Origin of the sequence: Candidatus Weimeria sp. HCP3S3_B5, assembly GCF_052064335.1 — a bacterium.
Classification (GTDB): domain Bacteria; phylum Bacillota; class Clostridia; order Lachnospirales; family Lachnospiraceae; genus Weimeria.
Genome location: NZ_JBQHVU010000010.1, coordinates 1 through 87,364, shown reverse-complemented (window position 1 = coordinate 87,364; position 87,364 = coordinate 1). Strand labels below are relative to the sequence as shown.

Annotated in this window: 69 protein-coding genes, 8 tRNA genes, 1 rRNA gene and 1 other RNA gene; 10 read left to right on the top strand and 69 right to left on the bottom strand. The window is 47.5% G+C overall.

Annotated elements, in window-relative coordinates:
- The first annotated feature begins 260 nt into the window (after positions 1-260).
- Positions 261-1,910, top strand: coding sequence for a recombinase family protein (locus tag ACTNCK_RS06540; protein WP_441081715.1), 1,650 nt, complete (start codon positions 261-263; stop codon positions 1,908-1,910).
- On the opposite strand, the gene ACTNCK_RS06535 is transcribed toward ACTNCK_RS06540, so the two are convergent.
- The 9 genes from ACTNCK_RS06535 to ACTNCK_RS06495 all read right to left on the bottom strand — a co-directional run bounded on the left by ACTNCK_RS06535 (position 1,807) and on the right by ACTNCK_RS06495 (position 10,071).
- A complete protein-coding gene (locus ACTNCK_RS06535) occupies positions 1,807-2,784 on the bottom strand; it encodes a CpaF family protein (RefSeq protein ID WP_441081714.1) in 978 nt (325 codons plus the stop codon). The two genes, ACTNCK_RS06540 and ACTNCK_RS06535, sit on opposite strands and share 104 nt — an antisense overlap.
- Entirely contained in the window at positions 2,768-3,769 is a 1,002-nt protein-coding gene (locus ACTNCK_RS06530; protein WP_441081713.1) for a hypothetical protein, read from the bottom strand. The genes ACTNCK_RS06535 and ACTNCK_RS06530 overlap by 17 nt, the downstream gene beginning before the upstream one ends.
- Positions 3,766-4,278 (bottom strand): prepilin peptidase, encoded by a 513-nt coding sequence (locus ACTNCK_RS06525; RefSeq protein ID WP_441081712.1) that lies wholly within the window; start codon positions 4,276-4,278, stop codon positions 3,766-3,768. The genes ACTNCK_RS06530 and ACTNCK_RS06525 overlap by 4 nt, the downstream gene beginning before the upstream one ends.
- Before the next feature lie 450 nt (positions 4,279-4,728).
- The gene (locus ACTNCK_RS06520) at positions 4,729-5,217 is read right to left on the bottom strand and encodes a flagellar protein FliS (protein ID WP_441081711.1); all 489 of its coding nucleotides are present in this window, start codon (positions 5,215-5,217) and stop codon (positions 4,729-4,731) included.
- A 25-nt stretch (positions 5,218-5,242) separates the two neighbouring features.
- Positions 5,243-5,842: a recombination mediator RecR gene (recR, locus tag ACTNCK_RS06515; protein ID WP_441081710.1), complete on the bottom strand. Its 600-nt coding sequence runs from the start codon at positions 5,840-5,842 to the stop codon at positions 5,243-5,245.
- Positions 5,842-6,186, bottom strand: coding sequence for a YbaB/EbfC family nucleoid-associated protein (locus ACTNCK_RS06510; protein ID WP_441081709.1), 345 nt, complete (start codon positions 6,184-6,186; stop codon positions 5,842-5,844). The genes recR and ACTNCK_RS06510 overlap by 1 nt, the downstream gene beginning before the upstream one ends.
- Positions 6,186-7,790, bottom strand: a complete 1,605-nt coding sequence (gene dnaX, locus ACTNCK_RS06505; RefSeq protein WP_441081708.1) for a DNA polymerase III subunit gamma/tau — start codon at positions 7,788-7,790, stop codon at positions 6,186-6,188. Before dnaX ends, ACTNCK_RS06510 begins: the two co-directional genes overlap by 1 nt.
- 17 nt (positions 7,791-7,807) lie before the next feature.
- Positions 7,808-8,887: a 6-phosphofructokinase gene (locus ACTNCK_RS06500; protein ID WP_441081707.1), complete on the bottom strand. Its 1,080-nt coding sequence runs from the start codon at positions 8,885-8,887 to the stop codon at positions 7,808-7,810.
- Positions 8,888-8,910: 23 nt separating this feature from the next.
- Positions 8,911-10,071 carry a tocopherol cyclase family protein gene (locus ACTNCK_RS06495; RefSeq protein ID WP_441081706.1) on the bottom strand — a complete coding sequence of 387 codons (1,161 nt, stop codon included), beginning with the start codon at positions 10,069-10,071 and terminating at the stop codon, positions 8,911-8,913.
- A gap of 66 nt (positions 10,072-10,137) precedes the next feature.
- Between ACTNCK_RS06495 and ACTNCK_RS06490 the strand changes: the two genes are divergently transcribed.
- A tRNA-Ser gene (locus ACTNCK_RS06490) sits at positions 10,138-10,226 on the top strand.
- Positions 10,227-10,253: 27 nt separating this feature from the next.
- Here ACTNCK_RS06490 and ACTNCK_RS06485 read toward each other — a convergent pair.
- The 8 genes from ACTNCK_RS06485 to ACTNCK_RS06450 all read right to left on the bottom strand — a co-directional run bounded on the left by ACTNCK_RS06485 (position 10,254) and on the right by ACTNCK_RS06450 (position 20,124).
- Positions 10,254-10,757, bottom strand: coding sequence for a GreA/GreB family elongation factor (locus ACTNCK_RS06485; protein ID WP_441081705.1), 504 nt, complete (start codon positions 10,755-10,757; stop codon positions 10,254-10,256).
- Entirely contained in the window at positions 10,757-11,206 is a 450-nt protein-coding gene (gene rpiB / locus ACTNCK_RS06480; RefSeq protein ID WP_441081704.1) for a ribose 5-phosphate isomerase B, read from the bottom strand. Before rpiB ends, ACTNCK_RS06485 begins: the two co-directional genes overlap by 1 nt.
- Before the next feature lie 12 nt (positions 11,207-11,218).
- Positions 11,219-12,259, bottom strand: a complete 1,041-nt coding sequence (locus tag ACTNCK_RS06475) for an aldose epimerase family protein (RefSeq protein WP_441081703.1) — start codon at positions 12,257-12,259, stop codon at positions 11,219-11,221.
- Between the two features lie 7 nt (positions 12,260-12,266).
- Positions 12,267-13,106: a hypothetical protein gene (locus tag ACTNCK_RS06470; RefSeq protein ID WP_441081702.1), complete on the bottom strand. Its 840-nt coding sequence runs from the start codon at positions 13,104-13,106 to the stop codon at positions 12,267-12,269.
- Positions 13,107-13,128: 22 nt separating this feature from the next.
- Positions 13,129-14,247, bottom strand: a complete 1,119-nt coding sequence (locus ACTNCK_RS06465; protein WP_441081701.1) for a DUF5711 family protein — start codon at positions 14,245-14,247, stop codon at positions 13,129-13,131.
- 3 nt (positions 14,248-14,250) lie between these two features.
- Positions 14,251-16,164 (bottom strand): 1,4-alpha-glucan branching protein GlgB, encoded by a 1,914-nt coding sequence (gene glgB, locus ACTNCK_RS06460; protein WP_441081700.1) that lies wholly within the window; start codon positions 16,162-16,164, stop codon positions 14,251-14,253.
- 16 nt (positions 16,165-16,180) lie between these two features.
- The gene (locus tag ACTNCK_RS06455; RefSeq protein WP_441081699.1) at positions 16,181-18,619 is read right to left on the bottom strand and encodes a hypothetical protein; all 2,439 of its coding nucleotides are present in this window, start codon (positions 18,617-18,619) and stop codon (positions 16,181-16,183) included.
- A 125-nt stretch (positions 18,620-18,744) separates the two neighbouring features.
- Complete coding sequence (locus tag ACTNCK_RS06450; RefSeq protein ID WP_441081698.1) at positions 18,745-20,124, bottom strand: AI-2E family transporter; 1,380 nt, start codon at positions 20,122-20,124, stop codon at positions 18,745-18,747.
- Between the two features lie 181 nt (positions 20,125-20,305).
- On the opposite strand from ACTNCK_RS06450, the gene ACTNCK_RS06445 reads away from it, so the two are divergent.
- Entirely contained in the window at positions 20,306-20,722 is a 417-nt protein-coding gene (locus ACTNCK_RS06445) for an EamA family transporter (protein WP_441081697.1), read from the top strand.
- Between the two features lie 105 nt (positions 20,723-20,827).
- On the opposite strand, the gene ACTNCK_RS06440 is transcribed toward ACTNCK_RS06445, so the two are convergent.
- From ACTNCK_RS06440 to hydF, 3 genes are all read right to left on the bottom strand, one after another.
- On the bottom strand, positions 20,828-23,125 hold the full coding sequence (locus tag ACTNCK_RS06440; RefSeq protein WP_441081696.1) for a hydratase: 2,298 nt from the start codon (positions 23,123-23,125) through the stop codon (positions 20,828-20,830).
- 444 nt (positions 23,126-23,569) lie between these two features.
- Positions 23,570-24,322, bottom strand: coding sequence for a hypothetical protein (locus ACTNCK_RS06435; protein WP_441081695.1), 753 nt, complete (start codon positions 24,320-24,322; stop codon positions 23,570-23,572).
- Between the two features lie 24 nt (positions 24,323-24,346).
- A complete protein-coding gene (gene hydF, locus ACTNCK_RS06430; protein ID WP_441081694.1) occupies positions 24,347-25,597 on the bottom strand; it encodes a [FeFe] hydrogenase H-cluster maturation GTPase HydF in 1,251 nt (416 codons plus the stop codon).
- 117 nt (positions 25,598-25,714) lie between these two features.
- On the opposite strand from hydF, the gene ffs reads away from it, so the two are divergent.
- Positions 25,715-25,981, top strand: an RNA gene (gene ffs, locus ACTNCK_RS06425) — signal recognition particle sRNA large type.
- Positions 25,982-26,046: 65 nt separating this feature from the next.
- Here ffs and ACTNCK_RS06420 read toward each other — a convergent pair.
- The 4 genes from ACTNCK_RS06420 to ACTNCK_RS06405 all read right to left on the bottom strand — a co-directional run bounded on the left by ACTNCK_RS06420 (position 26,047) and on the right by ACTNCK_RS06405 (position 30,455).
- Positions 26,047-26,904, bottom strand: a complete 858-nt coding sequence (locus ACTNCK_RS06420; protein ID WP_441081693.1) for a carbohydrate ABC transporter permease — start codon at positions 26,902-26,904, stop codon at positions 26,047-26,049.
- Between the two features lie 12 nt (positions 26,905-26,916).
- Positions 26,917-27,846: a carbohydrate ABC transporter permease gene (locus tag ACTNCK_RS06415; protein ID WP_441081692.1), complete on the bottom strand. Its 930-nt coding sequence runs from the start codon at positions 27,844-27,846 to the stop codon at positions 26,917-26,919.
- Positions 27,847-27,950: 104 nt separating this feature from the next.
- The gene (locus tag ACTNCK_RS06410) at positions 27,951-29,375 is read right to left on the bottom strand and encodes a carbohydrate ABC transporter substrate-binding protein (RefSeq protein ID WP_441081691.1); all 1,425 of its coding nucleotides are present in this window, start codon (positions 29,373-29,375) and stop codon (positions 27,951-27,953) included.
- Between the two features lie 72 nt (positions 29,376-29,447).
- Positions 29,448-30,455 carry a LacI family DNA-binding transcriptional regulator gene (locus ACTNCK_RS06405; protein WP_441081690.1) on the bottom strand — a complete coding sequence of 336 codons (1,008 nt, stop codon included), beginning with the start codon at positions 30,453-30,455 and terminating at the stop codon, positions 29,448-29,450.
- Between the two features lie 259 nt (positions 30,456-30,714).
- On the opposite strand from ACTNCK_RS06405, the gene ACTNCK_RS06400 reads away from it, so the two are divergent.
- The gene (locus tag ACTNCK_RS06400) at positions 30,715-33,150 is read left to right on the top strand and encodes a GH36-type glycosyl hydrolase domain-containing protein (protein ID WP_441081689.1); all 2,436 of its coding nucleotides are present in this window, start codon (positions 30,715-30,717) and stop codon (positions 33,148-33,150) included.
- A 97-nt stretch (positions 33,151-33,247) separates the two neighbouring features.
- On the opposite strand, the gene ACTNCK_RS06395 is transcribed toward ACTNCK_RS06400, so the two are convergent.
- The 17 genes from ACTNCK_RS06395 to tyrS all read right to left on the bottom strand — a co-directional run bounded on the left by ACTNCK_RS06395 (position 33,248) and on the right by tyrS (position 48,503).
- Entirely contained in the window at positions 33,248-33,805 is a 558-nt protein-coding gene (locus tag ACTNCK_RS06395; protein WP_441081688.1) for a GNAT family N-acetyltransferase, read from the bottom strand.
- A complete protein-coding gene (tadA, locus tag ACTNCK_RS06390) occupies positions 33,805-34,440 on the bottom strand; it encodes a tRNA adenosine(34) deaminase TadA (RefSeq protein ID WP_441081687.1) in 636 nt (211 codons plus the stop codon). Before tadA ends, ACTNCK_RS06395 begins: the two co-directional genes overlap by 1 nt.
- Positions 34,379-34,726: a GIY-YIG nuclease family protein gene (locus ACTNCK_RS06385; RefSeq protein ID WP_441081686.1), complete on the bottom strand. Its 348-nt coding sequence runs from the start codon at positions 34,724-34,726 to the stop codon at positions 34,379-34,381. The genes tadA and ACTNCK_RS06385 overlap by 62 nt, the downstream gene beginning before the upstream one ends.
- On the bottom strand, positions 34,723-35,568 hold the full coding sequence (rsmA, locus tag ACTNCK_RS06380; protein ID WP_441081685.1) for a 16S rRNA (adenine(1518)-N(6)/adenine(1519)-N(6))-dimethyltransferase RsmA: 846 nt from the start codon (positions 35,566-35,568) through the stop codon (positions 34,723-34,725). The genes ACTNCK_RS06385 and rsmA overlap by 4 nt, the downstream gene beginning before the upstream one ends.
- Positions 35,561-36,448: a TatD family hydrolase gene (locus ACTNCK_RS06375; RefSeq protein WP_441081684.1), complete on the bottom strand. Its 888-nt coding sequence runs from the start codon at positions 36,446-36,448 to the stop codon at positions 35,561-35,563. The genes rsmA and ACTNCK_RS06375 overlap by 8 nt, the downstream gene beginning before the upstream one ends.
- Positions 36,445-38,157, bottom strand: coding sequence for a methionine--tRNA ligase (gene metG / locus ACTNCK_RS06370; protein ID WP_441081716.1), 1,713 nt, complete (start codon positions 38,155-38,157; stop codon positions 36,445-36,447). The genes ACTNCK_RS06375 and metG overlap by 4 nt, the downstream gene beginning before the upstream one ends.
- 18 nt (positions 38,158-38,175) lie before the next feature.
- On the bottom strand, positions 38,176-38,616 hold the full coding sequence (locus ACTNCK_RS06365; protein WP_441081683.1) for a zinc-ribbon domain-containing protein: 441 nt from the start codon (positions 38,614-38,616) through the stop codon (positions 38,176-38,178).
- A gap of 247 nt (positions 38,617-38,863) precedes the next feature.
- Positions 38,864-39,826: a calcium/sodium antiporter gene (locus ACTNCK_RS06360; RefSeq protein ID WP_441081682.1), complete on the bottom strand. Its 963-nt coding sequence runs from the start codon at positions 39,824-39,826 to the stop codon at positions 38,864-38,866.
- A gap of 12 nt (positions 39,827-39,838) precedes the next feature.
- A complete protein-coding gene (locus ACTNCK_RS06355; RefSeq protein WP_441081681.1) occupies positions 39,839-40,426 on the bottom strand; it encodes a manganese efflux pump MntP in 588 nt (195 codons plus the stop codon).
- A 291-nt stretch (positions 40,427-40,717) separates the two neighbouring features.
- Entirely contained in the window at positions 40,718-41,185 is a 468-nt protein-coding gene (locus tag ACTNCK_RS06350; RefSeq protein WP_441081680.1) for a hypothetical protein, read from the bottom strand.
- On the bottom strand, positions 41,182-42,084 hold the full coding sequence (locus tag ACTNCK_RS06345) for a hypothetical protein (RefSeq protein WP_441081679.1): 903 nt from the start codon (positions 42,082-42,084) through the stop codon (positions 41,182-41,184). Before ACTNCK_RS06345 ends, ACTNCK_RS06350 begins: the two co-directional genes overlap by 4 nt.
- Positions 42,085-42,526: 442 nt before the next feature.
- The gene (locus ACTNCK_RS06340) at positions 42,527-42,994 is read right to left on the bottom strand and encodes a hypothetical protein (RefSeq protein ID WP_441081678.1); all 468 of its coding nucleotides are present in this window, start codon (positions 42,992-42,994) and stop codon (positions 42,527-42,529) included.
- Between the two features lie 11 nt (positions 42,995-43,005).
- Entirely contained in the window at positions 43,006-44,589 is a 1,584-nt protein-coding gene (locus tag ACTNCK_RS06335) for an AAA family ATPase (RefSeq protein WP_441081677.1), read from the bottom strand.
- A gap of 119 nt (positions 44,590-44,708) precedes the next feature.
- Complete coding sequence (locus ACTNCK_RS06330) at positions 44,709-45,128, bottom strand: hypothetical protein (RefSeq protein ID WP_441081676.1); 420 nt, start codon at positions 45,126-45,128, stop codon at positions 44,709-44,711.
- On the bottom strand, positions 45,122-45,427 hold the full coding sequence (locus ACTNCK_RS06325) for a hypothetical protein (protein WP_441081675.1): 306 nt from the start codon (positions 45,425-45,427) through the stop codon (positions 45,122-45,124). Before ACTNCK_RS06325 ends, ACTNCK_RS06330 begins: the two co-directional genes overlap by 7 nt.
- A 108-nt stretch (positions 45,428-45,535) precedes the next feature.
- The gene (locus ACTNCK_RS06320; RefSeq protein WP_441081674.1) at positions 45,536-47,119 is read right to left on the bottom strand and encodes an AAA family ATPase; all 1,584 of its coding nucleotides are present in this window, start codon (positions 47,117-47,119) and stop codon (positions 45,536-45,538) included.
- Between the two features lie 166 nt (positions 47,120-47,285).
- Positions 47,286-48,503 carry a tyrosine--tRNA ligase gene (gene tyrS, locus ACTNCK_RS06315; protein ID WP_441081673.1) on the bottom strand — a complete coding sequence of 406 codons (1,218 nt, stop codon included), beginning with the start codon at positions 48,501-48,503 and terminating at the stop codon, positions 47,286-47,288.
- A 369-nt stretch (positions 48,504-48,872) separates the two neighbouring features.
- On the opposite strand from tyrS, the gene ACTNCK_RS06310 reads away from it, so the two are divergent.
- Together ACTNCK_RS06310 and ACTNCK_RS06305 are read left to right on the top strand one after the other, a co-directional pair.
- Positions 48,873-49,712: a glycosyltransferase family 2 protein gene (locus ACTNCK_RS06310; RefSeq protein ID WP_441081672.1), complete on the top strand. Its 840-nt coding sequence runs from the start codon at positions 48,873-48,875 to the stop codon at positions 49,710-49,712.
- Positions 49,713-49,782: 70 nt separating this feature from the next.
- Positions 49,783-50,310, top strand: a complete 528-nt coding sequence (locus ACTNCK_RS06305) for a phosphatase PAP2 family protein (RefSeq protein WP_441081671.1) — start codon at positions 49,783-49,785, stop codon at positions 50,308-50,310.
- Positions 50,311-50,327: 17 nt separating this feature from the next.
- Here the strand turns inward: ACTNCK_RS06305 and ACTNCK_RS06300 are convergent, their stop codons facing one another.
- The 6 genes from ACTNCK_RS06300 to ACTNCK_RS06275 all read right to left on the bottom strand — a co-directional run bounded on the left by ACTNCK_RS06300 (position 50,328) and on the right by ACTNCK_RS06275 (position 58,064).
- A complete protein-coding gene (locus tag ACTNCK_RS06300; protein WP_441081670.1) occupies positions 50,328-51,509 on the bottom strand; it encodes a ribose-phosphate pyrophosphokinase in 1,182 nt (393 codons plus the stop codon).
- Between the two features lie 3 nt (positions 51,510-51,512).
- Complete coding sequence (locus ACTNCK_RS06295; protein ID WP_441081669.1) at positions 51,513-52,523, bottom strand: ATP-binding protein; 1,011 nt, start codon at positions 52,521-52,523, stop codon at positions 51,513-51,515.
- Between the two features lie 5 nt (positions 52,524-52,528).
- Entirely contained in the window at positions 52,529-53,593 is a 1,065-nt protein-coding gene (locus tag ACTNCK_RS06290; protein WP_441081668.1) for a DnaD domain protein, read from the bottom strand.
- Positions 53,594-53,786: 193 nt separating this feature from the next.
- Positions 53,787-55,172, bottom strand: coding sequence for a UDP-N-acetylmuramate--L-alanine ligase (gene murC / locus ACTNCK_RS06285; RefSeq protein WP_441081667.1), 1,386 nt, complete (start codon positions 55,170-55,172; stop codon positions 53,787-53,789).
- A gap of 60 nt (positions 55,173-55,232) precedes the next feature.
- Positions 55,233-57,194 carry a hypothetical protein gene (locus tag ACTNCK_RS06280; protein ID WP_441081666.1) on the bottom strand — a complete coding sequence of 654 codons (1,962 nt, stop codon included), beginning with the start codon at positions 57,192-57,194 and terminating at the stop codon, positions 55,233-55,235.
- Positions 57,195-57,203: 9 nt separating this feature from the next.
- Positions 57,204-58,064: a hypothetical protein gene (locus tag ACTNCK_RS06275; RefSeq protein ID WP_441081665.1), complete on the bottom strand. Its 861-nt coding sequence runs from the start codon at positions 58,062-58,064 to the stop codon at positions 57,204-57,206.
- Between the two features lie 85 nt (positions 58,065-58,149).
- Between ACTNCK_RS06275 and ACTNCK_RS06270 the strand changes: the two genes are divergently transcribed.
- The 3 genes from ACTNCK_RS06270 to ACTNCK_RS06260 all read left to right on the top strand — a co-directional run bounded on the left by ACTNCK_RS06270 (position 58,150) and on the right by ACTNCK_RS06260 (position 62,909).
- Complete coding sequence (locus ACTNCK_RS06270; RefSeq protein WP_441081664.1) at positions 58,150-60,156, top strand: sulfatase-like hydrolase/transferase; 2,007 nt, start codon at positions 58,150-58,152, stop codon at positions 60,154-60,156.
- Between the two features lie 82 nt (positions 60,157-60,238).
- Positions 60,239-61,480, top strand: a complete 1,242-nt coding sequence (locus ACTNCK_RS06265; RefSeq protein WP_441081663.1) for a class B sortase — start codon at positions 60,239-60,241, stop codon at positions 61,478-61,480.
- 91 nt (positions 61,481-61,571) lie between these two features.
- Positions 61,572-62,909, top strand: a complete 1,338-nt coding sequence (locus tag ACTNCK_RS06260; protein ID WP_441081662.1) for a leucine-rich repeat domain-containing protein — start codon at positions 61,572-61,574, stop codon at positions 62,907-62,909.
- A 65-nt stretch (positions 62,910-62,974) separates the two neighbouring features.
- On the opposite strand, the gene ACTNCK_RS06255 is transcribed toward ACTNCK_RS06260, so the two are convergent.
- The 22 genes from ACTNCK_RS06255 to ACTNCK_RS06150 form a co-directional block, all read right to left on the bottom strand.
- Positions 62,975-70,639 carry a hypothetical protein gene (locus ACTNCK_RS06255; protein WP_441081661.1) on the bottom strand — a complete coding sequence of 2,555 codons (7,665 nt, stop codon included), beginning with the start codon at positions 70,637-70,639 and terminating at the stop codon, positions 62,975-62,977.
- Between the two features lie 716 nt (positions 70,640-71,355).
- The gene (locus tag ACTNCK_RS06250; protein WP_441081660.1) at positions 71,356-72,630 is read right to left on the bottom strand and encodes a DUF4234 domain-containing protein; all 1,275 of its coding nucleotides are present in this window, start codon (positions 72,628-72,630) and stop codon (positions 71,356-71,358) included.
- Between the two features lie 18 nt (positions 72,631-72,648).
- Positions 72,649-73,077 (bottom strand): DUF2752 domain-containing protein, encoded by a 429-nt coding sequence (locus ACTNCK_RS06245; RefSeq protein WP_441081659.1) that lies wholly within the window; start codon positions 73,075-73,077, stop codon positions 72,649-72,651.
- 115 nt (positions 73,078-73,192) lie between these two features.
- On the bottom strand, positions 73,193-75,103 hold the full coding sequence (locus tag ACTNCK_RS06240) for an ABC transporter ATP-binding protein (protein WP_441081658.1): 1,911 nt from the start codon (positions 75,101-75,103) through the stop codon (positions 73,193-73,195).
- Positions 75,103-76,845 carry an ABC transporter ATP-binding protein gene (locus ACTNCK_RS06235; RefSeq protein ID WP_441081657.1) on the bottom strand — a complete coding sequence of 581 codons (1,743 nt, stop codon included), beginning with the start codon at positions 76,843-76,845 and terminating at the stop codon, positions 75,103-75,105. Before ACTNCK_RS06235 ends, ACTNCK_RS06240 begins: the two co-directional genes overlap by 1 nt.
- Positions 76,829-77,317, bottom strand: coding sequence for a MarR family winged helix-turn-helix transcriptional regulator (locus tag ACTNCK_RS06230; RefSeq protein ID WP_441081655.1), 489 nt, complete (start codon positions 77,315-77,317; stop codon positions 76,829-76,831). Before ACTNCK_RS06230 ends, ACTNCK_RS06235 begins: the two co-directional genes overlap by 17 nt.
- 109 nt (positions 77,318-77,426) lie before the next feature.
- Positions 77,427-78,125: a signal peptidase I gene (gene lepB, locus ACTNCK_RS06225; RefSeq protein WP_441081654.1), complete on the bottom strand. Its 699-nt coding sequence runs from the start codon at positions 78,123-78,125 to the stop codon at positions 77,427-77,429.
- The gene (locus ACTNCK_RS06220; protein WP_441081653.1) at positions 78,112-78,948 is read right to left on the bottom strand and encodes an SDR family NAD(P)-dependent oxidoreductase; all 837 of its coding nucleotides are present in this window, start codon (positions 78,946-78,948) and stop codon (positions 78,112-78,114) included. The genes lepB and ACTNCK_RS06220 overlap by 14 nt, the downstream gene beginning before the upstream one ends.
- A gap of 64 nt (positions 78,949-79,012) precedes the next feature.
- A tRNA-Pro gene (locus ACTNCK_RS06215) sits at positions 79,013-79,086 on the bottom strand.
- A 53-nt stretch (positions 79,087-79,139) separates the two neighbouring features.
- On the bottom strand, positions 79,140-80,081 hold the full coding sequence (locus tag ACTNCK_RS06210; RefSeq protein WP_441081652.1) for an ROK family glucokinase: 942 nt from the start codon (positions 80,079-80,081) through the stop codon (positions 79,140-79,142).
- Positions 80,082-80,095: 14 nt separating this feature from the next.
- Positions 80,096-82,414 carry a PBP1A family penicillin-binding protein gene (locus tag ACTNCK_RS06205; RefSeq protein ID WP_441081651.1) on the bottom strand — a complete coding sequence of 773 codons (2,319 nt, stop codon included), beginning with the start codon at positions 82,412-82,414 and terminating at the stop codon, positions 80,096-80,098.
- Positions 82,415-82,423: 9 nt separating this feature from the next.
- Positions 82,424-83,365 (bottom strand): transketolase family protein, encoded by a 942-nt coding sequence (locus ACTNCK_RS06200; RefSeq protein ID WP_441081650.1) that lies wholly within the window; start codon positions 83,363-83,365, stop codon positions 82,424-82,426.
- Positions 83,353-84,192 (bottom strand): transketolase, encoded by an 840-nt coding sequence (locus ACTNCK_RS06195; RefSeq protein WP_441081649.1) that lies wholly within the window; start codon positions 84,190-84,192, stop codon positions 83,353-83,355. The genes ACTNCK_RS06200 and ACTNCK_RS06195 overlap by 13 nt, the downstream gene beginning before the upstream one ends.
- A 32-nt stretch (positions 84,193-84,224) precedes the next feature.
- Complete coding sequence (locus ACTNCK_RS06190) at positions 84,225-85,637, bottom strand: ATP-binding protein (protein ID WP_441081648.1); 1,413 nt, start codon at positions 85,635-85,637, stop codon at positions 84,225-84,227.
- Between the two features lie 149 nt (positions 85,638-85,786).
- On the bottom strand, positions 85,787-86,233 hold the full coding sequence (locus ACTNCK_RS06185) for a hypothetical protein (protein WP_441081647.1): 447 nt from the start codon (positions 86,231-86,233) through the stop codon (positions 85,787-85,789).
- Positions 86,234-86,549: 316 nt separating this feature from the next.
- A tRNA-Phe gene (locus ACTNCK_RS06180) sits at positions 86,550-86,622 on the bottom strand.
- 53 nt (positions 86,623-86,675) lie between these two features.
- Positions 86,676-86,749, bottom strand: a tRNA-Met gene (locus ACTNCK_RS06175).
- A 13-nt stretch (positions 86,750-86,762) separates the two neighbouring features.
- A tRNA-Tyr gene (locus ACTNCK_RS06170) sits at positions 86,763-86,844 on the bottom strand.
- Positions 86,845-86,871: 27 nt separating this feature from the next.
- Positions 86,872-86,944, bottom strand: a tRNA-Thr gene (locus ACTNCK_RS06165).
- A 23-nt stretch (positions 86,945-86,967) separates the two neighbouring features.
- Positions 86,968-87,040: transfer RNA gene (locus ACTNCK_RS06160), tRNA-Val, on the bottom strand.
- A 17-nt stretch (positions 87,041-87,057) separates the two neighbouring features.
- Positions 87,058-87,131, bottom strand: a tRNA-Asp gene (locus tag ACTNCK_RS06155).
- A 120-nt stretch (positions 87,132-87,251) separates the two neighbouring features.
- Positions 87,252-87,364 (bottom strand): 23S ribosomal RNA (locus tag ACTNCK_RS06150); the annotation flags it as partial.

Sequence of the window (87,364 nt, the reverse complement as noted above, 5' to 3'; positions counted from 1 at the left end):
GTGTTGAGGTTGTTTACTAGCCATTGTGAGTTCCTCCTGGGACTATCTCTATTATAGTCTTATTCCTTGGAATAACTCACTTTAACTTGTACTATTTATATTCTAGCACCAATCGCCAACAGAGACAAATACGACCTGCTCCTTGTCCATAATCTGAATGATGTTCACTGGAGAACGGCGAACTTTTGTAAGATCCGGGAACAGCTCCAATTAGACATATATTCGCTACAAGAAGGATTTTTGAAATACAGGAGAAACTTATGAGTTACGCAGAAGAATTAAAACAAAAACTACAGATAGGATGCACAGATATGGTCCGTGCCGTCATTTATGCCAGAGTATCGACTGATAACGAAGGGCAGAAAGAATCCTGCTCCAATCAGGTAGCCCTTGCAGAAGGATATCTTGCGGATCATCCCAATGTAAAACTGATTGCTACCTATATTGATGATGGTATCTCCGGTAAAAACGACTTTACCAGACCTCAATACAACGAAATGCTTCAGCAATTATCGGAAGACGGGTTCGATCTCATCATTACCAAGGCACTTTCCCGTCTTAACCGTGATGAACTGAACTCTCTCATGCTGAACAGTCTGCTGATTGAACACGATGCAACGGTTCTTACCTTGGAAGACGGACAGATCCATGACTTCGAGGATATGAACTCCGGTCTTCTTCACAGTATTAAATACGCTATGGATGCCCAGTTCGTTAAACAGCAGAGTATCAACGGCAGAAAAACACAGGAACTCCGCTGTGAGAAGAAAGAACTCAGTGCAAAAGACTGTTCCTATGGCTATGACTGGCACCGTGAAGATAAGACTATCACCATCAATGAGGATCAAGCCGAAGTTGTCCGCAGGATTTTCGAGGACTATGTATACCGAAACGGAACTCCCTCTTCCATTCAGAAGGCATTGAAGGCTGAAGGTATCAACATCTGCGGTCGTACAGTATCCAACATCATCGAGGATGAACGATACATCGGTAAGTTTTACATCAACAAGCGTACTACTAAGCTCGGTACCGGTCGTACCAAGTCAAAGCGCATCAAACTTCCGAAGGAACAATGGGTACTCTGTGAACGTCCGGATCTTCAGATTGTAGATACAGACCTCTTTGAAATGGCGCAGAGGATTCACCATTCAAGAATAACAGTATATGAGAAACCCGACAAAAAGGCTGTTCAGGCACGTTTTCAGGGCTTGCACCTTTATGCCGGCAAAATTTTTTGCCCTGTCTGTGGCAAGCCATACCAATTTGGATATGCCGACAGAAAGAAGACGGTTCCGGTGTACCGCATTAAAAGCCATTCTGACTGTCCGAATCCTATCCGTCAGATTTATGAACATGACCTCGAAGAGATCACCAAAAAGGCGTTGAAGCAGACCATCGACCAGCAGGAAGAGGTTTGTATATCTTTGGAGAAGGTTTTAACGGAGATCGTGGAAGCATCACAGAACAGCGGGGATGAAATTGACAGACTGAAGAAGCAGAGAGCATCAAGAGAGAAACAGCTTGATAACCTCATTGACCAGCTTTCCGAAGGTGGACTCACGGAAGCAGCCAAGAACCGTATCAAAGCCAAGATTAACAATATTACGGAAGAGACGGACAGACTGACAGAGACCATAAACGATAAGGAAAACAACAAACTTGATGACTCCTATGTTACGGAGAAGCTTGCAAGCATCAGGGCTGCTATTGCAGACCTTCGGAACTTTACCAGCATCGACCGTGACAGAATCCTCAACTATATCGAAAGGATTGATATGCCACCGAACGGAGACATTGAAATACTCCTTAAATCGGGGCAGGTAATTGTAGCAAACGTAGACAGTAACAGCGATTTCTCCGATGGAGACAGTGTAGGCAAGAAGGGAATCCAAGATGGCCTGTATTGCTAGCCTGCAGCATTTCCAGTGCCTCTGCCCCTCTGCACTCTCCAACTATTATACGGTCCGGTCTCATGCGAAGGCTTGCCCTTACAAGGTCTCTTATAGTGACCTCCAGGTTTCCCTCCAGGTTCTTATCCCGGGCCTCAAGTCTTACAAGGTTGTCAAGACCGATAAGCTGAAGCTCGGCTGAGTCCTCTATCGTTATGACTCGCTCAGCCGGCGGGATAAATTCTGTAAGAGCATTAAGGAAGGTAGTCTTGCCGCTTCCTGTCCCTCCGCTGATAAAGATATTGTATCTGGCCCTTACTAAAAGCTTAAGGAAATCGACTATCTCCTGGCTTATCGATCCAAAAGACAGGAGCCGGTCCATAGTGATCGCCTCCTTGGGAAAGCGTCTTATGGTGATGATCCCCTGGCTTAGAGCTACCGGAGGCAGGATAATATTTATCCTTGAGCCATCCGGAAGTCTGGTATCGACTATTGGCGATGACTCGTTTATTATCTTGTTCTGCTCGGCCGCTATCTGCTGGATTACATCAGAGAGCTTTTCAGGTGAAGAGAACCTGAGCGGGCTTCTGTAGAGCCTCCCTGCCTTCTCAACGAAGATATTATCAGGACCGTTTACCATTATCTCTGTTATGTCAGGATCCTCAAGGAGCTCCTGAAGCACATCAAGTCTGCGAAGGGAATTGAATATCCTCTTTTCCATCGCCAGCCTCTGATGGAGCGGGATAGCATTATCATGTCCCTCGATAAGGAGCCTTTCTCTTATGTGCTCCCTTATCTCCTGGTCACTTAGGTCCCTGCTCAGATCCGCCTCCCCTATTATCTCCTCGCGGATCCTTTCAGCCAGCTGTCTGTTTTTTTCAGAGAGCTGCTCCATTTGTAAACTCCCTGCGGACAAAGCTTCCTAAGTTCCCATTCATCATAGTACTGGCCTGTGGTATGCTGCCTGCTCCTGCCTGAGCCGACATAGGCAAAAGCATCTGGGAGCATTTTTCCATAAGTCCCTCTACACTGAGCCTTCTTGTAAACTCTCTCATGCTGTGGGCATAGTACTCACCCGGCTTTCCCAGAAGCAGGATATCGTCCGCAGCATGGAGGATCTCATCCATTCCGTTTACAGACGAATCAATAAGCATTATCACCTGGTCGAACTCTGACCGTCTGATATTATCTATAAGAGCGATCCACTGATCAGGAGTCACTGCCGCAAGTGCCGAAAGTCCCTTCATAGGTGCCAGATAATAAAAGTTCTCATAGAAGCCGAGGAAATCAGTCATATTGCCGTCCGGCGAATCAAGTCCTGCTATATGATAGAGATAATCGCCCAGGTCCCTTGTAAGCTCCCTTTCGAGCAGGCGTCCAAGGATCGATATATCCTCCATATCAACAAGCAGGGTCTGTTGGCTTTCTCCGATGATCTTTGCCATAGAAAGAGAAAACGGAAGCGACAGCTCATGGTGCATCGGTGAAAAGATGACCCTCAGATGCTGAGTGGCATTCTCTCTTATCTCCCTGCCCTCCCCCTCCGGTCTGGCATTTACTGCCTTTCTCATCTGTTCTATGAATGTGCTCATATTCTGGAACTTATAGATCCTCTCATACTCGCTTTCCCCCTCGCTCTGAGAATCGCTCAGATACAGTATCCTGTCAAACTGCCGCTTCCTTTGCGGCTGCCTCCTAAGGCCATCGATGAACTCCCCTGTAAGCAGAGCAAGCGCGAAATCATTTTCCTCCCCCAGAAACCTTGCCACATCCGTATACCCGGTGACCTCATACTGGTTTCCAGTACCTATCAGATACTTTACCAGAGCATTCAGATAGCTTTGATCCGTGTCAGCTATAAGAAGTCTTATCTTCTTCATGGCAGCTCCTTTCTGAAACAAAATATGAACAGGTAGCCCAGTGAGATATAGAGTGCAAAATGCAGATATCCCTCCTGCTCAAGAGCGCTGTAGCTTACAAATCTGCGACACCTGATACAGGCTGATATGTGACTGAAGAGAAGATAAAAACGGATAAAGAGCTGTCTTTTCCACAGGGCAAAGGCCAGGGCCGCTGCTCCGGCCGCAAGCAGCGCATAAAAGGCATTCGCCCACATGAAGCCGATACCGTATACAGCTCCAATCACTGAGAACAGCTTGATATCTCCGGCGCCTACTGCCCCTGCCAGATAAAAAAAGTAGAGCATAGCTATCGTTGCCGTACCGCAAAGTAACCCCTTTACCAGTCCCCAGATTCCCTCTTCCGAGCATCTGCAAAAAGCCGCAAGCAGATATCCGAATAAGATCAGCTCATTGGGAATCCTCTGCCATTTCAGGTCACAGGCTGTAGCGCTCGCCAGATAAGCCGTCATCATTATTTCTCTGTACATGCTCCCCCTTTCTCTGCTCTCACTGCTGTGATGAAAAAGATTATAATATGTGTTCGAACGATTTGTCACTCCCTAAATTTTCGGAAAATGCGATTGTGCAAATTGCACAAAAATAAAAAAGAGGACGATAAACGTCCTCTATCTTTTATGAAACATTGTATTTATAGGGGTTTTCACTCGATCGGCCAGATATGATCTCACACCTCAAACCTCTGACCTATTTTGCTAAGGAAGTTCTCTTCGCTAGGTTCGAACTACGCCTTAGGGCTTGTTCTCACCAATCTCAGAGAACGACCTCGCTTCGGATTCGAGCTTCGCCTTTGGCTTGCTCTCATCTCGAAGCTTTCGGCCTCGAACTTCGTCTTCGACTCGTTCTCGATAATAATGTTGTCTATTCTGTACAGCAATACAATAAAATTATTGCACTATTACTATAATACCGTCAAATTCCTATACCAGATAGCCTCTGTTCGATTCATCTCCCAGCTCTGCCTCGTCTAATCCTGCCCTGCCGTAGGTCATTCCGGCTACTCTCTGTGGTAAGTTCTCCAGGCCATTCCCCCGCTTATCCTCTGACGATATCTGGTCAAAGGCAGCTCTTAACGGGGCAAGAAGCCCGAGGGCCGCTTGTGCATGGTCGAAGCTTCCGCTATATATGGTCTTTGCTATAAGCTCCCCAGCATACTGATAGATCGAGTAGAGCCTGCCACAAAGCTCCTTATCCACTGAGAAGTCCAGGTCACTCTTCAAGTGCTTAAGCACCTCAGAAGCCTTATCTAAAGCCTCCCTGCTCTCTTCGTTTCCGTGCTCACCTGCCATATAGCCTTTCCTGGCCTCTGTGACATAGTCCGAAAAGATGTCAAAAAGCGTCACTATAATCTCAGTAGGATTTGAACCTATGATCCTGTTTACATATTCCTGTTTTTTCTGTTCGGTCATACGCTTCTCCTTTTCAGAACTGAAATCACAGTTCCTTTCTGCCCTCAAGCGCCCGCAAGAGTGTTACCTCGTCTATGTACTCGAGGTCGCCTCCTACCGGGACGCCACTTGCTATCCGGCTTACCTTTATACCTGTAGGCTTTATCAGACGGCTTATATACATGGCCGTCGTCTCACCCTCCAGCGAGGCGTTCGTCGCTATTATCACTTCATTTACCTGCTCAGATGAAAGCCTTGCCATGAGTTCCTTAAGCTTTATATCATCCGGTCCTATGCCCTGCATCGGAGAGATAGCTCCATGCAGGACATGATAGACGCCGTGATACTCGCCGGTCTTCTCATAGGCTGCCAGATCCCTTGTATCCTCGACAACCATTATAGTGGAATGATCGCGCTTGGGATTCGAGCAGATGGGGCAGATGTCCTGATCGGTAAGAGTAGCGCAGACCTTGCAGTATCTGACATTTTTCCGGGCTGAAATAATCGATCCGGAAAGCTTCTCGACCTGGTCTATTGGCATTGAAAGTATGTGAAAGGCCAGTCTCTGAGCCGTCTTTTCTCCTATGCCCGGAAGCATGGAAAGTGAGGCAATAAGGTCGGATATCTGTTTAGAATAATAATCCATCAGAACGGAAGGCCCCCGCCGAGTCCTCCTGTCATACCACCGAGAGCCTTCTGGGTCTCCTCATCGACCTGCTTCATGGCCTCATTTGCAGCTGCCATGATCAGATCCTCGAGCATCTCTACATCATCCGGATCTACTGCCTCAGGATCGATATGCACCTTTGTGATCTCTCTGGATCCGCTCACCGTGATCTCAACCGCTCCTCCACCTGCTGCAGCCGTAAACTCCTTCTCTGCAAGCTCCTTCTGGCTCTGCTCCATCTGCCTCTGCATCTTCTGGGCCTGCTTCATAAGGTTTGTCATGTTGCCGGGCATTCCGCCCGGAAATCCTCCGCGTCTGGACATTATTCTTCCTCCGTTGTTATTTCCATGTCTGTTCCAAGCACCTGCTGCAGCTCCTTTGGATCGAAGCCCTGATACTGCTGGGCTGCAGGTGCCTTTTTATCGTTTAGCTTTATTATAAGCTTCACTGGTGCCTTGATTCTCTTTTCAATAGCCTTCTCAAGCTTTTCCTTTTCGTCGAGAAAGGTCTCATAGGCTCCTATCTCATCAAAATAGATGACAAGAGCACTTCCATCTCCTTCTGTGGTCACCTGATGCCCTCTGTCCCACCAGGCCTTCAGAAAGCCGAAGCTTTTGCCTGTAAACGTCCCTATTACATCATCTATCACGGCAGCCGCCCTTTTCACATCATCGGCAATCTCCTCAGGCATCCTTACCCTGTCCTCTTCTGGTATGGTCTCCTCAGGCTCTTTTCTGTCCTCGCTTAGCGGGCTGGCCCTTAGGGCCGCGCCATTCTGGATCATGCGCTCTATGTTTTCCATCCGGCTTACAAGAGCATCATTATCCTTATCCATCTCAGGGCGGCATAGCCTGATAAGCGTTATCTCGAGCAGGACCCTCTTGTCAGCAGCATTCCTCATCCTTTCTGTAAGGCCGCTCAGGATACGTATATATCTCATCAGGACGGCCGAGCCGGCCTTTGCTGCATTTTCCTGAAGGATACGGCGGTTCTCGCTGGTCAGGTCGAACCTGTCAATAAGCTCCGGAGCATTCTGGTACAGGAGCATATCCCTCAGATACCAGATCAGGTCTGATACAAAGGTGTTCAGATCCCTTCCCTCTGTCATCACATATTCTATGAGCTCTGAAATCCTGTTTACATTCTGGTCAAGTATGGCATTGAAAAGGTCCGAGAGCACCTCTGCGTCTACCGCTCCAAGCACCGAAAGGACCTTGTCGTAGTCAAGCTTCTCTCCCAGATAAAAGTTGATGCACTGGTCGAGAAGACTCAGGGCGTCTCTCATCGACCCGTCTCCGGCCTTTGCGACATACATGAGGGCATCGTCGGTTGCCTCTACACCCTCCCTGTCCACCAGCTCACGGAGTCTTTTCTGTATCGTCTCGACCGATATCCTGTGAAAGTCATACCTCTGGCATCTCGATCTGATAGTCACCGGTATCTTCTGCAGCTCAGTCGTCGCCAGGATAAAGATCACATATGACGGCGGCTCCTCAAGAGTCTTCAGGAAGGCATTGAAGGCTCCGGCACTTAACATATGGACCTCGTCGATTATATATACCTTGTATCTGCCTGCTGCCGGCGGGTATTCGACATCCTCGATTATGCTTCTGATATTCTCGACTCCGTTATTGGAAGCCGCGTCTATCTCTATCACATTCATAGATGCCTTTGACTCTATCGCCCTGCAGGTGTCACACTCTCCGCAGGGACTTCCGTCAGGAGCCGGATTCTCGCAGTTTACAGCTCTTGCAAATATCTTTGCTACTGTCGTCTTTCCTGTCCCTCTGGTCCCTGTGAAAAGATAAGCATGTCCTATCCTTCCGGCCGATATCTCATTCGACAGGGTCGTTACTATATGATCCTGTCCCTTTACCTCAGCAAAGGTCTTCGGCCTGAACTTCCTGTACAGGGCCATGTATGACATAAGCGTCCTCCCTTGGCTTAATCGCCGAAGCTGATTCCTATTCTCTTGGCCTCGGCTATCATCTTGCAGTCCGGATCGACAGTCTTTAACTTTCCGGCTACATCGGCAAGCGGCACAAGCTTTGTCTCTCCGTTTTTCATTGCGACCATATTACCGAATTTGCCTTCTACTATTGCCTTTGCGGCAGCTGATCCCAGTCTCGTGCAGAGTATCCTGTCATAAGGGCATGGGCTTCCGCCCCTTTGTGTGTGTCCCGGAACTGTCACCCTGGCCTCCGAGCCTGTGCGTTCTGTGATCATGTCTGCGATCTTGTAGGAAACTGAAGGCCATTTCTTCGCTTCCTTCGCCAGCTTCTCCTTCCTTTCCTTCTTGGAAAGGGCCGCATCAGCCTTTGAGATGGCCCCCTCTGCTACAGCAAGTATAGTAAATCCCTTGCCCTGCTGGTGTCTCTTCTGAATCGCGTCGATTATCTTATCATCCTCATAAGGTATCTCAGGGATAAGGATGATATCAGCGCCTGATGCCACTCCTGAGTAGAGAGTCAGCCAGCCTACCTTGTGTCCCATGACCTCAACGATGAAGACCCTGTTGTGTGAGGCTGCTGTCGTATGTATACAGTCTATGCAGGCCGTAGCAATGTCTACTGCCGAATAGAATCCGAATGTGATGTCGGTTCCATAGATATCATTGTCTATGGTCTTCGGCAGATGGATCACATTAAGTCCCTCCTCACGGAGCAGATTTGCTGTCTTCTGTGTTCCGTTTCCGCCAAGGATCACTATGCAGTCAAGGCCCAGCTTCCTGTAGTTTGACTTCATTGCCTCCACCTTGTCAAGACCGTTCTCATCGGGAACCCTCATCATCTTGAATGGCTGTCTCGATGAGCCGAGAATGGTTCCTCCTCTTGTCAGGATCCCTGAAAAATCGCTGCCCGTGAGCTTACGGTAGTCTCCATAAATGAGCCCCTTGTATCCATTAAGGAATCCGTAAATCTCCACATCGCCATTGCAGGACTCTTCAAGCCCCTTTACAACTCCGCGCATTGCTGCATTAAGAGCCTGGCAGTCTCCGCCGCTTGTCAGCATTCCTATCTTCATGTTGTCTCCTTTCCTCAGATCATCTATCTGCTCTTCTTATCCATGTATGAGACGTAAACATTATCACCCTTAAGTATATCTTCCTTTTCCCAGGTCCATTTATTTCTAAGAGAGATCTTCTTTCTCTCCAGAATAAGCTCTGCTTTTCCTCTGCCGGCGTAGAGGATCTTTCTTCTGTCGCCGGATGGAGTCTCAATAAGCGTCCGCTTTATTGACTGCTCGCTTATCAGTATCTTTACCCTGACCCTTGTCGTAGGTGTCTCCTCTATCATTGAAAAAAGTACCCAGTTTGACTTTTTCTTTATCTTGACCCGGTTCTGAGTCAGGGTCCATACCTTTGAGAAATTGAACTCATAGGTATCACCCTCCAGATATACTCCGCCGATCGCCTCGTCTAAAGTATCTATCGGGCCTACCTGGATCCTCATTCCCTGTCCGAATGTAAAGGCACTGTTCGAGAGCTTTCCGCGTTTCTTGCTGATCAGATCCGAGCAGCCTACAAAGGCCCACTTGTCTCCGGGGTCCTTTCCCCAGACCTTGTCCGCTATTCCATCTGAGCTGTCCGCCTCTACCTGATATTCCTCTCCATTCCACACTATAGTGCCGCTGTAGCAGGTCTTCATTCCCTCTGTATGCCAGAAGGCATTCATTATATAGGTGCTCCTTAAGGGTCCCGAGGTCGTATATCCCAGATTGAAAGCTATCCTTTTGTCGATACGCAGATCCCAGACTATCCGTCCGACATCAGGGTATCTGTCGCTGTCCTTTTCCCTGTCCTGTGGACCTACCTCTATCCTTCCCATTGTACGGGTCTCCGAAAGGAAACAATCCTCAGCGCTTATCAGAAGATCCATCTCCTCACCCGTACTTGTGGCATCCCATGTGAAATAGCGGTTTAAGACCGATCCGCCCTCTCCAAGGACCACTGCCCTTACACAGAGATACGAAGGCTTTCGTCCATCCTCTGCGAAGACCGGCTCATCCTCTGCAAGCTGAGGATTCACACAGTAGTATTCGAGCATGAAGCTCCTCTTCTCTCCGCTCGTCCGGCCAACTCCGGTAAAGCAGTGGCGCCAGGCATCAAAGCCATGCTTTGCCAGGGCTCCCTTCAGCATAAAGGAGTCTCTTTTCCTGTCTGACTTATTAAAGCTTAAATCTACAACGCTAAGCGGATTCGGGATCATTTATCCTCCTTCAGCAAATTTGCTCTTGTCAAATACTTCCTATTGTAGTAAAATATCTTTTGTTTTGGAGACGTATCGAAGTGGTCATAACGAGGCGCACTCGAAATGCGTTTGCCGCCTTTCGCGGCACAAGGGTTCGAATCCCTTCGTCTCCGCTGCACAGCCACCTCCGGGTGGCTTTTTTAGTAGGAGCTTATCTGATCATCACTTGAATCAGTGGTCTGATCGATCTTCTTTATGATCACCTTATAGGAATAGCTGTCATCTACCCTTACAGTGACCTCATCTCCCTCTTTTCTGCCTACCAGGGCCTTGCCGAGCGGAGATTCTATCGATACTCTGCCATTTAAGGCATCGCTTCTGATGCTTGTCGTGATCTTTACTGTCTCGGTCTCATCGTCCTCCGGCTCATAGATTGTGACTGTATTGTTCATCCCGACTACTCCGGCCTGTGATTCCTCGGATACTATTGTCGCATTTGCAAGCATCCTCTCCAGATATCTGATCCGGCTCTCATTCCTGTTCTTGGCGCTCTTGGCAGCATGATACTCGAAATTCTCAGAGAGATCTCCCATAGCTCTGGTCTCCTTGACCTCATCAATAAGCTTTGGTCTCATCTCCTCCTTACGCTGCCTGAGCTCCTCCTGTATCTTTTCTACATCTGTCCTTGTCAGTCTCTCGCCCATTATCTGCTGTACTTCTTTTCTATAGCTGTGATCATATCCACTCTCTCCTGATGTCTGCCGCCAAGCGGCTTTGCGGAAATAAAGGAATCCACTATATCCTTTGCGAGCTCGCTTCCTGTGATACGTGCTCCAAGGCCAAGGATATTTGCATGATTATGCTCTCTTATCAGATGAGCTGTCGTAGCATCATAGCAGGCTGCCGCCCTGATCCCCGGTACCTTGTTGGCAGAGAGTGTGATGCCTATCCCTGTACCGCAGATAAGTATGGCAAGATCACCCTTTCCTGCCACAAGCTCCTCTGCCACCTTCTGTCCTATCTCAGGATAATTCACGCTTTCTGTCGAATCAGTACCATAGTTTACCACCTCGATACCGGCATCCTCCAGATGCTTTTTTATCTCTTCCTTTAGCGCAGTGCCTGCGTGGTCATTTCCAATTAGAATCTTCATTTCTTTTCCTCATCATTCTGTCAGGAGCCTGTAGACCGTCCTGGTATGAAACGGTCTGTCCGCTTCAACAAGCGGCTGTTCAAACGTCTTCACATTTACAGCATTCGGGAAAAACTGTGTCTCGAATGCTACGCCTCCGCGTCTAGGATATATTTTACCACATTTTCCGAGATCCTGCCCGCTAATATAATTTCCTGTATAAAGCTGCATCCCCGGAAGATCTGTATACACAATTACTTCTATTGAGTCGTCTGCTGCCCTTGCTCTGGCTGCCTCATATACCATTTTCCCATCGTGATCATATTCAGGAGCATGTAGATCCGGCGTTTTCTCAAGAACATAATTATGATCATAGCCTCCTGCCTGCTGAAGGGCCTCGTAATCCTCATCTATCCTCTCTCCGAGCCTATGAAAGTCACGAAAGTCCATCGGCGTACCTGTCACGTCTACAAGGCTGCCGTCCGGTATGGAATCTGCGTCCGTATGGGTGAACTGATCCGCATGGATCATTACCCTTGTATCAAGGATATCGCCCATTCCCTCGCCCCTCAGATTGAAATAGCTGTGGTTGGTCGGAGCAAATACGCTCTTTTGGTCGCAGATGCAGCTGTAATCAATAATTAGCGCCTGGTCCCTTATGGTATAAGTGACAGTGATATCCATATTGCCCGGAAATCCCAGATCCCCATCAGGGCTTTTTATCGAAAAGCTTACATGATCGTCCGAGGAGTCCATAATCTCCCATCGCCTTCTCTGAAGTGATCCGTTTCCGCTGTGAAGGGTATTTTTCCCTCTGTCATTTTTCTGAAGGTGAAATTCCTGACCGTCTATAGAAAATCCCCCTCCGCCTATCCTGTTGGCATATCTGGCAATGGTGCAGCCATAGTTTGGATCATTGTCCTGATAATCGCAAAGGTTCTTATAGCCAAGGACTATATCTCTCCTGCCCTCCTTCGTATCCACATACAGGGCGAGAATGTTGGCTCCGTAATCCATTACCTTAGCCGAAAGCGCGCCTCCCCTTATCTCAGCTATCCTCATCTCTTCATCCATAGTACTCCTATCTGCTTATCAGAAATCCAAGCGGATTGTTAATATAAAGCGCATCAAGGAAGCCGCTTGAATTTATCATATCAAGAAGCTTCTGTCCCTGCGATGTGATCGAAAAGCAGCTGACCAGATCCATAAAGATCCATACAAGGATCAGGGCTACTACCATACCCCAGATGCCTCCGAAGAATCTCGATATGCCTCCTACCACCGGCATATCTCCAGCTATCTGTGCTATAAGCGCTACTATCCTTGTGAGTATCAGGGCAATGATAAGGGCTGTGATCAGAGCGACTCCCCTTACCATAAGCTTCGCTATAGGTTCTGATACGTCCTTTATTATGGTATCGTTGGCTCCACTCAGTTTGCTCTCGCTGTCTGCTGATATATTATTGACTATTTCCGCTGCCGCATTGGTCGCTGTATCTACTGCCCTTGAGACTATACCTGTCACGGTCTCTGGCAGAGGGATATGGAGCTCTGAGAGAAAATCCTTCATGCTCTCAGAATCTCCGAGATCAGTCTTTGCCTTCCTGTTCTGACCGACCGTCTCACTGTCCTGATCCTGATCATCGTTTCCATTTTCAATAGCCTCGTTGATCTTGTCGATCGACTTGTTTTCCTTTCTTATAAGGCCGTCAGATACATTGGCTGAGACAAGATCATACATCTTGTCATAAACCGGTCCCTTCATATATGCCTTTTCGATGACAGGCGTCACCGCATACATCACTACAAGGATAATTACCCATGACAGAACTCCGGCAAGAATTCCGAACAGGCCCCTGGCCCAGCCTATTGCAAATCCTGCGAAAAGCAGGATCGCTGTTATTATCAGTAACAGATTCAAATTATTTCCTCTTATTATATCCTTAGCTTAACTTTATTATCTGTGTAGAATCCCGCTGCACCAGGAAGAACTCCCTTAGAGTCTCTCCTGGAATGAAGGCCTCCACCTGATCCGGAAATCTATATGTGAACCATTTCCTTCCTGTCCTTGTGAAAATGTCCACCTGTCTTCCGCTCTTTATCATCACTCTCCCGTCATCCAGGAAAAATACCCTCTCATATGAGGAAAGAAGATTCCTCCTGAATTCCTCCTTACCATTGTCAGAATATACTGTAATGACGCCCTTATCGCTCTTGTCCCTCCTGATAAGCGCAAAGCCTGTTTTCCCGGCCGCCACAGCTGCTATATTGTATCCGGCCTTTACATAATCCTCTTCCTTTATTTGCCTGCCAGCCGAATATATCCTGACACCGCTGCCTGTAAAGGCACATGCCCTTCCGTCGGAAAAGTATGCGACCTCAGGACATACGGTATCCTTATATTTGAAGCTGGCCATGATATTATCCTTCTGCCTGTCGCCATCTTCAGAAAAATCATAGATATTTACCCTGGTCGCAAGTCTTCCGTCAGCCGGATACTCGAATGAGACTATAAGTCTCTTGCCATCGTCTGATATGGCAAGTGACATAGGATATCCGGTCTGATCCAGATGGACCTGGCCGGATCCGGCCTGCTTTCCCTGATCATTATAGAGGCTTATGTATCCTGTCTCCCCGTCCTGGGAAAGCACTGCAACCGTCCCGTCTGCCGAGACTGCTGCATCCACTATTGTATGATTGGTAGATACATTCCACAGCTCCTTCTCTTCCGACATGGCGACAAGAGTGCTGCCCTGCCTGTCATAGACTATCAGCCTGCTTCCATTAGTCACTGCGACCGGAGAGAGCATATTGTAGGCCTCATTCCAGACCGTCGCTCCTGTCTTTTCATAGTGGACCGCCCCATCACGGGAATAGGCAAGTATCCCATCAGCAAACGGAAGGAAATTAAGTCCGGACGTACCCTCTATCCGGAAGCTGTCCTCGATTTCATAGGAATCATAGGCGCGGAACCTGCTTACGCCCGCTAGTATTATGACAAGGGCTATAAGTGAGGCGGATACGACTCCTATCAGTATTGTATTCTTTTTCTTTATGTCCATCCTTTAATAGTCAAAGCTGAAGAGTGCTGCCCCGAATCCCGCCAGCGGATATCCTATCGAATAATCCCTGCCGTCACATGGCTTCTTCTCCGGTATATAGTTCTTCTTTTTCCTGATATTCTCCTTTTGCTGACCGTAGAACTCACTATCCTCGCTGTCAAGCACCAGAGTATGAGCCTTCCGTGAGACTACCCCTACCCTGTAATCAGCATATTCCACAGGAGTCATGTTTACTACGAAAAGGATATTCCTCTTTCCGTCCTTGCTCTTGCGGACAAAGCTGAATATGCTGCGGTAACTATCGTTGGCATTTATCCACTCGAAGCCGTTCCAGTTGATATCCTGCTCCCAGAGTGAAGGATATTTCCTGTATACATGCAGAAGTGCTCTGACCCAGTTCTGTATGCCCAGGTGAAGCGGATTCTCAAGCTCATACCATGACAGTTCCCGGTTCTCATCCCACTCATGGGTCTGGGCGAATTCCTGTCCCATGAAAAGGAGCTTCTTGCCCGGATGACACATCATGTAGGCATAGCCTGCCTTAAGATTCTTGAATTTCTCCTGCTCATCGCCAGGCATCTTGTTGATCATCGAGTTCTTCAGATGAACCACCTCGTCGTGCGAGATCACCAGTATGTACTTCTCATACTCATTGTAGCTCATCGCGAAGGTCATCTTATTATGGTTGTCCTTGCGGAAATATGGATCAAGCTGCATATAGTCGAGGAAGTCATGCATCCAGCCCATATTCCACTTATAGGAAAATCCCAGTCCGTCGTGATCCACATCTGTAGTCACCTTAGGCCAGGCTGTAGACTCCTCTGCTATCATCACAAAGCCCTTGTACCTTCCGGTCATCAGGGAGTTGATATGCTTGAAAAAGGCTATGGCCTCAAGGTTTTCATTACCGCCGTATTTATTAGGGATCCAGGCTCCTGCCTGCTTGCCATAGTCGAGATAGAGCATAGACGCGACTGCGTCTACCCTGAGGCCATCTATATGGTAGGTCTCTGCCCAGTTGATTGCCGAGCCTATAAGGAAATTCTTCACCTCTGTCCGGCCGTAGTCAAAGATCTTTGTGCCCCAGTCAGGATGCTCTCCCTTCCTCGGGTCCTGGTACTCATAGAGAGGCTCTCCATCGAAATCCGCGAGCCCGTAATCATCCTTAGGGAAATGCGCCGGCACCCAGTCCAGAATCACTCCTATATTTTTCTTATGGAATGCATTGACAAGGTACATGAAATCCTGAGGTGTCCCGTATCTGCTGGTCGGGGCATAGTAGCCGGTCACCTGGTATCCCCAGGAGCCGTCATATGGATACTCGGAAATGCCCATAAGCTCCACATGGGTGTAGCCCATCTCAGTCACATAGTCTACCAGACGGTCCGCTAACTCCCTGTAGGAATAGAAGCCCTCGTCTCCGGTCCCCGGATGTCTCATCCATGAACCCGGATGAACCTCGTAGATAGACATAGGGTTCTCATAATAAGGCTCGCTGTTCTCTCTTTTCTTCATCCATGCCCTGTCAGTCCAGGCGAAGCCGCCTGTCTCCCAGAGTATGGATGCTGTCCCAGGCCTCTTCTCCGCATACTCTGCATAAGGATCTGCCTTATAGTGCTTCCCTCCGTCCGAGCCGTCGATCAGATATTTGTACATCTGTCCCTTTTCGGCCCCCGGTATGAAGCATTCCCAGACTCCGACCTCCTCTGACGAGACCATCTCCATAGGTGAGGCGCCCTCGTCCCAGCCGTTAAACTCTCCTATCACATGTACCATCCTCGCATGAGGAGCCCAGAGGTCAAAGTAGTATCCCTTCTTACCATCCTTTGTCCCCTTGTGTGATCCAAGCTTCCTGAAGATATCGTAATGTGTACCCTGGCCGAACAGATACGAATCAAGATCTGTGAAATGACTCATTTCCCTTCCTCCTTATCTAAAAATCTATTATATCCTTTTCCCTTAGCATCGGTCTTCCGTCCCCGTCTGTCATCCTTGTCGAGAAACGTCCGAAGAAGCCGGTGCTTCGTTTCTTAAATCTGGATACTGCCTCATCGATCATATCCTTTACATCGGCGAGGCCTACCTCCCTGTCACCGCTCTGCATAATAGCTATCCTGTCATAGAGCGCAAGGATCGCCATATCCTCCATTGAATATCCGCACTCGAGCACATAGACCTTGGCGAAATTCACAAGCTCATCAAGCGTCATCACCGGTATCTCTATGTGCTGGGTGAAATATTTCCAGAGCTTTGGAGATCTGGCGGCCAGCTTTTCCATATTGTCACGAGAATCCTCAAGGATGAACAGGGTTCCTGTCTTATCGTTGTCTATCAGCAGGGAAAGCGATACGGCTGTCTCATTCTTCATTCCGCCGGCCTTCTCTATCATCAGGCTTCCACCCTTTACCCTTGAAAGGATTCTGTGCAGATCCTTGGAATTCATGCTCTCTCCGGAGATCCTTCCGGCCTCTCCCTTGAGATGCCCTGTGGATTTCTGCACGAGCTGAACCATCCTGCTGGCAAGCGTCGTCTTGCCGCAGCCATCACCTCCGGAAATAGTGATATTACCCGACCGCATATTACCATCGGAATCACTCTTGATACGCAGTGTCGCAAGCGCCGGAAGCAGCTGATCCTTCATGCCGTGGATCTGTGTAAAGTAGGTCAGGACATCCTTTTCCTCCTGAGAGAAATCCTCCTCCACCTTCACCTCATCACGGGCTGTATTCTCTATTGCATCAGCAAGTCCCGAGAGATCAATACCGTGTCTAAGCTGAGTCCTGTGTCCGCTTATATCCAAAAGATTCCTTGTCGGCTCAAAGTCCTTCTCGTCAGCCTGTCGAGTCATATCCTCTGGCTTTGCTGCCTGCCCGGAAGGCTCGATCTTCTCCTCTGGCTCTGCCTTCCCGGCGGAAGCTGCCTCAGGCTCCACGGCCTTATCCTTTGACTGTTCCTTCTCATCTGTCTCAGGAGTCTGTTCTGCAGGCCTTTTATCTGTCTCAGGAGTCTGCTCTGCAGGCCTCTCATCTGGCCTGGCCGGCTTTTCTTCCGCTGTCTCTTCGGGAGCCTCCTTTGCCTCTGTCGTCTTACCTGCATCAGCCATTGAATCGATATTATGCTGAAGGAGGTCGTTTACGCCTGCCATTATACTGTCAGGATCCTTCCTCTCCTCTTTCAGATACTCGTTCTTCAGGATCTGCTCTGGTGCTACTCCAGCCTCAAGCTGAGGAGAAATATCTACAAGCCTGTCCATGATCTGGTTGGCCTCGCGAAGGGCTGCCTCCTTGGCCTTATCGAGTTCCTTGCGTCTGGCTTCATTAAGAGCTGCCTCCATGGCTCTGGCCCTTCTGCCCCAGTCCTCCAGCACATCATCTATAGTGAGCTGTCCCTCGATCTGATCATCATCTGCATGTGCCGTCAGATTAAGAGCCATCTGTCCGTCATATTCCTCCGCCAGATACTGCTGGTAGGCATCCTCTATAGGCGTCTCTGACTCCTCCTTCTCCTCCTCGCCAGACTTCTTATGCTTGTCAAGGGCACTCTCGCCTGCTGTCACATATGGTATATCTCCGACAAGGTCCATGATATTGTCCATATTTGCAGAGACCTCACCCTTCTCTGTAGCAAGCATGATCTCCTCTATATTCTTCCTGATCTCTGCCTGAAGGTTTACCGTATCAAAGGAATCAGGTGTCTGCTCGACCTTAGGGATGGTGATGGTATCCGATCTCTCTTCATTCCTGCCCGGAAGGCGCTCGGTACTGGTAAGCCTTCTGTACTGGTCCTCCTGATCCTTTGAAAGGGGCTTATAGAGCATCTTCATCTCGAGAGCCTTCTCGACATATGCTCCCTCGCCAAACCAGAGGGCTATCTGATCGCATATCTCCACGCAGCGCTTCTCATCCCCGGCCTTCCTGTAGAGACAGGCCAGCTCAAAGGCCCATTTGTCTATGAAGTCCTCCTTGCAGAGCTCCTCCAGTATGGAAATAAGCTCTGCAACTTCCGCTCCCTGTGCCTTCCTTATAGTATACTGGATCACATAACGAAGTCCGTCATGCGGAGCCAGATCCACGAACTCATGATAGTATCCCTCCGCCTCACCGAACTCCCCCAGCTTCACCGACAGAAGAGCAAGCTTATATATTGTCATCCTGGCCATAGGAGATTTCTCATGCGCTATCTCCAGTATCTCCCTTGCCTTTTCCGTCTCTCCGGCCATATCGCAGACATCGCTGGAGCGCAGCAGGACATTGATATTCCTGATCCTGCGGAAATCCAGATCTGAAATAGCTTCCACCGCGCCATTCAGATCTCCCTGACGCACCAGATTCTCCATCTGGTCCATCTTTATCTTGTACTCTGTCTTCTCCAATTTGTTACCTCAAATAATGGGTTTTTGCTTATCTTTTACAAAAAAACCGCTCACTATATAGTACCATAGCGAACGGTTGATGTCAAAGAAACAAGTGGGCTAAAAGGCTCTTTATCACCTGTCTGTCATTTCTTTTTTCTTATACGAAATCCTTTCAGCGCCTGATTGTGATGCCGCTTTTCCTCTGTCTTCATTATAGCCTTCCCGGTCGCCGTATCGATCCGGTCAAGGCTTCCATAATCCTCTGCCGCAACCGGCATTCCACGCTTTCTCAGGAAATGGTCTGATATCCTCCTTATGATCCAGAGGACAAGTGATACCATAGGAACTCCGATTATCATTCCCGGTACTCCGAACAGGCCTCCTCCCACTACTATGGCAAACACTACCCAGAAAGGCGATACTCCTGTCGAATCCCCGAGGATCTTTGGCCCAAGGAAATTGCCGTCGAACTGCTGGAGGATTATCACGAAGATCAGGAAATAGATCCCCTGCATAGGGTTATTCACAAATATAAGTGTAACCGTAGGTATCGCACCAATATACGGTCCGAAGATAGGTATGATGTTCGTGACTCCTATGATAACCGAGCAGACGACCGCATAAGGGAAGCCGAATATCAGCATGAAGAAGTAGCAGATGATCCCTATGATTATAGAATCTATTATCTTTCCTACTATAAATCCGTAGAAGATATCGTCTGCCTTTCTGGCGGTCTCGATCACATAGTTTGCTGTCTTTGAAGGAAAGATCACATATATGATCTTTTTGGTCCATGACTTGAATGACTCCTTGTCGATCAGCACATAGGCGCAGACGAAGATACCGATGACCAGATTCACGATCACCTTTCCTACGCTCATACCCCATCTGGTAAGGGTAGATACCATCTGATTCTGGCTCTCAAGGTTGAAATATTTGCGAATGAATTCCACCAGCTTGTCTATCGAATTATCGATATTCTTATTATCCCTTGCAGAATCCATCACATCCTTGAAACGGTAGGAGGTGATCTTATCCGCCCAGTCTATGACGCCGCGAACCTTTTCATGGATATTATTCACAAGCTCATTCAGTGTCGAAACAAACTGTGGCACTACTAGTCCGATAAATGCAATGACTGCCACAACGATCACCAGTATGGCAAGCACCGACGAAAGTATCCTTATCCATTTTACCGGGCCTCCATCCCGAGGCAGACTTCTAGGCTTCTTTCGCCGCTTCGCCGCCGCATCCGCAGCCCCGTTTATGATCCTGTAGAAAAACTTCATTATAGGATTAGTAAGATAAGCCATCACCAGACCGAATACTATAGGCTGGAAGACCTTCTTTATCACTCCCCATCCACTCGACAGGCTTCCCCATCTCTTTATCAGGAAATAAAACGCGATAAGGGCAAGTCCTGCGATAAGTATCCTCTTTGTGATAACTCTTATCCTCGCATTATCCTCCTGCGAAAGATATTCGCAGTCACGCTTCTTTCTCTGTGAACTATCATCAGGCATATATAATCTCCTTTGGGTCACGTTTGATTTTTGGTTTTCTATCATTGTGACATAATTCGCCAAAAGCTGCAAGGTCATTTTCTCTTGAAGAAGCCAGATTTCAAATGTATAATAGTCAGGAAACAAAGAAGTAACTATAACATTACTCAGGCCCTGGTGCCTGAATTCAAAACCCAAAACTATGGAATGGCTGTTTTTCGCAATCGGCTCCGCTGTATTCGCGGCGCTTACTTCAATTCTCGCAAAGATCGGTATAGCAGGAGTAGATTCTAATCTTGCTACCGCAATAAGAACCTGCGTGGTCCTGGCAATGGCCTGGGGCATGGTATTCATCACCCATACCGGCAAGGGGATTGCCAGCATCAGCAGCAAAAGCTGGGTCTTTCTGATCACCTCCGGCCTGGCGACCGGCGCCTCCTGGCTGTGCTATTACCGTGCCCTGCAGGTCGGTCAGGCCTCTAAGGTCGTCCCGGTCGATAAGATGAGTACAGTGATCACGATAATCCTCGCCTTCATCTTTCTTCACGAGGACTTCTCCTTCAAGTCCCTGATCGGTATAATCCTGCTTACAGCAGGGACTCTTGTCATGGTTTTGTAGAATCCTTTACCTGTCCTTTTATAAAACATTCCATCAAAAAAGCAGCAGGGAAACCATTTCAGTTTCACCTGCCGCTCTAGGCCCTGGGCCCTAAACCCTGGCCCCTCACATATCCTTCTGCGCCCTGTAATAATTGATCAGACAGCCATCCTCGATGATCTCTCTCTCATCATCGGTAAGCTCTCCCATAGTCAGCGTAAACGGAGTCAGCCCTCCATCCTTTACGACATAGGCCTCGATCTCGGTCTTCTTTTCCTTGATTGCGTCTGTAATATCAGGGATAAAGATGTAGTCACCCAGTGCAAATGGCAGATCTCCAGCCGGGATCGTAAACGGAAGCATTCCCCAGTTGATAAGGTTGCTTCTGTATCTCTTTGTCGCATATTCATTGGCAATATTGGCCCAGCCACCGAGTACCTTCTGGCAGCTGGCAGCCTGCTCTCTGGCGGAACCATCCCCCGGCTTTACAGCAAATATCGTGCTCCCTACGCCGACATTATGTCTGTTTACATCCGAAAACCTGGTGTGGATAGCGTTCATCACATCGTGGAAGCCCTCATCTGCTTCTCCCGGACAGGTATCAGCCTCAATGGCCTTCTCGATCTTCTGGACCTCCTTTGCTCTGCCCACATATCCTGGATCCTTTCTCGAAAGGGCAAACTCTGCGAGTGCGAGAGGATTGGACCTGTAGGATGATGTCTCTCCTGATGGGATCAGCTCATCTGTCGTGGTCACAGGATCATGGATCTCCGAAACGACCTTTAAGATCAGATTCTGAGGAAGAGCGACCATAGGCGGCCAGTCCTTGATATTCGGTCCGAACTTCACCTCTACAGAAGGATCAGCCTTGCCATGGCTGTCAAATACACGGTTCTTGTAGATCTCTGCGTCAAAATAATATGCAGGCTTGGTGAAGTCGACTCCATCAAGCTCGTCTGCTCCTGTAAGGAAGCCCTTGTTCGCTGCGGTTGCAGCGATTGATCTGGCATCCATAAGCGCAACTGATGCTATCTGACCGTTCTGGATCTTTGAGCCCTCTCTGTTAGGGAAATTCCTTGTAGAATGTCTTATCGAGAAGCCCTGGTTGGCAGGAGTATCTCCTGCTCCGAAGCAAGGTCCGCAGAAGGCAGTCTTTACTATGGCACCTGTAGCAAGAAGGTCAGCCACCGCACCGTTCTTTACCAGCTGCATAAAGATAGGAGTCGATGCAGGATATACACTTAATGTGAAATCATCATCACCGATCGAGGTTCCTCTTAATATATCAGCTGCATCGCAGATATTCTCATATCCGCCTCCGGCACAGCCTGCAATGATACCCTGATCGACATAGAGCCTTCCATCTATTACCTTTTCCTTGAGCTTAAGCTCTGCCTTTTCGCCAAGAGAAACCTTTGCTCTCTTCTCTGTCTCCTCGAGAATATCCATCAGATTCTCCTTGAGCTCTGCAATCGTATATGTATTCGATGGATGGAAAGGCATGGCGATCATTGGTCTGATCTGTGAAAGATCTATCTCGACACAGCCATCGTAGTATGCGAGATCTGCAGGGTGGAGCGGCTTGTAATCATCCTCCCTGCCATGGATCTGGTAAAACTCCTTTGTCCTGTCATCACATTCCCAGATGGACGAAAGACAGGTCGTCTCTGTCGTCATGACGTCGATTCCGATACGGTAGTCTACCGACAGATTCTTTATTCCAGGGCCAACGAACTCCATGACCTTATTCTTCACATAGCCCTTCTTGAAGACCTCGCCAATTATGGCTAGAGCTATATCCTGAGGTCCTACTCCCTTCACAGGAGCTCCGCTCAGGTAAATAGCCACGACCTCCGGCATGTTGATATCATAGGTCTTGCCAAGGAGCTGCTTTACAAGCTCAGGGCCGCCCTCGCCCATAGCCATGGTTCCTAAGGCTCCATATCTGGTATGTGAATCTGAACCCAGGATCATATTTCCGCTGCAGGCAAGCATCTCACGGGCGAACTGATGGATGACAGCCTGATGAGGTGGTACATACATACCACCGTATCTCTTGGCACATGAAAGGCCAAACATATGATCGTCCTCATTTATAGTGCCGCCAACCGCGCAGAGGCTGTTATGGCAGTTTGTAAGGACATAAGGCACAGGAAACCTTGTAAGTCCTGAGGCTCTTGCTGTCTGAATGATCCCTACATATGTGATGTCATGGCTCGTGAGCTTGTCGAACTTGATCTGAAGCTCCTTCATATTGCCTGATGTATTATGGTTCTTCAGGATTCCATAGGCCATTGTACCGCAGGCCGCCTTCTGTCTGTCTGCACTCTTTCCGACAGAAGCAAGCCTTGCTTCTGCCTCGCCATCATCCGCGATCAGGTCCCTGCCCTCAGACAGAAACACGCCAGTCTTATAAAGTTTCATTGATTCCTCCAATTCAAATAATCATCCAGGTTTAGGCTTCGCCTACAAGGAAGTTCTTTTCGCTAAATTCGAGCTTCGCCTGTTTGCTAAGGAAGTTCTCTTCGCTAGGTTCGACCTTCGCTTATCAGCTAAGGAAGTTCTTTTCGCTAAATTCGAGCTTCGCCTGTTTGCTAAGGAAGTTCTCTTCGCTAGGTTCGACCTTCGCTTATCAGCTCGGTCTCACCAATCTCAGAGAACGACCTCGCTTCGGATTCGAGCTTCGCCTTTGGCTTGCTCTTATCTCGAAGCTTTCGGCCTCGAGCTTCGCTTTCAGCTTGCTCTCATCTCGAAACTTTCAGCCTCACAGAACGGCCTCGCACCTCACACCTCACACCTCACACCTCGCACCTCGCACCTCGCACCTCACACCTCACACCTCACACCTCGCACCTCGCACCTATCTTATCATTTCTTAAACACACTGAAAAGCCCCTTTTTCTTCGTCCCCTCCTCTGCCTGGTCTGATCCGTCCTTCCAGTCGAAGTATTCCTGATCGAGCTCCTCCGGATCTACTGTCACCGGCTTGATATCATCCACATCGGAAATAGTCCCTGCCGGAATATCGCCATTCTTGAAAAAGGCCGGATTCACATGGATCTCAGGCTTGATATCTGCATATGACGGACCAGAAGCCTCCTCTGTGAACTCACCTGACTTCTCAAGTTTTTCAAGCCGCTTGTTCTCATCTTCTATAAGTCTTAAGTACTTCTGGGTATCCTTCAGATCATTAAGCTGTCCTTTGAGCTCGTACTGGTTCTTCCTGATCTGCTTCTTTTCCTCATCGACCTTCTCTATAAGCTCAGAATGGATCTTCTCGATAGAGCTCTGTGCATCGTTTAAGAGCTTACCTAGCTCATTTAACGCTCGGTCCGAATACATTATCGAGCCCGCGTAAATATCCTCCGCTCTTTTTCTGGCTCTCTCCTCACTCAGATCAGCCTGCTTTTTCATGCTCCTCTCAGCTCTGGCATGAGAGGATTCAGTAAGCTCAGACTCATCCATCATCTGATAGAGACAGTCTCCAAGCTCCTTCAGTATGCTCTGGATCTCCTCCTTATCAATCACGACCCTTGAGCCGCTCCCAGGGGCATACTCCGCATTTGCGACTAGAATATGCATGGCCCTGAGCGCATCCTCTGTTCTTTCCCTTGCGCCCATATTTTCTCCTGTTTTCTGTTATAATCAACCGCGAGTCACTTCGTCTGAGGAAAATGGCGTAAGCACCCTTCCGAGAATCCCATTCAGATAAGCTATCATAACGCCGTAGTTGGTGACAGGCACTCCCTGAGCCTTGGCCAGATCGAGCCTGTAGCGGATCTCCCTTGCCGGAAGCATACAGGCGCCGCAATGTATACACAAAGAGTAACCACTCAGATCCTCCGGGAAATCTCCTCCGCTCGTATAGGAGAATTCAAAGTCCTTGCCGGTCTTCCTGCGTATAAGATCCGGAAGCTTCTGCGTGCCAATGTCCCCGCATTGCCTGTGATGCGTGCAGCCCTCGCTGATAAGGATCCTCTCGCCGCCCTTAAGGGACTCGATTGACTTTGCCCCCTGAGTCTGAAGAGCCAGATCGCCCTTATATCTGCTCATAAGTATGGAAAAGGATGTGAGCGGGACATTCTGCGGAACGATCAAGGCCACATCACGAAAGGCCTGCGAGTCCGTGATTACTAGAGCCGGAGGCGTCTTCATATTGGAAAGAAGAAGCGTAAGCTCACTGGTCTGCGCCACGCTGCAGTAGCCGCCGGCATCAAGCACATCACGGATGACCTGCTGCTGGGGAAGGATGATCCTGCCCTTTGGAGCGGCATAGTCCACCGGGATCACAAGAACCACATTATCCTTCGGCTTTATCAGATCCCTTACCAGATATCTCTCCTTCTTGTCGGTTTCTGCAAGCTTGCCGATCGCAATACGGAGAAAATTGGCATTTATAGAAGGATTCTTGACAGTGCTGACAAGAATTATCCGCTCAGGCTTGTCATTAAGCTCCTTTGCCAGATCAGATTTCATCTCGTCCATATTTATCTCATCGCCTAAAAGATCTGCCTTGTTGACAACGATGATATATGGTATCTGACGCGCGCGCAGCTCCTCGAGCAGGTCATTCTCAGCCTTGAAACCATATCCTCCGGCCTCGACCACAAGAAGAGCGATATCTACCATACGGAGTATCTTCCTTGTCTGCTTCACCCTCTCTGTTCCAAGCTCCCCGAAATCATCCATACCCGGAGTGTCGATAAAGGTCACCGGACCGATCGGCAGAAGCTCCATCGACTTCCTTACCGGATCAGTAGTCGTGCCCTTCACATCCGAAACAACTGACATCTTCTGTCCGGTCAGCATGTTCAGGAGCGAGGATTTCCCAGCATTTCTCTTTCCGAAGATCCCTATCTGTACCCTCTGCGAGGTGGGTGTATCGTTAAGTCCCATTAAATAACAGCCTCCATTTGCTTTTTCAGATTCCGACCTACATTCTAACACAAATGTCCATTCTAAAAAAGTGCAATTACTTGACGGTTATATGAAAAAATTGTAAAATGTTCTCTGTCGGGCAGCCGGGGGATCAGCGGTCCCCTGTACCGGAATTTCCGCTATATGCCGGGGTGATTTCTGTTCGAGGGCTTGTTTTTCATGTCAGCTGCCCTGTTCAGGTGGCGTTGATATCCGGGTCCTGCGCAATGGATGCCGGTGAACCGTGTCAGGTCAGGAATGAAGCAGCACTAAGCCGGATTTTTCATGTGCCGCAGGGGCGCCTGGGTTGAGTTTGCCTGTCAGGTAACGTTTCATGATCGCAGTTCGACAGCAGAAGCCCGATTTTTTGCGCAAAAAAATACAGGCCGCGGAGTTCCGCGGTCTGTTTTTTTATCTTTTCTTTTCCATTATCCCTTGACAGCTCCTGCTGTTGTGCCTCCGACTATATATTTCGAAAGAAGCAGATATACCACTATAACAGGGAAGATTGAAAATGCGATCGTGGCATATACCTGCCCCATATCAAACTTCAGGAAGTCTGCCGCCCTCAGCTGAGCTATCAGGATAGGCAGGGTCTTCATATAGTCCTTATGAAGGATCAGGGCCGGAAGGAAGTAATTATTCCAGGTCGATACAAATGCGAATATTGCCTGTACGGCTATAGCCGGCTTCATAAGAGGAATGACTATCGTATTAAATATCCTTACCTCACTGGCTCCGTCTATCCTCGCTGCCTCCATCAGAGATGAAGGGAGAGTTGCATCCATCGACTGTTTCATATAGAAGAATACGACTGGTGCTGCTATCGACGGTACGATCAACGGGATGAAATTGTCCATCAGGTTCATGCTGGTCATAAGTCTTACGAATCCAAGAGATGTGACCTGAGTAGGGATCATCATTATCGCAAGGATGAATGTAAAGATCGCCTTCCTGCCCCTGAATCTGTAGGCATGGATTGCAAATGCCGTCATTGCCGAGAAATATGTCGTAAGTATTGCACTTGAGGCCGAGATCAGAAGCGAGTTAAGCATTCCTCTAGCTATAGGAAGGGTTCCATGCAGAAGCACATTCCCCAAGTTCTTTGCAATAAAGCTGCTCGGAAGAAGGGTGAAGCCCTTTGTCAGCTCTGCATGTGATCTGGTCGAATTGATGAACAGGATATAGAACCAGAACAGGCAGAGGATCGTGATGATGACCAGTACTATGTATGCAATGACCCTTCTGATCTGGGTCGCTGTTGTGACCTTTTCTTTTTTCATCATTATCCTCCTTCCTTAATTGTCCACCTCTGACGAAGCAGAGAATCTGAATACTGCAAAGCTCAGTACCGCTGTAACTACCAGAAGGATAACCGAAAGAGCGCCACCCATTCCATAGTTGTAGTTGTAGAGATGCTTATTCAGCCACATGATAAGTGTCATAGATGATCTGACCGGATCTCCTGTACCGTTTGTCAGGATCTGAGGCACATCAAACATCTGAAGTCCGCCGATAAGCGATGTGATCATCACATATACAAGGATCGGACGGAGCAGCGGAAGAGTCACCTTCCAGAATATCTGATGAGCGGTAGCTCCATCTACCTCTGCAGCCTCAAAGAGTGAGGTATCTATTCCCATCATTCCTGCCATCAGGAGTATCGTAGTATTTCCAAACCACATCAGGCAGTTCATGAAGGCAACCATCCCTCTTACGCTTCCCACATGAGACATGAAACTGTATGGCTTTGACCATATGCCAACCTGCTGCAGCATGCTGTTGATAGGGCCTGTATCTGCAAAAAGTGTGAAGAAGAGCATGGCAAATGCCGCTGCCATTATCAGATTCGGCATATAGATCACGGTCTTGAAGAACCTCTGTCCCTTCAGATGAAGTGAAGGATCTGTAAACCAGTAAGCCAGGACAAGAGAGATCACTATCTGCGGTACGAATCCGAGGATCCACATTATCATAGTGTTGCCGAAATACTTGAAGAAATCTCCTCCTGTCAGCAGCTTCTGGTAATTACCCAGGCCTACGAAATTAGGCCCTATCTGCTGGAGTCCTGATCTGTAGTTTTCGAAAAAGCTGTTATATATCGTGCTTACCAGCGGGATCAGCTGAAATATCACGAATACCACGAAGAATGGAATAAGGAAGATATAACCCCACTTATTATATCTGGTAACTTTGTTGTTTCTCTGAGGTTTTACTGTCTTTTCCATCTTTTCCTCCTGTCTTTTTGGATAGACTGACCCCGCAAAGCTTAACCGCTTTACGGGGCCGTCACTTTTAAAGAAGAATTATGAAATTAGCAGCTGCCTTTATATCAGTCTGTTGAAAGTTCAGGATACTTCTCTACTACTGCCTTGTTGAACTGAGCTACTGCCTTATCATAGGAAGCGTTGCCATCGAAGTAGTTCTTCATAGCTGCCTGGAATGCCTCTGTGCAGCCCTGATCGTAGATGGAAATGTTCTTCAGATCGAGCTTTGAAGCGCCCTCAGCAAGCTGTGCATATGGATTCTGTCCTCCAAGGATCCAGGTGATCGATCCACCATCATCCTTAGTAGGCTTTCTCTTTGGTATATCAGCAGATGCAAGATCAGCAAGCACTGACTGGCTGTTTACACAATCTGAATCCTTATCAGCAATCTCTCTTAAGACATCCTTGTCTGTTGTCATTGTCTTTATGATATTTGCAACAAGGTTAGGGTTGTCAGTACCGGTTGCTGCTGCGATCCATGTGCCGCCCCAGTAGAAGGACTGAGGTCCTACGCAGAATCCCCATCCGCCCTTATTGGCGATTGAGCCATCTGTGGATGAAGCCATTGAGAAATTTATCAGCCATGCAGGTCCGAAGTAAGCGAAAACCTTTCCTTCCGGATAGAAGCCCTTGCTCCAGTCATCTGACCAGAGGTCTGCAGTAGTGGTCTCTCCTGCTTCTACCATCTTCTTTGAATTGTCAACCCAATTCTTGATGTTAGGATCGATAGCTACCTTATTGTCTGTTACCCACGGTGCAGATACATTTGTAGAATATACTCTGTAGGTGTCGTTAACAGTTGAGGTAATCTTGTATCCCTTGTCCTTTGCCTTCTTGGCTGTCTCGCTGAACTTGTCCCAGTCGCTTACAGCCTCCTGTACCTTATCCGGATCATCTGTGCCAAGAACAGCCTTTGCAGCCTCTCTGTTGTAGATCATACCTGCTGAGCATGCCTGCCATGATGAACCCTTGATATTGCCGTCCTTATCGGTTACAATATCTTTTGTGTACTGGTACTGGTCAGACAGATCATCATCTGTGATACCCAGATCGGAAAGCTTCATCGTGTAGTCACTGTTGACATACTTGAGTGCGTAGTCAGCTTCCATAAGGAACATATCTACCTTATCATCAGCTGATGCATCTGCATTCTTAGGAAGAAGTGTGTCGAGATTGTTCTGATAAGCATTGTCCTGTGACGGAGTGATCGTCCACTTAACGGTCACGTCACCGATCTTGCCCTCTGTGTCGCTTACCTTCTGGTAATCCTTGTAGTGATCCTCGATACGGCTCTTGAACTCCTCATTCCACACCTGGATGTTCAGAACCTTTCCTGTGTCCTCGGCAGGCTTTGCCTGACTTGTACTGGTGCTCTTTTCTTTCGTACCTTTGTCAGAGCTTGTCTGGCTCTTTCCTCCACATCCTGCCATTGTTACTACCATTGCGCCGGCCAGAGCAAGGCTGGTCAGCATTTTCATGCGTCTCTTCATAAGATTTCTCCTTCTCTTAAAAAAGATTTATCCTGCGGCTCATGCCGCGTCTCAAACAGCGTTCCTTCTCCGCTATATCTGAGCTACTGAATCTCCCTCCAGAAGCCTTCCGGGGATCTCGATCTCCTCGGCCATACTGGTTTTCCTGTTCTCTATCATATGAACAAGCTTTCTAACTGATGCTCTCCCCATCTGGGGTGCATCCTGGTAATAGGTCGTGAGTCGTGGTCTTAAGACCTGTGAAAGTCTAATACCGTCGAATCCGACCACACTGACATCATCAGGAATCGATATCCTTAGCCTCTCGAGCTCCATCATGCCTCCCAGATAGGAATAATCATCCGGATACATGATCGCGGTCGGGCGATCCTTAAGAGACATCAGCGCTCTCGTGGCCTCCTCGCTGGAACTGGGGTCGTGGTAAACCGCTTCTACCAGATACTCATCCGGCACTTCGATTCCAGCCTCTGCCAGTGCATTGTAGAATCCCGAAAGTCTCTTCTTCGTGACTGATGTCATCTCTCCGTGGATGAAGGCTATCTTCCTGTGTCCTTTATTGATCAGGTATCTGGTGAGCTGGTACTCACCCTCTACATTCTTGGAAAGAACACTTGAATGTCCGTCAAATACGTAATCGATCGTCACTGTCGGGATCTCGCTGTAGACCAGGTCGTAAACCTGTCTGCTGGTGAAATCCTCACTCACTATCAGGACTCCGTCACACTTCCTGTACCTGCAATGTTCCAGATATGATCCATATCCAAGGGCTGAGCTGATGAAGGTCACATCGTAGCCTCTCTTCTCCGCCTCATCCTTGGCATTGTCTATTACCCCGGAAAAGAACTCATGAGCAAGACCGCTTCCGGTACTGTCAATATAGACAATTCCCAGATTGTGGGAGCTGTTGGTCTTCAGCTGTCTGGCGGCTGCATTCGGACGATAATGCATCTCCTTCGCTGTCTTCTGAACCAGCTCTCTGGTGGATTCACTGATGTCGCCATATCCGTTCAGCGCCTTGCTGACTGTGGCCGGTGAAACTCCACACTTCTGGGAGATGTCTTTTATTGTCACCACTGGCATCACCACCTTTCCTGCCTGGCTCCCTGGTTCCTTTGGGAGCTTCGAATTCGTTTTCGTGACTTCATTCTAAATCGTTTTCGCATTTTGGTCAATATCCAATTTTCACAAATTCTTCACAGCGTTTTTGTTTGTTCTGCACAAAATTAAACTTTTGCTTTACAAATTCATTGTATGGTTTTATAATCGGTGTAAGAACCTACGAAATCGTATTCGTAACTTTCCAGTTATGAATTAAGTATATTTTAAAAGGAGAAGTTCTATGAAGTTCGGCCATTTTGACGATGACAGAAAGGAATATGTCATCACTACGCCGAAGACTCCTCTGCCATGGATCAACTATCTGGGCAGCAGCGAGTTTTTCGGACTGTTTTCCAACACCGCCGGGGGCTATGATTTCTATAAGGATGCCAAGCTCCTTCGTCTCACACGCTACAGATACAATAACAGTCCTGTAGACAACAGCGGAAGATACTACTATATAAAGGACGGTGACACGATCTGGAATCCAGGCTGGCAGCCAGTCCAGACTGAGCTCGATTCCTATGAATGTCGTCACGGTCTTGGCTATTCGGTGATCACCGGAGCAAAGAACGGGATCAAGGCTGAGCTTACAGCCTTCGTACCTGTCCATGATCCATGCGAGGTCAACCGCCTTGTTATTACTAATGAAGGATCCACCGAGAGGAAGCTTGAGCTTTTCAGCTATGTCGAGTTCTGTCTCTGGAATGCTGAGGATGACTCAACCAATTTCCAGAGGAATTTCTCAACCGGTGAGGTCGAGGTAGTCGGAAGCACCATCTACCACAAGACCGAATTCCGCGAGAGGCGGGATCACTATGCTGTCTACTCTGTAAATGTACCTGTAGACGGCTTCGATACGTCCCGTGACGAGTTCGTTGGTCTCTATAATGGAGCAAGGAACCCTCAGGCTGTTACCGAGGGCCACTGCCATAATTCAATAGCCCACGGCTGGGCTTTGGTCGGTGCCCATCAGATCAACCTGACCTTAGCTCCCGGCCAGTCAAGGACCTTCATATTTGTGCTTGGCTACTGCCAGTGTCCGCGTGACAAGAAGTTCGTCTCCCCAGGCGTCATCAACAAGGAGCCTGCCGACGCACTCCTTTCCAGATACCAGACACCAGAGCAGGCGGAGGCGGCCCTTGAAGAGCTGAAAGAATACTGGGAGGGTCTACTTTCTACCTATAATGTAGATACACCTGATCAGAAGCTGAACCGGCTTGTAAATATATGGAACCAGTACCAGTGCATGGTCACATTCAATATGAGCCGTTCCGCCAGCTACTTTGAAAGCGGAATGGGACGAGGAATGGGCTTCCGTGATTCATGTCAGGATCTGCTCGGCTTCGTCCACCTTATCCCTGAAAGGGCAAGGGAACGTATAATAGATATTGCCAATACCCAGTTCTCTGATGGAAGCACCTACCATCAGTACCAGCCTCTGACAAAGAAGGGCAATGCTGCTATCGGAGGCGGCTTCAACGATGATCCTCTCTGGCTCATCGCCGGTACAGCCGCTTATCTCCGTGAGACAGGAGATTATTCGATTCTTGACGAGGACTGTGCCTTTGACAGTGATTTCTCTATTGCCAGACCTCTTCTCGATCATCTGGATCTGTCATTTAACTTTACAGCCAGTCACCTGGGGCCTCACGGCCTTCCGCTTATAGGCCGTGCTGACTGGAATGACTGTCTGAACCTGAACTGCTTCTCAGAGGAGCCTGGTGAGAGCTTCCAGACCACAGGTCCTTCCGAGGGTCCTGTAGCCGAATCCGTATTCATAGGCGGTATGTTTGTAAAATACGGCAATGAGTATGCTGACATCCTTCGTCATATAGGAAAGGATGAGCGGGCCGGCCAGGTCGAGGAGGCTGTAGCTCTTATGAAGCATACTCTTGAGACTGCCGGCTGGGATGGAGACTGGTTCATAAGAGCCTTTGACGCTTATTCCAAGCCAGTCGGATCACATGAATGCGAGGAGGGCCAGATCTATATCGAGCCTCAGGGCATGTGTGTGATGGCAGGCGTCGGAGTCGAAAGCGGCAAGGCTGAAAAAGCCCTTGATTCTGTAAAGGAAAGGCTTGATACAAAATACGGCATCGTACTGCTGAATCCAGCTTATACCAGATACCATGTGGAGCTCGGTGAGATATCATCATATCCGCCTGGATATAAAGAAAACGCCGGCATATTCTGCCACAACAATCCATGGATAGCCTGTGCCGAAACTGTACTTGGCCACGGCGCGAGAGCCTTCGAGGTCTTCAAAAAGACCTGCCCTGTATATCTCGAGGACATATCCGAGATCCACAGGACAGAACCTTATGTTTATTGTCAGATGGTAGCAGGAAAGGATGCCCCGACCTTTGGAGAGGGCAAGAACAGCTGGCTTACGGGTACAGCTGCCTGGACCTTTACCACTATAAGCCAGTATATTCTTGGCATAAAGCCCCAGCTTGACGGGCTTATGATCGACCCGTGCATTCCTTCGGATCTGAAGGGCTACACCTTAGTCCGCAGATTCAGAGGGGTCAACTATCATATCACGGTCGATAATTCTGCCGGAGCAGAAAAGGGTGTCAAACAGATAACTGTTGACGGCTCACCTATCTCCGGTCAGATCATCACCCCTGTTACAGACAGGAGTGATGTCACTGTTTCGGTTGTAATGGGCTGATTCTTCCTGCACAGCAGGTTTCCCCTCCTTCATTAGCCCATACAATGATATTTTTATATTTCCTTTGAAAAAAGGACCGGTAATATACCGGTCCTTTTTATTTTACTGAATCGCATTTATTCAGTACATAAAGATATTCATCCAGATAGGTCCCGTTTATGCATACCCTCGAGGAAAGCAGGGCGTTCCTGTGAAAGCCGAGTCCTGTAAGCAGATTCTGTGAGGCTGTATTTGTGGGAAGAACCTCTGCCTTTACGCTTCCTACCCTGTAATCATATCTGATTATAGGTATCAGCTTGCGCAGAGCCTCCCTTGCGAAGCCACGTCGTCTGTATTCCCTGTCGATCTTATAGCCGACTATGCAGGAATCTCCCTCTGTCCCTATCTCGCGGAAGCTTATAGTGCCTATGACCCTGAATGGCTCATATTTCTTGAAAAGATAATATCTGATCCGCTTTCCTTCTATCCTGTACCTGTCCTCGCACTCAAGCACCTGCTTCTGATAATGCACAGAGAGCGACTGTCTCTTATCAAGAGGCTCATATCTTGCGAAATCCTCGAAATTCCTGCTGTAAAAGGCGGCCACCAGTGATGCCTCAGATGGATGAAGCACCTTTATCACAAGGTTTTCCGATTCCAGACGTTCATCCTCCATCAGTCCATCCTTATAGGAGGCTTGCCTACGTCCTCCTCAGCCAGACGCTTCTCCTCACGCAGCCGTCTGAAAAAGCCTGTGATCATAGCCGCACAATCATCATGGAGCACATCATAGGTGATATCACACTGATGGTTGAAGCCAGGCATTTTGAGAAGATTGATCACCGAGCCCGCACAGCCAGCCTTTGAATTCTGGGTGCCGATCACCACTCTTGGTATCCTGGCCTGAACTATGGCTCCGGCACACATAGGACAGGGCTCTAAGGTCACATAAAGCGTGCAGTCCTCCAGTCTCCAGTCTCCCGTTTTCTTACAGGCATCCCTTATCGCAGTAAGCTCAGCATGGGAAAGTACATTCCTGTCGTTGTTGCGCCTGTTGTAGCCACGGGCAATTATACGTCCGTTTCTTACTATAACTGCGCCGATAGGCACCTCTCTTATGGCTGCTGCCCTTCTTCCCTCAGCGATCGCCTCATTCATGAAACGCTCATCAGCACGTTTCTGTCTGTCGGAATCCTTCTGGGCAGCGCGTATGGCCTTTTCCCTGTCCTTTATGGCCTGCTGCTCCTCCTTAGCCCTCTTCCTGGCCTCTGCAGCCTCCTGTCTCTTCTGTTCGAGCTCGTCTTCCGACATCTGAGCCTTTTCCCTTAATCTGTCGAAGATTCCCATTATCCTTCTCCAATAGTTTTAGTTTCTGTCTCCTGTCAAGTCTCTTGATCTGAGCCTCTCTTACAAGCGCCTCATGTCTTGTCGCAAATTTCTCATAGTATACAAGCTCCACCGGGCGACGGCTTCTCGTATACTTGGCTCCGGCCTTCCCCTCGTTATGGGCTCTGACCCGCCTCTCTAAATTCGTAGTATATCCGGTATAGATGCTGTCATCAGAGCAGCGGACCATATAGGTATAGAAATCCTTCATCCCTTCAGGCACTCCGTGAGTCTTATAAAGTCATCCAGGGTAAGCTTCTCTGCCCTTATGCCTGCCTCAAGGCCTGCCGCCTCAAGAGCCCCTGCTATCTCCTCCCTGGAAGCTCCGAAGACAGCGGCATTCGAAAGGGCATTGACCATTGATTTCCGCCTCTGGTTAAAGGCTGCCCTTATCACTGTAAACACATCCGGTGCCTGCTCTCTCATCTGATCAGTCAGATCCTTTTTCTCAAGAGATATAACTGCCGATCCGACCTTTGGCCTCGGCACAAAATACTCCGGAGGCACATAAAAAAGTATCTGCGGCCTGGTATAATATTCGACAGCAAGCGACAGAGCCCCGTAATCCTTACTTCCGGCTACTGCCTCCATCCTCTCGGCGACCTCTTTCTGTACCATTACAGTAATATTTTCAAAAGGAAAGTTCTTTTCGAGCAGTCCCATTATTATAGGGGTTGTAATATAGTAAGGAAGGTTGGCAACGACCTTTACGCTTTCACCTGATACCAGCTCATCCAGATCGAGCTTCAGGATATCGGCATTTATGACCGTCACATTGTCACAATCTGCCAGAGTCTCGTCAAGCACCGGTATCAGCCTCTCATCTATCTCAATGGCAATGACACGCTTAGCCCTTTCTGCAAGGACTCTTGTAAGTGTCCCGGCTCCCGGTCCTATCTCTATGACTGTATCACTCTCTGTGACTTTGGCCCCGTCAGCTATATCGTTCAAGAGCTGGGGACGGGTCAGGAAATTCTGTCCGTATTTCTTCTTGAAATGGAAATCATGTCTTGCGAGGACCTCCTGCATCCTCCTGTAGTCCTGATCAGCCATTACGCTTCCTCTGCGGCTTTATTCTGAAAAAATCATAGCCGTTCTTTCTTGTCGTCTCCATGACCCGAAACTCTGTGCAGCCCTTGATCTCAGCTATCCTCTTCACTATATAAGGAAGATAGCCCGAATCATTCCTCATGCCACGGAAGGGCTCCGGAGCCAGATAAGGGCAGTCAGTCTCAGTAAGGATCCTCTCAAGAGGGATCTCCTCTACTACCCTGGCCAGCTTCCTTGAATTCTTGAATGTGACCACTCCTCCCACTCCAAGGTAGCAGCCCATATCAATATATGCCCTGGCCTGCTCAACCGAATAGGAGTAGGCATGGATCACGGCCCTTGTACCCTTTTCACAGGCATTGTGCATTATACACATGGTATCTTCTGCTGCCTCACGAGAATGGACTATGACAGGCAAGTCAAGCTCTCTTGCAAGCTCAAGCTGCTTTTCAAAGAAAAATCTCTGGGCTGCCCTTGCCTTATCATCCTTGACCCAATAGTAGTCGAGCCCTATCTCTCCAATAGCCACCACCCTGTCATCTGAGGCCAGATCCTTAAGCTCACGAAGGACGCGGCCACAGTTGCCATCAGCAGCCTGAGGATACTCAAAAGGGTAGAAGGATGTACATGATCTGCCGTTTATCTCCTCAGCCACCATCCGCCCCGGTATACCGAAATCCTTTATTTCCTCAGGATGTATACCGACCGCAGAATATATGTAATCATGCGTATCCGCAAGCTCCCTGCTTTTTCTCGATGATTCAAGCGTTGCTCCGACATCGACTATCGCCTCGACAAGACCACTGTGGATCTTTTTCAGAAGCTCCTCCCTGTCATCATCATATGCAGGGTCCTCATAGTGAGCATGTGATTCGAATATCATCCGATCGCTCCTGTTTTCTTATCGCCCTGAAGTGAAGCTGCATTGAGTTTCCCCGCCTTCTTCAGGTTCTCCTGTGCGATTATCTGATGCTCCCTGAACTCTTCCTTCTGCTTCTTTTCGATAGCCTCTGTCTGCTTTTGGATCTCCTTAAGATTCTTTCTTGCAAAAAGCATCTCCGGCTTCTCAACCACCTTGTTGCCTGAAGGATAGAGGCCTGTCTTATCCAGCTGGTCAAACTCTCTTAGCGGAGTATCAAGCAGAGCCGATATCTTCTCAGCCGTCTCCGGAAGGAACGGATAGAGAAAGGATGCTCCTGTCATTATCCCGTCGCAAAGGTTGTAAAGCACTGTCGCCAGGCGGTCTCTCTTCGTCTCGTCCTTTGCAAGCGCCCAAGGCTCTGTCTCATCTATATACTTGTTCAGACGCTTAAAAATCTTGAATATCTCTGTAAGAGTATCTGCCGCATGAAGGGTATCCATTTTTTCAATGCAGATATCCTTAGCTCCGGTGACCACCGCCTTCAGATCGGAATCTACGGCTTCCTCTGCGCCCTTGTCCTCGACTATGCCGTCAAAATATTTATTGCTCATCGAGATTGTACGCTGGACAAGATTTCCAAGTGTATTGGCCAGATCAGAATTGTATCTCTCGACCATAAGCTCCCAGGTGATCACTCCGTCGTTTTCGTACGGCATCTCGTGTATACAGAAATAGCGGACTGCGTCTACTCCGAACAGGTCGATCATATCGTCGGCATAGATCACATTTCCCTTGGACTTAGACATCTTCTCTCCGCCCTGCAAAAGCCACGGATGACCAAACACCTGCTTAGGAAGCGGCTCCCCGAGCGCCATCAGGAAAATAGGCCAGTAAATGGTATGGAATCTGACTATATCCTTCCCGATCAGATGGAGGTCTGCCGGCCAGTATTTATTATAAAGCTCTCCGTTCTCTCCATCTGGATCATAGCCTAAGCCGGTGATATAGTTAGAAAGCGCATCGAGCCATACATATACTACATGTCCCGGATCGAAATCAACCGGAATCCCCCATTTGAATGAGCTCCTCGAGACGCACAGATCTGAAAGTCCCGGCAGAAGGAAGTTGTTCATCATCTCATTCTTCCTTGAGACCGGCTGGATGAACTCAGGATGATCGTTGATATAGTCGATAAGCCTCGGGGCATACTTACTCATACGGAAGAAATATGCTTCCTCGCTCATCTGATGTACCTCACTTCCGCAGACAGGGCATCTGCCGTCCTCCGTAAGCTGGGAAGCCGAATAATATGCTTCGCACTCGGTACAGTACATTCCGTCATATGAGCCCTTATATATATCTCCCTGATCATAAAGCTTGCGGAAAATCTTCTGGACCGTCTTCACATGGTCCTCGTCGGTAGTCCTGATGAAACGGTCATATGTAGTATTGCACATATCCCAGAGTCTCTTTATCTCTGCTGCCGTCTTATCCACGAACTCCTTCGGCGTGCAGCCATCCTCAATGGCGCGGGTCTCTATCTTCTGTCCGTGCTCATCCGATCCGGTCTGGAAATATACATCATATCCTTCCTTCCGCTTGAATCTGGCTATGGCATCCGCAAGAATGATCTCATATGTATTACCTATATGCGGCTTTCCCGAGGTATAGGCAATTGCTGTTGTGATGTAGTATGGTCCCTTGTTTGTCAAAATATGCTCCTTAAAAATACTCTTTTCCTGCGTCCTTCAATCCTGCGACTTTTCTTCCTCGCAAGCCTCTTTATCTGTCTCCCTGTCAGGCTCCTCGCAGGTCTTATCCTCCGGCTCCTCGACTGTCACATCATCCTCGTCGACCGTCTCCGCAAGCGGCGCACCGCAATGGTTGCAGAACCTTGAATTCTTGTCAACGAACTCGCCACAGCTAGGGCATAGGCTCTCTCCTCTGATATCTGCGAGCTGGTCCTTTGTGGCTGCGATCTCAGCATAGATCTCCTTCACCTTACGGTTATCCGGCGTATCCTCATCGCAGTGTGCCTTATAATACTTCTGTCCGATCAACTCGTACTCCTTATGAAGCTTCACATCCAGATCCTTGAGCTTCATATTAAGCCGTGCAGTCCTGGCCGCATCCTTTGCCGCAGCACCGATCCCCCTGCCAGCTTCTTCTATTGTATCAAAAAATCCCATAAAGTGGCCTCCTTTCAATGATCAAGGTTGTATATGGCTATTATACTACAGGATGAGAAATTTAGGAAGTGGCCGAAAGCACAGAGACGAGAACGAGCGTGAGCGAAGTTCGAGTCCTGTGCGAGGCCGTTCTTTGAGATTAATGAGAGCGAGCCATAGGCGAAGCTCGAATTTAGCGAAAAGAACTTCCTTATAGGCGAAGCTCGAGCTTAGCGAAAAGAACTTCCTTTGTGTGAGGGCAGAATCATCACCTCCAGATAATATAACCCAGATACCCCGCATACATCGCTATCATCGCTATTCCGTAAGGCTTGGTGATCTTTCTTTTTCTGAAGCAGAAAAGCCACACTACTGCAGAAAAAGCGATAAGGACTAAGGTGTCTATGATATTCTCCGTCGTCACCTTTACCGGAGTGATAACTGCTGCTATACCAAGTATGGCAAGAATATTGAAAACATTTGATCCGACTGCGTTCCCTACTGCCATATCAAGCTCGTTCTTCCGGGCAGCAGCTATAGAGGTCGCAAGCTCAGGAAGAGATGTACCACATGCTACTATAGTAAGACCTATAAGCGTCTGGCTGACTCCAAGAGCTCCTGCAATCTTAACAGCAGCGTCAACGACGAAGTCACCACCGAATTTTATGGCTGCCATACCACCTATTATATATATAAGGGAAAGCCAGAACGGCAGGATCTTTATATCCTTATCCTCCTGTTCTTCCTCCTTTATCTCCTCTGCTGTCTTTCTGGATACCAGAGTCCTGTGTATCATTGACCAGATGAAATAAGCAAAAAGTGCAAGCAGGATGACTCCGCCAATGCGGTTTACCTCTCCCATGGTAAGCGCCATTACCGCCAAAACTGCAGCAGCGAATATTGAAAATGGCAGATCGATCCTTATCACCGATTTCTGGACTGCAAGCACCGAGAATAGTGCCGAGGCTCCAAGCACCACCATCAGGTTGAAGATATTCGATCCCACAACATTACTTACTGCCAGCTGGTTGCTTCCCTTAATAGAGGCTGTCACGGAAACAGACAGCTCAGGCAGGGAGGTCCCCATGGCGACTATTGTCATCCCGATCACAAGCCCCGGTATCCTGAACTGTCTGGCAACCGAGGAGCTGCCATCCACAAAGAAATCAGCGCCCTTGATCAGAAGCACAAATCCTGCAAGAAGCATTATCACTGTCAGAAACATTTCCATAATAATTCCTTTCTATTCAAGCCCCATAAGATGGGTCACAAGAATACGTACACCTATTGCAATAAGTATCAGTCCGCCGACAAGCTCAGCCCTTTTTTCGAACCTTGCCCCGAAGATATTTCCTATATAGACCCCTCCATATGATATGGCAAATGTCGTCACTCCGATTATCGCGGCTGCAAGTCCTATATTAAAATGCCAGCTGAACGAAAATGTAACTCCAACTGCAAGCGCATCTATGCTCGTGGCAACAGCAAGCATAAGAAGCTCCCTGACATCGAGCGGAGGATCTGTCCTTGCACCGGCCTCATCAGGCATCCTGTTCCATTCCCTTATCGCATCTATAACCATCTTGCCTCCTATGTAAAGGAGCAGGAGAAAAGCGATCCAGTGGTCTATGCTCTTTATGTACCTTGCAAATGTACTTCCCAGAAGCCAGCCCGCGACCGGCATAAGGGCCTGAAAGCCTCCGAATGCGGCTGCTATAGCGAGGCACTGCTTCTTATTGACCCTGCTCATCGCAAGCCCCTTACAGACCGCGACCGCAAGCGCATCCATCGAAAGCCCTATTCCCAGCAGGAATATCTCAGCTATCCACATATTTTACCTCCATCGGAGCAGTTCCTCCGAAAAAAAATGAGGCCCCTGCATAAAGCGCGCCAAAAAAGCTCACCTTATGCACGAGTCTCATTCATTAAGATTTGCCAGAGGATAAAACCTCGGGATTGTTGGCAAATCACATCGGGGATGCGAACTACTCCCTCACACATATTTCCTGCTTAGTATAAAAAACCACCGGAGGTTTGTCAATACGACATTCCACCTCCGGTCTATTGTTTCTCAATCAGAACAAAATGAAGCAAAAGCAAACCTATTATCTCCCGGCTGTATTCATTTATCGTTTCCCATTATGATTGGTTTAATATCATTCCTTTTCAGTTTTCGTAAAGTAGCCTTGTCCTGCATACCCATGGCTTTCAGCTCCTTATCAGAAAGCAGGTCGATATAAGTACATTGTATTATCGTACAGCCGTTTCCTTTTCTCCAGATTTTACCAGTATACCCCTTATATTTTTTATTCCAGGTATCTATCATTTTTGACCTTAACTGATAGTCCTTCTCCGGGTCCTCACCTTCTGAATAGGCTTTTAAGTCCGGAATCGTAAGTATGCTGGTCTTTTTATATAATCGGCCGTCTGAAAACTCAAACCAATATTCCACCGTATCATATTTTTCTTCCTGTTTTATATATACCGGACTGTCCGTGTTTTTCGCAAAGTAAAGGCACAAGACTCCTGCCACTACAAGGAGAAAGCTTTCTACAACTACCGCTACAAGAAGGGCTCTTTGCTTTTTCATTCAAATTCCTCCCCGTATCTATAGTTTAAATACAGGCCACGTGTATTATCATACTTACTTCTTATGCTGCTATTTGAATAATACAGTACGTTTCCAAGTCCTGCCGAGCTGAAGCTATAGCTCTTTGACTGTGATAATGTGACAGGTGAGGCTGCATGCTGGTAAGTACCATATACTTCAAATATCTTCGCTCCTGAAAAAAATTGCACTGTCAACGAAGATTCAAGTGAATCGCTGGTACTGTCAGGTATATTCATCGAAATGCCTACTCCACCATCCCCATTTAATCCCGGCTTCACTTTTACATTTTCGCTGGAAGATCCGTAGCCAATAGTTATACCATCATATTTTTGATATGCACTCATTAAACTTGCTGAATTAATCACGCAAGATCGTGTTTCCGGTCTTAACGCCAGAACATCATACGATTTTGTTGAAGGAATCGACAGCCACTTATTAGTGATTGTAACTATTCTAGAATCATTACCCGCTAAAACCTGCATGCTTATTTTTTTCATACTCGTAGTATGTGATGTCTGATACGACTTCAAGGGATTCGATCCCTTATAGTTTTCAGCGGTATTCTTATCAACCTCTTTTTCCGTACTCGAAACAAGATTTCCGTTCCGGTCATACCACTCATCTACACGAATATACTTTTCTGTATTTATTGAGTGAAGATCATTCTCGTCTTTTAAAGATTCCAACCCCGACTTACTCATCGTATATAAAGTATCATAGCTGAAAAATTTCGAAAGATACTCGTATTGATCCTTGCTCAGTGTAACTCCGTTCTGATTAGTAAAATAAATGTCTGAAGCCTTAATTGATACAGGATTTAAAACAGAAGAGCATACAACAGCTGTTATCGCAAACACGATCATAATAATTTTTTTCATATTAGAAACCTCCTAATTTCAATATCTCGTTGCCTATTATCAGAATTATTTTATCACATCTTCATGTTTTCTGTCAACAGCTTTTGTCCGGCGCCGAATGATCAGACATTGTCTTATCATCCCATAGCACTTAAGAAATCACCGCCAAGGCCTGATCTCGTATTTAAAAGTCGTTAAGATGTGAGTATAAAAAGCTAGCATAGATACCTACGGCTATGAAAGTTCTGCCCTCTCACCTCTCACCTTTTCGCCTGCCATTCCTCTATATTCCGCTGCCTGCTCGAAAATATAGATTTATTATGCCTCCGCTTTTCTCGGGTTGGCTTTGATATAGCAAGTGTATATTTTACATACTGTCTCCGGATCCCATAGACCCTTGGCCCTATACCTTAGCTCCTAGGCCCCCTCAACCAAAACCAGACTTATTATCACCCGCCTGTGTTCATTTATAGTTTCCCATTCTGATCGGCTTAATATCATCCCTCTTCAGCTTCCTTAAAGTAGCCTTATCCTGCATACCCATAGTCTTAAGTTCCTTATCAGAAAGCAGGTCTATATAAGTGCATTCTATAATCGTGCACCTGTTTCCTTTTCTCCAGATTTTACCACTATACCCCTTGTATTTTTTATTCCAGGTATTTATTATCTTTGACCTTAGCTGATAGACCTTCTCCGGGTCCTCACCTTCTGAATAGGCTTTCAAATCAGTGATCGTGAGAATAGAGGTCTCCTTATATAATCGACCGTCTGAAAACTCATACCAATATTCAAGTGTGCCATTATCATCTTCTAGCTTCGTATATACCGGTCTGTCTGTGTTCCTTGTAAAGTAAAAGCATAAGGCTCCTGCCAATACAAGAAGAAAGCTTTCTACAACTACTACTATAAGAAGGACTCTTTGCTTTTTCATTCAAACTCCTCTCACCTTTTCGCCCGCCATTCCTCTATATTTCGCTGCCTGCTTGAAAAGCTTGCCCCTATTTCTATGATCTGTGCCCTGCTGGCCTTGTATCTCTGTGCATATCCCTTTTCCTCGATCTGCTTCAATGCCTCCTCTGCACTTCCGTTGACCTTGAATTCCATTATATACACATAGTCATTGGTTTCTATCACTATATCGCTTCTGCCCTCTGACGTATGCTGTTCACAGACTACGAACTCTCCAATCAGCTCAAATATCAGGAAGATCTGGTTTCTCCATACCTCCTCATATGATGCTGCCCTGGTCGTCATATATGGCGCTGAAGCGAAAAGGGAATGAAGCTGTGTGTACAGAGCGTCGGTATCACCATTTTCCAGCGACATCACTATTTTCTGAGCAGAAAACGATTTTTCTCTGTCCGCCTCGCCTAAAACAAACGGCAGAAGCGAATTCAAGAAACCATACTTCACCTCTTCATTAGGAAAGCCAAGAACGTACGATTCAAACCTCGGCAGATACTTTTTTATCGAAAGATAACCTGACTGATAAAACAGGGGGATCGGGTCCGGATCATCGATCCGGTAATCCATTATATCTGATTCCCTGACTGTCACGCCGTTTTCCAGCTCATCAGGCCTGATAGGGGACTCTTCCAGCTTTTTTATTATCGGCCTTGGTGAAGCTGACCCAAACCAGTACCGCCCTAGTTTCTTGTCTGACAAGGCATTTATCACACTATAGGGACTATATATGCCTTCAGAATTCCCCGAGAAATGATAGCCGTCATACTTTTCCTTCATCTGTGCAAGGCACTCATCCACAGAAATGCCTCTGCTCTCTGCCATCTCCTTTATCTCCGGAGAAAAGGTATCCCTTATCTCCTTTCCGGTAAAGCCACAGATACCTGAAAATTCATCCAGCAGGGATATATCCTTCAGCTGGTTCAGATCCGAAAAGATAGAGACCTTTGAATATTTCGTGACCCCGGTAAAAAATACGAACTCCAGATATCTGTCCTGGTCCTTAAGCACCGAGAAAAAAGCCTTGTAGAGCTCCCTGTTCCTCCTCTCCTGCTCAGGGTTCTCTGCCTTCAGCAGCGGATTATCGTACTCGTCGATAAGGACCACTACATGGTTTTTTGTCTTCTGATAAAGACGCTCAAGAAGACTTTTGAACCTTCTCGGCAGAGTCTCTCCATTTATAGAATAATCGCCTGTCAATCCATAGTTCTCAATACAGCTTTCCAGAACACCGTCCAGTATATCTTCAAGTCCGTTTTCCCTGTTGAATTCCCCGCTTGCCAGATAGAAGGGTATAACCGGATATGTCCTCCAGGCCTGATCTCCCTTCTTCTCTTCTATTTCAGAAATGCTTAGTCCTGTAAATAGCTCCTTCTTTCCCAGGAAATAAGCTTCCAGCGTAGAGGTAAAAAGGCTCTTTCCAAAACGCCTCGGCCGGCTGAGAAAGATCTCCCGGCTCTTTTTCCTAAGCCTGTCTATATAGCTGGTCTTATCAACATAGACCATACCCTTGTCCCTTAATGTCTCGAATGTCTGTACACTTGTCGGAAGAAGTCTCTCCATAGTCCATGCCGTCCTTTCTCAGGGGTTTGCCATATGATCATTGTAGCATAAAAAGGGGACAGGGTATAGATACAGGTGTTAGCTGCGAGGTCTGAAAAAGCTTATCTATACTCTCTCATCTATACCTTAAGCAACTGATCCAGATCCGCCGGCCTCTTCTGCTCGAAGACTATTGTCTTTCCCTTCAGATCACTTACCGTGTCCTTGGTGACCTTCATATACAGCTTGCCGCCCCTTATCTTTACCTCACCGATGATTATATAATTATCCTCGTGTTCACCCTCCTTTTCTGGCTTTTTCGGATCATAAAAGTATATTTCTAACCCCGATGGATCCCAGGCTGCATTAAGCTGCTTCTTTTTTCCATCCACAGTTATCATATTATCAGTATGGTTAGGTGCTATATATATATACGGATCTTCACTAAACCATCCTGTATTATATTGCCAGAATTTTTTCCCACAGGCCGTTATAGTCGTAATAACTACAACAAGTAATAAAATTACCGAAACGATCTTTATTCTTCTATTATTCACCATACAAGATACCCCACTATAAACCCGCCGTCAGCAAAGCTTACTAACCGTTTTCTTGGATTTGGTTTGGTATCATACTTATAGTTGAATCCAGCAAAATCATTTGCACTATTTTTCTTTATTGCATAAGTATGAATACCCTTATCCGGCAACCTGTTCCACTGCGACATTACCATCACGCACTTCTTTTTCTCCGATACAGCATTTGAAAAATTTTTGTACCGGTAGTACTTCTTATATCTAATTCCCTTGTGCTTCAAGTATTTCCCTAGACCGAGAGGGTTGGAGCCAAAATATCCCATTGCCGGATAGATCTCTATCAGATGTTTCTCGTAGTAATAGATCGTAGTTGGTTCTGTCCTGCCTTGATCTTTATGGCCATACTAGAAACCGCGATCACCTCACCCCTCTCACCTTTTCGCCCGCCATTCCTCTATATTCCGCTGCCTGCTCGAAAAGCTTGCTCCTATTTCTATGATCTGTGCCTTGCCAGCCCTGTATCTCTGTGCATATCCCTTTTCCTCGATCTGCTTTAATGCCTCCTCTGCACTTCCGTTGACCTTGAATTCCATTATATACACATAGTCATTGGTTTCTATCACTATATCGCTTCTGCCCTCTGACGTGTGCTGTTCACAGACTACGAACTCTCCGATCAACTCAAATATCAGGAAGATCTGGTTTCTCCATACCTCCTCATATGATGCTGCCCTGGTCGTCATATATGGCGCTGAAGCGAAAAGGGAATGAAGCTGTGTGTACAGAGAATCAACATCGCCCTTCCTGATTGCCAGCACCAGATCGCGCACTGAAAAGTTCGTCTGTGCATCCTTTTCTCCCAGCACATAAGGAACCAGCGCCCTGTAAAAGCCATACTTTATCTCACTGTTCGGAAAACCCAGAGTATAGGTAAGGAATTCCGGGTCATATGATTTTATGGTCAGATAGCCTGACTGATAAAACAGGGGGATCGGGTCCGGATCATCTATACGATAATCCATCATATCCGCCTTGGTGACCTCTACCCCCTTCTCGAGCTGACTCACAGATGCAGAAGAAGATTCGAATTTCTTTACTATCAGGCCAGGCGAAGCTGAACCGAACCAGTAGCTCCCAAGCTCCCGGTCCGACAAGGCATTTATCACACTATAGGGACTATATATGCCTTCAGAATTCCCCGAGAAATGATAGCCGTCATACTTTTCCTTCATCTGTGCAAGGCACTCATCCACAGAAATGCCTCTGCTCTCTGCCATCTCCTTTATCTCCGGAGAAAAGGTATCCCTTATCTCCTTTCCGGTAAAGCCACAGATACCTGAAAATTCATCCAGCAGGGATATATCCTTCAGCTGGTTCAGATCCGAAAAGATAGAGACCTTTGAATATTTCGTGACCCCGGTAAAGAATACAAACTCCAGATATCTGTCCTGGTCCTTGAGCACCGAGAAAAAAGCCTTGTAGAGCTCCCTGTTCCTCTTCTCCTGCTCAGGGTCCTCTGCCTTCAGCAGCGGATTGTCGTACTCATCGATAAGGACCACTACAGGGCTTTTTGTCTTCTGATAAAGACGCTCAAGAAGACTTTTGAACCTTCTCGGCAGAGTCTCTCCATTTATAGAATAATCGCCTGTCAATCCATAGTTCTCAATACAGCTTTCCAGAACACCGTCCAGTATATCTTCAAGTCCGTTTTCCCTGTTGAATTCCCCGCTTGCCAGATAGAAGGGTATAACCGGATATGTCCTCCAAGCCTGATCTCCCTTCTTCTCTTCTATTTCAGAAATGCTTAGTCCTGTAAATAGCTCCTTCTTTCCCAGGAAATAAGCTTCCAGCGTAGAGGTAAAAAGGCTCTTTCCAAAACGTCTCGGCCGGCTGAGAAAGATCTCCCGGCTCTTTTTCCTAAGCCTGTCTATATAGCTGGTCTTATCCACATAGACCATACCCTTGTCCCTTAATGTCTCGAATGTCTGTACACTTGTCGGAAGAAGTCTCTCCATAGTCCATGCCGTCCTTTCTCAGGGGTTTGCCATATGATCATTGTAGCATAAAAAGTGGACAGGGTATAGATACAAGTATCTTCCCATTTCGAGAGGATCAGAACCAAAACGACCGGAGGCCTATCACGCCTCCGGTCTATTATTGCCTGTTAAATGTAAAATCCCATTAAAGTGTTACCTTACAGAATTTCTTCTTACCCTTACGCAGGATGAAGTCCTTCTCAAAATCCGCCTTTTCATAGGAAGTGTGGATATCGGTCACCTTTTCTCCGTTTACAGTGACTCCGCCCTGCTCGACTGCCCTTCTCCCTTCGTTTCTCGAGGAAGCCAGACCTGCTGCTACCAGAACGCCGATTATATCAATACTACCATCGCGGAAATCCTTTTCAGCAATCTGAGCTGAAGGCATATTCTCAGCTGAACCACTCGTAAATATAGATACTGCGGCCTCCTCTGCCTTTCTCGCCTCATCCTCGCCGTGAACCATGGATGTGAGCTCATGGGCCAGGATCTTCTTGGCCTCATTAAGCTGCTCACCCTGCCACTTGTCCATCTCATCGATCTGTTCAAGCGGAAGGAAGGTCATCTTGCGAAGGAAGCCAAGCACGTCCTGATCGTCTACGTTTCTCCAGTACTGGTAAAAATCGTACGGACTTGTCTTGTCAGGATCGAGCCAGACAGCTCCACCGGCGGTCTTTCCCATCTTGGTCCCGTCATGCTTCAGAAGGAGGGCGATCGTCATAGCATAGGCATCCTTACCCAGTTTCTTCCTGATAAGTTCCGTTCCTCCGAGCATATTTGACCACTGGTCATCTCCACCGAACTCCATATTGCAGCCGTAATCCTGGTAGAGCCTCATGAAATCGTAGCTCTGCATCAGCATATAGGAGAATTCAAGGAATGACAGTCCCTTTTCCAGACGGTTCACATAGCATCTGGCACGAAGCATTTCGTTTACAGAAAAGCATGGCCCTATATCGCGCATAAAGTCAAGGAAATTGAGATTACGCAGCCAGTCTGCATTGTTTACAATCCTGGCCTTTCCCTCTCCAAACTCGATGAAACGGCTCATCTGCTTCTTGAAGCATTCTACATTGTGATCGATCGTCTCGGTCGTCATCATCTTTCTCATATCACTACGACCCGAAGGATCTCCGATCATGGCTGTCCCACCGCCCATCAGGGCAATAGGCTTGTTGCCGCCCTGCTGCAGCCTCTTCATCAGGATCATAGCCATGAAATGTCCGACATGCAGTGAGTCAGCAGTCGGATCGAAGCCAATATAGAAGGTAGCCTTCCCGTTGTTTATAAGGTCTCTGATTTCTTTTTCATCTGTAACCTGAGCTATAAGGCCTCTGGCTACAAGTTCGTCATATAATGTCATTTTGTCCTCCTGGATGGGCCAGCAGCTGGCAGTATTACAAAGTGCCGCTCTGATCCTCTATACCCTAACCCCTATACCCTTTTACCCTTCCCTACGCAATTTTTATATACTACCATAATATCCCCAAAAAATCCAGTCCTATCGGCCTCGTACCCCACACCTCGCACCTCGCACCTCTCACCTCGCACCTCACACCTCGCACCTCCTTGCTAAGGAAGCTGTCTTCGTTAAGCTCGAACTTCGTCTTCGACTCATTCTCGCTAATCTCAGACAGCGGCCTCGCCTGTGGTTCGAGCTTCGTCTTCGACTCGCTCTTACCTACAGGCTTTCGGCCTTGCATCTTTTCCAAATCCGGTTATACTTATGCTTATGGAAATTTCACTGATCACTCCAGTATATAATGCTGCAATATATCTCCCTGCCCTTATAGGGTCTGTCGAGAAGCAGGATTTCACCGACTATGAATGGATCATCTGCGATGATGGCTCCTGCGACGATTCCTGGTCGATCCTTAGAAAGGCCGCCTCCACGAATGCTAGAATCAGGCTTATAGGTCAGGAAAACAGCGGTGTCTCATCTGCCAGAAATGCCTGCCTCAGGCAGATCAGCGGCAAATATCTGATGTTTGCCGACGCTGACGACACATTGGAGCCCGGCTGTCTGTCGGCTCTTTTCAGGCAGATGGAGGAGAGCTCATCCGATCTGTGCATATACGGCTGGTATATCCACCAGAAGGATAAGCTTTTTTCATATGTATTTGAAAAAAAAGAGACAGAAGCCACAAATGAGAAGCTCTATCAGATGATCCTTGAGGATCCATATCTATGCGGAGGAGGTTATCCCTGGAACAAGATCTGGCGGGTCAGCTCGATCACAGAAAACGGCTCCATTCCAGGCTTCAGGGAAAATCTTTCCCACTATGAAGACAAGCTCTGGACACTCGAGCGGCTCGATCAGATAGGAGATCCCTCAATCAGCTGGCTTAACAGGCCTCTTTACAACTACTATCTGAGAGGCGAATCGCTGTCTCATTCTATGTCTGCAGAAAAATTCATCAAGCTGGGCGAGGAAACAATTGATTCTCTCGATGCTATCATCGAATATGTCAGGCATTACCATCCGCGAGCTTTCGCCTCAGCAGAAACGCTAAGGAATGACAGGATACGCGAGATCGCATCTGTCCTCCGCGAGGCCGGGATCACGGTCTGAGTGAGAGCCGGCAGGAGCTATGAAATGGTTAAATCAAAAACAAATCAGAAAAAAGTCAGGATTCAAAATAATGAGCTGGGAATTTAAGATACTTCATGCGCTGCAGACCATACATACCCCTCTTCTGGACGGATTTTTCAAATTTATAACCCGTTTCGGAGATGGAGGGATCTTCTGGATCGTCCTTACAATACTTATACTGATATTTGCAAAGGATAAAAGGATAGGCGTGACCTGCGGCCTGGCCCTTTCTGGCGAGGCGCTTATTATCTTCATTGTAAAAAATATAGTTCAAAGGCCACGCCCCTGCTGGATCGATCACTCAGTTGATATGCTGATCAGGATCCCTAAGGACTATTCCTTCCCTTCCGGACATTCCGGAGCCTCATTTGCAGTTGCAGTCTCAATATTCTTATATAATAAAAAATACGGAGCCTGCGCACTGGTCCTTGCATCCCTTATTGCTCTGTCAAGGATGTACCTGTTTGTACATTTCCCGACAGATGTGCTGGCAGGGATGGCAATAGGAACAGCGGCAGCATTTGTGGCAAAGAAGGTGGCAGGCACGAGGGTCAGGAGATCAGGGGCTGGCGTTTAGCGGCCTACCCCTGTCCCCTAGGCCCTGGCCCCTTTATACTTCCCAATAAGCTTATCAATCCTCTCATACGGATCGAGCAGGCTTGATATAGAGCAATCGTGGTTTAATGTATCTATGATGTAGGCTATGTACTTGCTCATGTCGCAGTTGATGTAGTAATCGCGGGAAAGCAGCTCCTCGGTCTGGTATACAAGGTTGGTAGTTACTACCTTGAAAATAGTACCTTCCTCGACTGCCTTGTCGAATGAAGCCAGGCCGTTCGTGAAGAGGCCGAATGTAGCCACGCAGAAAATCCTTCTTGCCTTTCTCTTCTTGAGCTCCCTTGCTACGTCGATCATAGACTCACCAGATGAGATCATATCGTCTACAATGATCACGTCCTTGCCCTCGACAGAGCTTCCAAGGAATTCATGCGCTACGATAGGGTTGCGACCGTCGACGATCTTTGAGTAATCGCGGCGCTTGTAGAACATTCCCATATCGACACCAAGAACTGTAGCCATATATACCGCACGGCTTGTACCACCCTCGTCCGGGCTTATGATCATCAGGTGATCATTGTCGATCGAAAGGTCCTTTACCTCACGGCAGATACCCTTTATGAACTGATATGCCGGCTGGACTGACTCGAATCCGTGAAGCGGGATGGCATTCTGTACCCTGGGGTCATGAGCGTCAAATGTGATGATATTCTCAACACCCATATTTACAAGCTCCTGCAGACCCATAGCGCAGTCGAGTGACTCTCTTGCTGTCCTTCTGTGCTGCCTGCTCTCATAGAGGAAAGGCATGATAACAGTGATCCTCTTGGCCTTGCCTCCTACGGCAGCTATGACTCTCTTCAGATCGGAATAGTGATCGTCTGGCGACATATGGTTGGTCTGGCCACAGAGCGAATAGGTCAGGCTGTAGTTAGTCACATCTACCATTATATAGAGATCCAGACCTCTTACAGACTCATTTATAGTACCCTTTGCCTCTCCGCTTCCGAATCTAGGGCAGGAAACAGAGATCTTGTAGGTATCAGCCTTGTAATTATTCTGATCTACAAAATCCAGATGGTCTGATTTACGGTTCTTGCGCCACTTCACAAGGTAGCAGTCCACCTTGTCGCCTAAGGCCTCGCAGCTTTTTAAGGAAATGAGTCCCAGAGGGGCTACTGGTTTACGTGAAGCCAGGATGTCATCATTTGCCGGCATGTCTTAATGTCCTCCATTTTTCTTTGCAGGTTTCAAGTTCTTCAGTCCGTTTTCGTACCTGCCGTCGAAACCAAACAGATGGTAAAAGTTATATCTCTCAATGAGCCGCGAGTATATCCTGTCGGTATATCTCCCGCGGATCTCCTTAAGATCCAGATTGGTGGAAATGATTACAGCCTTCTCAGATGAAGCTCTCGACTGAATCACATCAAAAAGAGACAGAGACGTGAATGCATTGGAAATCTCTGTCCCGAGATCATCTATTATCAGAAGGTCCGATGAAAAGATACTTGTGTATCCCACATCGTCCGAATATCCGTCTCTTCTGAACGAATGATCGGCCATCACATCAAAAAGCCTTGCTGCAGAAAGATAAAGGACGGTCTTTCCTTCTCTTAACAGGCTTCCGGCTATACAGCTCGAAAGAAAGGTCTTGCCCGAGCCGGCGGAGCCATAGAAGACAATGTTCCTGATCCCGTCTCCGAAGGTATCGACAAAGCCCCTGCTGGCCTCAAGAGCCCTTTTCGCCCAGTCCCTGGCTGAGGCGCCGGTCTGAGGATCTATACGGTCAGTCGGATAATAGTCGAGCGAGAAATCACTGAAACGGTCAGTAAGCATACGTTTCATAACAGGCTCATCCTTAAACACTATCTCTATTGCCCTCTTCTTCATGCAATGACAGGGTTCTCCGTCTATATAGCCACTGTCCCTGCAGTCCGGACACTGGTATGGAGGGTCAAGGTAGTCCTCAGGATATCCGTTTCTCCTCAGAAGATCCTTCTCCTGAAATATCACGCTATCAGTCAGGCCCTTGAAATCAGCCCTGCCGCCCTGGGAGAGTGAATTGAAAAGCGCCTTCCTGCCCTGGGCGATGAAATCGTCATCAAGCCTCGCAAAGCCCGGAACCTTTTCCCTAAGCTCCCTCTTCCGCTTCCTGATAAGCTCATCCCTGTCCTGCTGCAGACGGCGATACTCCTGCATTATAGAATTGTACTGAGTGTTTGTCAATTTCATAGAATTCAAAAATTATTCCGCTGCAGCATTGCAGCAGCAACAGCCGCATCGTCATATCCGTTGGTCTCGGAAAATGAAAAGCTGCTCTTGTTCTTTCCCTGCTGTGAGCCGGCTCTGTTATACTTCTTTTCATTCTCCTGCCTGTGGGCGCTGTCGCTTTCAGCGACCTTATCCAGGGTCTTTATGCCCTTGTCATGCCAGCCCTTTAAGATCTTCTCAGCATAGGCGTAATTCGCCTTGCCGGTATTTACTATGGCGCGGCTGCAGGCCTCAGTGACGAGCTCCTCGGAAAAGCCCCATTCGTGAAACCACCTGTCAATAAAATCAAGCTCGGCAGGGGCTAAGGCATGACCGCTGATCCCGAAGGCCCTGCGAACAGCATTTGCCTCGGATGAGAACTGTCTCTGCTCCATAGCAGCCTCTTCCTTGCTGCCTATACCCTTCTTGTACCAGGCAATGGCTATCTGATTCATATAGCTTATGCTGGTCTTGCCCTTTTCAATGCTTGAGGTGATCAGATAGTCTATCATATCGACGCTCATATGGAGGTCAAAATACCAGTATGTGATCATCTGCAGATCCTTATTAGAGAGAGTACGTCCCAGATATCTCTGGGCTATGAAAAGTATGGTCTTCACCTCAGGATCACTCCTTAGCTCTGTCGCCTCTGTGTCCATCTGAGGAGGCTCTTTGGTCTCCTCCTTCACAGGCTCAGCCATTTCCACAGGAGCCTTCTCCCTCCTGACAGGCTTCTCCTCCGCAGTCCTGTCTGTCCCGATCTCGTTGATACAGATATCGCAAAGCTCCCCCTCGCTGTCATAATCAAGCGATAGAAGCCCCTTTGAGGAAAGGGCATCAAGAGCTGTACGCACCTCACGGACACCTGTGCCGACCCTTGAGGATATAAGAGAGCATGAAAATCCGCTCTGTCTGTCTCCCGCAAGGCGCAGAAGGGCGAGGTAGACCTTTACTGCCTCTCCGGAAAGCTCCGAAAGAAAATGATCTATGAAATAATTCGAAATGCACGTCACAGGCACAGGGCCGGCGTTATGAAGACTTATATCTGCCATTGAGATATCCCTTTCCTTTATTGTCCTGTGCATTATATCACATCGATTATTACAAATAAATTACATTTCCTTTAACTATTATGTTAATAGGCAAATGTGGATAAAGTGGATAAGTCTGTGGAATCCATATAATAAGCCATTAAAAATCCACAATGCCCGGTGAAATAAATCCACCGGAAATTGTGGATAATGTTTATAACTCCTGCTTAAGCAGGTCTTCGCCTATTTTGTACACGTCTCCGGCTCCCATAGTTATCAACAGATCGCCGTCAGCAATATTTTTTTGTAAAAATTCCTCAATCTGATCAAAGGAAGGGAAAACCTCGCAGGCAGTGCCTTTCTCTCGCACCTTTTCGCAGAGGTCAGCCGAATGTACACCATATATATCCTTCTCCCTTGCCGGGAAGATCTCTGCCAGCACTACCTGATCAGCCTGAGACAGGGCATCAGCAAACTGGTCAAGAAAGGCCTTTGTTCTGGTATAGGTATGGGGCTGGAAGACCACATACAGCTTCTTATGCGGGTATCTGCCTGCTGCCTCAAGAGAGGCCCTGACCTCTGTAGGATGGTGGGCATAATCGTCGATAACCGTAGCCCCGTGATACTTCCCTTTGAGCTCGAGCCTTCTCTTGGCTCCTCCGAACTTGGCAAGCCCTGCCCTGATCTGATCCATATCAAAGCCTAGCTCCCTGGCAACAGCAATCGCAGCCAGAGCATTTCCGACATTATGTCTTCCCGGAACGGACAGCCTGACCTGACCTAAGTCCTGGCCGAAGCCTGTTACCTCAAAGCTTGCCTCTCCCGTCTTATCATAGCTTATATCGGAGGCATGATAGTCGGCTCCCTCGTTGAAGCCGACCGTTATCACCCTGGCATCTATACCGTCTACGAGCTGTCTGTAGTCAGGGATTTCATCATTTATTATGACTGCTCCGTCGGCCTTAGTATCTTTAGCGAACTGATGGAAGCTATTCCTGATATCATCTATATCCTTGAAAAAGTCCAGATGCTCAGCCTCCACATTCAGGATAACTGAATATTTCGCAAAAAGAGAAAGAAAGCTGTTAGTATACTCGCAGGCCTCTGTCAGGAAGAGATCAGATGAACCCACATGGATATTGGAATTTATGGCCTTGAAAATACCACCGATCGAAAGAGTAGGATCCTTCTTTCCCTCAAGCAGGATCTGGGAGATCATAGAAGATGTCGTGGTCTTTCCATGGGTCCCGGCTACAGCGATACTATTATCATAATGCTTCATTATCTCCCCGAGAAGCTGGGCCCTGGTAAGCATAGGTATCCCTCTGCTTTTTGCCTCGGCAAATTCAGGATTGTCCGGATGGATGGCTGCAGTATAGACCACGCAGTCTATATCATCTGTGATATTTACTGCCCTCTGCGGGAAGCTGACCTTAGCTCCAAGCTTCTCCAGGTGCCTGATCAGGTCATTTTCTGCCCTGTCTGATCCACTGACTGTGAAATGTCTGTCGAGAAGCACCTCAGCCAGCCCGCTCATGCTTATACCTCCGATGCCTATGAAATGTACATGGATCGGATCGTCAAAATTTATCTGATACATTGTCTGCCTGCTTTCCTTTTTCTATAAACAACACTGTTTGCTTTTTCTAAAAGGATACAACTATTTATTATACAAATCAACAGATATCACCGATGGATTGAAGTAGAGTCTGCTATCGGCAAATCTGATCTCTGACGGAGTATCACTGTATATAGGAGAGAGCTTTATCGCTCTGATCCTTCCCAGCCTGCTTTCTGTAGTATAAGAGGCCCCTGTATCCTTTGACGTATCAAGTGTATTAAGGATAGTATCGGATGAGGTCCTCTTATATCCCTTTCCTGTCCTTCTGATACGGTAGAGCCTTATCGCATTCTCGTCAGGAGTCACCTTCTCTATATATATATCCTTCTTCTGATATTCCTTAAGCCTGGTAAGCTTCTCATTCTTCACGCTAACTATGGTAAGGCGGTACATATACTGATCCGAGGCGCTGCTGCAGGTGCCGTATACCAGATTGTCCTCCATGAAGCACATGACCTTAAGCTTCTCGCCGTCTCTGGCCTTTATCATGTAGGTCTTTCCGCCGGAGAGGTCCCTTATCCTTATAGTATCAGACGGGTCGGAAGTATCTGTCCAGGCTATATATCTGGAGTCAGGCGAAACGCTGTACTGCTCCGGCTGCATCTGCTTCAGCATAAGGCTTGTCTCTCCTGTATTTAAGTCTATGCCAAGCAGTCTTCCGTTCTGCATCAGATAGACAAGCCCGCCCGGTGTCCTGTAGAGAAGCTCGGAGAAATTGTCTTTTATATAGGAAAGAGAATGTCTGCTCTCTATAAAGCCCTCCTCTGAGGAAATGCCTGTCGCGCTGTCATAATGGTAGAGATCCACCCCGTTCATTCCCTCATGCTCTCCGGCATTCATGTATCCGTAGACAGCGAAATCCATCGATCCGGCCGCATCGATATTCAGTATCCTTATCTCATGATCCTGATTGGCTTCTCTCGGGTCGCTGGCATAGTCATCGCCAAATGAAAAGATCCTTGTGATGCTTGCCTTGTTTCGGCTGTATTCATAGAGGCCCCCGGCCTGGACAAAGGCTGCCGCAGACCCCGCCTCATTAGTCACCGTATTCATATCTGTTGATGCTATTCCTACTGAAAGGACATTTTTCTTCACAGAAAAGGTATGCTCGGACGGAACCACATCGAGTGTCCGGCTGAAGTCGAGAAGATACATCCTCGGGGCACCATATCTCACTCTGTAGCTTTCCTTTGCCATATAAAGCTCGTTTTCGATACGGATCATATACGAAAGCTCTGCCTGAATTGTATCATCCCTGATCTGGGTCACGCTTGTCACCGGATCCGATACCACCTTATGCGACAGTCCCTCAAGCGAAATGTCACCGATCTGGGATCTTATGTCTACCCTGGCCAGACTTCTGTTATCATCAGCCTCAGTCTTATCAGTTTCTAAGTACCTGCCTATCTCGGCACTGTGCTCAGAAAGGCTCTTGTCATGAAAGTTCTTCATGAACTGAAGCATTTCTCCGATCCTGTCATTATCTGTCATCTGAAGCCTTGTGTAGTACCAGACCTTATGTCCGCCGGTATCAAGCCTTATCACAAGTATATATTGCTCTCCCGGTGAGATAAGGTTGGTAAGTTCGGCGTCAAAGGTCACACTGTCCCCGCCAGCCGACAGATCGCTTATCCTCTGAGATGAAACGATCCTGTCCTGGTCAGCTGACCTGATCTGATAAGAGGCCCTCTCCACCTCTGCCCCATAGGTACGGATCTCTGCGCTGATCCTCCTGTCGCTTCCCAGCGGAAGCAGATATCCTCCCAGCTCACCTGACGACATCTTTGCCCGATAGCCCGAAAGACACAGCTGCTTGACTCCACCAGTGCTAACAGAAATAGTAGGAAGCGATGGCTTTTTCATCTCCTGAGTAGCCGGTATGCTGTGATGATTTAATACAATGTAAAAAAATACTATAGAAACCAGAAAGGTTATTATGAGGATTATGATCCTGCGTTTGGCTGATCTGCTCATGCCTCTGGTACGAAATGATAGAGCCATTTTTCTCCTTTATATAAAGTTTTGGAGGACGAAGCTTATCACTTCTGCCCCCGCTATCAGTCCAAGTCCTGCATATGTGCCTGCAGAGCCCTTCTCTCGTAAAAAAAGTCTGCTGAAGGCTACTGTAAATACCAACCAAAGATTATATATTAGCGAAAGCCAGAGGTCAAATGAGCTGATTGCAAGTGCCTTGTGAAGGCAGATAGGCCCATAGTAGAATGCTATTCCTGTAAATATGGCAAAAAGCACATGATAGGCTGTGATCTTCTTCAGGTCCTTATGCCTTACCACAAAGGACAGGACAAGCGCAATAAGAGCTATAACAAAATATTCGGCAACCCTCTCAAGTCTTCCGATCGGATTTGCCTTAGCATATATCCTCTCAGCCGTAAGAAAAGCAACCGAAAGAAAGGCCGGAAGCCACCAGAGGCCCTTTTTGTGCTTTATACCAAACCCCATTGCCAGAACGCCTGTAAGCGTCATCACATTTATCACTATCGGTGCCGGCTGGGGGATCTTTCTTGAAAGAAAAATGTTTACAGCAAAGACCGCGACCGGCACGAGCAGATAAAAGCAGGCCGTCGAGATCGTCTCCGCCATTCCAAGCGCTATCAGAAGACAGACGAAGCCTGCTGCAAGAAGCGCTCCCTCTATCAGGATATCCTCTATGCTGCCCTTGCCGAATGCCTTTGCGCTTTTGAAGAATCCGCTGAAGGAAAGAGTGGTAAATGAAAGCACGAGCACTGACGCCGATGCCGTAAGAAGCGTCTGCGGTCCGGAAAGCCCGAAAAGGGCTGTTCTGGCAAAGACCGCTGTCATGCTCGCAAAGAAGATGGCCAGTATGAACATTATGATCCAGTTGTCCAGCATAAATCTAACCTTTTTCTAAATCCGTTGAAAATTGCACTTTTCTATTATATAATAAGAGGTCGCTGGAATCAAATGGAGGTTCACATTGAAAAAAATCACTGATCTCATGAACAAGTACGCTCTGATCCTTCATCTACCCTGGGCAATGCTTCTTTGTCTGGTAAATGAATCACTGAGTCGTCACTCTCTTATAGAAGGCTTTGGATTCATCATACACCACCCTCTGCCCTTCCTTTACAACTCATACATAATCTATGTACTGCTCCTGCTGGTCTTTGTCACACCGCGGCGGACCTTCGCCAGACTGGTCATTTCCGCCCTTGTGGTCATGTTCGGTATCATAAACTGCATCATCCTTACCAACAGGGTGACTCCGTTCGGCTTTACCGATATCAGCATGATAGGCGATCTGCTGACCATGCAGAACACCAAATACTTCACGGCCCAACAGGCCGGCATTTGTCTCATTGCCATACTGATATATGTCTTCCTTATGGTTATCCTTCATATGAAGGGACACAAGCAGAAGCCCAAGACCAAGCTCTGGGTCAGACTTGCTATATTCGCTGTCGGCCTTGCAAGTCTTTTCCCTGTGACGAAGATCGCACAGAGCACAGGGGTCCTAGCGACCTATTTTGGCAACCTGGCTCAGGGCTATCTCGACTATGGCTATGGATACGGCTTTGCCATGTCTATGCTTGGACGCGGTATGAACCAGCCCAAGGACTATTCTGCCAGGACAGTCGACAATATCATAAAGGACACAGAGAAGGGCGAATCCACTCCTGGCAAGGTCAGGCCGAACATAATCGTCGTCCTGCTCGAATCCTACTTCGATATAGATGAGTATCCGGCTCTTACATATAATAAGGATCCCATCCCTTATTTCCATAAGCTAAAGAAAGAATATTCGACCGGACATCTCACCGTCCCTGTGGTCGGCGCCGGCACCTGCAACACTGAGTTCGAGATCCTCACCGGCATGAGCTGCAAGTTCTTCGGACCCGGTGAGTATCCTCAGAAGACCATTCTGAAAAAGACTGACTGCGAGAGCACTGCAGATGTCATCGCCAAGCTAGGCTACGGGACCCATGTAGTACACAATAACGGAGGCAATTTCTACAGCAGAGCCAACGCCTTTTCCCAGATGGGCTTTGACACCTTTACCTCCAAGGAGCTTCTCGACATAACCGATTACACTCCTCTCAACACATGGCCGCGCGACGATATCCTCGTCGGTGCTACAAAGGATGCTCTCGATTCTACTCAAGGGCCTGATTACTGCTATACGATAACAGTCGGTACTCATGGCGACTATCCTAAGCAGCAGGTCATACAGGATCCGGAATACACGGTAAAGCTCAAGGGCAGTGATGAGGAGCACAAATGGATGTGGGAATACTACATCAACATGCTCCACAACACTGACAAGTTCCTTAAGGAATATACAGCAATGCTTGCAAAGAGAAAGGAGCCAACCCTTCTTATCTGCTTCGGAGACCACCTGCCTACCATGGGTCTTAAGAACAGTGATGTCACTTCAGGCGATATCTACAAGACCAGATACATCACCTGGAACAACTTCGGGATGGAGAAGAAGGATCAGGACCTGACCAGCTATCAGCTGGTTTCCGAATATTTCGACAGGCTCGGTATCCATGGCGGCACAGTCGTTGACTATGACCAGACCATGACTGACAGAGGTGTGGATCCTGAATCTGAGAAGTATCTGAAGAATCTGGAGACACTCCAGTATGACCTGCTCTACGGCAAGAGATACGCTTACCATGGTGTTGATATGTATCCGGCCTCCGACATAGTAATGGGTATCAGACCTGTAAAGATCGACCGGACCTATGTCTATGATGACAAGCTCCATATATACGGCGAGAACTTCACCCCATGGTCCAAGGTCTATGTCAACGGAGAAAAGGTCAACACGACCTATGTCAGCGGTCAGGTTCTAAATATCAACTCCGATAAGATAAGAGACGGCGATTACATTGTAGTAAACCAGCTGGGATCAAATGATACCATATTCAGAAGCTCCAATGAGTTTCAGGTATCAATTCCATCGGATTATGATCAGTAAGCATTAACAGAGCGCTTCCCCAGGGGGAGGCGTTTTTTTACAGGACTTTACTAGAAGAGCATGCCGTGTTAAGATATTTGCCATGAGAGAAAAAGAGATTGCAGAGGCTATGAAGCCTTATATAGAAAAAGAAAAAAAGGAGTCCCGCATAGAGGCCGGTCTCGATGATGGCACTGACAGAAAAGAGGAAATGACATCCTCTGACGGTCTTGTGGAAATAGACGGTCTCCGGAAATTCCGTCTTGGTGACTATATCTTCGATTCATACCATGAATACCGTGACGGAATGGAGGATAAGGAAAAGATCGCCCTGATAGAGAAAAGGATAGATATGGATGACCCGGCTCTTGTCCTTCGTCTCTATAATACTATCCGTGACGGCGAGATAGTTTTCAAGACTCAGATAGGTCATGATTTCTTCGCGCATCTGGGCGACAAGGTCGCTGACAAATCCGTGGGACTGCTTCGTGACAAGGAGGTAGTCGATACCGCCGAGGGCGCAGTAAAGCACCAGCGCTTTCTCGGTATGGCTGTCATCACTGCTGCTTGTGTGCTTTTCGCCTACTTCGGTTTCCGCCAGCTGGACGATTATCTGAATACCAGACGTCTGAAGGAGGCTCAGAAGCAGACCCTTGCCGACGCAAGGGCATCACAGTCATCCGGCGGGTCTGCCACCACTGAAAAGTCCGCCGACCTCAAGGGTAAGGATCCATTCAAGCATAAGAAGACTGTAAAGGAAAAGGATCTGACTGTCCTAAAGGACTACAGATCCCTTAAGAAAGCCCATCCTGAGCTTATAGGCTGGCTGCGTATAGACGGAACCGACATTAACTACCCTGTGATGCAGAGAAAGAAGGACAATTCCTACTATCTTTCCCATGCCTTTGACGGGACCAACAGCAATCAGGGCGCTCTCTTCATGGACTACCGTTCCGATGCGATAAATCCCACGACAAACACGATCATATATGGTCATAATATGCGAAACGGGTCCATGTTCGGCTGCCTGAAGAAGTATCTCAATGAGAAGTATTTCAACAGCCACCAGACCATAAAGTTTGACACCATCTACGAGCACCGCGAATATGAGGTCATGGCTGTCTGTCTGGCAAAGGTCCAGTCCTCGGACGACGACAGCTTCCGTTACTACAACTTCATTCAGGCAAAGAATGAAAGCGAATGGGACGCCTTCACCGCAAGCGTAGGCGGTATGGTCGTGAACGGCGGCCTTGACGCAAAGCCCGGCGACGAGCTTCTGACTCTTTCTACCTGCAACAATTATGTCGAGGACGGCAGGCTTTTTATTGTTGCAAGAAGAAGCTAGAAATCCTACCTGTCTATTGAAAGAATCGCGGTTTTAAAGTATAATAAGGAGTACGAATTACGGAAATCATGATAATTATCAGGGAAGTAAAATGACAAAAAGTACGAAAGCCGGGTGGATACTTATCACCGCCGCTCTTATCATGGCTGTATGGGTCTTCACCTTTCATAACAGTAAAGCCGATAAAACCACCGATGCCGGATTTGTCTTAAACGATTCCGGCACCGTGCTCAAGTCCTATCAGGGCTCGGGAGGGTCTGTACAGGTGCCTGACGGCGTCACAAGCATCGATTCCGGTGTCTTTGCCAACAACTCAAAGATCACCAACGTCTCTCTGCCGAATTCAGTCAGGACTCTGGGAAGTGGCGTCTTCAAGGGCGCTACCAATCTCCGGACCGTGACTCTTGGCAGGGTATCAGGCATTCCGGCTGAGACCTTTCAGAACTGCATGAGCCTTACATCGGTTTCTATCCCGTCTACTGTCACAGGGATCGGATCCCAGGCATTCTACGGATGCGCTTCGCTTGGCTCGGTCACGATACCGGGTGCTGTAAGCTCCATAAGCACAAATGCCTTTGCCGAATGCAACAATCTGACATCCATATCGGCCTCGAACAGCTTTTATTCATCCTACGACGGATGTCTCTACAACGCTTCAGGGACAAGGCTTATCCTGGTCCCTCCCGGTAAGTCATCGGTATCCTTCTCAGCCAATACAAGGACCATTGGTGCCGGTGCCTTTTCATACAACAGGAATATCCGCTCAGTCAGCTTACCCAACTCTGCTGATGCGATCGAATCCGGCGCTTTCACCAATTCAAGAGTGACCTCGATCACTATCCCGAAGAGCGTCGTAAGCATCGGCTCACAGGGTAGCTGGAAGCCTTCCGAGATGTACGGTTACCAGAAGAGCGCCGCCCAGACCTACACCAGGTCCAACGGCATCGCCTTCATAGCTCTTGACGCCGGACACGGCTCCAGCTCCTCAAGCGCAAATGGCAGCAGCTCATCATCCGGGCTCACTAATAACGACGATCCTGATTCTCCTGACAGTGGCATCACTAATAACGATGATCCTGATTCTCCTTCAGGAGGCAGCAATTCCAAAAACGATGATCCCGATAATCCTTCTGGTGGCAGCAATTCCAATAACGATAATCCTTCTGGTGGCAGTAAGAGTAACAGGAAGACCCACTCAGCCAGCGGAGACGCCGGAGGAGGCAACAATGGATCCATCTCAGGCTCTGGCAGCTCCGGCGGACGCGGGCCTGCCTCTGGCGGCAAGGACCTGACACCGAAGACCGCCGATATCGAGATCGACATCAGATACATATTCTGTGCATGCATCTTCCTGCTCGGAGTCTTCATCATGATCTGGGGCAACAAACGCAAGTACAGTATAGTAAAGAAACAGACAAAACAGGCATAATAAAAAGGACCAGGTAAAATACCTGGTCCTTTTTTTATTAGGGCTTAGGGGGTAGGGACTAGTCCCTATACCCTTACCGACTTTCCTGTCGAATACATACTGAAGCTTCTCTTCACTCCTGACTGCTTGTAGGAGATCACCTTGTAAGTATATTTACTTCCGTGCTTCAGCCCCTTGTTGGTATAGGATGTACTCTTTGTCGTTGCTACTCTCTTCCACTTTCCGCTTCCGGCCTTTCTGTAGACCATATAGGCGGTCGCATTTGTAACCTTCTTCCAGCTTATTTTAACACTGGTGCTGCTCGTCTTCTTAAGCGAGGTGATGGTCGGCTTCTTGGTGGATGTGGCAATCTGCTGTACTGATGCGGTACTGTAGCCATTTACACCGTTAGCGGTAATATAGCTCTGTACACCGACTGTATATACAACTCCTCTTGTGAGGCCTGTCAGATAGGTCGACTTCCTGTTCTTCGAGACATTGACCTGCTTCTGGCTTCCGCCATCAGGTGTATAGAAAAGTCTGTAGCCGCTTACACCGCTTACCTTCTTCCATGTGACTTTCAGTCTGCCGCTAGGCATTGCTGTAACTATCATCTGAGGAGCAGCCTTCACATTGATGCTGAAGTAAAGGTTGGAGCTTCCTGTATAGTTATTTATACCTGTCACAGTCACCTGAGCCGTTCCAGGATAAATATTATTATAATATGTCACCACATAGTCCGCAGATCCATCGGAATCTGTGGATGCCTTCGTCAGAAGTCTTGTGCCCTCGGTAATCCTTACAGATGGTGTATGGGCCTTACCATTGTAATCCACATCTCCGATCGGAGTAAATGTGGCAGTATTGATATTTCTAGGCTCGATCACATAGTTGTATGGTATGCTTACGCTCTGGCCATGGCTTGTAATAGCTATAGTCATCTTTACATTACCGGCATTTATACAGCTGTCTCCGTCGCTTGTGCTCTGGTAGGTCACAGAATCTACTGCATATACCTGACCCTGCTTGTCTGTCACTACCGGCACCGGCTTGTGTGCCTGATGATCATATACATAGCTTGCAGCGACTCCAAGGATATTATACATGGAAGCGTCATTTCCGATCTCGAACTGCACTGTCCTCGTACCCTCGTAGTACTGTCCCTGAGCTGTAAAGATAGCCGTTCCCTTTGTACGGAAAGCATCTGTCGAGGTGATCGCAAGAGTATAGTCGCTACCAGCCTTCAGATCATTTCCTCCGGCCTTGATAGTGGCACCGGAGAGCTCCGTTATAGGCTCGCCCGTATACATCTGCTTAGGTATCGTAAATACAGAAGTCTTGTCGTTTAGATTTGCAAATATAGCAAAATCAAGTTCCTTGCTTCCGCTGTAATTTCCGATTCCTGTGATCTTCACGCCTGCCTTTCCTGCATTCGTGTTGTTCGAATAGGTGACTGAATAGTCCTTATCCTTAGTCAGATTCACGGTTCCTGCATTACCAGAGAAGGTAACCGTAAGGGCCGGCGTGATAGCTGATCCAGTATACTGTCTCCTTGTGATGCCGTCTGTGAAGGCTGCATATACATTATCCCCTGAGATATCCACTCCGAGTATCTTGAAGTATAGAACCTTGCTGCCCTCATAGTTGTTTGGCTTTATGGTAACGCTGGCTGTTCCGGCACTGCTGTTGTCCTTGTAGGTGATCTCGCTCGGCTTCAGAGGGATCTCATTCCTCTGTCCGGCTGAGGTCAGTACATAGGCCTTGACCTCAGGAGTGATCGGTGCCCCCTGATACTGGGTCACATACATACCGCTCGAATCCATAGTCAGGTTGGTAAATTCAGCAGTCCAGGTGCTGCCCTGTACCGGATAGATTGTGTATACAGCAGTTGCAGTACCATAAAGCGGTCCGCCATTGGCTGTAAAGGTCACGACCTTATCACCGGCATCTGTCACATTATCAGGATACCTGACATTGTATCTTGAAGACTCAAGTGTCTTCATCTGGCCATTATCACTGTATGAAACCCTGTAGTCTCTCTTCTGCTCACTGCCGTTGTAACGCAGGGTATTGTTAGTCGTAGCCGTTATGGTCGCTTCGCTGAAAGGATGCCCTATCCTGAAGTGAAGCTTTATCGTTCCTACATAGTTGCCATTCCCTACGATAGTCGCTGTAGGCAGAAGATTCTCATCGAAGTTCGGATCGAATGTCACCATCTCATCACGGCTTTTACCGCAGGCATCCGTATTATTCGAATAGCTTACCTTGTAGCTACTATCAAGAGCCTTTCCATTTAGAGTCACCTTAGGAGTCACAGCATTGCCAGTCCATTCAGCATTCTCTACAGAGAACTGACTCTTATAATCCTCTATTGAAAGCGGATTAACCTTGAAATTTACAGTCTTTACTCCGGTTACATAATTGTTTCCCTTTACCGCACTTATAGTAACCTTATAGTCTCCTGCGTCCGTAGGATCAGTTGCTGTCTGTGAGCCTCCCTTTTCAAAGAGCAGGGTATAATGAGTTCCTCTTTTCAGCTGGATCCTTCCATCACCATCAGGTATGAATACCTTGATGTGCGAATCGACTCCGACAGAGGCTCCCTTGTTATAGGTCGCTTCAGTGACCTCAGGCTCGTAGCTTCCAAGGTCAAGCCTTGTTATCGTAAAGCTTTTTGCCTGTACTGTGCCAGTGAAGTTGCCGCTACCTGTGATATCGACCTGTGCCTTGGTACCTATCTCTATATTGTTCTTTCCGTTTGTGGCCGAATAATCGGTTCCAAGCCTCAGATCGCCCTTAACGTCTTTGACCTTTATCGTAACCGGAACTATAGCCTTTCCAGTGTAGTACTGGTCATCGATACTGACCTTATCTGAGTTTTTCTCCAGATCATAAGGTTTTATCTCAAAGGCTCCCGAAAAGGTCCTTGACCCGTCGTAGTTGCCCTTTCCGTTTACAATGATCCACTTTTCTCCTACATTGGTACAATCATCAGGGAAGGAAACCGTATAGTCCTTTCCATATTCAAGAGTCTTGCCATCGTAGGTTACCATTCCGGCAAAGTCAGCAGCAGAAAGCTCCTGTCTTTCTCCATTATATGTAAATGTCTTTATAGGTTTCTTTGTCAGCCCATACTTATCATTCTCCTTTAGCGGAGTGATGGTATAGGATTCCTCAGGCTTGTTGCCCGTGAAGAAGGTGCTGTGAAGCGGCACCTCCTCGAGGCCCACCTTTATAGTTCCGGCATTTACAAACTTTCCGTCTGTTGCAGATGTATCAGTCGTATACTTTCTGGATATCTTATAATCCGTATTGTATGTAAGCTGTTTAGACTTGCTTGCGTCCGTATAGACCTTTATCTTGCTTAGGTCAGGTGGTGTCCCAAAGACATCCTCTCCGGTAAATGGATTCGATTCAGCTATCCCAAGGACTATTGATGCCTGCGAAAGATCATACTCTATGGTAAATGTAAGGGTAGATACGTCTGTCGAACCCTGAGGTCCCTGTATCTTTATGGTATGCTTCTTTCCATCTACATCCTTCCATGACCATTTTGAAGGATCCGTTATTATTTTATCATCTACTTTTATCGTATCATTAGATCCCAGATCAGTCACATCTACACGTGATCCGTTTATCAGCTTGTAGAGAGACATAGCTCCCTGCCCCAGTGTATATCCCTCAGATCTCCATGGCAGGATAAGGTCTTGCGAATCTCCGCCCTTGGTAGTCGAGTCTCCGCTCCACTTAAGTCCTGCTCTGGTGTTTACTACATTTACTGTGACGGTAAACGAACCAATGACCGCTCCGACACCCCTGTACTCAACAGTATGGCTTCCTGCCGAGCACAGACGATCCGTCGCATCAATTACACCGTCTATAAGTACATCATAATCGGTGTCCTTATAGAGAGTATTATTTGTCGCAGTCTTTATCGTCACGGACGCCGGATCATATATATTTCCTTTCTGATCCTTTACAGCTGCACTTCCGTCATAGTACATGGTAATGCTTGTCTTATCATGCATGTCCGGATCTGATAGAAGAAGGGCACCATCAGCCTCCGACTTGTAAAGCTCCGACATAGCCACAGTTACCTTATAGGATGCGGTAGTGACCTGTCCGGCGTACTTATTGATACCGGTAATCGTATAGGTCTTGATACCTGGTTCGGTCAGATCATCAGCACATTCGGCTGTATAATCGCCACTGCTACCATTATCGGTGCTTCTTTCCAACAGCTTCCCGTCAGCCGTTACCTTAAGAGAGAATCCACTTGTTCCGCCACTTTCGAAGTCAGGTTTCTGTGTATCTTCCTTATTATAGCTTACACTTGGCTTGTTAAATTTCGCCACCAGAGTCGAGCTGCTTCCGACAATCTTATAGTTTAGGGTCCTGGTGCCGAAATATTTGCTTTCATCTTTGCCGTCCGCAGACTTTTTTGCCTTTGCCCGGATTATAATCTTGTAGTCACCCGGAGTCTTGAAAGCATCTTTCTTTGGGACATAGCCAGAAGCACCAGACGTCACTTTATTACCGTCATCATCTACCGGATTACCATCATCATCTACCAGATTACCGTCTCTGTCGACCTTTACATTGTCTGCATTTATATACTCGAGCCAGTAGTCAGTTTTCTCTGTAAGCTTCTCTGGATTCTGGTTCTTTCCTATTGCCTTCTTATAGACCTCGACCTCAGGCAGGATCGCATCCCCGGTGTAATTGCTGTCGGCAAGGTCATCAGGATTATTGTAATATTCCTTGCCGTTTACGCTTACATAGAAATCATCTCCTCCAAGGTTCTGCTTCCCAAGATCAAGCACTACCTCGTTCTTATAGTTTCCATTTCCGGCAATTACTACCTTTCCAGTCTCTGCCTGGCCAGTCTTATCAGCGTAAAATCTTACAGTGTAGTCATCATCCAGTTTGAGAAGAGTTCCGTCTCCTCCGACCGATGGAGCAGTCCAATAGATAGAGGCTTTACTTATCTCTGTTTGTGCAGCCTGTGATGTCGGATCCTCTACATAGTTTACATTTCTATTTGCATCCAGATACATCAGCATACCCTGAGTAGCTGGCTTCATATGTATGGTAAGACCCTTTTTGATATTGTCGAGATCTGTAAATGTAGTCACTCCGCTGGTATCAATTCTGATATCATCTGACTTTTCTGTCGTCCAGTTACCTTTATCTGATTTCACGAAGCTATGCTTTACCATATCATAGTTCAGAGTATATGATCCATAGAGTTCTCCACCGCTTCTGGCATTTATTGTGACTACTCTGTTGTCATAATAGGTGCTCCTGTCTGTCGGTGTGCCATGATCCTTCTGGAGATCTACAGTATAATTGCTCTGCGGGATCTGCTTATAGCTATTTCCTGTCTTCCTCTGTATGATTATAACCGGAGTGATATCGTCACCATAGTATGTAAATCCACTGCTCTTGTTGGTAAGCTCAACTCCTGTGAATGGATCGAAAAGCCTTATATGAAGCTCGTCTGTACCACTGTCATCGCTGCTGATCACTGCCTTCGACAGGTCATAGCCGTAGCTTCCCGCTGAGCTCTCGGTCCTTGATCCGGTATACTTTTCGCTGTCTCTTTCTGCTGTAATTACTGCAGACGCGTCTGCTCCGGCAGTGCTGTTGGCTACGCTTACCTTATAGTCATTCTTCTGATCTGCTGTACTTTGAGTAAGCGGTACCTCTGATCCAGTATCCGGTATATAGTAAACCTCCGCTTTCGGACCGCCTTCTGCGTTCAGATCGATATTCCTTACCGATATATGGCTGTCAGAGAGAGGAAGTTTTTTCATAGTAAGCTTCAGATCGAATTTCTTTGCACTGTAAAATCTGCTTCCATCTCCAGTCACAGTCATTGTCCAGTTCTTGCAGAAATCGCTTCCCCAGTGCTTGCCAGTAGCTACCGGAAAGTCTGCCTTGAAGCTTTTTACATCATCCTTATCAGTTGATTCTCCTATTACAGTGCCGTTCTTATTCTTTATCCTTATATGAGGCACCTCGCCCGCTACCGGAGTAAAGTAGATAAATGCAGCGGAATCAGCATCTAATGTTTCGCTCTCATCCTTAGCAAGGTTTTTCCCCGAACTGTTCTTCCCTGTCAGAGTTCCGGCAGTAATCCAGCCCCCATCCCTGTAGATCTCTACTACATGACCGGCCTTTGCTATATTGCCCTTTTCTATATTAAAATTCTTGGTAATAGTACCGCTATAATTGCCATTTAATGTGATCGAAGCCTTGGCCTTTGTAGTAGGCTTGTCATTGTTCAGATACTTGTCGGTGTTTACTGTATAGTCAGTTCCCTCCTTCAGAGTATCCTTAAGATCCTTGAATGAGTATGATACAGATGAAGGCTTTGGGGTCAGCTTTTCACCGTCCCAGGTCTGATCCTGCACATTTACATAAAGCTTTTCCAAGTCACTGGCTTTAGCTGTTACTTGATTTTGATCTATAGCTATAGGAGATACCACGAAATCCTTTTTGACTGTGCCGGAATAGTTGCCTTCTCCCTTTATTGTCGCAGTATAGGTCCCGGCGTTCTTTACAGTCTTGTCAAAGCTTATCGTATAGTCTGTGCCTTTTTTCAAAGCAATTCCTGAGGATTTTTTGATAGTAAAGTCGATATCACTATCAGAAGCCTTTCTCTCCTTGCCATTGTAGGATACTGCATTCTGATCGCCTACCATATCAGACGTAAGTGATGCAGGCTCTATTTCATAGCTTATAGTTACTATCTGATTATCAAAGGCATCAGGCAGGGTAACAGTCATCACGTACGTTCCGGCATCCTTTGAAGTCACACCCGAATCAAGAGTCGACTTTATCGTTCCCTGGCTGTCAATATTCGTATCAGAACTCCACTGAAGTTTTTTCCCATCTCCTGTAGTCTCCAGAAGAACCTCTGGCTTTATCTCCTGACCAGTATACGGGTATTTCTTCTCTGCAGTACCTACCTCTTCGCCGATCTTGTAATCGACCTTGTTCTTATCGTCTGTATTGCCGTTTCGTATTAGAGAGAAACCATACCCCGAATCAGCCGTTATAGAAAGTGACAGATCAAAGTATATGATTATTCCTTTATTGTTACTGTCATTCTTATTTGACAGCTGGAACTTTTTATCCGTTGAATATACAATATAACCCTTTCGCTGGCCGGTACCGCTGCCATTTCTCACGACTTCCTTATTATCGAAATCAACTGTATCAGTACTATCCTTACCATAGTAAACATCGAATTTCGGTGCGTTTTTGAAGTCTACTGTCGTGTCATTATAATCAGTAAAATAGGTAAGCCTGTAGACTGTTTTTCCATTTACTGTTGCTTTAACAAGTCTGCCCTTATCCTTTTTCGCGATCTTCACTGTCCAGTTGCCAGATTTTCCCACCTGTTTCCCTGTAAGTGTACCGTCCTTGGACCCAGTCATTGCGTCAACGGATGCATAGCCTTCCTGATTACTATCCTTCACGCTGCTCTTCATGGACTTCATCCCAGAAGATGCCTTCTCCGTTTTCTCACTAGTCTTCTTTTCTGTGGAAGCTTTTATGTCTGCTGCTTTGTCCCCGTCAGAGACTGCCTCTGTCTCTTTGCCCAAAGAAGAAACAGCCTCTGCCGCAAAGGCCCCTATCGATGCATAATCGCAGGAAAATGAGGTCGCAAATGTCATCACTGCAAGAGCAAGTGATGCTGCCTTTTTCATTATTCCTTTTTTCATAGTCTCTTTTTGCTTCATGTATTACCTCCACTTTCATTCTGTGGTCATATATACTGACATCGATCATAAGTCAGATCGGGCGCCACTTCAGGGCGCACTAAGCCTATATCTAATTATTATGTCGGCAGAATTTAGGATTACTTTAGCAGTGGATGTATTTTATTTGTGGAAATCCGGGAGGGGTGAGATATGGTAGAAATGGTTTGGTTGAGTATTGAGCTTCGCCTATGGCTCGCTCTTGATAGTAATGAAGTTCTGCTCGCTAAGCTCAAGCTTCGCCTACGGCTTGCTTTCATAGCTAATGAAGTTCTCTTCGCTAGGTTCGACCTTCGCTTATCAGCTAAGGAAGTTCTTTTCGCTAAATTCGAGCTGCGCCTTCGGCTTGCTCTCATTAATCTCAAAGAACGACCTCGCATAGGATTCAGACTTCGCTATCGCTCGTCTTCATCTCTATGCTTTCGGCCTCATTAACAAGGAAGCTGTCTTCGTTAAGCTCGAACTTCGTCTTCGACTCGCTCTTACCTACGGGCTGTCGGCCTCGCACCTCACACCTCGCACCCCACACCTCGCACCTCACACCTCGCACCTCACACCTCGCACCTCACACCTCACACCTCACACCTCTAACTATGGCTTGCTCTCATCTCGAAGCTTTCGGCCTCGCACCTCACACCTCGCACCCCACACCTCGCACCTCACACCTCGCACCTCACACCTCTAACTCATCTCGAAACTTACGGCCTCATACACGCATTCATATATGCCTGATTTACGATATTCATATTCTTAAGTATCTGATAGAAGCCTATATATGGTCCTAAACCACAGAGCAGGACTCCGAACAGTATCCACAGCAGATATGTAGTACCGTTTTCCTGAATGTAGACTCCGTATCTGTTTCCTGTGGACTGGAGCCTGTTTCCAAGTTTGAACCAGTAAATGTAAGGATAGATACCGCATGTGATCATGGACAAAAGGATCAGCACCAGAAGGCCATGGGTGTTTTTGCCGTCTCCGGCGCCTGTTATATTGATATCGCGGCTGATGCAGTGGATTATATAGAGCTGATAGATACCACAGGTCAGAAAGCCCAGGAAAAAGAAGGCCGCAAAACTGTAATGACTCTTGACGCGTCTTATATTCTGCTGACCCTGATTGCCGTATGGCTGCTGGGCATTAGCTGCTTCCTTCTTTGCAGCCTGGGCATCCTGAAAGGTCTTCAGTTCATCTGTGAACTCACCTGCGACATACTTGAATGAGCTCTTTTCTGCATTGCCGAAGCTATCGCCCTGTCTTACCAGAGCTACAGGAACCCCGATCAGGATCGTGAAAACGAAAAAGCCGACTACGCATACAGCATCGATTGCTATGATCCAGAAAAACCATGCAGCCTCGGACATATCCCATATGTATATGCGGAAGTTTATAAGGAAACGGATTAGGGCCACAAGGAATACTATAATGCCGGCCGTTAGAACAGTCAGTGAATATTCAGGAGTCCGCTCCGGCTTCCATCTTCTGAAGATCACAAAGAATATAGCTGCCATCAGGGCAAATGAAGCGGCCTGTAACAGGCTAAGACCGCTCATGCCGATTGTCCCCGGCAGTTCTGAAATGCTGTCGAGATCTCCTATCAGCCCGAAAACAGCTTTCAGGATATCGCCGATCGCCGGGAATGCATATTTGATAAAGTACCATGCACATACAGCAGACATTATGACCGAAAATATCTGCAGCATATTGACATTAATGCCATTTCCAGGAGCCATGCCAGGTCCATTATACTGGCCCTGTCCGTTGAACTGGCCCTGATTATTGTACTGGTTCTGACCGTTGAACTGGCTCTGGTCATTATACTGGTTCTGACCGTTGAACTGAGCCTGATCATTCTGCCATCCGTATGCCCCTCCTGATGCATCGCTCTGGTCCGGTTCATTCAGTGGCTGGCCGCATTTCACACAGAATCGTGCATCATCCCTGTTTTCTTGTCCGCAATTCGTACAAAACATTTGTTTCTCCTCTCTGAATCATTTTGTAAAAAGAGTAAAAAAGTAACTCAGGATGCGGAATACCGCCCCCTTTTCCGGCTCAAATACCACTATATCCTGATCTGCATACAATAGCCGGTATAGATAAACAGCCAGAAAGAGCACTACGATCGCGATAAGCATCGCCCTTCTGATCCGCTCTGAGAATCTCTTCCTGAAAAGATACAATATCAGAGCTATATAAGGCAATAAAACAAGTGGATGGTAATGGAATGCTGCACGATAACGCCCCTCCAGGAGTGCGACCGTAGCGCGTGTCATGCCACAGCCGGCACAGGATACCCCCGTGAGAAACTTTATCGGACACCCTATCCCCGTCACGGTAAATACAGAGTAGATCAGAATGATAGAGATGACCAGAGACAGGCCGCTTTTTAATTCCCCATTATCCGCATCTGTATTTCTCACTAATTAAAAACCCTTATAATACTGTTCTGCCGGCGGCAGCAGGAATGGCTGCGCCAGGAAACAGATAATATTATAAGGGATGGTGTATAAATATACAATGGTTTTATGTCAGCTCCTAAGCATTCACAATCCTGCCAGTATACAGCTGATAGTACTTCCCCTTCTTCGCCATCAGTTCGTCGTGGTTTCCTCTCTCGATTATGTGTCCCTGATCGAGCACCATGATCACATCCGAGTTTCTGATCGTAGACAGCCTGTGGGCTATGACAAAGGTGGTCCGGCCTGCCATAAGACGGTCCATGCCCTCCTGGACTATGCGCTCGGTACGGGTATCTATGGATGATGTCGCCTCATCAAGGATCAGGGCTGGCGGATCAGCTATTGCTGCCCGGGCTATGGCCAGAAGCTGTCTCTGTCCGGCAGACAGATTTGCTCCGTCGCCCTTCAGGACCGTATCGTAGCCGTTCTTTAAGTGCCTGATGAATCCGTCGGCATTGGCAAGCTTTGCGGCTGCTATGACCTCCTCATCACTAGCGTCAAGCTTTCCGTATCTGATATTCTCTGCCACGGTTCCGGTAAAGAGATGGGTATCCTGGAGGACTATTCCAAGAGACCTTCTAAGGTCTGGCTTTTTTATCTTATTGATATTGATACCGTCAAAGCGGATCTTGCCATCCTCTACATCGTAGAAGCGGTTTATCAGATTTGTGATGGTCGTCTTCCCCGCTCCGGTAGCACCGACAAAGGCCACCTTCTGACCCGGTCTGGCATAGAGCTTTATATCATAGAGAACCTGCTTTTCCGGCGTATAGCCGAAGTTTACATCCTCCATCACCACATCGCCCTCGAGCTTCTTGTAGTCTATGCTGTGATCAGCCTGATGCTCGTGCTTCCAGGCCCATTCTCCGGTTCGCTCCTTTGTCTCTGTTAGTCTGCCATTTTCTTCTCTGGCATTTACGAGAGTCACATAGCCATTATCCTGCTCAGGCTCCTCATCTAAGAGAGCGTAGATCCTCTGAGCGCCTGCTGCTGCCATTACAATGAAGTTCAGCTGCTGGCTGACCTGGGAAATAGGCATATTGAAGCTCTTGTTGAATGTAAGGAAGCTTGCAAGCTTACCAAGCGTAAGAGATCCGAAGCCTGAAACCGCCATCGCTCCTCCTGCTACAGCTATAAGCACATAGCTGACATTTCCCAGCTGATTGTTTATCGGTCCCAGGATATTGGCGTAGCTGTTGGCCTTGGATGAGCTTGTATAGAGGGATTCGTTCAGTCTGTCAAAGTCCTCTATTGCCTGTTTCTCATGGTTGAAGACCTTGACTACCTTCTCCCCGTTCATTATCTCCTCTATGTTTCCGTTCAGTTTACCTATATCGGACTGCTGCTTTGTGTAGAAGCGTCCTGAGATCGAGGCTGCCTTTCCTGTGACGAAGATCATAAGAGCCGTCATCGCAAGAGTAAGCACAGTAAGCAGCGGAGACAGATAGATCATGGAAATCAGGACCGCCGTAATAGTGATCGTTGCATTTATGATCTGGGGTACGGCCTGGCTTATCATCTGCCTTAAGGTATCGATATCGTTTGAATAGCAGCTCATGATATCGCCGTGGGCATGGGTATCAAAGTACCTGATCGGCAGGCTCTCCATATGCGAAAACATCTGGTCCCTCAGGGTACGCAGCATTCCCTGATTGACATAGACCATCAGCAGATTGTACATATAGGTACATATGATACCTATTATATAGAAGGCCGCTACTCCTCTTATGGCCTGAAGCAGCGGGGCAAAATCATGGCTTTTGTCCTTTACCATAGGTACTATATAGCTGTCTATAAGAGTCTGGGTAAAAAGTGTTCCGCGGACATTGGCCAGAACGCTTAGTACTATAAATACCACCACCAGTATCAGATGGATCGGATATCTGCTGAATATATCCTTATAAAGACGTCCTAAGGCTTCTTTTGCTCTTTTCTTTTCCTCGGCCGACCGTTTTACTCCGCGGCCGGCATTTCGTGGTCCTGGCATCAGTCTTCCTCCTTTTCATCGAAATCTCCCGAACCTGCTGACTGGGATTCATATACATCGCGATAGATCGCGTTTCCTTCCAGCAGCTCCTGGTGAGTCCCTACTCCGTCTATATGGCCCTCATTCATGACAACTATCCTGTCGGCATCAGATACTGAGCTTATCCTCTGAGCTATTATGATCTTTGTAGTTCCCGGTATCTCCTCGCGGAATGCCCGTCTGATCTTTGAATCGGTCGCTGTATCCACAGCACTTGTCGAATCATCGAGTATAAGGATCTTAGGCTTCTTCAGAAGGGCTCTTGCTATACAAAGCCTCTGTCTCTGTCCGCCAGACACATTCGTCCCTCCCTGAGTGATTCTGGTATCATATCCGTCAGGGAATTTCTCTATGAATTCGTCGGCACAGGCCAGCTTAGCAGCCCTCTTTACTTCCTCGTCACTTGCATCCGGATCACCCCAGCGCAGGTTTTCATATATGCTTCCTGTAAAGAGCAGATTCTGCTGCAGTACGACCGATACCTCGTCACGAAGCTTCTTCAGATCATACCTTCTCACATCCACTCCACCAACCTTCACGTCGCCGCCAGACACATCATAGAGCCTTGAGATCAGGCTTACAAGAGTAGATTTGGAGCTTCCTGTACCTCCGATCACTCCTATCGTCTCACCGCTTTTTATATGAAGATCAATATCTGACAGTACGTAATTATCATTTTTCAGATAAGAGAAATTCACATGGTCAAAGTCAATGCTTCCATCCTTTATCTCCATTACCGGATCCTCAGGATTGGAAACTGCTGGCTTCTCATCCAGTACCTCGCTTATACGCTGTACCGATGCCATACTCATAAGGATCATGACCGCAACCATCGCAAACATCATAAGGCTCATAAGTATGCTCATGCAGTATGTCAGCAGCTGGACCAGCTGTCCTGTCTGAAGGGAACCTCCGACTATCAGCTTAGCGCCTCTCCATGAAAGCATAAGGATACTGAAATAAACAGTTGCCATCATGACCGGCATTATAAGGGTCATGAGCTTCTCCACCTTGAGGAAATTCTTATAGATATCCTGGCTCTTGTCCCTGAACTTCTTTATCGCATGGTCCTCTCTTACATATGCCTTTACCACCCTGATCGCGTTTACATTTTCCTGGACGCTCTCGTTCATCGCATCGTATTTTTTAAATACCCTGCTAAACATCCTGCTTACGACAGGAAGCATGATAATGAGCACTATGGTAAGGAATATCAGTGCATAGACATAGATCATGGCCATCTTTGGACTTACCGCAAAGGACATGACAAGCGCAACCACAAGCGAGGCCGGGGCTCTCATTCCCATACGAAGAAGCATCATATATGAATTCTGCACATTCGTCACATCTGTTGTAAGTCTTGTGATAAGGGAAGATGTCTCGAATCTGTCTATATTCTCAAATGAATATTCCTGGATCCTCCTGAACATGCTGCCGCGCAGGTTCTTTGCCAGACCAGCCGAGGCCTTTGCCCCGAATACTCCCCCTGCTATTCCGGCTACAAGCCCTATAAGGGCCACAAGCAGCATATATCCTCCAAAGACCAGGATCACATGCATATTGCCTTTATTCACTCCGTCGTCTATGATCCCGGCCATAAGCGACGGAAGTATCATCTCCATCGCCACCTCGGCAAGCATAGCAATGGGAGTCGCTATTGAGACAGCCCAGAATCCCTTGATATTTTTAACTATATTTCGCACCTTCTGCCTCCTTCCGGAAATTCTTCAGATTCCTGTTTATCCGGATTAAAATATCAAAAAACCTATCCATTTCCTTCTCTGATATCCCCTCCCCCGCTATAGCCTCCAGCCGGTTGAAATTCTCTATCGTCCTGTCATGGAATCTCTCCCCGGCCTCTGTGATCACGATCCTTTTTAGCCTGGCGTCCTCCGCGACCGCCTCTCGCCTTATAAGTCCTGATTTCTCAAGACTCTTTACCATGGCCGTGATCGATGACGGCGCCATATGACAGACCTTCTCCAGATCCTTCTGGTATATCTCCTCGTCCCTGTGCCGATAGAGATAGCCTACGACCCATCCATGCGAAACAGCAGTCTGGTCAGGAAAAGTCTCATACTGGATATCCTCGAAGGCCTTTCTCATATTCTTCATCAGGACCCTGGTCTGAAAGCCGATGATATGTGAATCCTCATCAAGCATAGTGTCATGCAAGGTAAATACCTCCTTTCGCGATTAGTTCTATAACGAATAGTTCGGTTTCGAAGTATTGTAGTGCAAAAAAGAGGGGTTGTCAAGGGTGGTGTGAGGTTTGACCTCTCACCTAATACCCCGCCGTCCTTGTCAGATCCTTAAACCCTCCCTTATACCTGAACCAGGCTCTTGCCATTATCTGGCTCTTCTTTACATAGGTATACTTCTGGGCCTGCTTTGCGTTTTTTGCTACTCCCTCTTCCATGGCCACCTCCGCCCAGTAGCGGCTGTCCTGAGAATTGTTGCGGTTATCGCCCAGCATCAGATAAGAGTCCTTTGGAACATGGAAAACGAAGCCATCATTTGCCTCGACCCATTCCTCCTTCAGATATTTTTCTTTCAGAGGGGTCTTGCTGTCATTGATGTAGACACCGCCGTCCTTTATAGTGACAGTCTCACCAGGGAGGCCTATACAGCGCTTTATATATATGGTCTTCGGATCTACAGGCCAGTGAAAGAGGACTATATCTCCTCTCTTCGGTCCCTTGAACCAGTAGGTAAATCTGGTCCCGATAAGCCTGTCACCAGTCATTATTGTATTCTCCATCGACCCGGACGGTATACGCGCATTCACTATAACGAAATGTGTAAGGGTCCACATGGCTGCCATGATTACAGCTACCATGACCAGATAAGACACTATTTCCGACCATATGCCGGGCTTTTTCTCAGGCGCTCTCTCTGAAGCATTCTTATCACTCCAGAAGCCCTGGTCCTTTACTTCATTCTGCTTTTCTTCCACAGTTCTTTCCTTTCTATTGTTTGCCATTCCTAAGCTTCTTTTTCTGCTGATGGGCGGTAAGAGGAAGCATGATCCCTGCCGGAAGCAGCTTCGCTCCAGCTGCTGCCAGCTTTATCGAAAGGCCCGGAAGGATAATAGCCTGCTGCCTTTTCATGCCTCTTATCGCTGCCCTTACACATCTTTTAGCACTTATTCCATGAAGAGGAGTCCTAACGCCGGCTCTTTTATTAAACGGCGTATTCACAGGCCCCGGACATAGGGCTGATACCTTTACCGGACTTCCCGATTCTTCAAGTTCCTCCCTTATGCCGTTAGTAAAGCTTACTACAAAGGCCTTTGTAGCATAATAGACTGACATATAGGGGCCTCCCGGAAATAGTCCGGCGCTGCTTGCGACATTCAGGATCCTTCCGCCTCCATTTTTCTCCATGAGGTCTGCCATACGGTATGTAAAAAACATCACTGCCTCTACATTAAGGTCTACCATATTTTCCTGCAGATCATAGGGGATAGCTCTGAAATTTCCAACCGCCCCGAAGCCGGCGCTGTTTATCAGGATAGCCGGAAGGCCTCCTTCCTTGTCAATTATTCCCTTTATATCCTTCCAGGCCTCTGCCCGGCCGGATGGATCTGAGAGATCCTTTGCTATAAGTGCTATTTTCTGGTCACACGGACCGCATTTTTTCTCTCGTCTGGCCTTCCTCTTTGCAAGGCAATCCCTGACAGCCATAAGCTTATCGGCTCCATGCCCTATCAGGATAAGGCTGTAGCCCATGTCAAAAAGCTCTACTGCCGCCTCCTCTCCGATACCGGAGCCGGCTCCTGTGATTGTCGCCCATTTTCTTATCATTATTCCCTCCTTATGCTAAAAAAGGCTAAGGATCTGATAACCCTTAGCCTCCTGATTATAGAAATCGATGCGACTGGATTTGAACCAGCGACCTCTGCGTCCCGAACGCAGCGCTCTACCAAGCTGAGCCACGCATCGCAACCGAACAGTATGATTATATCACTACTGTCCGGTAATTGCAAGAACTATTTTCAGCTCAGAACCAGTCCAACTCCTCCATAGATACCGGCATCATTCCCTAGTGTCGCAAGCATAATACGCGTATCCTTGCAGGCATGGAAGGCATACTCGCTAAAGGATGGACGTATCTTCTCGATAAGGATATGTCCTGCCCTTGAGACTCCGCCTCCCAGGATAAAGACCTCAGGGTTGACTACGTTTGCTACTATAGCCATCATCTTCCCCAATCTCCTTCCTACCTCATCAGCGATCATATTTGCCAGCTGGTCTCCAGCCTTTGCCTGATCGAATACATCCTTCGCAGAAATGTGTGCCATTGTACGAAGCGGTGAGTCTATGCTCTCGGAAAGAAGCATCCTGTGAGCTATCCTGACTATACCGGTAGCTGATGCATACTGCTCTATGCATCCCTTATTACCGCAACCGCATTCCTCTGTCTCATCGTCATCCACATGGATATGGCCTATCTCTCCGCCTGCTCCGGTAAATCCTACCAGAAGCTTGTTTTCGATCACGATGCCTCCGCCTATTCCGGTTCCAAGCGTCACCATGACCATGCTCTGGGCACCCTTTCCTGCTCCCATGAAATATTCGCCCATTGCAGCAACATTTGCATCATTTCCTACCTTTACCGGAAATCCGCAAAGTTTAGTCATCTGGTCGCCTACTGAACGCTTGTCATTCCATCCCAGATTCACGCATCTGTTCACATAGCCATCAGGTGTGACTGCTCCCGGTACTCCAATACCGGCTCCCTCTATCTCATCTGTTGATATCTTCTTTCCTCCCAGATAGCTCTTTATGTTCTCGGCAAGATTAGGGATGATGTGGTCTCCATTATCCTTTCTGTCTGTCGGAACCTCCCACTTCTCCAGAAGCTTTCCACTTGTTTCAAAAAATCCTACCTTGCAGGTGGTCCCTCCAAGGTCAAAGCCTACAGCATACTTTTTCATTTCCTTATCCTCGGTCATTCATCGTCGTCACGCTCATCAACAGGTGGCGTTTCAGGCTCGTCACTTCCGCTTTCATCTCCGCCAGTGGAACCATCGCCTTTGTTGCCTGAGTTGTTCTTATTGTCACTGTTTCCGGTGTTACCGCTGTCCCCGCCGGTATTGTCCGTATTTCCGGTATTGGAATTGTCTGTGCCATTGGTAGTACCGTTGGTAGTGTTTGTAGTATTATTCTGGTTATTCGATGCAGCCTGATTCTGCTGCTCCTCCTGCTTCTTCTTTTCCTCGAGCTCTTTTTCGGCCTTGTCTGCATCATCGTCAGAGATATCCTCCCTGATCTCTCCTGTCACCTTTACAGGCTTAGGGAAGCTCTTCGACTTCTCCTTCTCATCTTTTATGACCTTTAGCATAAAGCTCTGCCATATGTGTCCCGGATATGAAGCACCCTGAAGGCCATATATCCTTACAGGTGTATCATTTCCTACCCATATCGCCGTTGTATAGTAAGGCGTATATCCGCAGAACCATCCATCCTTATAGTCATTTGTGGTTCCTGTCTTACCTGCACATGGCATATTTCCAAGCTTGAGTGATCGTCCGGTTCCCCAGCCGCTTGTGAACACTCCCTGAAGTATATCTGTCATCTGTCTGGCCGAATCCTGGCTGTAAACGACTGACTCCTTATGGTCGTTTTCCCAGACCTTTGTCCCGTCAGATGTAGTGATCCTTGTCACACAGGAAGGATCCCTGTAGGCACCGTCATTTTCTATTGTGGCGTAGGCCTTTGCCATCTCAAGCGGAGATACTCCGTTTGTAAGTCCTCCCAGACTGGCCGCTAGCGTCTCATCTGACTGTACTATATTCGAGAAATCCATCTTGTACAGATATGAGATACCAACCTTTGGTGTCAGCTTGTCAAATATCTGCCAGGCCACTGTATTAAGCGACCTCTCCACAGCCTCACGCATAGTGATCTTACCGTGATAGCTGTCTCCGGCATTCGACGGGCCTCCCTCGAACTTGTGATCATCCACCATAGTATTCGGTGTATATCCGTTTTCAAGGGCCGGCGTATAAACAACGAGCGGCTTAATAGATGAACCCGGCTGTCTGTAGCTCTGGAAAGCTCGGTTTAGTGTATATCCTGTCAGATTCTGGCTTCTTCCTCCGACTATGGCTACTACTGCTCCGGTCTGATTGTCTATGCAGACGCCTGCTCCCTGGGTCTTGTAGATCTTCTTGCCTGACTTCTCTGTGAAGCTTGCGAGTCCGTCATTTATACTCTTCTGGAGCTCATCCTGCTTCTTCCGGTCAAGGCTTGTATATATCCTGTAGCCGCCTGTGAAAAGCTTATTGTACCATTTCTGGTACTCCTGCTTATATCTGGCCTGATATGCCTTTCGTTCCGCCTTGCTGCTGAAGTCATACTGGAACTCGAAGCCGTCTGTATCCATCAGGGCTCTTGTCGCACAGTAATAGACGAAGGTCTCCATATAGTTATGGTAATAGCCCTTTTCCTTCTTGATCTTTATCTCTTCATTGACCGCATCCTGATACTCTGACTGACTCAGTATCGAGTCCTCCTTCATATTCAGAAGAACCCTGTCTCTTCGCTTCAGGGCAGCCGGAAGATTCTTTCTCGGATCATATCTGTTCGGAGCATTTGGAAGTCCGCAGAGGAAGGCTACCTGCGACGTGTCCAGATCTACCGCATCCTTTCTGAAATATCCCTGTGAGGCTGCCTCTATACCATAATATCCGTTTCCGAAATATACATTGTTGAGGTAGAACTCAAGTATCTGATGTTTTGAGTATTTCTTTTCAAGCGCCAGAGAAATAAAGATCTCCTCTATCTTCCTCTGCCAAGTACGCTTCTGAGTCAGGAAAACATTTCTGGCAAGCTGCATTGTGATAGTAGAACCACCCTGCTTTATCTCTCCGTTGTGCTTGACGAGTGAGACTGCAGCTCTCATTATGGCCTTGAAGTCCACTCCGTGATGCTCGTAAAACTTCTTGTCCTCGATTGAGACTATGGCCTGTCTTACCTCGACTGGTATCTCATCATAGGTCAGATATCTCACGTCCTTATCACGCTTCAGAGTAGAGATCACCTTTCCATCCGAGTCATAGGCCACGCCTGTTTCATCCGTCCGGAAGGTTTCCTTTGTTGAATTGTCCACGAGATACTGGGCCTCATTTTTCAGCCGGCTCACCTTTGATCCGAATCCGCTGCCGTAGTAGACTCCTACTGCGGCAATGATAAGTCCGAGTACGACCAGCTGAAACCAGAGAAAGCCCCACGCTCTGCTTCTTCTTTTTTTCTTCCTTCTGCTCATAGACACCTGTTATTTAAGGTAAGTTCTTACCTGTTCAGCAATACCCTCTCCATCGAGTCTGTACTTATGCAGAAGCTCTACTGCCGGACCCGACTCTCCGAATGTATCATATACTCCTATTCTCTTTACCGGAAGCGGACTGTTCTCCGAAAGCACCTCACAGACCGCGGATCCGAAGCCTCCGATCACTGAATGCTCCTCTACTGTCACTACCCTTCCCGTCTTCTCCGCCTCTTTTACTATAAGGTCCTTGTCAATCGGCTTTATCGTATGGATATTTACTACCTCTGCGTCGATCCCATCCCTTGAAAGGATCTCCCTTGCAGTCATTGCTGCATCGACCTCAAGTCCAGTTGCAAAGATCGTCACATCTGAGCCCTCTGCTACCACATAGCCCTTTCCGATCTCGAAATGATAATCCGGTCTGTCGTTTATCACTGGCACTGCCAGCCTTCCAAACCTCAGATATACCGGTCCTTCGTACTGATAGGCTGCACGTACTGCTGCTCTGGCCTCGACATCATCTGCCGGATTTATCACTACCATGCCTGGTATCACTCTCATAAGAGCGATATCCTCAAGGCACTGATGGGTTGCTCCATCCTCGCCGACGGATATTCCGGCATGGGTTGCTCCGATCTTTACATTGAGATGCGGATATCCTACCGAATTTCTGACCTGCTCATAGGCTCTTCCTGCTGCAAACATTGCGAATGTAGAGCAGAATGGCACCTTACCACACGAAGCTAGTCCGGCTGCTATGCCTACCATATCAGCCTCCTGGATCCCGCAGTCGATATGTCTGTCCGGAAATGCCTTTTTGAAAATTGCTGTCTTGGTGGCTTCAGCAAGGTCAGCATCAAGTACAACCAGATCCTTATGCTCTTTTCCGAGCTCTACCAGCTCCTCGCCGTAGCTCTGTCTTGTAGCGATCTTTTTTATTTCTGACATAATGCTTCACCTGCCTTTGTTAGCTCTTCCATTGCCTGTTCATACTGCTCACGGTTAGGGGCCTTCCCATGCCAGCCTGCCTGATTCTCCATGTATGAGACTCCCTTACCCTTTATGGTCTTCATTATGATCGCTACCGGTTTTCCCTTTACCTGGCGAGCCTCATTGAAGGCTTCTCTTATGGCACTCATATCATTGCCGTCGGCAAGCTCTATTGTATAAAAGTTAAAAGCCTTGAACTTTTCTGCTATTGGATATGGCGAATTCACCTCGTCGACCGCTCCATCTATCTGCAGCCCGTTATTATCCACTATCACACAGAGATCATCAAGCTTCCTTGAGCCGGCAAACATTGCTGCCTCCCAGACCTGTCCCTCCTGGATCTCTCCGTCTCCGAGCAGGGTATAAACCCTGTATGCTGCATTATCCATCCTGGCGGCAAGAGCCATTCCTACTGCTACTGAGATCCCCTGTCCAAGTGATCCGCTCGATGCGTCCACACCTGGCGTATCCTGCATGCATGGATGTCCCTGCAGATATGATCCGACGTGCCTTAAGGTCTTTAAGTCCTCTACCGGAAAATAACCTCTGAGCGCCAGAGCTGCATAAAGCGCAGGTGCATTATGTCCTTTGGAGAGTACAAATCTGTCCCTGTCCTCCTTATCCGGATCCTTCGGATCTATATTCATCTCCTCGAAATACAGATAGGTGATCAGATCTGCCGCAGAAAGAGAGCCACCCGGATGGCCGCTTGCTGCATTGTAGACACCTTCTATTATGCCCTTTCTCACCTCGTTGGCCTTGATTCTCAGTTCATGGTCAGTCATTACTTTTCCTTTCTTATGCAAAACCTCTGTCATTATATCATATCTTTCAGATCTATCAGCATAATATTGCGGATTGTTTGAGAAACAGTACGAACATTTTCCGCAAATCCTGATACTGAGAAGAACAGATAAAAGGTTGTGACCTTATTATGTATCTTTTTCGTAAGATCAATAAGCTCCTTTACATCGAGCATATCGACCTCTTTTTCCTGGAAGAAGCACCTTCCAAATGCATAGGCGCTTTTCCCCTCTGCCTCTCCTGTTGCCATCAGATCGAAATCTATGCTTTTTCCTGTGGTCTCGTCATTTTCCCACCAGTTGCCTACATTTGTTATTATAAACGGCAGCCTGTTCTGATCTGACTGCCACATCAGATATTCGCGGCAGATCCTGGTAAAGACCGGCTTCATGAATTCATCCCTGTGCTCCTTACAATATTCTCTTATCGCGGCTGTATCCTCTATGCTGTACTCGTCATATCTGGCTACTATCAGCTGGTAATAGAATCTGTCATGATCCGAAACAAGTGAATACCTGGTCTTACGTCTGTTATTCGGCTCTGTGACCGGGTTTTCCTTCTTTACCAGTCCAAGCTTGGCAAGTGTCGAAAGGTAGGGAACTACTACGTCCTTTGGTCTCCCAAGCTTTACTGAAAGCTGGTTTACTCTCTGGCATCCATTGGCCAGCGAGTATAAAAGCCTGTCGTAATAAGCCTTTTCCCTAAGTTCCTTATCAAGTATGGCCTCAGCCGATCCCTTGAAACCGAAGAACCTTGAAAGAAAAATCTTCTCGATCGTATTCCAGATCGCCTCTCTGTGGTCAGCTTCCCTGGCGAACTCCCGCTTTGCTATCTCAAGAAGCACCGGGATGCCTCCGGTAATGCCATATATCTCTGCTGACTCCAACGGGTCTATCCTGCCCAGAAACTCCGCTGAATCTGTAAAAGACAGCTGTGAAAGCTCTACCGAGATCAGCTCCATGTCCTTCCATATGGATTTCGGTGAGCTTACAAGCTTTTCCATCTGAAGATATGAGGAATCGCAAAGGATAAGCTTTACCCGACCCTTTTCCCATTTTTCTGACATAAACTGATGAAGGACCTTATTATAGCAGTCCGAGGTCCTTGCGAAATCACAATAGTGATCAATCACCAGGACAACCCTGCCCTCTCTTGACATCTCTGTAACCTTATCCAGGATTTCCTCAAGTGTCGGCACTTCCTGTGACGGATCTGCAAGGATTCCGGCTGCCTTGGCAAATAATGCTCTCTGATGCTTATCTGTGGTAGAGTAAGCGGTAAAATAAAGACATTGCTTATTTCTTGAAAACTCCCTGAGTAGAGTTGTCTTTCCCATTCCACTACGGCCGAGTACAGTCAGGATATTCGTATCTTTATTATCATAGAAGGCTCCTAAGGCCTCTAATTCCCTCTCTCGTCCTATCATAAAACCATAAGAACTCCTTTTTCAATGCCTATCTATTGTAATACGATTCAACTAAACTTGCAAGAGCTTTTAGAACAAAAAAGCCCGGCAGGATCATCATCCCGCCGGAACCTTCATGAATTAATTCGTCTAATGATACCCTGCTATCATTATAAGTCCTTATAGTACTCGCTCGTCAGCCTGGATACGTTTTCGATCATATCCTTATCTACTGTGTCCGCTGAATCATCATCAACAGCCTTATAGTACTTGTACTTATCCGGCTGCCAGATTTTCAGGTCAGATGTAAAATACACCCAGCCCTTACCATAGTCACCCTTGGAATTCTTTGCCTGATACTTGACCCGGTACTCATACCTCCAGTATGGAGAATCAACATAATCCTTCAAACCCTTCGTAGAGACTGTCATCTTTCCCTTCTCGATAGTAAGTATCTGAAAGGAGTTAGGCCGCTTCAGATCATCTACTACATACTTAGCAAGAGAATAAGCAATTCTCTTCTCAGTCTTGGTGTAATCTGCTGCGTAGACTCTGGTTCCAACCGGCGCGAAAGTAGCTGACAGAGCAAGCACCGTCAACAGTATGACTGCTGACATGCGTTTGAATCTGCTTAACAACTGCTCTGCACTCCTTTCTCCCTTTTGATTTTGCGATAACTACAACTGCAACCAGTGCGCCTCTCACTGTTTGCTTTAGACTATCTATAGTATAACAGCAATTCCAGAGAATATTCCATTTGGTTTCAAATTTCAGGAGATTTTTTACAGATAAAGTGTTATTATAGCGTTTATTTATTAGAAGAGTTTCAATTTTTATTTAATATTATAAGTATAAGTTCCTAACCGCTAATCCCTAACCCCTGAAAACAAAAAATCCCAGAACAATACTGTTCCAGGATCCTTAATCAATTCCTGCCCAGTTCCGGAATCGAACCAGAGACACGAGGATTTTCAGTCCTCTGCTCTACCAACTGAGCTAACTGGGCAAATATCTATAAAAAAAGCACCAGGTCAGATAAAACCCAGGGCTTTTACTGAGTTGCGGGGACAGGATTTGAACCTGTGACCTCCGGGTTATGAGCCCGGCGAGCTTCCAGACTGCTCCACCCCGCGATATTAAAAAATATGGATGGTGGTGGATTCGAACCACCGAAGCAAATTGCAGCAGATTTACAGTCTGTCCCCTTTGGCCACTCGGGAAACCATCCATCTTGTCCTTATAAAAAGAACAAAAAAGCCGATGAGCGGACTCGAACCGTTAACCTGCTGATTACAAATCAGCTGCTCTGCCAATTGAGCCACATCGGCTTATTCAGTTATCACTGAATGAGTGGGACCTATAGGGCTCGAACCTATGACCCTCTGCTTGTAAGGCAGATGCTCTCCCAGCTGAGCTAAGATCCCATTTGTCATAAAGACAACGACCTGAGAGGGGTTCGAACCCTCGACCTCCGCCGTGACAGGGCGGCGCTCTAACCAACTGAGCCACCAGGCCTTATGAAGGGGCTAAGAGCATTGGAATAGGGTTTAGTGAGCCTATCCCTTGCTGGAAATTACTGATTCCTAACTCCTGCTTGTAAACAAGTACCTTCAAAACTTCATACAGAATAAACCTTCGATCAAGCCTTCGATCTATTAGTGACAGTCAGCTGAACATGTTGCCATGCTTACACCTCTGCCCTATCTACCTCGTCGTCTACAAGGGATCTTATGTCCTTAATGGACGGG

What these genes read in the sequence shown, in the direction of transcription:
- ACTNCK_RS06540 (WP_441081715.1), top strand. Translation starts at nt 261, where the DNA reads ATGAGTTACGCAGAAGAATTAAAACAAAAACTACAGATAGGATGCACA.
- ACTNCK_RS06535 (WP_441081714.1), bottom strand. Translation starts at nt 2,784, where the DNA reads ATGGAGCAGCTCTCTGAAAAAAACAGACAGCTGGCTGAAAGGATCCGC.
- ACTNCK_RS06530 (WP_441081713.1), bottom strand. Translation starts at nt 3,769, where the DNA reads ATGAAGAAGATAAGACTTCTTATAGCTGACACGGATCAAAGCTATCTG.
- ACTNCK_RS06525 (WP_441081712.1), bottom strand. Translation starts at nt 4,278, where the DNA reads ATGTACAGAGAAATAATGATGACGGCTTATCTGGCGAGCGCTACAGCC.
- ACTNCK_RS06520 (WP_441081711.1), bottom strand. Translation starts at nt 5,217, where the DNA reads ATGACCGAACAGAAAAAACAGGAATATGTAAACAGGATCATAGGTTCA.
- recR (WP_441081710.1), bottom strand. Translation starts at nt 5,842, where the DNA reads ATGGATTATTATTCTAAACAGATATCCGACCTTATTGCCTCACTTTCC.
- ACTNCK_RS06510 (WP_441081709.1), bottom strand. Translation starts at nt 6,186, where the DNA reads ATGTCCAGACGCGGAGGATTTCCGGGCGGAATGCCCGGCAACATGACA.
- dnaX (WP_441081708.1), bottom strand. Translation starts at nt 7,790, where the DNA reads ATGTCATACATGGCCCTGTACAGGAAGTTCAGGCCGAAGACCTTTGCT.
- ACTNCK_RS06500 (WP_441081707.1), bottom strand. Translation starts at nt 8,887, where the DNA reads ATGAAGATAGGAATGCTGACAAGCGGCGGAGACTGCCAGGCTCTTAAT.
- ACTNCK_RS06495 (WP_441081706.1), bottom strand. Translation starts at nt 10,071, where the DNA reads ATGATCCCGAATCCGCTTAGCGTTGTAGATTTAAGCTTTAATAAGTCA.
- ACTNCK_RS06485 (WP_441081705.1), bottom strand. Translation starts at nt 10,757, where the DNA reads ATGGGCGAGAGACTGACAAGGACAGATGTAGAAAAGATACAGGAGGAG.
- rpiB (WP_441081704.1), bottom strand. Translation starts at nt 11,206, where the DNA reads ATGAAGATTCTAATTGGAAATGACCACGCAGGCACTGCGCTAAAGGAA.
- ACTNCK_RS06475 (WP_441081703.1), bottom strand. Translation starts at nt 12,259, where the DNA reads ATGGATGAAGAGATGAGGATAGCTGAGATAAGGGGAGGCGCGCTTTCG.
- ACTNCK_RS06465 (WP_441081701.1), bottom strand. Translation starts at nt 14,247, where the DNA reads ATGGACATAAAGAAAAAGAATACAATACTGATAGGAGTCGTATCCGCC.
- glgB (WP_441081700.1), bottom strand. Translation starts at nt 16,164, where the DNA reads ATGAGTCATTTCACAGATCTTGATTCGTATCTGTTCGGCCAGGGTACA.
- ACTNCK_RS06450 (WP_441081698.1), bottom strand. Translation starts at nt 20,124, where the DNA reads ATGCCTGATGATAGTTCACAGAGAAAGAAGCGTGACTGCGAATATCTT.
- ACTNCK_RS06445 (WP_441081697.1), top strand. Translation starts at nt 20,306, where the DNA reads ATGGAATGGCTGTTTTTCGCAATCGGCTCCGCTGTATTCGCGGCGCTT.
- ACTNCK_RS06440 (WP_441081696.1), bottom strand. Translation starts at nt 23,125, where the DNA reads ATGAAACTTTATAAGACTGGCGTGTTTCTGTCTGAGGGCAGGGACCTG.
- ACTNCK_RS06435 (WP_441081695.1), bottom strand. Translation starts at nt 24,322, where the DNA reads ATGGGCGCAAGGGAAAGAACAGAGGATGCGCTCAGGGCCATGCATATT.
- hydF (WP_441081694.1), bottom strand. Translation starts at nt 25,597, where the DNA reads ATGGGACTTAACGATACACCCACCTCGCAGAGGGTACAGATAGGGATC.
- ACTNCK_RS06420 (WP_441081693.1), bottom strand. Translation starts at nt 26,904, where the DNA reads ATGATGAAAAAAGAAAAGGTCACAACAGCGACCCAGATCAGAAGGGTC.
- ACTNCK_RS06415 (WP_441081692.1), bottom strand. Translation starts at nt 27,846, where the DNA reads ATGGAAAAGACAGTAAAACCTCAGAGAAACAACAAAGTTACCAGATAT.
- ACTNCK_RS06410 (WP_441081691.1), bottom strand. Translation starts at nt 29,375, where the DNA reads ATGAAGAGACGCATGAAAATGCTGACCAGCCTTGCTCTGGCCGGCGCA.
- ACTNCK_RS06405 (WP_441081690.1), bottom strand. Translation starts at nt 30,455, where the DNA reads ATGCCAGTGGTGACAATAAAAGACATCTCCCAGAAGTGTGGAGTTTCA.
- ACTNCK_RS06400 (WP_441081689.1), top strand. Translation starts at nt 30,715, where the DNA reads ATGAAGTTCGGCCATTTTGACGATGACAGAAAGGAATATGTCATCACT.
- ACTNCK_RS06395 (WP_441081688.1), bottom strand. Translation starts at nt 33,805, where the DNA reads ATGGAGGATGAACGTCTGGAATCGGAAAACCTTGTGATAAAGGTGCTT.
- tadA (WP_441081687.1), bottom strand. Translation starts at nt 34,440, where the DNA reads ATGTCGGAAGACGAGCTCGAACAGAAGAGACAGGAGGCTGCAGAGGCC.
- ACTNCK_RS06385 (WP_441081686.1), bottom strand. Translation starts at nt 34,726, where the DNA reads ATGAAGGATTTCTATACCTATATGGTCCGCTGCTCTGATGACAGCATC.
- rsmA (WP_441081685.1), bottom strand. Translation starts at nt 35,568, where the DNA reads ATGGCTGATCAGGACTACAGGAGGATGCAGGAGGTCCTCGCAAGACAT.
- ACTNCK_RS06375 (WP_441081684.1), bottom strand. Translation starts at nt 36,448, where the DNA reads ATGATATTCGAATCACATGCTCACTATGAGGACCCTGCATATGATGAT.
- ACTNCK_RS06365 (WP_441081683.1), bottom strand. Translation starts at nt 38,616, where the DNA reads ATGGGATTTTTTGATACAATAGAAGAAGCTGGCAGGGGGATCGGTGCT.
- ACTNCK_RS06360 (WP_441081682.1), bottom strand. Translation starts at nt 39,826, where the DNA reads ATGGAAATGTTTCTGACAGTGATAATGCTTCTTGCAGGATTTGTGCTT.
- ACTNCK_RS06355 (WP_441081681.1), bottom strand. Translation starts at nt 40,426, where the DNA reads ATGTGGATAGCTGAGATATTCCTGCTGGGAATAGGGCTTTCGATGGAT.
- ACTNCK_RS06350 (WP_441081680.1), bottom strand. Translation starts at nt 41,185, where the DNA reads ATGAAAAAGCAAAGAGCCCTTCTTGTAGCGGTAGTTGTAGAAAGCTTT.
- ACTNCK_RS06345 (WP_441081679.1), bottom strand. Translation starts at nt 42,084, where the DNA reads ATGAAAAAAATTATTATGATCGTGTTTGCGATAACAGCTGTTGTATGC.
- ACTNCK_RS06340 (WP_441081678.1), bottom strand. Translation starts at nt 42,994, where the DNA reads ATGAAAAAGCAAAGAGTCCTTCTTATAGTAGTAGTTGTAGAAAGCTTT.
- ACTNCK_RS06335 (WP_441081677.1), bottom strand. Translation starts at nt 44,589, where the DNA reads ATGGAGAGACTTCTTCCGACAAGTGTACAGACATTCGAGACATTAAGG.
- ACTNCK_RS06330 (WP_441081676.1), bottom strand. Translation starts at nt 45,128, where the DNA reads ATGGTGAATAATAGAAGAATAAAGATCGTTTCGGTAATTTTATTACTT.
- ACTNCK_RS06325 (WP_441081675.1), bottom strand. Translation starts at nt 45,427, where the DNA reads ATGGGATATTTTGGCTCCAACCCTCTCGGTCTAGGGAAATACTTGAAG.
- ACTNCK_RS06320 (WP_441081674.1), bottom strand. Translation starts at nt 47,119, where the DNA reads ATGGAGAGACTTCTTCCGACAAGTGTACAGACATTCGAGACATTAAGG.
- tyrS (WP_441081673.1), bottom strand. Translation starts at nt 48,503, where the DNA reads ATGACATTATATGACGAACTTGTAGCCAGAGGCCTTATAGCTCAGGTT.
- ACTNCK_RS06310 (WP_441081672.1), top strand. Translation starts at nt 48,873, where the DNA reads ATGGAAATTTCACTGATCACTCCAGTATATAATGCTGCAATATATCTC.
- ACTNCK_RS06305 (WP_441081671.1), top strand. Translation starts at nt 49,783, where the DNA reads ATGAGCTGGGAATTTAAGATACTTCATGCGCTGCAGACCATACATACC.
- ACTNCK_RS06300 (WP_441081670.1), bottom strand. Translation starts at nt 51,509, where the DNA reads ATGCCGGCAAATGATGACATCCTGGCTTCACGTAAACCAGTAGCCCCT.
- ACTNCK_RS06295 (WP_441081669.1), bottom strand. Translation starts at nt 52,523, where the DNA reads ATGAAATTGACAAACACTCAGTACAATTCTATAATGCAGGAGTATCGC.
- ACTNCK_RS06290 (WP_441081668.1), bottom strand. Translation starts at nt 53,593, where the DNA reads ATGGCAGATATAAGTCTTCATAACGCCGGCCCTGTGCCTGTGACGTGC.
- murC (WP_441081667.1), bottom strand. Translation starts at nt 55,172, where the DNA reads ATGTATCAGATAAATTTTGACGATCCGATCCATGTACATTTCATAGGC.
- ACTNCK_RS06280 (WP_441081666.1), bottom strand. Translation starts at nt 57,194, where the DNA reads ATGGCTCTATCATTTCGTACCAGAGGCATGAGCAGATCAGCCAAACGC.
- ACTNCK_RS06275 (WP_441081665.1), bottom strand. Translation starts at nt 58,064, where the DNA reads ATGCTGGACAACTGGATCATAATGTTCATACTGGCCATCTTCTTTGCG.
- ACTNCK_RS06265 (WP_441081663.1), top strand. Translation starts at nt 60,239, where the DNA reads ATGAGAGAAAAAGAGATTGCAGAGGCTATGAAGCCTTATATAGAAAAA.
- ACTNCK_RS06260 (WP_441081662.1), top strand. Translation starts at nt 61,572, where the DNA reads ATGACAAAAAGTACGAAAGCCGGGTGGATACTTATCACCGCCGCTCTT.
- ACTNCK_RS06255 (WP_441081661.1), bottom strand. Translation starts at nt 70,639, where the DNA reads ATGAAGCAAAAAGAGACTATGAAAAAAGGAATAATGAAAAAGGCAGCA.
- ACTNCK_RS06250 (WP_441081660.1), bottom strand. Translation starts at nt 72,630, where the DNA reads ATGTTTTGTACGAATTGCGGACAAGAAAACAGGGATGATGCACGATTC.
- ACTNCK_RS06240 (WP_441081658.1), bottom strand. Translation starts at nt 75,103, where the DNA reads ATGCCAGGACCACGAAATGCCGGCCGCGGAGTAAAACGGTCGGCCGAG.
- lepB (WP_441081654.1), bottom strand. Translation starts at nt 78,125, where the DNA reads ATGGCAAACAATAGAAAGGAAAGAACTGTGGAAGAAAAGCAGAATGAA.
- ACTNCK_RS06220 (WP_441081653.1), bottom strand. Translation starts at nt 78,948, where the DNA reads ATGATAAGAAAATGGGCGACAATCACAGGAGCCGGCTCCGGTATCGGA.
- ACTNCK_RS06210 (WP_441081652.1), bottom strand. Translation starts at nt 80,081, where the DNA reads ATGAAAAAGTATGCTGTAGGCTTTGACCTTGGAGGGACCACCTGCAAG.
- ACTNCK_RS06205 (WP_441081651.1), bottom strand. Translation starts at nt 82,414, where the DNA reads ATGAGCAGAAGGAAGAAAAAAAGAAGAAGCAGAGCGTGGGGCTTTCTC.
- ACTNCK_RS06200 (WP_441081650.1), bottom strand. Translation starts at nt 83,365, where the DNA reads ATGTCAGAAATAAAAAAGATCGCTACAAGACAGAGCTACGGCGAGGAG.
- ACTNCK_RS06195 (WP_441081649.1), bottom strand. Translation starts at nt 84,192, where the DNA reads ATGACTGACCATGAACTGAGAATCAAGGCCAACGAGGTGAGAAAGGGC.
- ACTNCK_RS06190 (WP_441081648.1), bottom strand. Translation starts at nt 85,637, where the DNA reads ATGATAGGACGAGAGAGGGAATTAGAGGCCTTAGGAGCCTTCTATGAT.
- ACTNCK_RS06185 (WP_441081647.1), bottom strand. Translation starts at nt 86,233, where the DNA reads ATGTCAGCAGTCATACTGTTGACGGTGCTTGCTCTGTCAGCTACTTTC.